Below are 91,058 nucleotides of genomic sequence, written 5' to 3' on the forward strand. Positions count from 1 at the left end.
ACTGCGGATAGCTGGCGGCTACGCCGGAGGCATAAGCCTGTGCTCCGAAGTGCTGACGATTCTCTGGGGTATCCGAGGTACGCAGCGTACTGCCATCAATCGCGTAGCGGGCCAATCCGCGCCAGCTTCTTCCCTGCTGATGCCGCTCATCCCAAACCAGCGCGCTGAGCCCGAAGAGTTGGGCCAACGGTTCCTCGCCGAGGCGCTGCCGCGCCTGGGTCAAGGCGCTCTTGGCAATATCTGGATTGACCTCGTCAGGCAGCACCAGATCGAGATGAGCGACGACCTCCGGGATGGGCTGATGCCGGTACATAGCCAACGCAATGACCAGCCAGACGACCTGTTCGGCCGGCAATCTACGCCGGCGCACGCTGGCTTTGCCGGTCACTGCAAGCGCGTGGGCGATCCATGCCGGGTCAATTTGCTGAGAAAGTGCAGAGAAATCAGGGTGTTTATGAGCCTTGCTTACCATCTTGACCAACGTGAGGGAGTCAACCTGGCCGGAATATGAGCAAGATTCGCACCATGAAAAATGCCGTTCACTTGCTTAAGTGAACGGCATTAGAGCCGATGGCTCCCTTTTTTTACGGATGACAGGTGTACTGGGCGATATTTACCGGCTTTCGTCCGCAGCCGTGATCGCAAGACTCGCTATGCCCAGCTGGGACTCTGCTTTGCCTCGTTGAAGTTGAAGAAGGGGCGCGCGGCGGAGGGGGCTCAGGCGTTCCAGCGCAGACCATCAGGGGTGGGGCGACGGGTCGCGTCCCAGGCTTGTTGCAGTGGCGAAGCCGGGGCGGGAGCAGGTACGAGTTCCAACGCGGCGCGGAAGCGGCCGAGCCGCTGCAATTCGGCAGCCAGCCAGGACGGCTCGCCGCGCGAGATATCCAGAGTGATCAGATCGATGCCGGCCCATGACCATAGCTCGACGCTGTCGTGCAGCGACTGCGATGCACTGTCGGGCATCGCTGGGTCGAGCTCGAAACGGGCGAGGAAGTAGGGGTGGCCATTGAGGGGCAATTCCTTACGTTCGGCACTCAGCATCTCAGGTCTCCATCCGTAGGTGTGGGGTCGTATAACGGTTTGGTTGGCCGATGTGGGGCCTGCCTGTTGTCTGACAGTCCGGCTGCGGCTGCAATGTCAGCTCATTAAAAGCCAATATAGCTTTACATGAAGATAAGTGCGACGAACGGCTGGAGAGAGGGGGCGAACGGTTATTGCCGTTGCAGTGTGACGGTTTTGTTCAGCGTCATCGATGAAGCGCTGACCAGTCGACAAAAAAAGGCGGCGACTTTCGTCGCCGCCTGACAATGGCCATTGGGTGGAGAAATGGCTTAGGCCTTGGAACGGGCTGCCGACTGACCCAGGGCGAGCGGGCGGAAGCGGCGGCTCAGCCAGTAGTAGCTGCCTGCGCCACCGAACAGACCGATGAACCAGGCGAAGTTGGCCAGTTCGTTCAGTCCCGGGGTGACGATGAAGATCACCGTCAGCACGGTGGAGGCGATCAGTGCCTGGATGGCGCGAGGGTTGTAACCGTTGTTGTACCAGTAGCGGCCGTGCGGCTGGTCGCTGTACAGCGAGTCGATGTCGATCTGCTGCTTGTGCACCAGGTAGAAGTCGACCAAGAGGATGCCGAACAGCGGGCCGATGAAGGCGCCGAGTACGTCGAGCGTGTAGTGGATCACCTGCGGCGAGTGGAAGATGTTCCACGGGGTGATGAAGATCGAGCCGACCGCTGCGATCATGCCACCGGTGCGCCAGCTGATTTTTTCCGGGTTAACGTTGGAGAAGTCGAACGCCGGGGATACGAAGTTGGCGACGATGTTGATGCCGATGGTCGCAGTGATGAAGGTGAATGCACCCAGTACCACGGCGAAGGTATTGTCGATCTTGCCGACGACTTCGATCGGGTCTTCGATGATGTGGCCGAACACCGGCAGCGTGCCTGCGGTTACCACGACGGTCACCAGCGAGAAGGCGATGAAGTTGACCGGCAGGCCCCAGAAGTTGCCGCGCTTCACGTCCTTCATCGAGCGGCAGTAGCGCGAGAAGTCACCGAAGTTGAGCAGCGGGCCGGAGAAGTACGATACCACCAGGGCGATCGCGATCACCAGTTGCCAGAGCATGGCCGAACCGTGCAGTTGCTTCGAACCCAGGTTGAAGTCGATCTTGTCCCAGCCCGCCTTCCAGACAATCCAGCCCATCAGCAGGAACATTACCGCGTACACCGCCGGGCCTGCCCAGTCGATGAACTTCTTGATCGTCTCCATGCCGTTCCAGAACACCAGTGCCTGCAACACCCACATCAGCATGAAGCCCGCCCAGCCCAACAGTGACAGGCCGACGAAGCTGATCTTGGTCAGCGGGGTAAGTGCCGGGAAGAAGCGCAGCATAACTAGCACCAGCGCTGCCGATGCGAGGTAGGTCTGGATGCCGTACCAAGCCACCGCGATCAGGCCGCGGATGATGGCGGGGATGTTGGCACCGAACACGCCAAACGACTGGCGGCACACCACGGGGTACGGAACGCCGGCGACCTGGCTGGGTTTGGCGATCCAGTTGGACAACATCTGCACCATAGTGATGCCGACCACCAGGGCGAATAGTACCTGCCAGCTGGAGAGGCCGAGTGCGAACAGGCTGCCGGCGAATACATAGCCACCGACGCTGTGCACGTCGGACATCCAGAACGCGAAGATGTTGTACCAGTTCCAGTCCTGGTCTTTCAGCGGGCCCAGGTCGTGGTTGTAGAGGCGTGGGCTGTACCCAGACGGAAGCGGGGTGTTGGGTGCTTCGTGCATCGTGGTTTTCTCCTGATATCTCAACTTTGTAAGTGCGGCTCACGTGGGGCCGTCGTTCTAGCGTGCAGTCTGTGCTGCGTGTTGTGTACGCTAGAGCAATTTCTTGTATACAGGAAATGTTTTTTATCTCAATGTCGAGAATTAACGCGATTTACCTGGCTGTTTGCCTTATTTGGCAAGGGTTTCCCGTTTATCGGAATGCGTTTCCAGTGTTGCAAGTCACGCCGCTTGTCCATTTTCTCCGCGAAGGTGTCTTGTTTCTTGTATACGAATATGTATACGATGATTGCAGTTAAGATTGATACATCTCTAGATCGCACCATGGGGGTGTACATGAACGATTCGCTGAAGGCCCGCAGCTTGCGGTTGGACGATCTGCTGAGGTCCCGCAGCCGCCGAAGCACCCGAAACGAGGGTTCCACCAAGGACGAGCAGGTATACGAGCGCATCTTCAGCGCGATCATCGCGCACCGGCTGCGCCCGGGAGACCGGCTGCCGGAGGATGCCCTGGCCGAGACTTTCGAGGTCAGCCGCACGGTGATCCGCAAGGTGTTGCAACGGCTGGCGCACGAGCGGCTGGTCAACATCCAGGCCAAGCGCGGCGCGATGGTCAGCAAGCCGACGGTGGAAGAGGCGCGCAATGTGTTTGCGGCGCGCCGTCTGATCGAAACCGGAGTGATGGACCAGGTGGTCGACCGACTGACGCCGGCGGCGCTCGAGGAGTTGCGCGAGCTGACCCGGGCGGAAGACCGGGCACTCGAAGCCGGCAATCAGCGCCTGGCGCTGCAGCTGTCTGGAGAGTTTCACCAGCGGTTGCTGGATGTGGCGGGCAACGAGGAGCTGAGCACGTTTCTTGCCCAGTTGTTGTCGCGCTCATCACTGATCATCGCGGTGTACGGCCCGGGATGGAAGGGTGCCAGCCACTGCGAGAGTCACACGGTACTGCTGAACGAGCTGGAAGCCGGCAACGTCGATGCGCTACGTCAGACGATGGGAGAGCACCTCGACGAGCTGGAAGCGGCGCTGAACATGGAAGCGGTCGACGCCGACCTGCCGGACTTCAAGCGGATCTTTAACGGGATTTTGGACTGAGGCAGCGCTCTCTCGGCGCGGCAGAGTCCCAAGTACGACGACAACGCCACATGGCGACCGAGGAGAGCACGAGCATGAGAATCTGCGTCATCAATCCGAACACCACCACTAGCATGACCGACAAGATCGGCGAGGCAGCACGGCATGCCGCGTCGCAAGGTACCGAGATCATCGCCTGCACCTCACCGAGCGGCCCGGAGTCGATCGAGAGCCACTTCGACGAGTCGCTGAGCGTACCAGGTCTGTTGGAAGTGATCCGCCAGGGCGAGATCGAGGGCTACGACGGTTATGTGATCGCCTGCTTCGGTGACCCGGGCCTGCTCGCCGCGCGCGAACTGACCGGCAAGCCGGTGATCGGCATCGCCGAGGCGGCAATGCGGATGGCCAGCCTGATCTCGACGCATTTCTCGGTGGTGACGACGCTATCGCGCACCATCGTCATCGCCGAGCACCTGGCGCGTCAGTACGGTGTCGAGCACCTGTGCCGGCGCATCCGTGCCGCTGATGTGGCAGTGCTGGAGCTGGAGGACCCGGCGTCGGACAGCTATCGCCGCGTGCGCGACGAAGCAAAACGTGCACTGGTCGAGGACGGTGCCGGCGCGATCGTGCTCGGCTGCGGCGGTATGGCCGACCTGGCGCGCTGCCTGTCTGAGGACCTGGGCGTGCCGGTGATCGACGGCGTATCGGCGGCGGTGAAGCTGGTCGAAGCGCTGGTCGAACTGAAACTTGGCACCAGCAAGGTTGGCGACCTGGCGTACCCGCTGCCCAAACGTTTCACTGGCCAGTTCGCCCACCTGTCGCACTGATGCAATAGAGCCGATTCGGCCAATGTTGTCCGGGTCGGAGGATAGGAAAAACCCGCGCAAGTCCTTTCGGATGCGCGGGTTTTTTGCTGCCGACCGGTTGGGCTGTCAGCGATTGCTTAGGGATGTTCAGTAAGCGTGTCGGCGCTCGACGAGTCCCGCCGGTTCCCCGCCAACCTGCAGCAGGCGAATGCCGTCGGCCATCTGCTTGACGGACGGCTCGATCAGCGTCGCGGCGGCGATGTGCGGGGTGACCAGCAACTTGGGATGACGCCATAGCGGGTCATCGGTGCCCAGCGGCTCGGCCGGGAACACGTCGAGCTGCGCGCCGCGCAAGTGCCCTGCGTCGAGCAGCTCGACGAGGGCCGAGAGGTCGATCAGGTCTCCGCGCCCCGCGTTGATCAGCGCCGCACCGTCTGGCAAGAGGGCGAGCCGTTCTCGGTCGAGCAGCCCGCGGGTGTCCGGAGTGGACGGCAGCACGCTGACCAGGATGTCGGTATCGGCGAGCAGCGCGTCGAGCGCTGTCGGGCCATACACACAGCGCACGCCGGGCAGCTCGCGCGGGCTGCGGCTCCAGCCGGACACTCGGTAACCGAGTCCGGCAAGCGTGCTCGCTACCGCCGCGCCGATCGCGCCGAGACCGAGCACGCTGACTCGCGTGGCTTCGGCCAACCTCGGTGGCTGTGGCTCCCAAGTACTGTTCGCCTGCTGGGTGGCGTACACGTCGAAATCACGTTGGAAGCGCAGCACGCCGAACAGCGCATACTCGACCATCTGCGCGCTCATCCCCGCGTCGGTGAGGCGCACGACGCGAACGTTTGGCGCCAGGTCAGGGCGCGCGAGCAGCTTGTCGATGCCGGCGCCCTGTGCGAACACCGCTTCGAGCTTGGGAAAGCCGTCGAAGAAGCCTTCGGGAGGGTTCCAGGTGACGATGTAGCGAACCTGGGCAGCATCGACCGGTGCTGGCCAGGCGACGACGTCGAGGTCGGGGAGCTGGAGACGGAATGCGTCGCTCCAGCGTTCGGCGTCGCTGGCGGTGTAGAGATAGAGCATGGTGGGTTCTGAGTGGCGGCGAAAACACACTGCGAGCTTTATGCCTGGAGTATACCTGGCACGCAGGGGCCGTATCGAGGGAACAGCAAAAAACCGCCCCGAGTGGGGCGGTCTAGGTTGGCCGAGTCGGCGTCAGATCAGCGGCTTTAGCCGCGCGGTGAAATGACGCAGCAGCGGCGGCTCGTAGCTGAAGCCCAGGCCGCGGATCGAAGCGGCGCGTTGTTTCACCGCCACCAGGCAGTCGGCGATGTAGTCCATGTGATCGTTGGTGTAGACACGGCGCGGAATGGTGAGGCGCAGCAGCTCGAACGGCGACGGCTCCTGCTTGCCGGTGGCCGGGTCGCGGCCGAGTAGCAGCGAGCCGATCTCGACCGCGCGCACTCCGCCTTCCAGATACAGCTCGCAGGCAAGTGCATGCGCGGGGAACTGCTCGGGCGGGATGTGCGGCAACAGCTGGCGCGCGTCGACGAACACCGCGTGACCACCGGTCGGCGTCTGGATCGGAATGCCGGCTGCGGCCAAGCGCTCGCCCAGGTACGCGACCTGGCCGATCCGGTACGCCAGATAGTCGCTGTCCAGGCCTTCCTTCAGACCGATCGCCAGCGCCTCCATGTCGCGCCCGGCGAGGCCGCCATAGGTGATAAAGCCCTCCATGGGCACGCAGCGCACCTGCACGGCATGGAACAGATCCTCGTCGTCACGGAAGCAGCACAGGCCGCCGATGTTCACCAGGGCATCCTTCTTTGCCGACATGGTGAATACATCGGCGTAGCCGAACATCTCGCGCACGATCTCGGTCAGCGACACGTCGCGATAGGCCGGGTCACGCTCACGGATAAACCAGGCGTTCTCGGCAAAGCGGGCGGCGTCGAGGACGAGTGGCACGCCGTGGCGTCGTGCCAGTTCGCTAGCCGTACGCAGGTTGTCCATCGCCATCGGCTGACCGCCTGCGCTGTTGCAGGTGACGGTGGCGATGACCGCAGCGACGTGGCCCTGATGCTGCTGCAGCATTTCGGCCAGTCGGTCGAGGTCGAAATTGCCCTTCCACGGATGGGGACGGGTGGTCTCGAACGCATCGGGGGTGAGCAGGTTGATCGCCTGTGCGCCGGCGAGCTCCACATGCGCCTTGGTGGTGTCGAAGTGGTAGTTGGACAGAAACACCGGCTTGGTGCTGCCCAAGCGCTTCACCAGTTCGGGGAACAGAATCTGCTCGGCACCCCGACCCTGATGGGTGGGAATGGTGTAGCGGTAGCCAAACAGCTCGTTCACCGTGTCTGCAAGCCGATAGAAGCTGCGGCTACCGGCGTAGGCCTCGTCGCCGGTCATCAGGCCGGCCCACTGGCGGTCGCTCATCGCGCCGGTGCCGCTGTCGGTCAACAGGTCGATGTAGACATCGTCGGCGCGCAACAGGAACGGGTTCCAGCCTGCGGCCTCGAGCGCAGTGCGGCGCTCGTTATGGGTGGTCTGCTTGATCGGTTCCACCATTTTGATGCGGAACGGTTCGGGAATGCGTCGGGTCATCGCGTGCTCCATGCGCCCAGGTCGCATAAGGCGCAACAAGGCGCCGGTACGACCGGGCAGTCAATTCAGTAATTGGGAAGAGGAAGCGGGCGGCAGAAGGCCGCGAGGACTCAGGCGCGAGGAAAGTCGTCGGCGAGGATAACGTCGAGCGTAAACCAGCTTTGGGGCAGTACCGTGTCGGGATGACCGGTCTGCATGTGCAGGGGCAGGGTAGCCATGGTGTCTGTCCGGTACATCGTTCGGAAAGCCGCCGCTTGCAAGCAGCGGAGAGGAGCTGGTTATGGCCAGCTCCCCCTACGGTAGTGCCGTAAGCGCCGGAACACAAGTGCTGCGTTCGGAAATGGGGTCAAGATGGCTCGGCTCCCCTTGGGGCCAGGAAAGGTGGAACGCCCTCCCAGGCATCGCCTCCAGGCTTTGTCGCTCTGATCGCCTGGATGGTGGTGCAGGGTGCTACTGGGGGTTGCTCTGTTCAAAAGCCCAATGAGGGCCGCTAACAAAAGTCTTGCTGCAGCGTTGCGCCTCCTTGCCGTGCTATCTGTACTGCCAGCGTCGGTGCGCCTTGCAGCAGACGTTGTACTGAATTTTGTTCGCGGCTCTCAAGGAGGTGCGGATAAATATCCGTTATTCTACCGATCTGCCTCACATCCCAAGCGGGCAAGTTCTTTTAGTAGTTCCCGGGTAATTTGCTGATGCAGTTGTGCTGCCCCTTCATCTCCGCGCCCGAGCTCGCTCAAGACGATCTGCGCTTCTTGCAGCGTGGACTCGTGCGGGTTCTGAAGAACGCGCTCTATCAGAATTTGGACCAGTTCTTCTGGCCTCCCGCCCGAATCGATGAATACCCGTACCCATTGAGGTACCCAGCAGTCGGAAGCCACTTCATAGCGGCGTGCCGCTTTGGCTTGCTTTAGCGCCAATGATGTGAAATCCGTGGATGTCTGATCAGTCCCAACCGTATTCACTTCAAGTCCCGGCGCCGGAAAGTGAACACCGGGCTTGCTTTCCTTCTCGCTGTTTGGCTGCTTTCCTGGTTCGCCTTCCACTATATTGTCGACAATTGGAATTGCCTGCTCCCGTGCCCGACCTATTCTGTCGCTGTAGGGGTCATGTCTATGTGCGTCGACTTCTCTATTGAACCGGGGCTCACGTTCCGAGTGCACTGAATCATGCTCATGCCATTGGCCATGTTCATGCCAATGATCGTGCTCTTGCCAAGGCATGGATTTATCGTGCCGAGCGACCTTCACACCGCATGAACTACAGAAGCGTGCCGTCTCACAGAGTCTTTTCCCACAGGAAATGCAGTACATTGCATGATCTCCTTCTGTAAAGAGATTCCCAATGCTGGACATAAGCGACGCCTTGCAAACAGGCTTCGTTTCAATGTCATCCCGAGTCGATCCAGAGGTGGCTGGGTGCACCCGTCAAGTGAACTCATTTCCTTGCACGCCATAGCGAGATCCCGGCAAAGCAATGCCCCGACCAATCATATTGGTCTTTCCCGGTTGCATTGCTTTGCCTCAGTTTCACCCTAATTCATAGCGTGGTGTTTCCATCCTGGGTCAGATCCCCTTTCTCCTGAGCGAGCTTTGCAAGCGATTCCAAAGAGATAGCTATTATGGGCTAATAACCGTTTTCTACATATGTTGTTATTTTGTTGCTTCATTTAAATGGAATGCTAGACCAGAATTTGCAATGGAAAGATGCTAGGCGGTAAACGGTAGGCGGTAAGGCGCGGACGGTTTTGGCTCGGTTTGCTGTTTCATTTTTGAGTCACTTGAGAGATGAAAGCCGAGTTAACATTGCTATTCGTAAGGCCTACCTGCGGAAAAGTCGCGGCATAAATTAGAAAACATTAAAGCGATAAAACTCAAAATTCTTAAAATAGTTGTGATACCAAACGCGCTAGCATTTTAAAGCATCATTATCAAAAACTGTGCGCCCGAGCCCGGTAGTAGAGCCTTGGTACGGGGCTTGCCATTGAAGGGGGGATGCAATGTAAAAACTTGCCGGGAGTGCGGAATAAACTGTAGTGCTGATCCGTTTAGTCAGCATGGACCCGCGCTCTCAATGGGAGAGTGGGGGGCGAATCGAGGGAGGAGCCGAAGATGAAATCGTCGCTAGCGTGGCTGGCATTGGGTGCCAGCGTGGCTTGGCCTGTGTTGGCCGAAGCACCAGAGGTCATGAGTGGTCGGCTGGTCGATGAACACAAGATGACGCTCTACGTCTTTGCGAAAGACGCCCCGGGCAAGAGCAACTGCGATGCCGGCTGCGCCAGCAAATGGCCGCCAGCGATTGCCGATGCCTACGACAAGGCCAGTGGCAACTGGAGCCTGGTGAAGCGTGATGATGGCCGGCAGCAGTGGGCCTACAAGGGACAGCCGTTATACCGCTGGTCCATGGACAAGAAACCGGGCGACACAGGCGGGGACGGAATGGCCGGCATGTGGCATGCGGCCAAACCATAGTAGCGAGCGGTAGCAGCCTCGGTGCCGAGCGGCAAGAGGGCTAGGTGGCCGGCACGGGTGCTGTGAATGCAAAGGTGGGGGGAACCGGGTCACTGGCATGAGCTTCGAGTCCGACTTGTTGGTCTGGCTGCCGCAGTTGCGGCGATACGCCCGGGCGCTGACCGGTGATCCGGCCTGGGCGGACGACTTGGTGCAGGACACGCTAGAGCGTGCGTTGAACAAGTGGCGATGGCGGGCCAACAGCAATTTGCGCGCTTGGCTGCTTACCCTGCTGCGTCACCGCTTCATCGACCAACTACGAGCGCGGCACGAGGTAGCTGTCGACGAGGAGGGGGCGCCGTGGCAGAACATGGCGGCGCCAGACGGCAAGGTCGATGGACTGGAGCTGGAGGATGTGCAGCGGGCGTTGTACCGCCTGCCGGTGGAGCAGAGGGAAGTGCTGTTACTGGTCGCACTGGAGGAGCTTAGCTACCAGGAGGCTGCGGCGGTGCTGAAGGTGCCGGTCGGCACCGTGATGTCGCGTCTTTCCCGCGCCAGGGAACGGATGCGGCAATTGCTGGACGAAGGGGGTGACCGCGCGGCAGCGCCATCGCGGCCACCGCTGACTGTAGTGAAGAAATGGCCATGAACGATCGCCAAGATTCCACTTGCGACTCACTCGAGCCGGGAGACGACCAGCGACTGCTGTCCGCCCTGGTCGACGGGGAGCTGTCGGCACCGGAACGGGCCGTGGTGGAGGCTCAGCTGGCGGCCGACCCGGAGGCTGCGCGCCGCGTCGCCCATTACCGGGCGCAGAAGACGGCATTGCAAGCCTTGTTCCCGAAGCCGGCCGCGGTGCCCAGCCTATTCCTGCAGCGCCGGACGCCATGGTGGCGTCTCGGCGTCTCTGCATTGGCTTGCCTGTTGGCCGGCGTCGCGCTTGGCCTGGGCTTGGGGACGCTATCGCTCGGCGTGGACAAGCCGGCCTTCGCACAACGTGCCGACATGGCTTACGCCGTGTATGCCCCCGAGTTCAGTCATCCGGTCGAGGTGGGGGCTGATGAGCAGGCCCAATTGGTCAGCTGGCTGTCCAGACGGCTGAATCGGCCGCTGGCGGTGCCTTCGCTGCAGGAGTATGGCTATACGCTGATCGGTGGGCGCTTGCTGCCCGGCGAAGCGGGGCCGGCAGCGCAGTTCATGTATCAGAACAAGATGGGGGATCGCGTGACGCTTTACGTCACCGTTTTCGCCAAGCACGAGCTGACCTTCGGCACTGTGCAAGGTGATGGCCGTCGTACCATCTACTGGGCCAGCCGCGGTATGGGCTATGCCTTGTCAGGGCGGGGGAATGAGGCGAGCTTGCGCATGATCGCTGTCGATACTTGCAATGCCCTGGGCGGTCATGCCGACTCGTGGTCGGGTTGACCGGGCGGTGGCGAATGGTGTTCGCCGTTGGTCAGGGGCGCTTCGAGAGAAGAGTGATGGATGGTGCGTTGTTTTGGAGATCGAACCGGCTAATTGCTGCCGAAAGGCGCCTCGGCGGGGTTGTTTTGCCGGTAGCTAAACCACTGACGCTCCACCATTACCGGGGCTGGATTGAGTGTCGGCCTGGCCTCGGTCGCGTCGTCGAGCTGTTCTGGCCACCACGGCGAGCAGCCCAGCGGCCCTTCAGCCTGGGAAAGGGGTAAGGGCGAACGTGAGGCGGGGGGTGTCACAGAGCAGTTGCGTCGGCTTACGCCACGCAGTACAGAACGCCCGGCGCGACATAGCGGCAGGGACAAGAAGCGGAAGCGTCGGATCAGCATGATTCACTCCACAATGCCGGTTTTGAAGGCGGGGTGGCAGGCTATCGTGCGCAGAGCGAGGGAAAGCTAGGCGGCGGTAGTGCCAGGTTTTTTTATAAAAAAACGATATTTATATTGCATGTTTTCTATTTGCTTGTGAAGCAAAATGACTGGGCTTCCTGGTTGCTATCGTCGGGTCCACTAGCGAAACGGCGACGATACAGAAGGTCTCCGCCATACGGTCGGTACGATAGTGTGGCCGGCTGTTGGCCGGCAGTCTGGCGAATCTATAACGGAAGCGCATTTCGACTGTTCTTGCAAAGAACGTAGGAGGTGCACGATGAAACGCAGACGAGGTTGGTTCGTGGTGCTGGCACTGCTTGTCGCCAGCATGCTGGGGGGGTGCGCCGGCGATGGCGGCTCGTCCGGTGAAGGTGCCCCACCGTATCACGGCGGTGGTGGCTATTGATCCGTACACGCAAGCCGAGGAGGTGCGATGCGCACAGCAATCCTGGCTTTACTGGCGGCGGTCCTGGCCGCCGCCAGCCTGTTCGCCTCTGGTGAGGAGGCGCTCTATCGGGCGACGACCGATGCAGATGGGGTGCAGCGTATCGCGATTGTCGGCGGCAATTATTTCTTCAGGCCCAATCGCATCATTGCTCGAGTCAATGTGCCGGTGGAGCTCTCGGTACGTGTCGAGCCGGGGCTGATTCCACACGCTTTTGTGCTGGAAACCCCGCAGGGGGACAAGGTTACCGAGCTGAAACTGGGGGGCAAGGCGCAGACGGTCACCTTTACCCCAAAGCGGGTCGGCAGGTACCTGTTCTATTGTCCGAACAAGCTGTTGTTTTTCAAGAGCCACAGAGAAGAGGGGATGAGCGGGTATCTGGATGTGGAGGAATAGCCATGCAGGCGGAGGCCCAGTCAACCGGTTCGACCGATCTGATTGCGGCAGCGCAGCAGCGGTTCGCCGCGCTCGGCAGTTATCGGGTGACTATCCGCTCCACAACAGGCAGCAACGGCGCATTGCAGGTGGTGCGCTTTTACTATCGTGCGCCGGGGCTGGTACGAATGGAGTTTGTCACGCCACATGCCGGAGCGGTTCTGGTGTACAGGCCAGGCACGGGCAAGGTGCGGCTCTGGCCATTTGGTCTGGGTAATTTGCCGGTGTTGACGCTGGCACCGGACAACCCGCTGATCCGCGGGGCGCACGAGCACCGGGTCGACCGCTCCGACGCCGGCGCCTTGCTCGCGAATCTGCTGGCGCTAGCCGATGGCGGCAGCATCGCTGTGGCCGATGATGAGCGGATCGGCCGCTGGAAGGCGAAGCCGCTGGTCGTGACAGGTGCTCCAGGGAGGACCGTATCCGGCGTGCATCGTTATCAGGTCTGGCTGGCCGAGGAAAGCCTGTTCCCCGTCAAGGTGGCCAGCTATGACCTGCGCGGCAATCGGCTGGAATGCGTGTTGATGGACGACGTGGTGCTGGGGGAGCCGTTTCCTGATGAGTTCTTCAATCCCTGAGCTGTGTCAAGGCTCAACAAGAGCTGTATAGCTGCAGCTTGATCAGCGGGGGCGACACTCCAGGGATGGGCTCGTGTAATAAAGCATTTGCAGGTTGAGCCGGATTCGAATTGTTTTAGAAGGGCTGGCGGACCATGGCTGAATACCGCTTGACGACCTGGTGGAGGGTAGAGGCACCGCTGGAGGCGGTGTGGGAGGCGATTTACCACCCCGATCGCTGGCCAGACTGGTGGCCGGGAGTCGAACAGGTGCTCGAACTGTCGCCGGGTGACGAGCGTGGCATCGGGGCGGTGCACCGTTACACCTGGAAGAGCGTGCTACCGTACCGGCTTAGCTTTGACATGCGGGTGACCCGGATCGAGCGGCTGGTCGCGCTGGAGGGGGTGGCCTGCGGTGAGTTGGACGGTCGGGGATGCTGGCAGTTCTCCCGCGATGGGGAACTGACCGTGGTGCGCTATGACTGGCAGGTGCAGACCGGCAAGCGCTGGATGAACTGGCTGGAACCGATTGCACGGCCCTTGTTCCGCTGGAACCACGACGTGGTGATGCGTGCCGGCGGGCTGGGGCTGGCGCGCTTGTTGAGTGCCCGGCTGGTTGAAGGTTGACCGCTCGCCCAGCGGTCAGTGAGCGGCACCCTCAAGGGCGCGGGTCGGGCCTTCAACCTTGCGTGTGGCCGGAAAGCACGAAGCCGGTACCGGGCACCGCCTTCCTTGTCTGGGATCGGGCGGCTTAGCCAAGCTGAGCGCGCATCACCAGCCTCGGCTCGCCCGGCCCGAAGTATTCGGCTTCTTCCCGCTCGATCGCAAACCCCAGCCGTTGATACAGGCGGACTGCGCCGGCATTGGCCGGGTCGACGGTCAAGAGGGCGGAGCGGAAGCCTCGCCGGCGCAGCGAATCGAGTAGTGCACGGGTCAGCTGCTCACCGACGCCACGACCACGATGGCTGGCGCGTACCGCCAGCGACAACAGCCACGCCTCGTGGTCGTCCAGCGACGGGGCGCCGAGTGCGTAACCGGCAAAGCCGTTGGCGCAGTCATCGTCGATCAGCAGCCACTCGCCCCATAGGTCGAGCGCTTGGCGGAAGAGGAACGGCGGGTAGACCGCGTACTGGAACACGTCCTGTTCGATGGCGAAGACTTGGGGCAACTCGGCGATGGTAGGAGTACGGATCATGGCGTCGTGGGCAAGGTGGTGGCCGAACGGCGCACGACAAATACTCCAGGCGTGGCCGATGGCAAACGTCCGAGTATAACGTAGTGCAGCGGGCTGCCGGCGAAGTGGAAGGGAGCTTATCAGTGCAACGGCTGCTCGTGCTCAAGCAGCGCGATCACTTCCTTGACGCTCATCCCGGTGGACACGGTGGTGTGGTCAGCCAGGTAGATCGTGGTCTGTGGCGGGCCGCCGGGCGAGGGACTGCTCAGCTCGACCTTGGTGACCAGCGATGGATTCACATAGGCGGTGGTGCCTGGGATCGCGACAAATTTGACCATGATACGCTCCTTTATCGCCATGGATGCTTTCATGATAGGAGTTCAGCGGCCGTACCCGTGGCAAGGTGTACCGATCGGTGCGGATGAGGCGATCACTGGCCAGGGGGCTGGCGCAGGGGGCGTGGTTACTGCCGATGAGCAAGCACCCCATGTCGACCTCCGGTCTGAATGCCATATATCCTTGAAATGGCAGAGACTCATCGGGAAGGGGAGTGTCATGGATATCGGCGCCAGCCATTTGGAGACCGTCATCGCTTTTCGCCGTTGGTCGGCGCGGACTCTCTCGATCACCACGACCCGCCCCAGCGACTATGCGTTTCGCCCCGGTCACTACGCCCGCGTTAGCCTGCCATGCTTCGAGCGGCCCCTCTGGCGGCCGTACTCGATCGTGTCGTCCTCCGACCAGCCGCAACTGGAGTTCCTGTTTTCCATTATTCCGTCAGGCCGTTTGACCCCATTGCTCGGCGAACTCACCGTCGAGTCCGTCATCCTGATCGACCGTAATCCCATGGGCTTCTTTCTAGAGGAAAGCTTGAGCCCTGGCGAGGTGCTCTGGCTATTGGCAACCGGCACGGGAGTGGGGCCCTACATCTCGCTCTTGAGAGAGGGGGGCATCTTCGCCAAGTATCAACAGGTCATCTTGGTTTACAGCGTGCGAGCACGCGCCGAGTTGGCGTACGACGACGAGCTCAGGGCGCTGCAACAGCAGCTCGATGGCCGCTTCCATTATCTGCCTGTCATCACACGTGAACCCGGCACCGGCTATTTGTCCGAACGCATCCCGGCACTGATCGGCTCGGGGCGGCTGGCGAACGAATTGGGCATGACCCCGATCAATCCGGTGCGCGACAGGGTCATGGTGTGCGGCAACCCAGAATTCACCTCCGGTATGAGGGCGCTGCTGAACGAGCGCCAGTTTGCTCCGTGCCGGCGTGGACAGGCCGGGACCATGCTGTTCGAGAAATACTGGTAAAAAACGGACAGCCTTGTCCGGTCAGTATGCTCTGGCGCCGTACGTGAGGGCTGAGGGCCGCTAACAAAACGCTTCCTGTGTTATTGCGCTGCTTTGCCGTACGGTCTGTTTTGTTTGTGTTAGAGCGCTTGGCGGCGCTCATTGCATCAAGAAAATTTATGGAAATTCGCGCTTAATCTCATTATTCATAATAAAAAATGCCGCATAGACTGGTTTCAGCGACAAACAGCGCTGACCCCTACGTCGTGCAGCCTGCCTGTCGCCACAGAACCAAAGCCTATGAGGAGAAGCGCATGACCCGCTCCAGCGATGTCTATGGAGAGTTCTACCAGCGTGACCGCAGCGTGCACCCGCCTGCATACGCACCCGATTACAAGACCAGTGTGCTGCGTTCACCGAGCAATTCACTGATCTCGCTGCAAAATTCGCTGTCGGAGATCACCGGCCCGGTGTTCCGCCAGGACGAACTCGGCCCGCTCGACAATGACCTGATTCTCAACTACGCGAAGGATGGCCTGCCTATTGGCGAGCGCATCGTCGTACACGGTTTCGTCCGCGACGAGAACGGTCGACCGGTGAAGAACGCGTTGGTCGAAGTGTGGCAGGCGAACGCCGGCGGTCGTTATCGTCACAAGAAAGATCAGTACATCGCGCCGATCGATCCGAACTTCGGTGGCTGCGGCCGGGTGCTGACCGACGACAACGGCTATTACTTCTTCCGTACCATCAAGCCCGGCCCGTATCCGTGGCGCAACCGCGTGAACGACTGGCGGCCGGCACACATCCACTATTCGATTTCTGGCAACGGCTTCGCGCAGCGCCTGATCACCCAGATGTATTTCGAGGGCGACCCGCTGATCGCGACCTGCCCGATTGTCAAGTCGATCAACAACGAAGAAGCAGTGCGCGGGCTGATCGCTCCGCTCGACCGCAACGCCGCCATCCAGCTTGACAGCCTCGCTTATCGCTTCGACATCGTGCTGCGCGGCTCTCGCGCGACCTTGTTCGAGAACCACCTGCAGGGAGGCAAATAATGGTCAACCAGTTCAACTACCTGAAAGAAACCGCGTCGCAGACCGCCGGCCCCTACGTCCACATCGGCCTTGCGCCGCACCAGGCTGGCTTCGACATCTTCGAGAACAACTTCGGCAACGTGCTCGTCGGCCCGGGCACGAAGGGCGAGCGCATCCGCATCGAAGGCCGTGTAATCGACGGCTCGGGCACGCCGCTGCGCGACGTGCTGTTGGAGATCTGGCAGGCCAACGCCGCCGGCCGTTACAACCATCCGGCCGATAAGCAAGACAAGCCGCTCGACGACGATTTTCGCGGCTGGGGTCGTGCTTGCTCCAATTTCGAGACCGGCGTCTATAGCTTTGAGACAGTCAAGCCCGGTGCGGTAATGGGGCGCAACGGCCGGCTGATGGCGCCGCACGTCAATCTGTGGATCGTTGCGCGCGGCATCAATATTGGCCTGAACACGCGGATCTACTTCTCTGACGAGGTCGACGCAAACGCGAAGGACCCAGTGCTGAACCTCATCGAATGGGAGGTGCGCCGCAAGACGCTGATCGCCCAGCGTGAGGAACGGGGCGGCGAAGTGGTGTATCGCTTCGACGTGCACATCCAGGGCGATAACGAGACGGTGTTCTTCGATATCTGACCCACAGCGAATTCCTCTTACTCCCTCTCTGCATCTTGTGGAGGCCGCATCACGACCCTGTGGCCTCCTGTTTTTTCTCCGTCGCCTCTCTCTGCATGCGACAAAAATTCATCGGTATTGCAAAGACTGTAGCCATTTCATAACTTATGGCTATGCAAAAAAACCTCTTCCAGAGCCGAATCCGGTTACGTCATCTCCATTGCTTTGTCGCGGTCGCACAGGAGCAGAACCTGGGGCGCGCTGCGGCCAAGCTGACACTGAGCCAGCCGGCGGTATCGAAAACGCTGTCCGAACTAGAAGAGCTGGTCGGCGCACGGTTGCTGGAAAGGGGGAGACACGGCGCTACCTTGACTCCGCAGGGCGAGGTATTTCTCGTGCACGCGGTCGGCGTGCTCGAGGCACTCGGCGCGGCCGGCCGTGCGATCGGGCCAGAGGAGGCGCCAACGTTGGCGACGGTGTCGATTGGCACGCTGCCGACGGCGGCGCTCGATCTCTTGCCCAATGCGCTCGGCGCCTTTCGTGAGACCAATTCCAACACCCGGGTTGTGGTGCAGACCGCCGCCAACGCAATGCTGCTGGCCATGCTCAAGGCTGGAGAGGTCGACTTTGCGATAGGTCGCATGGCTGACCCCGAGCTGATGGTCGGCGTCAGCTTCGAGCTGTTGTTCGTCGAGCCGCTGGAGCTGGTCACCCGGCCCGGCCATCCCTTGGCTATCGATGGGGGGGCGTCGCTCGAGGCGGTACTCGACTATCCGCTGATCGTCTCGCCGCGCGGCACGGTGCCACGTCACAACACCGAGAGCTTCTTGCAGTCGCGAGGCCTCAGGCTGCCGGCCAACGTGGTCGAGATGCTGTCGGTATCGCTTGCGCGGCTGATGGTGCAGCGTTTCAACTATGTGTGGTGCGTGTCCTCCGGTGCGGTGCGAGACGACCTGGAGAAAGGCCTGCTTGCTAGGCTGGACTTGTCGACCGTCGGTACCGAGGAGCCGGTCGGCCTGCTCCGGCGCAGCGAAAGCACGCTTAGCGCGAGCGCCCTAGACCTGATAAGCCTCATTCGTAATGCTGCTACACCTCAGCGAGGCGGGTGAAGGGCAGGAGAGGGGGCTTCACGTTTCCTCGCTCTCTCGCAATCCAGGGTAGGTTTCGGTCGAAGGGTAACTGTCCGGCCTGGTCCGGGCCTTTGACAGACGGTCTTCAGGACCGTTTCGAAGGGGTACCACTCGGCCAAAGCGAATATCCATGCCATAGTAGTAGGTAAATGGTCGCTATCGATCCATTGTGGCAGCTCAAACGCATCTGAGTTTCATGGGCACAGCTGGGCCCCGAGCGGACAGGGCTCGGCAATGGCTTGGGTTAGGTGGAGTGGAGTTGTGTGTCCGCGCCGTTCTCCGCTACAGCGAAAATTGCACTTCGAATCGAAAACGGCAGCAAGTTACCCATCGTGCAGCTTTTGAGAGGACATCGGGAATGCCATTAAGTATGCCAAACGTGACCCTGACCCCTCCGAGGGCTGCACTGCCGATACCTATGGATTTATTTGAAATACTGAATGCGCTTTGCACGCCAGTATGGATTGTCTTGCCGGAAGCCCAAGAGATTCTCCTCGCCAACCGTGCTGCAATTGAGCTGACTGGCGACCTTACTGTTGAGGAAATGCGTCATGGAAGCCTTTCCGCTCATACTCATGAAGAACTGACTGCTTACACGCCTCTCATCTTGTCCAGAGAACAGGTTATTGAAATTTGGACCGTCAAACGCGGAGGCAATCGAGTCCCACTCTCTTGTCGCCTATCTTCACTCAGAATAGGCGGGCAACCAGACGCAATTCTGGTCGAAGGAGTCATATCAGGGGAACTCAAGGCACCTGTTCGGTCTAGAGAAGAGCCTAGCCTTACCCAAAACGGCAATGAGAGCCATTTCTATGAAATGCTCTTTAGGACGAATTCGGCGCCTATGCTGCTGATTGACCCAGCCAGCGAAGGACGAATCGTCGATGCCAACGAGGCAGCAACCCGTTTTTACGGCTATTCTCGGGCAGAGTTTTCCCAGAAGCACACGTGGGAAATTAACGCGATTGGGCGAGAGATTTTGCCTGTAATGCTGGAGATCGCCAAACTTCCTGGCGGCCATAAGCCTCTGAGTTTTGTGCATCGGTTAGCGGATGGAAGCCTGCGTGATGTACAGACCTACGCCGGGCCAGTGGAGCACGATGGCAAACGCCTGATGCTCTGCGTCATCCACGACATTACTGAGCAAAAGCGGCTCAAAACCGAGTTGGAGCGTGCCGCTCTACGGGATCCGCTAACTGGGTTGTGGAACCGGCGCCATCTCCTGTTGCTGCTTGAACAGGCGCGGGTGCAAAAGCAGCTGTATGACATCGATTACAGCTTGATCTTGCTGGATGCCGACCTTTTCAAGGTTATCAACGATCAGTATGGGCATTTTGTCGGAGACGAGGTCCTTGTCACACTCGCCAAGGCGTTCGAAGCTCGTGTTCGCGAAACAGATTCGATCTGCCGTTGGGGAGGGGAAGAGTTTGTCATTCTTCTTCCACACACGAGGTTAGAGAACGCCGTATATTTGGCCGAATGCCTGCGGAAAACTGTCGAGAAAATTCAAGTTCCCCACCTTCCCAAAGTGACAGTCAGCATAGGTGTCGCTCAGCATCAAGATGATGAAACGACAGAAAGCCTGATAATGAGGGTTGATGGTGCCCTCTACCAGGCAAAAGCATTAGGCCGAAATAGAGTCGTTTCCGCATAGACTTATAATTTATCAGTCCCGTGCATGTAGAGCCGCAAACAGAAGCTTACCGGTGCTGTTCGCTGCCTTGTCGTACTACCTGTACTGTTTGCGGTAGCGTGCCCAGCCGGAGCCGCTTCGCTGGGCTTTGTGAGCGGCTTTTAGCGTTGATGCGTTTGGGGCCTGTCGCATGATCGCGTTCCTCGATGTGGGCTACCGGGAGAACAAAGTGCGTGCAGCATGCGTCGTGGCGACCTCTTGGGAAGACCACGTTCCGCATGCCACCTTCGTCTGCGACGTCGATGATGTTCTTCCGTATGAGCCGGGGCACTTTTACCGGCGCGAGCTGCCTTGCCTGCTGGCCGTATTGAAGCGGGTCCCTATGCCGCTCTCAATCCTGGTGGTCGATGGCTACGTTTGGCTTTCACCGGAAGGAAGGCCTGGCTTGGGGGCGCATCTTTATGAGGCGATGGGCTGTCGCATTCCCGTCATTGGCATCGCGAAGACGGCTTTCGGAGCGGCCGCTGGGTCGGCGCTGGTTGAGCGGGTGTATCGTGGCCGATCGACGCGTCCTCTTTTTGTAACGAGTGTCGGCCTCGAAAGAAGCGTGGCGGCGGAGCTGGTCCGTCGCATGCCGGGCGACTACCGCATTCCGGAAATGCTGCAGAGGGTGGACAGGCTGACGCGCAGCCATGGGCCTTGCTTCCCGAGCGCCTAACCATTCACCGGTCACGGGCAGGACCAAGCCACTGCCTCAAGATGGATGAAGTCGGTGGTACGAAACAGCCAGATTGCGGCGCTGAGCGCCAAGCAAGAAGGATCTGGCCGTTCTTCCCGGCTCCATCGGCGCCTCCGCCCTATGCCGCGCCCGCCGCGTGTTCAACCGCGGGTGCCAGGGCCTGCCGGTCGGCGCGCAGCAATTCGGTTCGATAGCCGAACGTTTTCTTGTCTGTTTTCTTGACGCCTTGTACCTGCAGAATCTAAATTTGTTCGATAAAAGCAATTTTGTGCGATAAACGGACTTTGTAGTCCGCTCGCCTGTCTGAGAATCCGAGGCCAACATGTCTGACGCTGCCTTCTCCCAAGATAACCCAATGGGCACCGATGGCATCGAGTTCGTCGAGTTTGCCGCGCTGGATCCGGTCAAGCTTGGGCGGGATTTCGAGGCGATGGGCTTTGCCAAGGTCGCGAAGCACCGTTCAAAGAATGTCTTTCTCTACCGTCAGGGCGACATCAATTTCATCGTCAACGCTGAGCCGAACAGCTTTGCACAACAGTACGCTCGCAGTCGCGGTACGTCGCTGTGTGCGGTCGCGCTGCGCGTGCGGGACGCGACACTGGCCACGTGCCGCGCACGCGAGCTCGGCGCCTGGGAGGTGCAGACCGAGACCGGCGTGATGGAGTTGCGCATTCCGGCTTTCCAGGGCGTCGGCGGTTCGCTGATCTACCTCGTCGACCGCTACCGCGACCATTCGATCTACGACGTCGACTTCCTGCCGCTGGAGGCGCCGGCGGTGTGCGAAGCGGGTATTGAAGGCATCGCCGAGCTGGTGCAGGCGGTGAGCCCTGGCCGGGTCAAGGAATGGCTCGATTTCTATGTGCACCTGTTCGGCTTCCGCGAGCTTGCCGAGTCGGGGCCGCGATCGCATCGTGTAGTCAGCGCCTGCGGCAAGGTCCGCCTGCGTCTGGAGGAGGCTGGCGAAACGGAAGGGCTGCGCGTGGTGCGGCTTTGCGCCGGCGACCTTGACGCCTGTGCGGCGACATTGGCCGAACGAGGAGTGCGGCTGGGCGAGGTGCTACATTCCGATGCGAGTGCGCCACGTGTGCTGCACACGCTGCCAGAATCGGGCGGCATCAGTTTCGAATTGTGTTCCACACGCGACGAAGGCGCCGCCGACCATGGATAGAACCCGCTTTGCAATCGACACTGCCTCGCTGGCCGGTTCACTCTCCGAGAAACTGGGCGCCGCCGCCGATGCCGGTTTTACGCGCGTGGCGCTGCGCGCCAAGGATCTGGTCGGCGAGCAATCCGGCGGACTCGATGGGGCGGTTCAATGCCTACACGACAGCCGCCTCGCCGTCTGCGGTTTTGAGGCTCTGCGCGATTTCGAGGGCCTGGCTGGCCGCTTCCTCGACTACAAGATCGACATCGCCAAGTCTATGCTGCGGATGATGCAGCAGGCCGGCGCCGACCTGTTGCTGGTGTCGTCGTCGACATCGCCTCAGGCTAGCGGTGAACCGGAGGTGATCGCACAGCACCTGCGCCTGCTGGCTACGCTGGCGACGCCGCTCGGCATCCGCATAGGCTACGAGCCTTTGGCGTGGGGGCGGCATGTCAGTGACTACCAGGCTGCGTGGCGCGCGGTCAAACTAGCCGACCGCGAGAATGTCGGGCTGGTGCTTGATTCCTTCCACCTGTTTGCGCGTGGCCTGCCGCTCGATGACATGTACCGCATTCCGATGGACAAGCTGTTTCTGGTGCAGCTGTCGGACGCGATGTGCGACTACGTGCCGGCACTCGACGAGATGGTCGAGATCTCCCTGCACCACCGTTTCTTCCCCGGGGAGGGCGAGCACAGCGTCGCACTGCTCGAGATGGTTGGGCGGCTCGAGGCGGCCGGCTACCGAGGCGCGTACGCGTTCGAAGTCGCCAACGATGACTACCAGCAGTGCCCGCCGGCGCTGGTGGCGCGGCGCGCGGCGCAATCGGTCGACTGGCTGGTCGGCAAACTGACTGGGGGCGCATCGCACTGACGGGCGTACCCGGCTGAGGCATGAAGACGAATGCAGTGTTGCCACGCGCCGAATGGCGCGTGGCCTTGTTTTACCTTTTTTATGTACCAGTGGGTACAATATCGCTGCCATAGCGGTGGCGCAGGCATACCAAGGAGAAGAATCATGAAACGATGGCAGGCAGGCGTAGTCGCCGAAGGAGGACTGGCATGAGCGCTAAGGTACTGGTGCTGAACGGCCCCAATCTCAATATGCTCGGCACGCGTGAGCCGCAGGTCTACGGTGGCGAGACCTTGGCCGCCGTTGAGGCCGATTGTCGGAGCGTCGGCAAGGCGCTGGGCCTCGCGGTTGAATGCAAGCAGAGCAACTGGGAAGGCCAGCTGATCGACTGGATCCACGCGGCGCGCGGCGATTTCGACGCGATCGTGATCAATCCGGGCGGCCTGACCCACACCTCGGTGTCGCTGCGCGACGCGCTGAGCGCCTATGAAGGTCCGGTGATCGAGGTCCATATTTCCAATATCCACCGCCGAGAGGCGTTCCGCCATCACTCCTACGTGTCGGCGGTCTCCGTCGGCATGATCTGCGGCCTCGGCACCGAGGGCTATGGTCTCGCCATCCGCCGCCTCGCCACCCTGTTGAAGAAAGCTTGAGCATGAGCACGCAAAACGACAACACCCTCGTGGTAAAACCGGGCCGCACCTGGCTCGTCGGCTTGATCGGCGAGGGTATCCAGGCGTCGCGTTCGCCGTATCTGCACGAGCAGGAAGCTCGCGCGCAGGGGCTGCGCTACCTGTACCAGCTCGTCGACCTGAACGTGCTCGATCTCACGCCCGACGCATTGCCGCGCCTGCTCGACGCGCAGCAGCTGATGGGTTTCGCCGGTAGCAATGTCACCCACCCGTGCAAACAGGCGGTGATTCCCTTCCTCGACGAGCTGTCCGAGGATGCGGCCGCCATCGGCGCGGTCAACACCATTGTCTACAAGGACGGCAAGCGCATCGGCCACAACACCGACTGGTGGGGTTTTGCGGAGAGCTTCAAGCGTGGCCTACAGGACGTGGCGCGCCGCCGCGTGGTGCAGCTGGGTGCCGGTGGCGCCGGCGCGGCAGTGGCACACGCGGCGCTGACGCTCGGCGTCGAGCGTCTGGCGCTGGTCGACACCGACCCCAAACGCGCTGCCGCGTTGGCCGAGCGTCTATGCGCTCACTTCGGCGCCGGCCGCGCGGTGGTGGCGGGCGACCTGGCCGCCGAGATGGCCGAGGCCGACGGCCTGATCCACGCGACCCCGGTCGGCATGCTCGGTCATCCGGGTATGCCGCTGCCGGCTGAACTGCTGCGTCCCGAACTGTGGGTGGCCGAGGTGGTGTATTTCCCGCTCGAGACTGAGCTCCTGAAAACGGCGCGCGCGCTTGGCTGTCGCACGCTCAACGGCGGCGGTATGGCGGTGTTCCAGGCGGTGGGCGCGTTCCGGCTCTTCACCGGTATCGAGCCGGACGCCGATCGGATGCTGGCGCATTTCGCGGCGATGGGTGCCTGAGCGCTCGCCAAGATAAAAGCGGCCGGGAACGTCCTAATGCCGTTCACTTAAGGAAAAAGCACCGCCCACCAAGGTGGAAAAACGGTGCTTTTTTGTTACTTCCAAGCGTTCTTCGAAGCTAAAATCCGGACTGAACGGCTTAAGTGAACGGCATTACCGGGAACGTCCGCTTTTTTTACTTGGCCGTCAGGTAGGCGAGCACCGCGTTGACCGCGATGCGCCGGTGGCGCTCCCGATTGGCGTCCTCCGCCGGGTCGCGGCCGAACAGCACTGCGAAGGTGTGGCGGTTGGACACGGGAAAGAAGCACAGCGCGCTGATTAACAGGTGCAGATCGATTGCGTCGACATCGTCGCGGAACACGCCGGCGGCGCGGCCTCGTGCGAGCACTGCGTCGATTGCGTCGATCACGCTGCGGTTGTCATTGCGGATTCGACGCGATTTGGCGATGTGGCGCGCGTAATGGATGTTCTCGATGCTGACCAGTCGGTTGAATTCCGGATGCGTGCTTTGGTAGTCGAATGAGAGTTCGACCAGCCGGGCGACCGCATCAACCGGCGTCAGCGTCTCGATGTGCTGCTCCTGCTCGGCCTCGCGGATGTCGCCGTATACCTTTTCGAGCACTGCAACGTACAAGCCCACCTTGCTCTTGAAGTAGTAGACGACCATCCGCTTGCTGGTCTGCGCGCGCTCGGCGATGGCGTCGAGTCGTGCGCCACTTAGACCGGCGCGGGCAAATTCGTCGAGTGCAGCCTCCAGGATGCGGCGGCGCATGCCTTCCGGGTCGTTCTTGCGGCGGGTTGGGGTGGGAGAGGTCTCGGCAGAGCGGTCGGGTGTGGTATCCAATGTCGTACAGCGTCGGTAGGGAAAGGCTTATCTGAAGCCGATTCCGCCGCGGTGTCAATGACAGGTAGGGGCATTGGCCTGCCTGCCCTTCGATTACCGCTTGAAAAAAACTGGAACACAGTTCTAGAATTGAACAGTGTTTCGGTTTTTAAGGGGGTTAATCATGGCAGGCAGTCTTCTCGACCGCGCGTTCGGCATCCTCGAGCGCCTTTCTACCGAGTCCAGCGGGATGCCGTTGCAGGCGATCGCCGACCAGATGGACATTCCGAAGAGCGCAGCGCACCGGCTACTGGGTGAGCTCGCCAAGTTGCGCTACGTGCGCCAGGACAAGGACACCGGTCGCTATTTCCTGACCACGAGGCTGGTGTCGCTCGGTTTTCGCTTCCTCGCCGAGACGGGCATCGTCGACGTGTCGCAACCGATCCTCGATGAACTCGCGCGGCAGACGCGCGAGCTGGTGCGCCTGAGCGTGACCGACGGCGAGACGCTGACCTGGGTCGCGAAAGCGCAGGGTGCCCTGTCCGGATTGCGGTATGACCCGGACATGGGGCGCGAGACAGCGCTGTTCTGCTCGGCTTCGGGTTTTGCGTGGCTGTCGACATTGTCCGATGAGGACGCGCTGGCGCTGGTGATGAAGCAGGGCTTCGGCAAACTCAACGAGTACGGTCCGAACGCACCGCGCACCGTGCCGGCGCTGCTCGAACACCTGAAGCAAACGCGCGAACGCGGCTACAGCGTCGCCATCGACACCTATATGGAGGGCATGGCAGCGATGGCGACCCCGGTCCGCCACCCGGTGACTGGCCGCGTGCTAGGCGTTGTCAGTATCGCCGGCCCGACGCCACGCTTGTCCGAAGCCAAGCTCGCCTCATTCGCCGATGCGCTAATGGCAACCGCTGCCGAACTGTCCGAGGCCAGCCTTGGATCGGCCTATCTCGCCGACGTCTGGTTCCGTGGCGACGACGAGAAGGTCGAGAAGAGGGCAGCAAAATGAAACGCGAGATCGTCTGCGACGTACTCGTCGTCGGCTCCGGTGCCGCCGGCTTGTCAGCCGCCGTCACCGCGCGGCACGCTGGGCTCGACGTGATGGTCGCCGAGAAGGCGCCGGTGCTCGGCGGCACCACCGCCTGGTCGGGCGGCTGGCTGTGGATTCCGGGCAATGCGCCGGCGCGACGAGCTGGCGTCGAGGACTCGGTCGAGGCGGCGCGCGCCTACCTGCGCGACGAACTTGCCGATGCCTACGACGCCACGCTGGTCGACGCCTATCTGGAGCACGGCCCGCGCATGGTCGACTTCTTCGAGGCCCATACCGCGGTGCGTTTCGTGCCCGGCGTCGCCACGCCGGACTTCCATCCCGACTCGGCCGGCAGCACCGTCGGCCGCCCGGTGTGTGCCGCGCCGATCGACGGCAGGGAACTGGGGCGGCTGATCGATCTTTTGCGCCCGCCCTTGCGGGAGATCACGCTCGGCGGCATGCCGATCGCGGCCGGGGCCGACCTCAAGCACTTCATGAACGCGCGCCGCTCGCTTGCCTCGGCCTGGCATGTGGCGAAACGGCTGACGCGCCACGGCTTCGATACCCTCGTGCACGGCCGCAGCATGCATCTGGTGAACGGTAATGCGCTGGCGGCGCGACTGATCAAGTCGGCTGATACCCTCGGCGTGGCGCTCCGCGTTGCCTCGCCGGCACGCGAACTGATCCGCAACGCCAGCGGCCGCATTACCGGCGCGGTGCTCATGACACCGCAAGGCGCACAGACAGTGCGCGTGCGCCGTGGGGTCGTGCTCGCCTGCGGCGGTTTTCCGCACGATGTCGAGCGCCGGCGCGAACTGTTCCCGCTGGCGCCGACCGGCGCCGAACACTGGTCGGCCGCACCGCAGGAGAACAGCGGCGACGGCCTGAGGTTGGCCGAGGCGGTCGGCGCACGGGTGAAGGCCGACATTCCGAGCCCGGCCGCATGGATCCCGGTGTCGCGCGTGCCGCGCCCGGATGGCAGCCACGGTGTGTTCCCGCACCTGATCGACCGCGCCAAGCCCGGCGTGATCGCCGTGCTGAAAAACGGACGGCGCTTCGCCAACGAGTCCAACTCCTATCACGACGTCGGCCGCGCCTGGCTGGCCGCGTCGGCGGCGGCCGGGCTCAAGACGGTCGAGGCTTTCCTGCTGTGTGACCACAGGGCGATCCGCCGCTATGGCCTGGGCTTCGCCAAGCCGTTCCCGATTCCGCTCGGGCCCTATCTCAAGTCCGGCTATCTGGTCAGCGCGCCGAGCATCGCGGCGCTGGCCGAGCGGCTCGGCATCGAGGCAGCGGTGCTGTGCGCCACCATCGAGCGCTACAACCATGATGCCCGTCGTGGCGAGGACCCGGAATTCGGCCGTGGCAAAAGCGCCTTCAACCGCGTCAGCGGCGATGCGACTGTCGCGCCCAATCCCTGCGTCGCTCCCGTCGAGCACGGGCCGTTCTACGCCGTCCGCCTGTTGCCCGGCAGCCTCGGCACCTTCGCAGGTCTGCCTACCGACGCGTCCGCGCGCGTGCTCGGCGAGGGCCGCCGGCCGATTCCTGGCCTCTACGCGGTCGGCAACGACATGCACAGCGTGATGGGCGGCCACTACCCGAGCGGGGGCATCACGCTCGGCCCAGCGATGACCTTCGGCTACCTCGCCGGCCTGCATCTGGCCGGCACGCCGCCGGGCTGATCCGCCGCCCGGTCTCCCTTTTTCACCTTCGACCCGTCACCCCCGCTCCCGACCGATTCGGGCGCGCAGGCCCCCCTTTGGCCGTTGGGTCTTCATCCTGGAGTTAGCCATGCAACGTTATGAAGTCGTCACCCTTACCTTACCGATCGGCGCCACCGGTGCGGCGCTGCCGCGCATCAAGCAGTACCTGGACGAGACACCGTCGCGCGGCCGCTTCCTCGCCTGCTGGTATTCGGATATCGGCGCTCTCAACCAGATCATGGTGATTCGCGGCTACGAAAGCGCCGCCGTGCTGGCCGAGGAGCGCGAGGCGGCGCTGTTGGCCGGTAACCCGTTCGGCATCGGCGACCTAGTGACCGACATGGAAATCAACGACTACGCGCCGTTCCCCTTCTTGCCACCGGTCGAACCGGGCGAGAAGGGCCCGTTCTACGAAGTGCGCGTCTACGGTATCAAGCCCTCGGGCCTTGCGCCAACCATCGAAGCCTGGCGCGGCGCCGTGCCGGCGCGCACCGAGATCTCGCCCCTGACCATCGCGATGTATGCGGTCGACGGCAAGGCGCCGCGCTTCATGAACATCTGGCCCTACCCGTCGCTGGACGCGCGCAACAAGGCGCGCGCCGACGCGGTTGCCGCCGGCATCTGGCCGCCCAAGGGCGGCCCGGCCCACCTGACCGATTTGGCCTCGTCGATTTTCCTGCCGGCGTCGTTCTCGCCGCTTCGCTAAGGAGCCTGACCATGACCTCCCGAATCCTGTCGCTCGCCGCGCTGACCGTGCTGGAGCTCTCGCCGCCCGACATGGTCTCCTGCGCCGCCGAAGCCGGCTACAGCCACATCGGTCTGCGCCTGCTACCTGCCACGCCGACCGAACCGCAACACGACATCGTTGGCGACACGCCGCTGTTGCGCGAGACGCTCGCGCGCCTTGCCGACACCGGGGTTGCAGTGTCCGACATTGAGATCCTGCGTCTTAAGCCGGAGACGTGCGTCGCGGACTTCCTGCCGGTGCTGGAAACCGGCGCGCGGCTCGGCGCGCGCGACGTGCTGGTGGCCGGCAACGACGCCGATCCGGTGCGGCTGGCCGACAACTTCGCGCGCCTGTGCGAGCTGGGCGCGCCGCTGAACCTGGCGATGAACATCGAGCCGATGCCGTGGACCGAGGTGCGCAACCTCAAGGACGCCGCCGCACTGCTGGCCTCGGCCAACCGACCGGCCAACGCCGGCGTGCTGATCGACGCGATCCACTTCGACCGCGCCGGTTGCCGCATCGAGGAGATCGCCGAACTGCCGGAGGGCGTGCTGCGTTATGCGCAACTGTGCGACGCGCCGGCCGACAAGCCGCGCGATATCGACGAGCTGCTGCTGCAGGCGCGTGCCGAGCGGATGACACCGGGCGAGGGCGGACTCAAGTTGGCCGAGCTGTTGCGCGCGTTGCCGGCGACGTTGCCGCTGTCGATCGAGGTGCCACAGGCGGCGTTGGCCAGGACCGTCGGCGCCGTCGAGCGCGCGCGTCGTCTGCGTGAGGCGAGCGAGCGGCTGCTCGAGCGGGTGTTTGGCGCCTGAGGCCGGGCCCCGTCGCGAGTCAATCCCGCGGCGCCAGCGGCGCCGCGACAGAACGATGCGCCGCGCTGAGCGGCGTACGTCAAAGGAGAAGGGGATGTTGCTTGATCTGGGAAAGCTTTCGCCCGAGGGCGAGGTTTTCGACGTGGTGGTGGTCGGCGCAGGTGGCGCTGGCATGTCGGCGGCACTCTATGCGGCCATCGACGGCGCGCGGGTGCTGCTTGTCGAGCATAGCGAGTACGTGGGCGGCACGACCGCCTACTCGGGGGGGACGACCTGGGTTCCCGGCACCCATCACGCCGCGAGTGTGCCGGGCAACGATACGCTCGACACCGCCGAGGGCTTTCTGAACCGGGCGGTCGGAGAGCGCACGCCGGCGGCGCTGCGCCGCGCCTTCCTCGACAACGGCGCCGAAGCGATCGCCCGCATCGAGGCGAATTCTGACGTCAAATATCGCGCCTGTCCGACCCATCCGGACTACCTGACCGAGCTTGAGGGCTCGACGATGCGCGGCCGCGCACTCGAACCGGTGCCGTTCGATGGCCGCCTGTTAGGGCCGCTCTTTTCGCTGGTGCGCCCGCCGATCCCGGAGTTCACCGTGCTCAAGGGGATGATGGTCGACCGGGTCGACATCTTCCACCTGTTGCGCGCCACCCAGAGCTTCGCCTCGTTCCGTCACTGCGCGAAGATCCTGCTGTGCCACGTGTCGGACCGCCTGCGCTACCCGCGCGGCACCCGGCTGGTGATGGGCAACGCGCTGATCGGCCGCCTGTTGCTATCGCTGTCGCAGCGTAAGAACGCCTCGATGCTCTTGAACACCTCGGTCGAGGCGATCAGCCACGACGAGGCGGGCGTCACCGCGCTGACGCTGGTGCAGAACGGTACGCGCCGCACGGTCCGGGTCAAAGGCGGCGTCATTTTCGCCAGCGGCGGTTTCAACCGCCACCCGGCATTGCGCAAGGCACTGCTGCCTGGCGCCGACGAGGCCTGGTGTCCCGGCGCGCCCGGTCACACTGGCAAGGTGCACGAACTGGTGCGCCCGCTCGGCGCGCACTATGGCGAGGGCGCCCTCAGCAACGCGTTCTGGGCGCCGGTGTCGCGTCGCCAGCGCAAGGACGGCAGCTGGGCGGTGTTCCCGCACTTCGTGTTCGACCGCGCCAAGCCCGGCATGATCACCGTCAACCAGGCCGGCCACCGCTTCCTCAACGAAAGCACCTCCTACCACCTGTTCGGCGTCGCGATGCAGGAAGCCCACAAGGCATCGCCGTCCATTCCGGCCTATCTGATCGCCGATGCCGAGGCGATGCGCAAGTACGGCATGGGCATGGTCCGCCCTGGCGGCCGTGGGTTCGCACCCTTCCTCGCCGACGGCTATCTGACGCGCGCCGACACGCTCGACGAGCTGGCCGTCAAGCTCGGCATCGACGCGGCCGCTCTCAAGGACAGCGTGGCGCGTAACAACGCCTACGCCAAGACCGGCGTCGATCCGGACTTCGGCCGCGGCTCGACCGCCTATCAGCGCCACAACGGTGACGCAAGCTGGAACGGTCCTAATCCCAACCTCGGCCCGATCGAGCGCGCGCTGTTCTACGCCGTGCGTCTCTACCCAGGCGACATCGGGGCGGCCACCGGCCTTGTCACCGATACCGATGCTCGCGTGCTCAACACCCGTGGTGCCCCCATTGCAGGGCTCTATGCGGTCGGCAACGACATGCATTCCATCCTCGGCGGCGTCTACGCCGCACCTGGCATCACGCTGGGGCCCGGTCTGGTGTTCGGCTATATCGCTGCCCGCCATGCGGTGCAGCGTGCGGCAGCAGCGGGTAGGGGCGACGGGTACCTTCAGTCCGAGGCTTGCCGTCCGTCACGTCACATTGGCGTGACATCGCACGATGCAAAGGTCTGAGCAAAGTGCGTTCGATAGTCGAACAGAATTTCGATAATCGGCCTTGACGCTGCCGAGTACGCTGCCTACATTCCCGACATATGTACCAGCTGGTTCGTGATGGGGCCAGGGTAACCCGGCAGTGCCGGAAAGCGGCAAACAGAAAGAGATAGATGAAGATTACCGGCAATACCCAGGTGTTTTTCGTGATAGCCGACCCGATCGGCCAGGTGCGTGCGCCCGAGTTGTTCAATCGGGTGTTCGAGCTTCACGGCGTCGACGCGGTGGTGGTGCCGCTGCAGGTCGCTGCGGACGATTTCGAGCCAACGGTCCGCGCGTTGTTTCGTTCGCCCTCGACTGGTGGTGTGTTCCTGTCGATCCCGCACAAGCCGGCGGCACTGACGGTGGCCGACCGCTGTTCCGAGCTGGCTGAAGTGGCTGGCGCGGTCAACGCGCTGCGTCGAGGACGCGACGGCGCGATCGAGGGCGAGCTGTTCGACGGCCTCGGTTTTGTAAAGGCGCTCGACGATGCCCACATCGCCTATGCCGGTCGTCGCGTGTTGCTGATCGGTGCCGGCGGGGCCGCTTCGGCGGCCGCAGCGACGCTTGCCGCGCGAGGTACGAGTGAGATCGCGATTTTTGACCCTGTCGCCGACAAGGCCATGCAGCTGGCATCGCGTATCGTCTCGGCGTTTCGCATCGACGCCTATGCGGCGGCATCGAACGACCCGGCCGGCTACGACCTCGTCGTCAACGTGTCGCCGCTGGGCATGAAGACGGATGACCCGGTCCCATTCGACGTGGCCCGGCTCGACGATGGTGCGGCGGTATTCGACGTGCTCATGAAGAACCAGCCGACGCCGCTCGTACGCGCCGCGCGCGCCCGTGGTCTTACCGCCGAGCCGGGCTTCGAGATGCTGATCCAGCAGGCGCCGTTGTACCTGCGTTTCTTTGGCCTGGAGGCAGCGGCGTCGGGCATCGAGAACGACGCGTCAGCGCTCAGGGCGATGATCTACCCACCGGAGCTGCTCGACTCGCACCGGCTGTCCTGAAGTCAAAACAGAAAATTAAAGAAAAAAAGCAGGCCCAAGCCTGCATCACCCCTGTCCCAGAGGAGAAAACTGTGACTGCACCCCACGCTATTGACGTTCGCGCGTTGATTAACGACCGTCCGGTCGGGCTGTTCCAGAAACTGGTCGTCCTGCTCGGCTTTTGCATCATCGCGCTCGACGGTTTCGACGTCGCGATCATGGGCTTTATCGCTCCCCAGTTGAAGCACGACTGGGGCGTGACCAACCAGATGCTCGGCCCGGTGCTGAGTGCGGCGCTGGCGGGCCTTGCGGTCGGCGCCTTGTTCGCCGGCCCGCTGGCCGACCGCTTCGGTCGCAAGATGATTCTGGTCTGTAGTGTGTTCTTCTTCGGCGTGTGGACGCTGGCAACCGCCACGTCGACCGACGTGACCCACCTCGTCGCCTTCCGCTTCCTGACCGGCCTCGGCCTGGGCGCGGCGATGCCGAACGTCGGCACGCTGGTGTCTGAGTATGCGCCGGACAAGAACCGCTCTTTCCTCGTGACGGTGGTGTTCTGCGGCTTCACCTTCGGCGCGGCCGGTGGCGGCTTTCTGTCGGCCTGGATGATTCCGGCTTTCGGCTGGCACAGCGTGCTGGTGCTCGGCGGCATACTGCCGTTGATCGTGGCGCCGATCCTGTTTTTCAAACTGCCGGAATCGGTGCGCTTCCTCGTCGTCAAGCGCGCGCCGACCGAACGTATCCGCAAGATCGTCGACCGCCTCGCTCCGGGCGTGGCGACTACCGCTTCGACCTTCGAAATGTCGGCCGCCGCCAGCGCGACCAGCAACGAAAGCCCGGTCAAGATCGTGTTGTCCAAGCAATACAAGTTTGGCAGCCTGATGCTGTGGCTGGGCTACTTCACGGCGCTGTTCCTCGTCTATCTGCTCGGTAGCTGGCTGCCGACCCTGGTCAAGGAGGCCGGTTACAACGTGACCGACGCGGCGATCGTGACCGCGCTCTATCAGGCTGGCGGCACTATTGGTTCACTGTTTCTCGGCTGGTGCATGGACCGCGCCAACCCGCACCGCGTGCTGTCGACCACCTATCTGCTGGGTGGCGCACTGACTTTCGCGATTGGGCTGTCGGCGCATCATTTCGGCCTCCTGGGTGTGCTCGCCCTGGCCGTTGGCTTCTGCCTGAACGGCGCCAATACCGGCATGAATGCGCTGTCGGCCAGCTTTTACCCGACCGCGGCGCGCGCCACCGGTTCAAGCTGGATGCACGGCGTGGGTCGCTGGGGCGCGATGCTGAGTGCGTTCGCCGGCGCCCAGATGCTGGCGATGGGCTGGACCTTCTCGCAGGTGTTCGCCGCGCTGACCGTGCCGGCCGCCATCACCGCACTGGCGATCATCGCCAAGGGGATGCACGGCGCGCGAGCCATGCGTGTCGCTGCCAATAGCGGTCTCGCGGTAGAGGCGGGGCGGTCCTGACCCGACGCCGATAGCACCGCTCACAAAGTGAGGTGCTGCCAAGTTGTCGCGAAGCTAGAAAACCAATGCCGCGATCGTGCTCGCCGCACGGCCGTGGACGGTACGAGTCTTACGGCAAGGCAGTGTCACAACGCCATGAAGGTTTGGTTAGTGGCTCTTGCTGTTGGGAGTGTGATCCTGGTACATCCAGGCTTGGAGGGCGGGCGCTAAGCGTTCGCCCTGTTTTTTGGCGGAGGGATAAGCAACACGCTTCGCCATTGTTTCGCCCATCCATTCGGTCAACCCAGTTCGTCAAAATGCCCGATCCTTTTCGATATAACGAAGCGTCACCGCGCACTGTCGCCAGGCAGATCGTCTCCATCGTCTTCTTCAATTTCATCGGCTATCTGTCGGTCGGTGTCACGATCGCGGTGGTGCCTGTCTATGTGCATGCCGATCTGGGCTTCGGTTCGGTCGTGGCTGGCCTCGCCGTCAGCAGCCAGTACGTCGCCACCTTGCTGAGCCGCGCGTACGCCGGCCGTCTGTGCGATACGAGGGGGCCGAAGTTCTCGGTGCTTAACGGCCTGGTGCTGTGCACCGCGAGCGGATGGCTGCTTCTTGCTGCGGTGTTTGTCGGCAAGGCCGCGGTTCCCAGCCTCGTGCTCCTGGTCGTGGCACGGCTGCTGCTGGGGGCGGGCGAGAGTCTGGTGACAACCGGCACGATCACTTGGGCCATAGGTCGCGTTGGTGCGGCGCATACCGCCAAAGTCATCTCATGGAACGGTATCACCAGCTACGGGGCGATCGCCTTGGGCGCGCCGCTTGGCGTGGCGCTGGCAAGGCACTGGGGTTTCGCGTCGCTCGGCGTGTTTACGTTGGCCATATCGTTGGGGTCTTGGTTGCTGGCGCGTCGCATGGCTGCGGTGCCGACCGTGCATGGTGATCGTTTGCCATTCGGTGCGGTGTTCTGGCGCATGCTGCCATTCGGCCTGTGTCTGGCGCTGGGGTCGATCGGCTTTGGCGCGATCTCGACTTTCGTCACGTTGTTTTATGCCAGCCGGCACTGGCCGGATGCAGCGCTGGCGCTATCGTTGTTTGGCGGTGCTTTCGTGTTGTCGCGGCTCTTGTTCGTCGGCAGTATCGGGCACCTTGGCGGTTATCGGGTTGCCTTGCTGTCGTTTGCGGTGGAGGCGGTGGGGCTGGCACTGTTGTGGGGCGCCGTGGCGCCTTCGTGGGCATTTGCAGGGGCGGCGCTAACCGGCTTCGGCTTTGCGCTGGTATTCCCGGCGCTCGCGAGCGAGGCGGTGCGCCGCGTGCCGGACAGCAACCGCGGCACGGCGCTCGGCGCCTACGCGCTATTCCTCGACCTGTCGCTCGGGGTGACCGGGCCTGCCGCCGGCCTGATCGCTAACCGCTTCGGCTACGGTGCCGTCTATCTGGCGGCCGCGCTCGCAGCGCTCTGGGCGCTGGGCTTGTGTGGGCTGCTGCGCGCGCGGAGCGGTCGCGAGCTGGCGTCGGCCTGTGTATGACGTGGCCGATCTGACGTCGGATGAAAATGAAAAAGCCTTTTCCCGATCGGGAAAAGGCTTTTTTTCTGTGGGCAGCGTGGTGTCAGGCAATCAGCAGCGACAGTTCCTCGGCGGCTTCGCGCAGCACCGGCAGGAAGCGAGTCTCCATCTCGGCGACCGACACGCGCGCAGCCTGTACGCCGACGTTGATCGCGGCGACCACCTTGCCGCTTTGCGACAGGATCGGCACCGCGATCGACCGCAGCCCGATTTCCAGCTCCTGATCGATCACCGAATAGCCCTGGCTTTTTACCTTGGTGAGCTCGGCGGCGAGTTTCTCGCGTGTGATCAGCGTGTTCGGCGTGTATTGCACCAGCTTTACGCGGTCGAGATAGGCGGACAGCTCCTCCGCCGGCAGGCCGCTTAGCAACACTCGTCCCATCGATGTGGACGAGGCGGGCAGGCGGCTACCGATGTCGAGGTCGATCGTCATGATGCGCGAGGTCGATGCGCGTGCGATGTAGAGGATTTCGTCGCCGTCGAGGATGGCGATCGAACTCGACTCGTTCAACGCGTTGCTGACATGGCGCAGCACTGGCTGCGCGGCCTTCGCCAGCGGCGTCGACGCGAGATAGGCGTGGCCAAGCGACAAGATGCGCGGGCGCAGCGCGAAGTTGCGGCCGTCTTCGGCGGCGACGAAGCCGAGTTTTGCTAGCGTGTACAGGCACCGGCGCACCGCGGCACGCGGAATGCCGGTCTTCTGGCTGATCTGCGAGATCGACATCAGCCTGCGCTGTTGCGAGAACGCCTGGATCACTGCCAAGCCGCGCGCCAGCGAGGTCATGAAGTTGGGGTCACCGCTTTGCGAGGCGATGTCGTCGGCCGTCGAACCCTGGCTTTCGGTGGCGCTATCGTCCGCGTTCTGAAGTGCTTCTGCCATTAGTGGGTCATGTTGCATGACGTCGGGTTCCTGGTTGATGACGGCGGAAAGAATACCAGCTCGTTGTTGCATGGCAACAATCAGACATCGAGCCGCTCCGGTTTTCGTTGGGAACGGTCGCTGTCAGATAAGGATATTCGATTATCGCACACCTTTTCGATAATCGGCATTGTTGCATTATGTACCATCTGGCACATTTTGCGTTGGGTAGGTCAGGAAGCGCCGCTGCGACGACTGCCTATCCGTCCATCCGGCGCTACCCGAACGCGGACAAGTTTGGGGGCATGCCAGTGCGATGGGCTCGACACAAAAACATAACGAGAGAAATAGCTGGAGAAGCTCCATGAAACAGAGGTACTTATTTATCGCTTGCGCTGCCATCGGCCTGAGCTCGCTCACCTACGCGGACGACAGTGGCGTCATCATCTACGGTCGCATGCACGGCGACATCGAATCGACGAGGGCTGGCAAGACCGACATGCCGTCGACCGGCAAGGTGCAGAACGACACCTCACGCATCGGCTTCAAGGGTTACGAGGATCTGGGCAGCAACCTGAAGGCGGTTTGGCAGGTGGAGAGCGGCGTCGCCATCGATGACGGTTCGGCGGCGGCTTCCAGCCGGGGCTACTGGGGCACTCGTGAGACCTACGTCGGGCTGAGCCATGCCACGCTTGGCACGTTCAAGCTCGGCCATTTCCTGGTGGCAGCGGACGACCTGCACGACATCGCCGGCAACAACTTCCAATACTGGACCGGCATCTCGAATGACGCGACGCTGTGGCTGAACGGCGGCGACATTGCCACCGGTGGTTTCGATGCACGTTTGGGCAATTCGGTGAGCTACCAGACGCCGAACATCAACGGTTTCAGTTCGCGCATCCAGTATTCGCTGACCACTGGCTCCGGTAGCAAGGAGGCGATCTCGGGGGGCTCGTCCGTGATCTCGGCCAATGCGCGCTACGACAGCGGCCCGCTGCACCTTGGCTACGGCGTGCAACAGAACCGCGATATGCAGGTGACCTCGAGCGGTTTCTACCAGAGCGGACTCGCACAATTTCTGGCGGCGGGATACGGGTTTGGCCCGCTCTATCTGGCTGGCTTGTTCGAGCACGACAACCTGAACAATATCCAGAGCAGCGGCAAGGACCGCAGCCGCAACTATGGCAGCCTGCTGGCCAACTACACCATCGGCCGCAACATCTTCTCCCTTCAGTACGGCAAAGCCGGCTCATGGAGCGGCGACGCCGGTGTCGGCCACAGTGGCGCCTGGCTGGGCAGTGCTGCGTACAACTACAAGCTGAGCAATAGCACTCAGGTCTACGTCCTCTATACCCGTCTCAATAACGATATCAACGGCGCCTACGTGCTTGGCGGCAACCCGACGGCAAATGCCGTTCCGGCGATGCGCAACCAGCATTCGGTTGCGCTCGGCATGTGGAAGAACTTCTGAGCCAGTCGGGCCGGGGTCCGTACCCGGTACGGACCTCGAAGCGGAGAGGAGAGATGAGGTTGAAAGCAAGCATGAAACAGCGAATGGGGCTGTTGCTGCTGTTGTCGTTGCTGGGGCTGATCGTCATCGGTGCGGCGGCACTCAAGGTTGGCCGTGATGTCATGATCGAAGACCGCAAGCTCCAGCTCAAGCACCTGGTCGAGACGGCTGGCGGCGTCGTCGACCATTACGCGGCACAGGCGCGCATCGGTGCGCTGTCCGTAGCCGAGGCGCAGCGGCGCGCGGTGGCGGCAATCCAGGCGCTGCGTTTCAACGACGGTCACGATTACTACTTCGTGATGACGCTCGACGGCGTTCAGCTGGCGAACGGCGCCCATCCGGAGAACGTGGGCAAGACCCGGATCAACGATGTGGACGCGAATGGTGTGCATCAGACGGTCGAGATGCTCAAGACGGTGAACGCGAACGGGGAGGGCTGGGTGCGCTATGCGTATCCGAAATCGCCGGGCGGCGTGCCGTTGCCGAAGCTGGCGTATGTGAAGAAGATCGACGCCTGGTCCTGGGTCATCGGCGCTGGCGTCTATATGGACGAGGTCGACACGATGTTCCGCGATATGGGTACGACACTGCTTGCGTTGCTCGCGGTGCTGACTGCCGCGCTGATTGGTGTCGGCCTTTGGCTGGTGCGGTCGGTGATGCGCGATATCGGCGGTGAGCCCGCTTATGCGCGAGAGGCGGTGGTGGAGATCTCCGGCGGCAATCTGGGGGTCGATTTCGCCTGCCGTGACGAGGACAGCTTGCTCGGTGCGATCCGGCGCATGCAGCTGACGCTGCGGTCCACCATCGGCGACATGCGTCGCGGAGCCGACCAGCTCGGTGAGACGTCACAGGGGCTGGCTGGCGCATCGGGCGCGGTGCTCGATGGCTCGCGTCGACACAGCGAGGCGGCGGCGGGCATCGCCGCCGCAATCGAAGAGATGACGGCCTCGATCGACCAGCTCTCGGGCAACGCCGAGGCCGCACATGCGCTGGCTCGCGAGGCAGGTGACAGTGCCGAGGGCGGCCGGCGGGCAATCGCGGAGGTGGTCGACGAGGTCCATCGCGTCGCGGCCATCGTCGGTGACGCGTCGCACTCGCTCGAGGCGCTAGGCGCGCAGACACAGGCAATCCACGGCATCACCGATGTGATCCGCGATGTCGCCGAGCAGACCAATCTGCTGGCGTTGAACGCGGCGATCGAGGCGGCGCGTGCCGGCGAATCGGGCCGCGGTTTCGCGGTGGTTGCCGACGAGGTGCGCAAGCTGGCCGAACGCACTGCGGCGGCCACCGGCGAGATTCAGCAGCAGATTACCGCGATTCGCGTCAGCTCCGATACCGCAATCCGCGACATGGGCGCGGCGGTCGGTCGTGTCGGCACTGGTGTCGAGCGCGCTCGTGTGGCCGGCGAGGCGATAGCCGCGAGCGCCGATAGCGCGCGTCGCGTCACCGGCGTGGCCGGCGACATCGCTGCCGCGCTGAAGGAGCAGTCGGCGGCGAGCGCCGAGATGTCGCGCCATGTGGAGCAGATCGCCCATCTGTCGCAGCAAAACGCCGCGTCGGCGTCTGAGGCGGACGCGGCGGCGGCGAGACTCGATGCGTTTGCGCAGCAGTTGCGCGCAGCGGCGAACGCGTTCCGGCTTGAAGCGGTGACGATGGGTTGAGCGGACAGCGGGCTGTCTGAGCAGGACATGGCGGGGACATTTCGGCTGACCCCGCTGTTTTCAATCACTCGCAATGGGGGGCATGTCGTTCCGATTCTGGCCTACAACTCGAAAAAACAAAGATGACTGGGTGGACGCCGCCTAGGTCACAGTACATGGAGAAACTGAAATGCCCACAACACAACAAACCACCCACGCCGCGCCGGTCACGGACAGCACTGTCAGCGGCAAGATACGCAGTGCTTTCGCTATCGGCAAAGTCCGCTGGGGCATGCTGGCGCTGGTGTTCTTCGCCACGACGCTCAACTACATCGACCGCGCCGCGCTCGGCGTGCTGCAACCGGTGCTCGCGAAGGCGATGAGCTGGACGGCGCAGGACTACGCCAACATCAACTTCTGGTTCCAGGTCGGCTACGCGATCGGTTTCGCCGCACAGGGTCGCTATATCGACAAGGTCGGCGTCAAGCGTGCGTTCGCGATCGCGGTGTTGCTGTGGAGTATCGCGGCGGCATCGCATGGTCTCGCTGCGTCGGCTGTCGGCTTCATGGTGTGTCGTTTCTTCCTCGGCCTTGCCGAGGCGGCCAACTACCCGTCGTGCGTCAAGACCGCGCGCCTGTGGTTCCCGGCCGGCGAGCGCGCGATGGCGACCGGTATCTTTAACGCTGGCACCAACGTCGGCGCGATGCTGACGCCGTTGATGCTGCCGTTCATTCTGACCGTCTGGGGCTGGCAGGCGGCTTTCTACACCATCGGTGCGCTCGGCTTTGTGTGGCTGCTGTTTTGGCTGCGCAACTATTACAACCCGGAAGAGCACCCGCACGTCAGCCAGCAGGAGCGGGACTATGTGCAGCAGGGCGTCGAGCCAGCGCCAGTGAAGGTGCCGTATTCGCGGATACTGAAGATGCGCGGCACCTGGGCATTTGCACTCGCGTTCACCGTCACCGCACCGGTGTTCTGGTTCTACCTGTATTGGCTGCCGCCGTTTCTGAACCAGCAGTACCATCTGGGCATCAGCGTCACGCAAATGGGCCTGCCGTTGATGGTCATCTACTTCATGGCGGACGTCGGCAGCATCGGCGGTGGGGCGCTGTCGTCGTTGATGATCGGCCGTGGCATGGCTCCGGTGAAGGCCCGCCTGCTGTCGATGCTTATCTGTGCGATGTGCATCTCGTTTATCGTGTTTGCCGCCGGCGCGAGCAGCCTGTGGTTGGCGGTCGCCGCGATCTCGATCGCGATTGGAGCGCATCAGGCGTGGACGGCGAATATCTGGAGCCTGGTCATGGACTTTTCGCCTAAGGAAGTCGTCAGCTCGGTGTTCGGCTTCGGTGGCATGGTCGGCGCTGTCGGCGGGATGTTTATGACGCAGCTGGTCGGCTACGTGCTGACTGTGACGCACAACAATTACGCAGTGCTGTTCACGATGATTCCGTGCGCGTACTTCGTCGCACTGGCCTGGCTGTATTTCATGGCGCCTCGCCAGATCGAAGAGGCCCACTGAGCTTCAATCCACTGTCCGCGATGGAGGGTGACCGCCCGCGTGCCAATCCGGTGCGCGGGCTTTTTTTGTCGGGCGGAGGTCTCAGTCGTTAGTCACGCGTACCGGCCGCCTCGCCGCCGTCAAGGACGACAGACGGGCGACCTAAAGCGCTCGGGTCGTGCAGACACAAAAAAGCCACCGTGCACCACGGTGGCTTTTGTTTTGGCGGGAAGGGGGCTCAGTCGGACCAAGGCGCGTGACGCGACTGCTGGCGCGCGCGCGACTGTGCCTGCGCGGCGAGCCGCACCGCGACGTTGGCCGCGCCGTACTGCTCGTAGCCGTGGTGGCGTTCGATGATCTCGAAGAAGAATCGCTCTTCGAATGGCTCGGTATAGACGTGTAGCAGCTCGCCGCCGTTCGGGTCGCGATCGTACAAGATGTTGGCCTCGGCCAACCTTTCAATGAAGTCCGGATCGAGGTCGAAACGTGCAGCCAGGTCGTCGTAGTAGTTGCGCGGGATCTCCAGCAGTGGTAACCCTGCCTCGCGAGCCGCCGCTACCGCCGCGAAGATATCGCCGGTGGCGAACGCGACGTGCTGTAGGCCCGAGCCGCGGTAGGTCGACACCGAGCGCGCGATCGCGGTGTTGCGGTTCTCCGAGATGTTGAGCGGTACGCGGATGGCACCATCCGGGCTTCGCACGACACGGCTCTTCACCAAGCCGTAAGGGTCTGGCAGCACCCACTCGTGCTCGGTCGTGAAACCGTACACGGCACGGAAGAACAGGATCCAGGTGTCGAGCGTTTCGGCCGGCAGGCCGAGCGCAAAGTGGTCGATGCCGGTGAGCAGCGCCGCCTGTGGGCTCTTCGTTTCGACCGGGTCGAAGTCGCTGTCGTAGATCGTCCGGCCGTCCTCGCCCGGGTCGACTAGGTACTGCAGGCTGCCATCGGGTGCGCGTACCGCCGGGATCTGCCGCTCGTTCGGGCCGACGCGGCTTTCGAACGAGCGACTCTTGTACAGCTTGGCGCGCTCGAGTGCCGCGCGGCTGTCGTCGACGCGGAATGCTGCCGCACACAGCGACGGGCCGTGTGCGACGAAGAAGGCGTGCGCGAACGAGTCGGGCTCGGCATTCAGGATCAGGTTTACGCCGCCCTGGCTGTACAGGCTGACGTTCTTCGACTTGTGCGTGCCGGTATGGGCAAAGCCGAGCTTGTCGAACCAGCTCGCCAGACGTCGCGCGGCCGCATCGTCGACGGCGAATTCGAGGAATTCGACACCGTCGTAGCGCACCGGCGGCGGCGGGGCGAACAGCGTCTCGGCGACGCGCGCATCCTCGGCCTTGTTCGAGCTTTCCAGCGCCTTGCGGGTGGTTTCCTCGAGATAGAGCAGCGAGCGCAGGCCATCGGCGGCGGTGATCCGCGTCGGCGCGGCGCGGAAGCCGTCGTTGAAGATCTCGAGGCTCAACGGCCCCTTATAGCCGTTCTTCAGGATCGGGCCGAGGAAGGACGCGAGGTCGAACTCGCCTTGGCCCGGGAAGCAGCGGAAGTGGCGGCTCCATTCCATCACGTCCATTGCCATCAGCGGCGCGTCCGCCAGCTGCAGGAACACGATCTTGTCACCGGGGATTTCGGCCAAAGTCGACAGGTCGTCGTTGATAGACAGCGTGTGGAAGCTGTCGAGGATGATGCCGAGGTTCGGGTGGTCGACCGCCTTCACGATGTCCCACACATGGCGGTACGAGTTCACGTAACGGCCCCAGGCGAGCGCCTCGTAGCCGACCAGGATGTCGCGCTTTGCAGCGCGTTCGGCCAGCTTGGCGAAGTCGTCGGCGATCAAGGCATCGTCGCGGATCACGTCCGGTTGCACGCTGCTGCATACCAGGATGCGATCGGTACCTAGCTCCTGCATCAGGTCGAACTTGCGCTCGGCACGGTCGAGGTTGTGCTGCAGCTTGTCGCGCCGTCCGCCCTCGAAGTCGCGGAACGGCTGGAACAGCATGATCTTCAGCCCCAGATCGTCGCAGATGCGCTTTGCGTCGCGCGGTGAGCCGTCGAAGTAGAGCAGGTCGTTTTCGAAAATCTCCACGCCGTCGAAGCCGGCGGCGGCGATCGCCTCCAGCTTCTCGGGCAGGGTGCCGCTCAGCGATACCGTGGCGATTGAATGCTGCATGGTGGGTTCCTTGCTTGGGTCGTTGCATGTCGGCCGCCGGGTTCTGCCACGACGCATCGGCCAATCTCGTCGGTTTAGTCTCTTGATCGATAATCGAACCTGCGTTCAATAATCGACTGATCGTCAAACTATAAATAAATGTACCGACCAGTTCAATAGAAGATGGTCAGCCCGCGCTGGGCGGCATAGGGTGGCAAATCATGTTCGAATATCGAACAATATTTCGATTATCGCCCTTGACGAGGGTCGGCCCGAGTCCTAGATTTGTGTTCGAAAGATGAGCATGCGTGCGAATGTCGCACCGTTTATCTGGTGCGGGGAGTGACAGCTCCTCGGCGCGGGCAGGGCGGAGCGCCCGACCTGTGTTCGATAAATCCGGTTCGTCTGGCGCAAAGCCGATGGACAAGCAACAGGACCGCATCCCGACCGGGATGACGCGAGCGAGACCATGATTGATAAGACCGTTTCCTCCCTCGAGGAGGCTGTGGCCGGCATCTTTGACGGGGCCACTGTGATGATCGGCGGCTTCGGCACGGCGGGGCAGCCAGCCGAGCTGATCGACGCACTGATCGCGCAAGGCGCGCGCGACCTCACCATCGTCAACAACAACGCCGGCAACGGCGAGATCGGCCTGGCGGCGCTGCTGAAAGCACGCCGCGTGAAGAAGATCATCTGTTCGTTCCCGCGCCAGGCCGACTCGCAGGTGTTCGATGCGCTGTACCGTGCCGGCGAGATCGAGCTGGAGCTAGTGCCGCAGGGCAACCTCGCCGCGCGCATCCAGGCGGCCGGTGCTGGCCTGGGCGCGATCTTCACCCCGACCGGCTACGGCACGCTGCTCGCCGAAGGCAAGGAAACCCGCGAGATCGACGGCAAGCACTATGTGCTCGAGTACCCGATTAAGGCCGACTTCGCGCTGATCAAGGCGCTGAAGGGCGACCGCTGGGGCAACCTGGTGTACCGCAAGGCGGCGCGCAACTTCGGTCCGATCATGGCAACCGCGGCTGACGTCACCATCGCGCAGGTGTCCGAGATCGTGCCCTTGGGCGACCTGGACCCCGAAGTCATCGTGACCCCGGGCATCTTCGTGCAGCGCGTCGTCGCCATCGGCAATGCCGTGGCGCAAGCGGCATAAAGGAGTAGAGACATGAACAAACTGACCCGCGACCAGATGGCTGAACGCGTCGCCCGCGACATTCCCGAAGGCTCGTACGTGAACCTCGGCATCGGCCTGCCGACCAAGGTGGCCAATTACCTGCCGAAGGAACGCGAAATCTTCCTGCACAGCGAAAACGGCTTGCTCGGCATGGGCGAAGCGCCGGAGCCGGGCGAAGAGGATCCGGAACTGATTAACGCCGGCAAGGAGCCAGTGACGCTGCTCGAAGGCGGTAGCTTCTTCCACCACGGCGACTCGTTCGCGATGATGCGTGGCGGCCACCTCGACATCTGCGTGCTCGGCGCATTCCAGGTGTCGGCCACCGGCGACCTGGCCAACTGGCACACCGGCGCCCCGGGCGCGATCCCGGCGGTTGGCGGCGCGATGGACCTGGCAGTCGGCGCCAAGCAGGTATTCGTGATGATGGACCTGCTCACCAAGACCGGCGAGAGCAAGCTGGTCGACGCGTGCAGCTACCCGCTGACCGGCGTTGGCTGCGTCGACCGCATCTACACCGACGTGGCCGTCATCGACGTGACCCCGGATGGCCTGGTGGTGCGCGAACTGGTCGAAGGTAACAGCTTCGACGAACTGCAACGCATCGTCCCTGTTCCCCTCAAACTGGCCCCGCTGGCCGCCGCCGCATAAGGACAACCATGGAAAACGCATACATCTGCGACGCGATCCGCACCCCGTTTGGCCGCTACGGCGGCACCCTCGCGAGCATCCGCGCCGACGATCTGGGCGCCTTGCCGATCAAGGCCCTGATGGAACGCAACCCGGGCGTCGACTGGGCTGCGATTGACGACGTGATCTACGGTTGCGCCAACCAGGCCGGTGAAGACAACCGCAACGTGGCGCGCATGTCGAGCCTGCTCGCCGGGCTGCCGGTCGAGGTGCCGGGCAGCACCGTGAATCGCCTGTGCGGCTCCAGCCTCGACGCGATCGGCATCGCCGCGCGCGCGATCAAGAGCGGCGAGACCGGCCTGATGATCGCCGGCGGCGTCGAGAGCATGTCGCGCGCGCCGTTCGTGATGGGCAAGGCCGACTCCGCATTCAGTCGTAATATGAAGATCGAGGACACCACGATTGGCTGGCGTTTCATTAACCCGCTGATGAAGGCGCAGTACGGTGTCGACTCGATGCCGGAAACCGCCGAGAACGTCGCCACCGACTTCAACATTAGCCGCGCCGATCAGGACGCGTTCGCCCTGCGCAGCCAGCAGCGCACCGCCGCCGCGCAGGAAGCCGGAATCTTCGACGACGAGCTGATCCCGGTGACGATCCAGCAGAAGAAGGGCGACCCTATCCTCTTTACCAAGGATGAGCACCCGCGCGCGACCTCGCTCGAGGCGCTCGCCAAGCTGAAGGGCGTGGTGCGTCCGGATGGCACGGTGACCGCCGGCAACGCGTCGGGCGTGAACGACGGTGCGGCCGCGTTGCTCTTGGCGAATGAGGCAGCCGCCGGCCGTTATGGCCTGACGCCGCTGGCACGTGTCGTCGCGGTGGCGACGGCGGGCGTTGCGCCGCGCATCATGGGCTTTGGCCCGGCGCCGGCGATTCGAAAGGTGCTTGCCAAGGCCGGCCTGACGCTCGACCAGATCGACCTGATCGAGCTGAACGAAGCATTCGCCGCACAGGCACTGGCGGTGACGCGCGACATAGGCCTCGCTGACGACGACGCGCGCGTCAACCCGAACGGCGGCGCAATCGCACTTGGCCACCCGCTAGGCGCATCGGGTGCACGCCTCGTGACGACCGCGGCCTACCAGCTGGCGCGTACCGGTGGCCGCTACGCACTGTGTACTATGTGTATCGGGGTGGGGCAGGGCATCGCGCTGATCATCGAGCGCGTCTGACCCCCGAGACGCAACGATGCCGTCAGGCTCGGCCCAGTCCGGGCCTGGCGGCTTTTCCAAGGACAGCCATGAAACTTCTTGATCCGCTGTTCAGGGCGGGCGAGTGCCGAGCGGTCTTCTCTGATGCGGCTGCACTGCAGTGCATGCTCGACTTCGAGGCGGCACTGGCTCATGCCGAGGCGGCCGTCGGCGTGATCCCCTCCGATGCGGTCGATCCGATCGCGGCGGCCTGCCACGCCGAACTCTACGACCTCGACGCGATCGCGCACGACGCGGCACGCGCCGGCAACCTCGCGATTCCGATGGTCAAGCACCTGACCGCACGCGTGAAGGACACCGATGCGTCCGCCGCCCGTTACGTGCATTGGGGAGCGACCAGCCAGGATGCAATCGACACCGGCTTTGTGCTGCAACTCAAGCGAGCACTCTCCGTCGTCGAGGCCGACCTTCAGCGGCTGATCGTGGCGCTCGCCCGACGTACCGCCGAGCATCGCCACACTGTGATGGTCGGGCGTACCTGGATGCAGCACGCGCTGCCGACGACTCTCGGACTCAAACTCGCCGGTACGCTCGACGCGCTATTGCGCCACAGGCAGAGGCTGACGGAACTGACGCCGCGCGTGCTGGCGCTGCAGTTCGGCGGCGCCGCCGGCACGCTCGCGTCGCTCGGCGATGCCGGCATGTTGGTCGCTGAAAGATTGGCCGAGCAGCTGCAGCTGACGCTGCCCGCCACACCGTGGCACGGCCAGCGCGACCGCGTCGCCGAGGTAGCTGCCTGGTTCGGCAGCCTGACCGGCACGCTCGGCAAGCTCGCGCGTGATGTGTCCCTGCTGATGCAGACCGAGATTGGCGAGGTAGCCGAGCCCGCTGGTGCCGGGCGCGGCGGCTCGTCAACGATGCCTCACAAGCGCAACCCAGTCAGCTCGGCCGTGGTGCTGGCTGCCGCGCAACGCGTACCTGCGCTGGTCGGCACCGTGTTCTCGGCGATGGTGCAGGAGCACGAGCGCGGTCTCGGCGGCTGGCACGCCGAGTGGGAGGTGCTGCCCGAGCTGATCCAGCTGTCGGCCGGCGCCTTGTCGGTTAGTGCCGAACTCGTCGAAGGACTGGAGGTGCATCCCGACGCGATGCGGGCCAATCTCGACGTGACCGGTGGCCTGATCATGGCCGAGGCCGTCACGATGGCGCTGGGCGAGGCGCTGGGCCGGCTCGACGCGCACAAGCTCGTCGAGGAGAAATGCCGCCAGGCGCAGGCCGAAGGGCGCCACCTCAAGACGGTGCTGGCAGAGGAGCCTAAGATCACAATGCATTTGTCGACGGCAGAGCTCGAGCGCCTGCTCGATCCCGTCAATTACACCGGTGTGGCCGATACGCTGATCGGGCGTGTTTTGGCCGCCGCGGAAGGAGACTGAACCATGCCCATCCTCAAGCTCGACCCCTATCACATTCACTACGAGCTGGACGGCCCGGAAAATGCGCCAGTGCTGGTGCTGTCCAACTCGCTCGGCACCACCCTCGACATGTGGGCACCGCAGATCGACGCGTTGCGCTGGAAGTTTCGCGTGCTGCGCTACGACACGCGCGGCCATGGTGAGACCTCGGCGATTCCCGGCCCGTATCAGCTCGCCCAGTTGGGGCGCGACGTACTGACGCTGATGGATGCGCTCAACATCGAGCGGGCCCACTTCTGCGGCATCTCGATGGGTGGTCTGACCGGGCTGTGGCTGGGCGTGCATGCGCCAAAGCGGCTCAACAAGCTGATCGTCAGCAATACCGCCGCCCGTATCGGCACCGAGGAAGGTTGGCAGGACCGGGCGCATCTGGTGCGCAGCGCGGGCATCCCGGAGGTGGCCGACGGTGCCGCCAGCCGCTGGTTCACCCCCGGCTTCATCCAGCATCAGCCGGAGCGGGTGGAAATGCTGCTGCGCCAACTGCGAGGCAGCCCGGAAGCCGGCTACGCTGCTTGCTGCGATGCACTGGCCGTAGCCGATCTGCGCGACGAGATTTCGCGCATCGAGGTGCCGCTGCTGGTGATTGCCGGTAAGCACGACCCGGTGACCACCCCGGAAGACGCACGGTTCATCGTCGATCGCGTCAAGGGCGCGCGCTACGCGGAGCTGGAGGCATCGCACCTTTCCAACGTGGAAGCCAGTGCGGCCTTTACCGATGCAGCACTGAAGTTTTTGGTCGACTGACAGCACGGCCGGCCCGATTAAGGAAGACTCATGGACGAAAAACAACGCTACGACCAGGGACTGACGGTGCGTCGCGCGGTACTCGGCGATGCGCACGTCGACCATACGCTCACCAAACGCAACGACTTTAATGGCGAGTTCCAGGAATTCATCACGCGCTACGCCTGGGGAGAGATCTGGACACGCGATGGCCTGCCGCGCCATACGCGCAGCCTGATCACCATCGCGATGTTGATCGCGCTCAATCGCGAGGCTGAGTTGCGCATGCATCTGCGGGCTGCGTTCAACAACGGCGTGACGCGCGATGAGATCAAAGAAGTGCTGATGCAGTCGGGCATTTACTGTGGGCTGCCTGCTGCGAATGCCGCCTTCCATCTGGCCGAGGAAGTATTCGAACAGATGTAAAGACCGAACTGCCCAGCGTCCTCAAAACGACTGGGCAGCCTAGGGCTCGTTTTTACCAGCATAACTGCAACGGTCGAGCATGGCACTGCATGTTGTCTAGCTACCGTTCCGGCGAGGTGCCTTGCCTGATGCGCCATGGCAAGCAAAAGGGCAGGGCACCGCCGAACGGGTGGCTACATTTATTATTTAGTTAGTGCCCATTGCGGCCCTTGCCGTCATGACCTCCCTTGTCGTGGCCGCCGAAACCGCCACCGTGATCGCCTTTGCCACCATCATGGTCGCCCCGTCCGTGGTCGCCTTTGCCACCATCATGGTCGCCCCGTCCGTGGTCGCCTTTGCCACCATCATGGTCGCCCCGTCCGTGGTCGCCTTTGCCACCATCATGGTCGCCCCGTCCGTGGTCGCCTTTGCCACCATCATGGTCGCCCCGTCCGTGGTCGCCTTTGCCACCATCGTGGTCACCCCGTCCGTGGTCGCCTTTGCCACCATCATGGTCGCCATGATGATGACCGCCATTATCTCCTTTTCCGGGATCTCCGCCGTTGGGACCACCATTGTTCCCATTGTTGCTGGAGTCTGCTCCCCCACGGTGGTCACTGCTTCCGCCGCTTGGGCCGCTATCGTTGCCTTTGCTCGCGCTATTGGCGCTGGCGCCGCTGTTAGTGCCACTGGTCCCGCCGTTGGTGTTGCCTACGCTACCGTTTCCACGGTTTGACGCTGAGCTTAATCCATCTTTGGCGGAAGTTTCACATGAATGAACACCGGAGCCGATACTGCAGCCGTTTGAGGAGAATCTGGCGGTGTCGGAATTGGTAGAGAAAGACATGGCCTCTTCCGCATAAGCGGAACCGGCCAAAAGCATTATGATGAGTGCGGACAGAGTGCGGAGCTTCATGGCATTTCTCCCGTTATACAAAAAGTAATAAGGGACTCGGCCTCTATCTCCATTTTGATAAAGAGGCTCTTTTTGCCCATCCGGGGTCTATAATGCCCTCCAGCTTTTATCTATGCGGGTAGGGTATCTTTATTGTGCAAAAACCGTGCCTAATGAATTAAGCTCCGCTATATGGTTTGACTTTTGGTTTGAATAATGCGTTTTGCGTTGTGAAAATAACCATGAAAATCATGCAGATATGGTGTTTTTGTTAATGTGATGGAGTTGTTGGGACGCTTTGTTTCGACTTGTTTTCTGGCTTTGTATGGTCAAAAAATGGCGGGGTGGGATCATTGATATGGCATTATTTTGACCGGGCTTATGAAGTGTCTCAGGAGTGGTACAGATTATTTCGTTGCCGTGGCTGATGCTGTGCAGGCTGTCATATTTTTTGCTGTTTCATGACATTTAAAGTGAATGTGTCAGTATTGGGACAGCTCGCTGATTACAGGGAGAAAATATGAGCAAGTCCCATATAGGCTGTTTCAGAACTGATACATCAAATCCGGTCAAGCGTTGAATGGCGGATGGGTGGGGAGGGGGAGTCGTTTTTTAGGGCTGTTTGGCTGAGGCGCTATCTGCAGGAAGCCGGTATGTGGGCTCTGTGGAGGTTGCGATAAGAGTCGCTAACAAAAATCTTGCTGCAGCGTTGCACTGAGTTTTGTTAGCGGCTTTAAGAACCTGTTTACGATCTCGCGAACGAAGGGGCAGCCAAGGCGAAATGGTGCGAAAAAGCGGGCTGCAGCGGAAGGAGACGCCTGATAGCGGTGTGGTGGCTGCGGGTTGAGCAACAGCTCTCTTGTTTCTCCTCATTGCTCGGATAAGATAGGCCCCATTAAATCGCCACGCATGAAACCTTCGATGATCATTCTCAACCAACGACAACAGGAACTCTTGAGCTGGGTACAGCGTGACGGCCACGTCACCGTCGAAAAGCTCGCGGCGCATTTTGGCGTTACCTACCAGACCATACGTCGAGACATCAGCCTGCTGGCGGGCGAGAAGCTATTGCATCGGATGCATGGCGGGGCCAGCGTCCTGTCTAGCGTGGAAAACGTCGCTTACAACGAGCGCCAGGTGCTGTTCAGCACCGAGAAGCAGCGCATCGCCAAGCTGGTGGCCGAGCACATCCCGAACCACGCCTCGCTTTTCATCAATCTGGGCACGACCACCGAGGAAGTCGCCAAGGCGCTGCACAATCACCGCGGCCTGCATGTGATCACCAACAACCTCAATGTGGCGGCGATGATGTGCGACTACCCGGACTGTGAGGTGATCGTGGCGAGCGGCGTGATGCGGCCACGCGACCGGGGCATCATCGGCGAGGCGACCATCGAGTTTATCCGCAAGTTCAAGGTCGACTACGCAATCATCGGCATCTCCAGCATCGAGAACGACGGCACACTGCGTGATTTCGACCTACGCGAGGTACGCACCTCCGAGGCGATCATCCAGCAATCGCGCAATGTGTTCTTGGTCGCCGATCATTCCAAGTTCGGCCGCCCCGCGCTGGTGGAGCTGGGCCATCTGTCGAAGATCACCGCGCTGTTCACCGATAGGCCGGTGTCAGACGAGATGGCCGAGGTGATCGCCGAGGCGAAAACGGAGCTCTTCGTCGCCGACTGAGCACCCTCCAGGGCTCCACAGCTTATCCCCGAGCGGCCTTCTCCCGTGCAAGGCGGGCCGCTCGCAGACACCCCTCGCGTTCCGCCCGGAGAGGCGCTGCCATAGGCACGCGTGTTCACACGGTTCGACCCGCCTTTTGTTGGCTTTTCAGTCGTCCTTCCATCTTCTGCCGCTCACGCTGTCTCAGATTTCCCACCATGATGAAAGTGGATTTGCCCGTGCAATCAAGCGTTTGTCGGGAGCGTTAGACTGTTCTTGAATGTTGTTTTTGTGTTCTTTATATTTTTCTTTCATGTCGCAATTTACCGATATAGAATGCCGATGCGACATAAAACAACATTAATTTGTCATCGACGTCACCCTGGGACAGGGGTTTCGGGAGTCATCCCGGTTTTGGCCGCCGGATCGTGCGAGCACAGCGCGACCGGCGGGTTGATGTGCAAAGGAGAGCAGACCCATGCAACAACAGTACATCCTGGCGCTTGATCAGGGCACCACCAGCTCGCGCGCCATCCTGTTCGATCGGACGGGCCACATCGTCTCAATGGCGCAGAAGGAGTTCACCCAGATCTACCCGCAACCGGGCTGGGTGGAACATGACCCGCAGGAAATCTGGGCCGGGCAGGCCGGCGTAGCTGCCGAGGCGCTGGCCAAGGCCGGGCTGGGAAGCCCTGCCATTGCCGCCATCGGCATCACCAACCAGCGCGAGACCACCGTCGTCTGGGACCGCGAGACCGGCCAGCCCATCTATAACGCCATCGTTTGGCAGGACCGCCGTACCGCGGCATTCTGCGACGGGCTGAAGGAGCAAGGTCTGGGAGAGACGATTCGCGCCAAGACCGGCCTGCAGGTCGATGCCTATTTCTCCGGCAGCAAGGTCAACTGGATTCTCGACAACGTACCGGGTGCGCGTGCCAAGGCCGAACAGGGCCGGCTCGCCTTCGGTACGGTCGACTCGTGGCTGATCTGGAACTTCACCCACGGCGCGGTGCACGTCACCGATGTGTCCAACGCCTCGCGCACCATGCTGTTCAACATCCATACCCTGGGCTGGGACGACGAGCTGCTGGCGATGATGAACATTCCGCGCAGCATGCTCCCCGAGGTGCGCTCGTCTAGCGAAGTGTACGGCCATGTGCCGGAAACGATGTTCGGCGCACGTATCCCGATCGCCGGCATCGCTGGCGATCAGCAGGCGGCGCTGTTCGGCCAGCAGTGCATCGAGCCGGGAATGGTGAAGAACACCTACGGTACCGGCTGCTTCATGATGATGAACACCGGCACCACCCCGACCGTGTCACGCAACAACCTCCTGACCACCGTCGCCTGGCAGTTGGGCGACGAGGTGCATTACGCGCTGGAAGGCAGCATCTTCATCGGCGGCGCGGTGGTGAAGTGGCTGCGCGACGGGCTGAAGATCATCAACCACTCGCACGAGGTCAGCGCGCTGGCGCAGCAGGTGGCCGACAGTGGCGGCCTGTACCTGGTGCCGGCGTTCGCCGGCCTGGGCGCACCGCACTGGAACGCCGAGGCGCGCGGTTCGCTGTTTGGTGCCACGCTCGGTACCACGTCCGCGCATGTTGCCCGTGCCGCACTGGAGAGCATCGCCTACCAGACCATGGACGTGCTGCGCGCGATGGAAGCCGACGCCGGCATCGCCGTGCCGCAGCTGCGTGTCGACGGCGGCGCCACCGTCAATGAACTGCTGATGCAGTTCCAGGCCGACATCCTCGGTATCGACGTGATCCGCCCGAAGGTGATCGAGACCACTGCGCTCGGCGCCGCTTATCTCGCCGGCCTGGCGGTGGGCTACTGGTCGGGCCTCGACGACATCGCCGGTCAGTGGCAGCTCGACCAGCGCTTCCGTCCCGATGCGCAGCCCGAAACGGTCGAGCAGCGTGTCGCCGGCTGGCAGCGTGCAGTCAACGCCGCCGTCGCCTGGGCCGACGCTTAAGCGCCGTCACCATCCCTTCCCGTGTCGCCGCACCTTGCGCCAATTCGGTCGTGGGCGGCGACGCCGGGTCACCTCGCTGCGTTTTTGTCAGTGACTCCGAGTTCGTACTATTTAGTCGGGAACCCTATCCATGACTCCATTGATTGCCGAATTCATCGGCACGGCCCTGCTGGTGCTGCTGGGCAACGGCGTGGTCGCCAATGTCATCCTCAACAAGACGAAGGGCCAGAACGGCGGCCTGATCGTGATCGCCTTCGGCTGGGCGATGGCGGTGTTCGTCGCGGTGTTCTGTGTCGCCTCATACAGCGGCGCCCATCTCAACCCGGCGGTCACCGTGGCGCTGGCGGTGGCGGGCAAGTTCGCCTGGGCCAGTGTGCCGGGCTATGTAGCTGCCCAGATGGCTGGCGGCATGGCTGGCGCCTTCTTGGTCTGGCTGATGTATCGCCATCACTTCGAGACCACCGAGTGCGCCGACACCAAACTGGCGGTGTTCTGCACCGGTCCGGCGATCCGCAGCCTACCGGGTAACCTGGCGTCCGAGATCATCGCCACCTTTGTACTGGTGTTCGCGGTGTTGCACATGGTGTCGCCCAAAGTATCGCTCGGCGCGATCGACGCGCTGCCGGTCGGTCTGTTAGTGCTGGGCATTGGCGTGTCGCTAGGAGGCACCACCGGTTACGCGATGAGCCCGGCGCGGGATCTGGCGCCGCGGCTGATGCACGCGCTGCTGCCGATCAGCGGCAAGCGCGACAGCGACTGGGGCTACGCGTGGGTGCCGGTGGTCGGCTCGCTGACGGGGGGCGTGCTGGCGGCATTGCTGCACAGCAAGTTGCTGATGGCCTGACGTTGCCCGTCGCGTCCGTTTGGACGCGGCCCTTTCTGAGCCCGACGCGTTCGTGGCGGGCTTTTCTATTGGGGGGTGGGAATTGCTGTTGTTTTTGTCTGGTTACTGTTCGGGCTGGCTCGATCCAATGTCTGCTCTCTGGTAAATGCAACAAATAAAGAACAAAAATGATCATTAAAGCAACATTTTATGTTGCGTAAATGTTCGTTATCGCCTAGCATTCGATTAGGGCGACGGTTGCCGTTCGCCGCGATAACAGCAACGCTCGGCGTTTGGCCGAACGAATGAAAATGGGTTGAAGCCTCAGGGCGGGAGCAACAGGACGTGAACGGTCAGATCTACGATGTATTGGTAATCGGCGGCGGCATCAACGGGGCGGGCATCGCGCGCGATGCGGCGGGGCGGGGCCTGTCCGTGCTGCTGTGCGAGAAGGATGACCTGGCCCAGCACACCTCGTCGGCCAGCACCAAGCTGATCCACGGCGGCCTTCGCTACCTCGAGTATTACGAATTCGGTCTGGTACGCAAGGCGCTGCAGGAGCGCGAGGTGCTGCTGAAAGCCGCGCCGCACATCATCGGGCCGCTGCGCTTCGTGATGCCGCACGATGCGTCGCAGCGCCCGCAGTGGATGATTCGTGCCGGCCTGTTCCTGTACGATCATCTGGCCAAGCGCGAATTGCTGCCTGGTGCCGAGACGCTGAACCTCGAACGCCACCCGGCAGGCCTGCCGCTCAAGCCCGGCTTCAAGCGCGGCTTCGCCTACTCGGACGGCTGGGTGCAGGATGCGCGGCTGGTGGTGCTCAACGCCCAGGATGCCGCCGAACGCGGCGCGGTGGTGCTGACCCGTACCGAATGCGTGTTCGCGCAGCGCGAACGCGAGCTGTGGCGCTGCACCCTGCGCGAGGAGGGGGGCGCGACCCGTACCGTGCTAGCGCGTTCGGTGGTCAATGCGGCCGGTCCGTGGGTCGACACGCTGCTGAAGAACGTGATCGGCCGCAGCGCATCGAAGTCAGTGCGGCTGGTAAAGGGTAGCCACATCATCGTGCGCCGGCTGTTCGACCATTCGAACGCTTATATCTTCCAGAACCCCGACAAGCGCATCATCTTCGCGATCCCGTATGAAAACGACTTCACGCTGATCGGCACCACCGACGTCGAGTACCGAGGCGACCCGGCACAAGTGCGCATCGACGACGATGAAGTGCGCTATCTGTGCGAGATGAGCAACCGCTATTTCGCCAAGCAGATCGATCCCGAAGACGTGGTGTCGACGTTCTCGGGCGTGCGCCCGCTGCTCGACGACGAGTCGGCCAACGCTGCCAGTGTCACTCGCGACTACACGCTAGAACTCGATACCGTCGACGGCGCGCCGTTGCTGTCGGTGTTTGGCGGCAAAATCACTACCTATCGCAAATTGGCCGAACAGGCGGTCGACCAGCTCGCCAAGAGCCTGGGTGTGCATTCGCCGACCTGGACGGCCGCCGTGCCGCTACCCGGTGGCGATTTGGCCCAGCCCACTTTCGAGGCCTTCCTTGCCGATGCCCGCCAGCGCTACCCGTGGCTACCGCTGCCGCTCCTGACCCGTTATGCACGCAGCTATGGCAGCCGCATTGGCATCGTAATCGGCGAGGCGACCGACCTGGCCGGCCTGGGGGGGGAAATCCTGCCGGGGCTTTACGAGGCGGAAGTGCGTTACCTGATGGATGTCGAGTGGGCACGCAAGGCCGAAGACATCCTGTGGCGTCGAAGCAAGCTCAAGCTGCATCTTCCCGTCGGTGCCGAAGCCGTGCTGGATCGCTGGATGGCTGCGCGGTCGGCGTCCGCCCCGGTGGGCTCCTCTGCCGACCTGTTCGAACCGCGCAGTGCCTAGGCATTCCCAGAGGCAACCGGCGTTGTCGCGGGCTGCCAGTCTTAATCGCTGATTTCGATGTGTTGCCTGTCGCCGAAGATGAAAGCCCCATGTCCCTGACATGGGGCTTTGCATTCTTGAGGAGAGCTTGCTCAGTCCTCGCGGAGGAAGTAGGTGGTCTGATGCGAAACCTCGCCTCCCTCGTTGGAACTCTTGGAGGCATTGCTGAACAGTACGCCGCGTGCAACGAGCTCTGCGAGGGCGGCCGAGCAAAGCTTGATATCCTGCCCGGTTAGGGCTGCGGCGAACTTGGGGGACAGGCAGGTCACTTTGTCGCTGAGGAACATTTCTTCCAGTTGGTCGGCTAGCGTGCTCATGGGCATCTCATCGGTTAGGGCCGCTCACCAAACCCCGCATCGCGACTCTGCTGGTTGCGCCGTCACAGAAGGCGAGGCTTACCGGGACTGTGCGTCGCTTCAGTGCGGTAAGGCAATAATGCGGGATGGGGCGGCTGTGGAAACAATCCCGCAATGATCTCACACCCAGGCCCCAACAACCCTGCCGGTTAGGGCGGGGCCTCGTCGTATCCAGCGCCTGTCTGTGGCGATCGCCAGCAACGAGGCAGTCCGTGCGGATACACGCTTGGAGGGTGGATAAGTGTCGTTTAAAGCAGATCCAGGCTGATCGGGGTGGGAAAGGTCTCGAGTTGAGTCAGTAGGTCCATGAGCAGAGACAACCGTTCCTTGCCGAGATGACGCTCGATCTGTTCATCGCATTGCGTCGCTAAAGGAGAAATTTGAGCGGTAAGCTCCCTGCCATGGGGGAGAGGGAAATGATGAGACGGCGGCTGTCGATGCTGTCGCGTTGGTGGTGGATTAGCCCAGCTTTTTCCATTCGGACCCAAATGCCGGTCAAACTGGGCGACAGAACGAGCGGTTGCTCGCCAAGGTGAATGAGTTTCTGCGCGACTTTGCGAAGAGCCCGCAGAGGGCAGAGATCGAACGGAAATGGCAGGGCGTGGCGGGTTGAGCAGGAGGCTTGCCCAGAAGGTGCATGCCAAAAACATGGCAGTAGTCGGCTTGAAGCCGACCGCCGTTTTTTACTAATGCGTCGCCTTGTGCACTGCTACCTTGGTTGCCTGATAGCCCTTGTGCGCCGTGTTTGCTACGCCATGGGCGACTGTCTTGGCGGCATGAGCGGTACCGTGAGCCGCTTCCTTCGCGATCTCTCCAGTTTTCTTGGCGGCATGCACGGTTGCTTCCTTGGCGTCATGGGCTGCTTGGGCCACATCAGCCTTAGCCAGCGGACAAAGCGCCATGACAAATAGTGTGGTGAACAAGCGTTTATGGCATTTCACGAGAATTATTCCTGTTAGCAGCCTTCGACATACGAAACCGATTAGAGTGGCTTTAGCTCATTTGGTGCCATGATACCGAATGATTGGCTCCTGCCGGCGCATCGCCTTGTCGTTCGCTTACTGGCAGTGGAGGCCGAGTTCGAGTATGCGGCGCGCGGAGGCGCGAGCACGGTGTTTCCGTGGGGAAAGACGCTGGCACCCGGCGGCAAAGCTATGGCCAATACCTGGGAGGGCGCCTTTCCGTGGCGTGCACCGGCCTCTCGCAGAGACCCTCGTATTTAGAGCCGCTCACAAAAATCCTGCTGCAGACGTTACGTCTCCTTGCTGTGCTACCTGTACTGTCTGCGTCGGCGCGCCTTGCAGCAGACGTTGCACTGAATTTTGTTAGCGGCTCTTAAAAAGCAAGCGACATTACGGCTTGGTCGCTTGAGCAGCCAACACGCTGCGTTTTTCCACGAGAAAGTACATCAGCGCCCGTACCTTGCTCGTCATCTGCTCGCGCGACGGCACGTACAGGTAGAAGCCGGGAAATGGCCTGCACCAGGGCTGCAGCACGCGCACCAATTCGCCATCCTCCAGCTGGCGGCGCACTGCGAGCTCCATGTGCTGGGCCAGGCCGACGCCTTGGACGGCAGCGCGGATTATCCCTTCATCTGGAGGCGTTGCTGAACAGCACACCGCGAGCAACGAGCTTTCGAGGGCGGTCGAGCAAAGCTCGGCGTCCTGCCCGGTCAGGGTGGCGGCGAACTTGGAGGACAGGCAGGTCACATTGTCGCTGAGGAACATTTCTTCCAGTTGGTCGGCGAACGTACTCATGGGCATCTCAGCGGCATCGCCGCGTATATTGGACCAAAGGCAAATGTGGGTATGCCAAACCAGGGGGAGCTATATATTCTGGATGAGTGTGGGTTATCGAGCGTTCGCAGGTGATGCGCACCAGCAAATCAGGAAACACGTCATTACCCCCAGAAGCGATGATCCCTGACTGGCACGTTTGCCCCCTTGGTGAGTGCCCATCCCAGGGGGAGCACTGGGCACGAAGGCCGTGGCAGAAGATGATCAGATCGCGACGCATGCCGGGCTTTTCATTGTGAGCGGGGACGGAGGGTAGGGCAATGAGCCACGTCGAGACCGCTTTGGTCGTGTTTGCCTGTGTATTTGGCAGCGCGTTGTTTGGTTTGTATCTGCGCACCAAGTTGCCAGAGCACCACCTTAGCGATGAATCAATCAGTGCCGTAAAGCTGGCGGTCGGTCTGATAGCCACGATGGCTGCGTTAGTGCTTGGCCTGCTGGTTTCGTCGGCGAAAAACACATTCGATACCGTGAGCAATGAGGTCGTGCACAGTGCCGCCAGCATCATCTTCCTCGATCGCGTTCTTGCCAAATATGGTCCGGAAACGAAGGGGGTTCGTGATCTGTATAAGCAGAGGGTTGGCATGACGATCCAGATAATCGCTTCCGCCGAACCTGCACAGCTCGCAAAACTTCGCGGCCTCGAGGCACTTAGGCGGGCGGAAAGCCTTCAGCTCAAGCTGGAGGCCCTGTCGCCACGCAGCGAGGTGCAACGTCAATTGCAGGCAAGCGCCATCCAGATCATCGGTGAAGTGCTGAACGCACGCCAACTTGCGATGCTGCAAGCTTCGGGTTCGCCCCCCTTACCGTTGCTGATATCACTGGTGTTGTGGCTCGCCATTATCTTATGTGCATTTGGCCTGTCTGCACCTGCCAACGCGACAGTCATAGTTGCGTTGTTTCTGGGCGCACTATCCACGTCCGGCGCAATATTTCTGATCCTTGAGATGAACACGCCGCTCGATGGGGTGATTACGGTCTCGCTCGAGCCTTTACGCGAGGCTCTCACCATGCTGGGCCAGTAGCGGCGATTGGCCAAGCTGGCCAATCCTAATAAGCTGCCATAGAAGTGGCGCGGATTCCAAAGGCGGAAGTGGGGCGGGGGCAGCCGGTGAGCACCAGCAAAGAAGGCTTCCACTTTCTTCCCCCGCGAATGTCAGCTTCTCGCTTACTAGCAGCCGGTTTCACGATAGAGCCCCGCCAACAGCTTCGGCCGAGGCGCATCCGCTTGGGCAAGGTCAGTCATTGTAGCCTTCGAGCGAGTGACAGGGCATACATCGCTTTTAGCACGGCCCAATTCGACGGGCTTCGCGAATTCTGACATTGCCTTGTATCGCCACTTACTGTTGTGTGCCGCCTGCGGCCGCCTGCAGATGGCGCAAGATAGCCTGTCCGCCACTGACGATGTCTTCACCGATTGCCGTGGCTGCTTCCGCACCATCCTGCCGCTGAATGGCGGTGATGACCGGCGGGTGATAGTCGATCATGTCCATGCCGCCCTCGCCATACACTGCCGAGATCAAGGGCCCCATCTGCAGCCAGATGCGGTACAGGATGCCCTTTAGAAACGGCATGTCCGCTATCTCTACCAGTGCAAAATGAAACTGCTGATTGAGGTCGCAGCCGGCTTCGATATCCCCGGCCTTCATGGTTTGCCGGTTCATGGCCACGATGGTCTGCAGGCGGGCAATGTCCTCCGCCGTCGCCCGCCTGGCCGCTTCCTCTGCGGCCAATCCCTCCAATTTCACGCGAATCGCCCGAATTTCCAGGTAGCGCTCCAGCGTCATGAAGGGTACACGGATATCGCGGGCCGATTTCATGGTCAGTGCTTGCTCCTGCACCAAGCGCAGGATGGCATCGCGCACTGGGGTGACACTGGTACCCAGCTTGTCAGCCATGTCTCGGATCCTGAGCCGGTCACCCGGTTTGAGGCGGCCCTGTATCAGTGCTTCGCAGATCAGGCGATAAACCGTGCTTCCTAGATTGTCGTGTTCCAGTGTGGGTAGTTCGTATGTCATGGCGGCAAGTATGTCGCGGTTATCCGGGCTTGTGTCGGATTTGTGAGCAAGTCATTGCACGTCTTTCATGCAATAAATATGATGCATCATATACAAATCTAGCTGCCACCAGGTAGGATTTGTGAGGCGTAACTTCACCAGGGAGCGATAAGGCGATGGATAACAGCGAAAACAGTCGGCCCGAGCGCAAGCGTTACATGCTGCTTACCGGCGCTAGCCGGGGCATCGGGCATGCCACGGTGAAACTGTTCCAGGAGCATGGCTGGCACATCCTGACAGTTTCCCGGCAACCTTTTTCCGAGACCTGCCGCTGGCCGATGGCGCGTGAGAGCCATCTGCAGGCTGATCTTGCCGACCTCGATGGTCTCGACAGGCTGGTGGCCGAGGTCAGAAACCGGCTGCCAGATGGTGAGCTGCACGCGTTGGTCAACAATGCGGGCATTTCGCCCAAGGGGCCGGATGGGGCACGACTTGGCGTACTGGACAGCGATGCCGATACCTGGCTTCGGGTGTTGAACGTCAATCTCGTCTCGACGGCACTGCTGGCGCGTGCGCTGTTTCCCGAGCTGATGAAAGGGCAGGGCAGCATTGTCAATGTCACTTCGATTGCCGGCTCGCGCGTGCATCCGTTTGCCGGCGTGGCCTATGCCGCCTCCAAGGCCGGGTTGGCCGCGCTGACGCGGGAGCTTGCGCACGAGTTTGCGCCACATGGCATCCGTGCCAATGCCATTGCCCCGGGGGAAATCGACACGTCGATTCTTTCGCCGGATACCGCGCGCATCGTCGAACGGGATGTCCCTATGCATCGGCTAGGCACGCCCCAGGAAGTGGCCGAGGCGATTCATTTTCTCTGTTCCGGCCACTCTTCCTACATCAATGGGGCAGAAATTCACATCAATGGTGGTCAGCATGTCTGAAGTGCTGAGCAACCCGCTGTTTACGACAAGGGCAGAGGCAACAACGCAGGAGGAAGTTGCTTCGTTGCTGTGGACGTATTACCGCGTTCGCGGCCAGGCATCCACACGCAACAGCGAGCGCGACGAGAACTTCCACATCCGGGCCGAGGATGGCCGTGAGTATGTGTTGAAGCTCACCCATCCGGCGGAAAGCCGTGAGGTCACCGATTTTCAGACCCTGGCGCTGTTGCATGCTATCCGGCGTGATCCCTCGCTGCCCATTCCACAGGTGATTCCTCGGCTGGATGGCACGCCCTATGGCCCGGTGGCGATGGGCGATGGCAGCGAGCGCGTGCTGCGCCTGCTCAGCTATCTGCCTGGCCAACCGCTGCATCAGATCAATCGGAGCGAGGCGCAGCGCCGCCATCTGGGGGAAACGCTGGCGCTGCTGGATAGGGCGATGAGCGACTTTGCTCATCCTGCCGCCCACCACCATCTGTTGTGGGATATTCAGTACGCTGAGCAGCTGCAGTCGTTGCTGCTGCAGACGCCGCCCTGCGCCCAGCGCGATGTCCTGGCGAGCTGGCTGACGCACTTCGAGGCCGAGGTGCAGCCGAAGCTGGCCAGCTTGCGCCGGCAGGTGATCCACAACGATCTCAACCCCCATAACGTATTGGTAAACCCGCAGGATCAGGTCACCACTGTCGGCATCATCGATTTCGGGGACATGGTGCACGCGCCACTGATAGACGAGCTTGCCGTGGCGTGCTCCTACCAGCTGTCCACCAACCCTAACCCGCTGGACACCGCAGCGCCGATGATTGGCGCCTATCACGCGGTCAACCCGCTGATGTCGGAGGAGGTGGACCTGCTCTACGATCTCATCCTCACCCGGCTGTGCATGACCGTCACCATCACCGGCTGGCGGGCGATCAAGCATCCGGAGAACCGCGCCTACATCCTGCGCAATAACGGCCTGAGCTGGGATGGCATGCAGCGGTTGCTGGCCATCAGCCGCCGGCAGGCGGTGGCCTATCTGCGAGAGGTGTGCGGCATGAAAGGACAAGCATGAGCAGCAAAGATCAACGGATGGTGAACGCTTTCGATCCGGCGACGTCGAGCCAGCTGCCTGCACGCGAGCAGGTGCTGATCCAGCGCCGCCAGCAGTCACTCGGCAAGGCTTATCGCCTGTTCTATGAGCACCCGGTGCATGTGACGCGCGCCGAAGGCGTGTGGCTGTACGACCCGGACGGCAAGCCCTATCTCGACGTTTACAACAATGTGGCCTCGGTGGGACACAGCCATCCGCGTGTCGTGGAAGCCATCGCACGTCAGGCCGCCACGCTCAACACCCACACTCGCTACCTGAACGAAACCATTCTGGAGTACGCCGAACGGCTGCTGGCCACTTTCCCGGCTGCAATCAGCCAGGCCATGTTCACCTGTACCGGCAGCGAGGCCAACGACCTGGCGCTGCGCCTGGCCTGGAATGTCAGTGGTGGGCGCGGGGTCATCGTCAGCAACCATGCCTATCACGGTGTCACCCACAGCGTGGCCGAATGCTCGCCGGCCTTTGGCCCTAGCGTGCCACTTGGCCCACATGTGCGCACCGTGCCACCGCCCGATGGCTACCGCCATGGAGAAGAACCGGTGGGCGAGCGTTTTGTGCGCCACGTGCAGGCGGCCATCGAGGATTTGCAGCGCCACGGTATCCAGCCGGCCGCGCTACTGGTGGATACCCTGTTCACTAGCGATGGCGTGTTTGCCGACCCACCGGGCTATCTTGCCCGCGCGGCGGAAGCGATCCGCGCTGCCGGTGGCGTGTTCATCGCCGACGAGGTGCAGGCCGGGTTTGCCCGCTCCGGCGGCCACTACTGGGGCTTCCAGCGGCATGGGGTGGTGCCCGATATCGTTACCATGGGCAAGCCGATGGGCAATGGCCATCCGATCGCCGGCCTGGTGGCAAGGCCCGAGATTATCGATGCCTTCGGCAGCAAGGTGCGCTATTTCAACACCTTTGGTGGTAACCCGGTGTCCTGCGCTGCCGGCATGGCGGTGCTGGATGTTATCCACGACGAAGACCTGCAACAGAATGCACGCGATACCGGTGCTTATCTCAAGGCCGGTTTTGAGCGGTTGGCTGAAAAATACCCGCTGATCGGCGACGTGAGGGGCGTAGGCTTCTTTATCGGGGTGGAAATGGTGTCGGACCGGCAGCAGAAGACCCTGGCCAGCAACGAGACCAGCCGTATCGTCAACGCGCTGCGCGACAAACGCATCCTGATCAGCGCCACCGGCCCGGCCGGTAACGTCCTCAAGGTGCGGCCACAATTGGTGTTTGCCCAAGAGCACGCCGACATGCTGCTCGATGCCTTGGATAACATCCTGGCGACGCTCTAGTAGTGTTGTTTAGGGGAGGGGGTGGGGGCCAGCAGGGTAGCGTGCGGAGCCGCTCCCTGTTGCCAATACTTGGGAGGTTTACCCCGAAGCGTCTTGTTTACCGTATTCAGACCTAGGCCGGGCCGTTTCATCGCCGGCTGTTGAGCCGGCGATGTTGGCTTGGGAGGATCAGCCGAGTCTGAAGAAGCTCACGGATGCTTCGAGCCGTTTTGCGGTGGCCGCGAGATTTTGCGACGTCTCGGCGACCGAGTTGACGGCCGCTGTGTTTTCCTCGGACATCTGGGCAATTGCCTCTACATTCTGCGCCAGGCTCACCGATGCCGCCTTTTGCTCTTCAAGTGCGTTGGCGATCTCGCTGATGAGTTGAGAGACTTGGGTAGAGGCGTCCTGGACCGCTTGAATGGAGGATCGGGTTTCTTCCGACAGCGATACGACTTCGTTGACGACGGTAGTGTTGTGTTGCATGCCGGTCGCGGCATGGGTGGCGCCATTTTGGATGGATTGGATCATGCCACCAATTTCCTGAACCGAGCCGGTGGTCTTCTCTGCGAGCTTGCGCACTTCATCCGCCACAACCGCAAACCCTCGTCCCTGTTCACCCGCTCTGGCCGCTTCAATAGCGGCATTGAGCGCCAGCAGGTTGGTTTGGTCGGCAATGTCTTTGATCACCGTTGCCAGATCGCCAATCTGCAGCACGGACTGGGACAGGGTCCCGATTTCATCGGCGGACAGATCGATCGACTCGGCCACCGTCTTGGCCTGGTGGGTCGCCGAGTTGACGTTGCCCACGCTCGTCATCGCAAGATCCCCGGCTTCGCTGACTTTGGTGTTGACCTCCTGTGCTGAGACCGACACGCGGTCAATACTCACCGATAGTTGCTCGACGGCCGCAGACGACGACGTGGTGGCATTGGCTTGGGCTTCCGTCGCGATTGCGACTTGTTTCGCGGCAGTCGACAGGTGCGCTGCCGAGTCCGTAACGACGCCGGTGGTGGTAATGACCTCCCCGATCACTTGAGACAGCTTGCTCGCCATTTGATCCAAGGCCTTCAGCAGCCGACCCGTTTCATCCCGCGTATCTGCTTGGAGCTGGATCGACAGATTGCCTTGAGCGAGTTGATTGGCCGCGTCGACCGCACGGGTGAGCGGATGAGTAATGCTTTTCGAAATGAGGCGTCCCAGCACAAGGGCCAGGACAATGCCAATGGCACTGCTGATGAGCAGGATGGTACGGGCACGATGGGACGTGTCATGGGCCTCTTGTCCTGATTGTTGTGCCAGTTCGTCCTGACGCATCGCCAATTGCTTGACCAGCTCTTGGTAGTCCTGGGCCACTTTGGCGGTGTCGGTCAAGGCCTTCTGGGCCTCGCCGGTTTTGCCGGCCTCGCTCAACGCAATGATGTTATTTTGGATCTCGATATACGATTTCCGACTCGCTTGTATTTGTTCAAAGAGTTCTATGGCTTTGGGGTCGACGAGCGCGGGTTTGAGCTTGTTCCAGACATCGCCGATCACGGCTCTGGAGTCTTGGATTTTTTGCTTGGCACTGGCCTTTTCCTCTGGGGTAGAGGCGAGGGCCAAGTCACGCAAGGCAACGCGAATATCGCTGATGCTGGCCTGTCCTTGCTGAAGCAGCAGAATCTTGGGAAGGCGGTTGAAAATGACGATGTCCGCCTTGTCCTGCATGACAGTCATTCCTGAGACGCTGGCGCCCACAATGGCGAGCATCAGCACAATTAGCGCGCCAAGCAAAATGGCCAGCCGCGAGCCGACATTGAGATTTTTCAACATTAAGATGTCCCTATTTAGAGCAGTAATCTTTGCGTAATAATTGGTAATTAAAGCATTAGAAATGACTGGTGAATTTATTCTAATGTATTTGCAAGTAGCCTTGGGAAATGTGTTTGAAGTGAGGGCTGCTAACAAAATTCAGTGCAATGTCTGTGACAAGGCGCGTCGACGCAGACAGTACAAGTAGTAGGATTTTTGTTAGCGACTCCAATGAGGCTTCTCTGGCGCCGTGCGCACACCCAAACCTCGCTTGGAAACTTGTTCAAAGGCCGTAGGCAGACTGTCCTTGGGCAGGGCTAGATGCCGACCGTCCGGCTGTTGCACTTTGAAATTAACTAATTCGTTAATTAGTCTGAACCATGATCAAGCGTTCTGCTGCACCTCGCTCGCCGGGGCGCCCCGCTGCGGATCAGGCTCATCCGGACCTGCGCGAGCAGTTGCTCGACGCGGCGACCGCGCTGTTTGCCGACGAGGGCATCGCCGCGACCACGATGGGGAAGATCGCCGCGCAGGCCGGCGTGACGCCGGCGATGGTGCATTACTACTTCACCAACCGTGATCAACTGCTCGACGCGGTGGTCGACGAGCGCGTGATGCGCATCGTTGCCTATGTCTGGGGCGGCACGGTCGGGCAGGGGGAGGCCGACGCGCTTGAGTTGGTCATCGGCCTGGTCGAGCGGCTGATCGACAGCGCCGAGCACCAACCTTGGTTGCCGCCGCTGTGGGTGCGCGAGGTGCTGAACGAGGGAGGCTTGCTGCGCGAGCGGATGCTGTCGCGCCTGCCGTTCGACAGGTTGCAATGGCTGGCCGAACGGGTGGCGGTGGGTCAGCGTGCCGGCCAGATCAACCCGGCCATTGAACCGCGGCTGGTGTTCCTGTCGGTGCTGGGGCTGACATTGTTGCCGCTTGCCACGGCCCGAACCTGGCAGCGCGTGCCGCCATTGGCCGGCCTGGGGCGCGACGCGCTGCAACGCCATGTAGTCGCGCTGCTGATGTCGGGGCTGGCTGCCCGCTAGCTTTTACGGAGACTGCCGATGCGTTGTGTGGCTCTCTTACTCATCGCCTTGCTGGCCGGTTGCGGCGAGTCAACGCAGGCGACTTTCCAGGGCTATGTCGAGGGGGAGTTCGTTTACGTCGCGTCGTCGCAAGCGGGTCGGCTCGATAGCCTATTGGTGCAGCGCGGGCAGCAGGTGACGGCGAAGCTGCCACTGTTTGCGCTCGAGTCGGCTAACGAGGCGGCGGCACAGCAGCAGGCGCGGCGTCAGCTCGAGGCGGCCGAGGCGCAGTTGAAGGACCTGCAGACCGGCAAGCGTCCGCCCGAGCTCGACGTGATCCATGCGCAGCTGGCACAGGCGCAAGCACAGGCCCACAAGGCCGCACTACAGTTGGCACGCGACCGTGAGCAATACGCCGTAGGCGGCATCGCACGAGCGCAGCTTGACGATAGCCAGGCCAGCGCCGACTCGAGCGCCGCGCAGGTGCGCGAACTTCAGAGCCAGCTGATCGTCGGCAAGCTGCCCGGACGCGACGAGCAGCTGCGAGCCCAAGCCGCCCAGGTTGCTGCCGCGCGTGCTGCGCTGGCGCAGGCCGATTGGAAACTCGACCAGAAGGCGGTGATGGCGACCCGTTCCGGCAGGGTGTTCGACACAATGTATCGGCCCGGCGAATGGGTGCCGGCCGGCAGCCCGGTGGTCCGGCTGTTGCCGCCGGAAAACATCAAGCTGCGTTTCTTCGTGCCCGAGCCGGTGCTTGGCCGGCTGGCGGTCGGCCAGGCGGTGTCGGTGCGCTGCGACGGCTGCAAGGCGGCGCTGCCGGCCAAGATTACCTATGTCGCGACTGAAGCCGAGTACACGCCGCCGGTGATCTACAGCAACGAGAGCCGCGCCAAGCTGGTCTACCTGATCGAAGCGCACCCGGCGGTGGCCGATGCGCCGACGTTGCATCCTGGCCAGCCGGTGGAGGTAGCACTGCAATGAAGGACTCGGCCAATCTGTCGTACATGATCGACGTGCGCGGCCTCAACAAGCGCTTCGGCGACAAGCATGTGGTGCGCGATCTGAGCCTACAGGTCCAGCGCGGCGAAATCCTTGGCTTCCTCGGCCCGAACGGCAGCGGCAAGACCACGTCGATCCGGATGTTGTGCGGCCTGCTCACCCCCGACTCGGGCTCCGGCAGCTGTCTCGGCTACGATATCCTGAAACAGAGCGACCAGATCAAGCGCAACGTCGGTTACATGACGCAGAAGTTCTCGTATTGGGACGATCTGACCATCCGCGAGAACCTCGACTTCGTCGCGCGCCTGTATGAGATGCCCGACCGCAAGCGGGCGGTGGACGAGGCGCTGGAAGGGTTGAGGCTGACCTCGCGGGCCCAGCAGCTGACCGGCACATTGTCCGGTGGCTGGAAGCAACGCCTTGCGCTGGCCGCCTGCATGCTGCACAAGCCGCGATTGTTGCTGCTCGACGAGCCGACCGCCGGCGTCGACCCGGCCGCACGGCGCGACTTCTGGGAGGAGCTGCACGAGCTGGCCGCACAGGGCATCACCGTGCTGGTCAGCACCCACTACATGGACGAGGCCGAGCGCTGCCACAAGCTCGCCTATATTTCGTACGGCGCGCTGCTGGCACAAGGCACTGCCGCCGAGGTGATCGAAAGCCAGGGGTTGTCGACCTGGGCGATTCATGGCGACGCCGATCGGCTGGTCGAACTGTCGCGTCAACTGCGCGGCCAGCCTGGTGTCGACCTGACCGTGGCGTTCGGCTCGGCGCTGCATGTCAGCGGCCGCGACGGCGCCGCGCTCGAGCGTACACTACGAGCCGTCACTCAAGGGCAGGCGCTAAGGCTGGAAGCGGAGAGGACCGGTCTTGAGCATGTGTTCATCTTTCTGATGCGCGGCTCTGCCGACAACTTCGCCGATACCCTGGGAGCCGGACGATGAGCCGCAACGGGTTTTCGGTGGTGCGCTGGTGGAGCATCGTGCTAAAGGAGTTTCTGCAGCTTCGGCGCGACCGGGTCACTTTCGCGATGATCATCCTCATCCCGTTACTGGAACTGGCGCTGTTCGGCTTTGCGATCAATACCGACCCCAAGCACATGCCGACGGCGATCATCGCCGCCGACCAGAGCGAGTTCACCCGCAGTTATGTCGCAGCGCTGCGCAATTCGGACTATTTCACCATTGTCGGCGAGCTGCCCGACGAGGAGGCGGGTAGGGCGGCGCTGGCGCAGGGGCAGGTGCAGTTCGTCGTCGACATCCCGGTCGACTTCACCCGCCGGCTGCTGCGTGGCGAGAGGCCGGCGCTGTTGGTCGAGGCCGACGCGTCCGATCCGACTGCCACCGGCCTTGCGCTGGCGGCGGTGCAGCAGTTTGCCCAGTCGGTCGCCGACAAGGATCTGATTGGCCCACTCGCGGCTCTAGCGGGCGGCCAACCGGCTTTCGACGTGCAGGTGCACCGGCTTTACAACCCCGAGGGCATCACCCAGTACAACGTGGTACCCGGCCTAATGGGGGTGATTCTGACAATGACGATGGTGATGATGACGGGCCTCGCGATAACACGTGAGCACGAGCGCGGCACGATGGAGAACCTGCTCGCCACGCCGGTGCGCCCGCTGGAGGTGATCAGCGGCAAGATCATCCCCTACATCGCGATCGGCCTGGTGCAGGCGACCATCATTCTGGTGGCATCGCGCTATGTGTTCAATGTACCGTTCGCCGGCAGCGTGGCGGCAGTCTACCTCTCGGCACTACTGTTCATCGCCGCCAATCTGACGGTGGGCATCACGCTATCTTCACTGGCCCAGAACCAGCTGCAAGGTGTGCAGCTGACGTTCTTCTATTTCCTGCCCAACATCCTGTTGTCGGGCTTCATGTTCCCGTTTCAGGGCATGCCTGGCTGGGCGCGGGCGATCGGCAGCGCGTTGCCGCTGACCTATTTCAATCGGCTGATCCGCGGCATCCTGCTCAAGGGCAACGGTTGGGCCGACCTGTGGCCGAGCGTTTGGCCGTTGATATTGTTCACCGTGGTGGTGATGACGGTGGCGGTGAAGTGTTACCGTCGAACCTTGGACTGAAGGGCGAGGGAGCGATATGCGCGTGTCCATATTGCTGGTTTCCGTCGCACTCGCCGGTTGCGCGGCAGGCCCCGATTTTACGCCGCCGGCAGGCCCCGTGACCCATAGCTATTTGCCGGGTGGCCAGCCGGGCGAAACGGTCGCCGCGGGTGGTCCGGGCGGCGTGGCGCAGCACTTCGACACGGCGGCCGACGTGCCGGATCAATGGTGGACGCTGTTCCGCTCGCCGGCCCTCGACCGCCTGGTGCGTGTTGCGCTGGCCGACAGCCCGACGTTGGCCGAAGCGCGCGCCAAGCTCGTCCAGGCACAGCAGGATTACCTCGCCGAGGCCGGTGCGACGCGCTACCCGTCCATCGACGCCGGCTTCGGCGCCTCCCGCCAAAAGATAAACACTGCCGCATTCGGCATTCCCAACGCCCCCAATACCAGTCCGTTTAATCTGTTCAATGCCAGCGTCAACGTTGGCTACACGCTCGATTTGTTCGGTGCCAACCGCCGCGCGCTCGAAGGGCTGCTCGCATTGGTCGACTACCAGCGCTACGAGTTGGAAGCGGCCCGGCTGAGCCTTTCGGCCAACGTGGTGTCCGCCGCGATCCGCCGGGCGGCACTGCGGGAGGAGATCGTCGTCACCCAGTCGCTGTATACCGCGCAGCAGCAACAGTTCGATATCATGGCGGCGCGCTACCGCGCCGGTGGCATCGCCCGGCTCGATCTGCAGAACCAGCAGAGCCTGCTTGCACAAACCGCCGCGCAGCTGCCGCCGCTGCAGAAGCAGCTGGCGCTGGCCGACCACCAACTGGTGGTCTACCTCGGCAAGCCGCCGGCCGAGGTCGAGCTGCCCGAGCTCGACCTCGCCAGTCTGCAGCTGCCAGCCGAGCTACCGCTGACCCTGCCATCAAGCCTGGCGAGGCAGCGCCCCGACATCCGAGCTGCCGAGGCGCTATGGCACCAGGCAAGCGCAGACGTCGGCGTTGCTACCGCCAACCTCTATCCCAAGCTCACGCTCAGTGGCAGCTTCGGTTCGGAGCGTACCCGCTCTGGTGACGTCGGCAATGGTGTCAACGTCTGGAGCCTAGGGCTCAACCTGATGCAGCCGATCTTCCACGGTGGCGAGCTGCAGGCCAAACGCCGTTCGGCCCTGGCAGCGTACGACGCTTCGGCGGCTGCCTATCAGCAAGTGGTATTGCAGGGACTACAGCAGGTCGCCGACGCGCTCGGTGCGCTCGATCACGACGCGCGCACCCTGCAGGCCCGCGCCAACGCAGCCGATCAGGCCGACGCCAGTTACCGGATCAGCCAGCAGCAGTATCGTGCCGGTGGCATCAGTCAACTGGCGCTGCTCGATGCACAGCGCCAGCAATTGCAGACCCGGCTCGACCGGGTCCAGGCCGAAGCTGATCGCTATACCGACAGCACTGCGCTGCTGCAGGCGCTCGGTGGTGGCTGGTGGGGACGGTCGACGCCGCCGTAAGCGAAGGAGGCTCTAAAGCCCAGCCCCTGCCATCCTGCACGGGGGAGGGCTTTGCCGTTTTCGGACAAGGTGTCGATATGGTTAATGGTTAGAAGTCAGCCGTATTTCTTGACGACCGCCTCAATGGAACTGCCAGCCTTGACCAGATCCTCGAGCACCATCACCGGGTGGAACTCGATGTTGGTATGTAGCGCGAGGAACCAGGGCTCGGCAATCGCGGGCATTTGCGAGGCATCGGTCATCTCGAGGAACAGGAAGGCGGTTCGCTGGCCGTTGTCGTCGGTGAAATAGGCGGCTTCGGGTTTCAAGTCGTCAAGGATGGCCTGGATGGTTGAACCAAGCTTGCCGGTCTTGGCCAGGGCGTTGCCAGCGCCGACCGGGATGTTCACTTTGACTAGAAATCGCATAGATCACCTCCGTAAGAGACAACGGATGGGTACCGATCCAGCTGTCTTGGGAGCCATTGGCCCGAGGTGGGGGGCATGCTGCTCGTCGGCACTGCCGATACCCGGGCAGCCCGTTGCAGTGTTCTATAGCCAATCGTGAAGGGGTCGACAAGCTGGGTGGAAGCGACGGCGGTTAAACCAGTCGCGAGCGAGCTGGCTTGCGCTATCGGCCGCAAAGGCGTAAATGAAGCAGTCCGGAAAAACACAGGGAGCCACCATGACCGACCGAGCCGATGCCGTTAGTGCCGCCGCGCAAATTCTCGCGGCACGCCGCCTGCGAGGGGAGCAGGGCCCGCTCTTGCCGGACGCTTGCCGCCCGGGTGATCTCGACATGGCGCTGGCGATCCAGAAAGCCGTCACCGTTCGACTCGGCGCGGGCATTGCCGGCTGGAAGTGCGGGCTGCCGGCGCCCGATCGCCTCGTTGCCGCGCCGATCTATACCGATACCGTTTGTTTGGACAGCCCATGCTCCGTGTGGGCACGTGCAGGTAGGGTGCGGGTCGAGCCAGAGCTAGCCTTCGTTTTCGGGAGCGACCTGCCGCCACGTCAAGAGCCGTACACGCCGGCCGAGGTCGATGCGGCCATCGTCCGTACGCACCTGGCACTGGAGTTGATCGACAGCCGCTACGGCGATGCGGCCGGCGCCGGTTTCGCCGACATGCTCGCCGACAACCTGGTCAACCAGGGCCTGTATCTCGGTCCCGAAGTGGATGCGGAGCAGGCGAGGGAGGCGAGCGATATCGTGCTGCGGCTGGACTCTGCATCGCTGTCGCAGCACTACGAGGGCCGCCACCCCAATTGTCACCCACGTGCGCCGCTGTATTGGCTGGTCGAGTTTCTTCGCGGCCGCGGGCAAGGCATTGTCGCCGGCCAGGTCGTGATTACCGGGTCCTATGCGGGGGTGATCGAGTTGCCGGTGGCGGAGGAGGTGTCGATCCGCTTTGGCGAGCTGGGCACGCTGACGGTCAGCTTCTCGGCAAGGCAATAAAGCCGTCACGCGGGGGCGAACTGGCTATTGGCCATCGATTCGGGCAGCAAATAAAACGCCACCGCTAGGGTGGCGTCGCGTCGGCATGGGGCAGGCAGCGCCTTACTGGATCAAGCGAGCTTCGTCGCAGGCGGCAATTGCCGCCGGCACCGCGACGCAGAACAACTGCAGTGACTCCACGATCAACTCGGCGGACACGCCGCCCTCGAAGGGCAGATAGAAGTCGGCCGAAATCGCTTCCTCATCGACTAGGGCGAAGCGCGCGAAGATGTATTCGCGGTTCATACGGTTCAGCAATTCCAGTTTGTCGAGGCGCGGTGCGTTCTCGTCGATGCCATAGTAGGCGACGTAGCGAATCTGCCGGTTGGCTTCGTTCAGGTGGACGAAGGCTTTGAGTTCGCCCGGGTAGACGGCCAAATCACCGTCTTCGTCGAGTTCGGCGCGGATCGCCGCTTGCTGGAACAAGGCGCGCAGGCGCTCGAGCGTGATGTCGGCGTCGTGCAGGAGGGCAGCTTGAATCATGGAGTTCGTCGTCTCTAAAGGGGAGGGGATAGACCTGCGGCTGACGCTCAGCGGCAGATCTTGTCCTTGGCACAGGTCGTCAACAGCTGCATCAGGCGTTTCTTGCAGACCAGCTGATTGGCCTTCGCGTAATACAGCGCCGACTTGTCGGCCGAACCGCCGGTGGCGATGAGCTTCTGCTGCTTGGCGATCACCTGGCCGTCGTGGTCGATGCACTCTTTCTTCTGCTGGATTTCCCGGTCGAACCCGCGTTTCAGCGCCTGGCTCGTCAGGTTGTCCGGGTCGAAGCTGCCCTGATATTTCTTGATGAAGGCCGTGCCGTCCTCGGGGGTCTGGATTGCGTCAAAATCGGCCTGGTATTGGGCCTTCTTCGCCGCTTCGTCGTCTTGCTGCCGTTTCTTTTCGACCAGCTGTTGGCGGCGCTGCTCTTGGGCCCGGCGCTCGTCCTCGCGTTGCTTGGCGGCCAGGCTTTTCAGTCTGCTCAGCTGCGAAATCTGGTTCTCAGACAGCGGCTTGCCGCCCTGTACGTCGGCCAGCAGCCTCATCGAGGCTCGGTAGTCGCCGTCGGACATCTTGCCGGCCTGTCGGGAATGATCAAGCGTGGTGGCGATGCGCTGAGATTCATCAGCACTCAGCCTGGGGTAGCTGCTGCTGGAGTGGAATACGGTGGGAAGCGCGGTGCAGCCTGCCAGCAGCGCCACAACGATCAAATAACCAAATTTCATTGTTTGCTTATCTACATGCCTCATGGCTTGGCATCTTAGCGCAGCCCGGCACCAAAAGCAGGGAAATGTGGTTGGTCGAAAGGCTGTTTGGTGTAGGGGGCGAGGCTTTGGCATCGCCCTTCAATAATGTGAGCCGCTGACAAACCTTGTTACTGACGGTACCCGCCGAATGCCGGCCTGGGGTGATGGTGATCGGGGATGAGCGTCAGATCAGTGCCAGCGCCTTGCGGATCTGGTGCGCCACGCCGGCCTCGTCATGGTGGCCGGCCTCGGGCACCCTGGGCAGCAGGGCGGTCAGCCGGGGGTTGGCATTCGTCATCCGGAATGGATGGCCGACCACCTGCAGCATCTCGGCATCGTTCAGCCCGTCGCCGAAGGCGGCACACTGCGCAAGATCAATGCCTCGCCGCGCCAACAGGCTGGACAGCGCCTGGCCTTTGTTGATGCCGGCCGCCATCACTTCCAGATAGTCCGGTTGCGAATAGGTCACCGCCACCTGCTCACCAAGGCGCTGCCGGATGTTCGCCTCGATCTCGGCCAGCCGCGCGGGACGGCCGGTGTATAGCACCTTGGCCACACCTTCGCCGCTATGCTGCGACAGGTCCGCTTGCCGCTCTCCCAGCTCGGGCTCACCTTCTCTGAGTTCGTAACCCTCGTGCACGCAACTCAAGCGCCGGTCGTCCAGGTATAGGCTCATTAGTGAGCCGCGCGCCAACTCGGGCTGGATCAGCGTGCGGACATGGTCGGCGGCAAGGTTCTCGGCGAACAGCAAGGTGCCGTCGCTGTCATGCACCCGGGCGCCATTGGTGGTGATCAGGCTGATCGGCACGCCCAGATCGGCGGTCAGCCGTCGCACATCTCGGACATGGCGGCCGGTGGCGATGATCAGTTCGATGCCGCGTGTGGCGGCGGCACGCAGTGTCTCGGCGGTGAAGGTGGTGATGGTCTCTCCGGCATCCAGTAGGGTGCCGTCGAGGTCGGTGGCGATTGCTGCGTACATGAAGAATTCGTTATGGCAGGGTGGTCAGAAGTTGGCCGGCGTGTTGGCGCTGATGATCTCCGCCTCTTCCTGCCCGATGTTGCGGAACTTGTGCGGAAGGGTGCTCGGAAAGTAATAACCTTCACCGGCCGTCAACACACTGACATTGCCGTCGACGGTGAGTTCAATTGTGCCGCGCACCACCACACCGCATTCTTCGCCTTCCTTGTGGACGATCAATTCCTTGCCAGTGTCGGCGCCCGGCGCGTACAGCTCGCGCAGCATGCGCATCTGGCGTCGCGGCGCCGAGGCGCCGACCAAGAGCAGCTTCAGGCCGTCGCGGCCCAAGTCCGGTTGTTGTTCGGAGCGGAAGATGTAGGGGTCTTCCTGCGGCGGGTCGCCGAAGGTCAGAAATTCGGTCAGCGACATCGGGAAACCCTGCAGCAGCTTCAGCAAGGAGCTGATCGACGGGCTGACACGGTTCTGTTCAATGAGGGAAATGGTCGCGTTAGCCATCCCCGCCCGCTTGGCCAGCTCACGCTGCGACAGCGAGTAATGTTCGCGCACCTGCTTGACGCGGCTTCCAATGTCCATTTTGCAGGGGATCTCCGAGGGTTGACGACGCACCGAGTGCGGAAGCTGCTCATTTTTTTCGACGACTTCCGCATCAAGTCTCGCAGTATACTTGGCGCAGACGGGTCAATCGATGGCCGCTGTGCATTTTTTTTGACGATAGTTTACTGTCGAGAGACTGGCCAAGCCCAAAACGGAGCTGCTGAATTGCCCCCTCCCCACGCAGAAGGTGTTTTTGTCGGCAGAAATGCCTGGTGCAACGGTGCATCGGTTGCACAGACGGTGGCCCGATGCCGTCCGCTGTTTAGACGCTGGCCCGACTTGTTCCTCGCGCTGGTATTGCTATTTAGCCTGGTCAACGCGGCACAGGCTGTCACTTTGACACCCTCGGAGCGTGGCTGGCTCGACAGGCATGGTCCGCTGCGCGTCGGCGTGGTGCTGCAGGCTCCCTTGGCTCAGCTCGACACGCGGACCCACCGCTACTACGGTGCCGATGTCGAGATGATGGGGCTGCTGGCAGCGCAGCTGCACACTTCGCTCACTTGGCAGACCTATCCCGACCTCGCTGCGCTGACGGCCGCTGCCGATGCAGGCCAGGTCGACCTGGCTCCGGGCATGGTGCAGACCCCCGCCAGCCTGAAGCGTTGGCTGTTCTCCGACCCCTATCTGCGCATCCCCAGCAAGTTGGTGGGGCGTGAGGAGCAAGGCACTTCGGTCGAGCTCGACCAGCTGCCGCTTTACGAGCGCATCGCAGTGCGCAGCCCCAGCGCAGTGGCAAAGTTCCTGGCCGGCAATTACCCGGTGCTGCAGCGCGAGCCAGTCGCTTCTGAGCGCGCTGCGTTGCAGCAGCTGCTCGCCGACAAGGTCGACTACGCCGTGGTCGATGAAGCCCAGCTGAACCTGTTGATGCGCGAACCGGAGTTCGCCCGGTTGGTCGTGGTGGGGGAGACCGGTTACACCCGGCTGCTGCGGATCGCCACCCGACAGAACGAGCCGGAGCTGGCCCGCTTGGTCGACCGTGTCTTACTTGCCATCCCCGGCAGGCAGCTCAACCAGCTCTACGAGCGCTGGGTGTTGCCGGTCTATCCACATCTGACCGATACCCTCACTTTCTGGCGCCGACTGGCGCTGCTCTTGTGCCTGCTGACGCTGGCGGCGGTCGGGGCATGGCTCTGGAATGTGCGCCAGCGCCACTTCGTCGAGCAGCGGCTGGCGTTGGTCCGTCAGGACTTGGAGCGACGCGAGGCGGTGGAGGCCGCACTCAGGCTGACCCAGTTCTCTGTAGACCTGAGCACCGTCGGCATCCTGTGGGTGAACTGGGATAGCCGGGTGCGCTACGCCAACCAGGCTGCGCTGAGCATGCTCGGCTACCCGGCTGATCAGCTGGTCGGCCAGCTGTTGTCGCGCATCGAGCCCAATCTCGACATGGATCGCTGGATGGCGCTATGGAGCAAGGTGCGGTCCGAGAAGCTGGCGAGCTTCGAGACGTCCTGCCTGCGCGGCGATGGGCGCTGGCTGCCGGTGGATGCGTCGCTGAGCTTTCTGCGCTTTCGCGACAGTGAATATCTGGTGGTGTTTCTCACCGACGTCACCGAAAAACGCCAGGCGCACGCCGCGCTGGAAGAGAGCGAGGCGCGGTTGCAGGGCATCGCCGCCAATGTGCCGGGACTGGTGTTCCGTCTGGAGCGGAGTGCAGCCAATCAGTCGGCGCAGCTCGCCTTCCTCAGCGAGGCAAGCCAAGCGCTGGTCGGCTACGAGGCGGCCAGCCTACTGGCCGAGCCAGATGGCTTGCAGACGCTGGTGCATCCGGAGGATCTCCCCGTCTATCTCTCCAGTCGCGAAACCGCGTTGGCAAGCGATGCCAATTGGCATTGGCAGGGGCGCATCCTCACTCGGGACGGCGGGCTGCGCTGGGGCGATCTGAAGGCCAAGGCGCGCCGTTTCGACGACGGGCGCACCGTGTGGGACGGCATCCTGTGGGATATGACGGTCAACAAGGAAAACGAACTCAGGCTGGCCGAGTCGCGAGCGATGCTGCGCGACCTGTCTGCCCACTTGGAGTCGGTGCGTGAAGAGGAGAAGGCGCGCATCGCTCGTGAGGTACACGACGAGCTGGGCCAGGTGTTGACGGTGCTGAAGCTTGAGGTCTCGATGTGCGAACTCAGCTACGCCAAGCTTGATGTGGGCCTGGCCGAACGGCTGGAGAGCATGAAGAAGCTGATCGCACAGACGTTCTCCATCGTGCGCGACGTCGCCACCGCCCTGCGCCCACCGATTCTCGACGCCGGCATCGGCTCGGCGATCGAGTGGCAGGCACGCCGTTTCGAGTCGCGCACTCAGATACCGTGCCTGGTCGAGGTGCCGGAGCGGCCGATCCAGCTGTCCGACGCCAAGGCGATCGGGCTGTTCCGGGTGCTGCAAGAGGCGCTGACCAATGTGATGCGCCATGCCGAGGCGCACACCGTCGAGCTACGGCTGACAGTGGCCGAACAGCAGCTGCAGCTGGAGATCGCCGACGACGGCAAGGGCTTCGACGTAAATCCGGGACGGCCGCGCAGCTCCTACGGGCTGATCGGTATCCGCGAGCGGCTGTCGATGTTCGGCGGCCGGCTCGATATTCACAGTGCGCCGGGCGAGGGCTGCACGCTCGTCGTCACGGTGCCGCTAGACGAAGGAGAGGGGGAGAGATCATGGTGATACGGGTGGTTGTGGCGGAAGATCACACCATCGTGCGCGAGGGCATCAAGCAGCTGATCGGGCTGGCGAGCGACCTGACGGTGGCCGGCGAGGCCAACAACGGTGCCTGCGTGTTCGACGTGCTGCGGCGTACTGAATGCGACGTGCTGCTCTTGGACATCTCGATGCCGGGCTTGAGCGGGCTGGAGGTGATCCCGCGCATCCGTAGCTTGGACAAGCCGCCGGCCATCCTGGTGTTGTCGATGCATGATGAGGCGCAGATGGCTGCGCGGGCGCTGAAGGCCGGCGCAGCCGGCTACGCCACCAAGGACAGCGATCCGGCACTGCTGTTGACCGCGATCCGCAAGGTCGCCGCCGGCGGGCGCTACATCGACCCGGCGTTGGCCGACCGCATGGTGTTCGAAGTGGGACTGAGCGACTCTCGCCCCGCGCACGCGCTGCTGTCCGAGCGTGAATTCCAGGTGTTCGAGCGGCTGGTGCATGGCGCCAACGTGAACGAAATCGCCAACCAACTCTCGATCAGCGCCAAGACGGTCAGCACCCACAAGGTACGGCTGATGCAGAAGCTGGGTGCCCATTCGGTGGCGGAACTGGTGCGTTACGCGATTGAACACCAGTTGATGTGATCGCTTTATTCGACGACGAGGAGCGAGGCATGACTTCACACCTTCCGCTGCGCATCGACGCCGTGCGGCCCGCAGACCACACTGCCTGGCTCGTCTTGTGGCGTGCCTATCAGGTGTTCTATCAGGTCGACATCCCGGAATCGACCAGCGCCGTGACCTGGCAGCGGCTGCTCGACCCATCCGAGCCGGTTTACGGCGCGCTTGCCTGGCAGGGCGACGAAGCGGTCGGCCTGGTGCACTGGGTGTTCCATCGCACCAGCTGGAGCATTGGGGACGACTGCTATCTGCAGGACTTGTTTGTTCAGCCCGAGCAACGCGGTGGTGGCGTAGGGCGAGCGCTGATCGAGCATGTCTACGAACAGGCCGACGAGGCCGGCTGCGCGTCGGTGCATTGGCTGACGCACGAGACCAATCACACGGCCCAGCAGCTATACAACCGCATCGCCGAGCGCTCCGGGTTCATTCAGTATTGCCAGCCGCTCTAAGTGCTTGATCCGGGGGGGTTCGACCAACCTTGCTCGCTGGCCGAACCTCATCATCTCCTCCGCAAGAAATGATGGGGTCTTGTAGGAATCGCCCTACAAGCGCCTACCTGAAACGCTGACAGCAAAATCCGCCGGCTGCCGATGGGCACGTTATCGGGCGGTGCTTAACATGCCTGTCATGCCGCGTTCACACAGGTGCCATCATGTCTGAGTCCTCTTCCGAAGTACTGGTTCGCTTCCGTAATGTGCAGAAAAGTTACGACGGCGAAAACCTGATCGTTAAAGATCTGAACCTGGACATTCGCAAGGGCGAATTCCTCACCCTGCTTGGGCCATCCGGTTCCGGTAAGACCACCAGCTTGATGATGCTGGCCGGCTTCGAGACGCCGACTTCGGGCGTGATCGAGCTGGCAGGCCGCTCGATCAACAACGTGCCGCCGCACAAGCGCAACATCGGCATGGTGTTCCAGAACTACGCGCTGTTCCCGCACATGACCGTTGCCGAGAACCTGGCCTTCCCGCTGACGGTGCGCGGCATGACCAAGACCGACATCCAGGACCGGGTCAAGCGTGCGCTTGCCATGGTGCAACTGGACAAGCTCGCCGGCCGCTATCCGGGCCAGATGTCCGGCGGTCAGCAGCAGCGGGTGGCGCTGGCGCGGGCACTGGTGTTTGAGCCGCAGCTGGTGCTGATGGACGAACCGCTCGGCGCGCTCGACAAGCAGTTGCGCGAGCACATGCAGATGGAAATCAAGCATCTGCACCAGCGCCTGGGCGTCACCGTGGTGTACGTGACCCACGACCAGGGCGAGGCGCTGACCATGTCCAATCGGGTCGCTGTATTCCATCAGGGCGAGATCCAGCAGATCGACGCGCCGGCCACCCTCTACGAGCATCCGCGCAACACCTTCGTCGCCAACTTCATCGGCGAGAACAACCGGCTGGCGGGCCGTCTGGTCAGCCGCGACGGCGAGCGCTGCGTGGTGCAACTGGAACGCGGCGAGCAGGTACGCGCGCTGGCGGTCAACGTCGGTGAGCCGGGCAGCCCGGTGTCGCTGTCGGTGCGCCCGGAGCGGATCAGCCTGAACGGCTACAGCGAGCACTGTGATAACCGCTTCTCCGGCCGCGTGCAGGAATTCATCTATCTGGGCGACCACGTGCGGGTACGCCTGGAGGTGTGCGGCAAGTCGGACTTCTACGTGAAGCAGCCGATCGCCGAACTTGATCACAAGCTCTCGGTGGGCGACGTCGTGCCGCTGGGTTGGCAAGTGGAACACGTGCGTGCCCTCGACCCGATCGAGCAAGCCGCATAAGAGCAAGCACCACCCATCACTACAAAGTAGAAAGTAAGGAGAAGAGGATGTCCAAAAGCGTGAAACTGGCCGTTGCGGCCGCCGTGGGCCTGGCTTTCGTCGGTCAGGCTATGGCCAAAGACCTTACCGTGATCTCGTTCGGCGGCGCCAACAAGGATGCCCAGACCAAGGCCTTCTACGGCCCGTTCAAGAAGGCCAGCGGGATCAATGTCGTGGGTGGCGAGTACAACGGCGAAATGGCCAAGGTAAAGGCAATGGTCGACACCAAGAGTGTGTCCTGGGACGTGCTCGAGGTGGAATCGCCGGAGCTGGCGCGCGGCTGCGACGAAGGTCTGTTCGAAAAGCTCGACTACACCAAGATTGGCAACAAGGCCGACTTTGTGCCCGGCGCGGCACAGCAGTGTGGTGTTGGCATCTTCGTCTGGTCGACCGCCCTGGCGTACAACGCCGACAAGCTGAAGACTGCACCGACCAGCTGGAAGGATTTCTGGGATGTGAAGAAATTCCCGGGCAAGCGCGGCCTGCGCAAGGGTGCCAAGTACACGCTGGAAATCGCGCTGATGGCCGACGGCGTAGCACCGAAGGACGTCTACAAGGTGTTGGCTACCCCGGCCGGCGTCGATCGCGCGTTCAAGAAGCTCGACCAGCTCAAGCCGAACATCCAGTGGTGGGAAGCCGGCGCCCAGCCGCCGCAGTATTTGGCCTCGGGTGATGTGGTAATGAGCTCGGCCTATAACGGCCGCATCGCCACCGCGCAGAAGGACGGCAAGAACCTGAAGGTGGTCTGGAACGGCGGCATGTACGACTTCGACTCCTGGGCGATTCCGAAGGGCTCGCCGAACAAGGATGCAGCCTACAAGTTCATCGCCTTCGCCAGCAAGCCGGAGAACCAGAAGGTTTATTCACAGAACATCGCCTACGGACCGTCCAACAAGTTGGCCGTGCCGATGATCGACAAGAAGGTGATGGCCGAGCTGCCGACTGCGCCGCAGAACATGAAGGACGCGGTCAAGGTCGACGTCAACTTCTGGGCCGACTACGGCGAGAGCCTGGAGCAGCGCTTCAACGCTTGGGCATCCAAGTAATCGAGTAAGGCGGATTCCCCACCAGGGGCAGTCCGCCGGTTTTTAACTGTTGTTCGGCCAACCTCGATTGGCGGAGTGCCCCACGGGCATCCGCCCTCCGAGACCGGCCCGCCTTTTCTTACCCGGAGTCAAGCATGATGGCCTCGTCCGCACCCATGCCGGATCACCAGCTCACCACGCAGGACGGTGTGCCACTGAAGACCAAGCTGGCCCGTGCCGAGCGCATGAACAAGATGAAGTCGCTGGCGCTGGTGCTCCCGCTGGCCTTGTTCCTGCTGCTGACCTTTATCGTCCCGATCGGCTCGCTGCTGTTCCGCAGCGTCGACAACCCCGAGGTGGTCGCCTCGCTGCCGCATACGATCAAGGCGATTTCCAGCTGGGATGGCAAATCGCTGCCGCCCGAGCCGGTCTATCGCGCCTTTGCGGCCGACCTCGTTAAGGCGCACGAAGACCAGACGCTCGGCGATCTGGGCAAACGCCTGAACATGGAAGTCGCCGGCTACCGCAGCCTGCTTGGCAAAACCGCCCGGGCGCTGCCTTTTGATCCGGCGCCGGCCTCGTATAAGGATGCGCTCGTCAAGCTCGACGAACGCTGGGGCGACCCGGCCTATTGGCAGGCGATCCGCCGCAACTCCACGAACCATACGCCGTTCTACCTGCTCGCAGCACTCGACCATCGCATCGATGAGGTGGGCGAGGTCGCCAAGGCCACGCCGGACCAGGCGATCTACCTCGACGTGTTCGCGCGCACCTTCTGGATGAGTGCGATAGTGACGGTGATCTGTCTGCTACTCGCGTATCCGCTCGCCTATCTTCTGGCCAACCTGCCGACGCGCAAGAGCAATCTCTTGATGATCATGGTGCTGCTGCCGTTCTGGACCTCCGTCCTGGTGCGCGTCGCTGCCTGGATCGTACTGCTGCAGTCGGGCGGCCTGATCAACAGCGCGCTGATGGCGCTCGGCATCACCGACCACCCGCTGCAACTGGTGTTCAACCGCACCGGCGTCTACATCGCCATGGTGCACATCCTGATGCCGTTCATGATCCTGCCGATCTACAGCGTGATGAAGGGTATCTCGCCGACCTATCTGCGCGCTGCGGTGTCGCTGGGCAGCCATCCGTTCGGCGCATTCTGGAAAGTGTACTTCCCGCAGACTGTCGCCGGGGTCGGGGCAGGGGGCCTCTTGGTGTTCATCCTGTCGATCGGCTACTACATCACGCCGGCACTGCTGGGTAGCCCGAATGACCAGATGGTCAGCTACTTTGTCGCCTTCTACACCAACACCACCATCAACTGGGGCATGGCCACTGCACTGGGCGGCTTGTTGCTGGCGGCAACGCTGGTGCTCTACATGGTCTACAGCTGGCTGGTCGGCGCTAGCCGCCTGCGTCTGGGTTAAGCGGGAGAATCGCAATGCAGAATCCGTACATGTCACCAATCGAGAAGGCCTGGTTTTACCTGCACCGCACGCTGAGTGGCCTGACGTTGTTGTTTCTGGTGCTACCGGTGCTGGTGATCATTCCTTTGTCGTTCAACGAGAGCTCCTTCCTGGTCTACCCGCTCACCGGCTTCTCGATGCGCTGGTACCACGACTTCTTCACGTCGGCCGAATGGATGCGCTCGCTGAAGAACAGCCTGATCGTCGCCCCGTCCGCCACCGTGCTGGCCATGGTGTTCGGCACGCTGGCGGCGGTAGGGCTGACCCGCACCGAGTTCCGCGGCAAGGCGCTGCTGATGAGCTTGCTGATCTCGCCGATGGTGGTGCCGGTGGTAATCGTCGGTGTGGCCGGCTACCTGTTCTTCGCGCCGCTGGGCATGGACGCGAGCTACTTCACGCTGATCCTGATGCACGCGGCGCTGGGTGTGCCGTTCGTGGTGATCACCGTTACCGCCACGCTGCAGGGCTTCAACCATAACCTGGTCCGAGCAGCCGCGAGCCTGGGGGCTTCGCCGCTCCGCAGCTTCTTCAAGGTGACGCTGCCGCTGATCGCCCCAGGTGTGATCTCGGGTGCGCTGTTCGCGTTCGGCACTTCGTTCGACGAGGTGGTGGTGACCATCTTCATCGCCGGCCCCGAACAGGCTACCCTGCCGCGTGCGATGTTCAGCGGCATCCGCGAGAACCTGAGCCCGACCATCGCCGCAGCCGCGACGTTGCTGATCGCGTTCTCGGTCGTGATGCTGCTGACGTTGGAATGGCTGCGCGGCAGAGGTGAACGCTTGCGTACCTCGCCAGCAAAGGCGTAAGTAAACACGGGAGAACGGGCCGCCGGCAGCTGAGCGCTGTCGGCGGCCCGTTTGTTATTTCCTGGTGCCTCACGCTGTGGAGTCTTACTAACCTTTCAGCTTGTAGCGTCATTTTGACCAGCTTTACAACGTGTACAAAATCAGCATGTTACAAAACACTGGAAGTGACATTACTAGTGAAAACCTTAGTATATGGAGCAGGCTGCACAACAGCGCCGTGCTGGCGGCTCTAACATTAAGGGGGAGCATGAGGGATTCGCCCATGACTACACAGGAACTCTACGAGTTCATCGACCGGCACGACCATGCCGTACTGGCGTCGGTGACACCGCTCCATACCCCGGAAGCCGCGTTGGTGGGTATCGCAGTCACGCCCGAGCTGGAGCTGGTCTTCGATGCCAGCAAGAACTCGCGCAAATACCCGAACATCCGCCAGAACGACCAGGTAGCCCTTGTCATCGGTTGGGCAAACGAGACTACCGTGCAATACGAAGGCGAAGTGTGGGAGCCGTCCGCCGAAATGGTCGGGCGCTATAAGGACGTGTATTTCGCCAAATTTCCCAATGGCCGCAAGCGGGAGAGCTGGCCGGATATCGCCTATCTGGTCGTGACGCCCAGGTGGATACGCTACAGCGACTTCAACCACGACCCGGCGCAGATCGTCGAGCTAAGGCTGGGCAAGTAGGGCAACAATCGGAAATCGAGGCAACCACGCGGATGTGGTGTTCGACACCCCGAAGCCAGAGCAGTCGCACGAAAGAGAATGTGTTTGTGACCTGTAACAAGCCAGTAACAACGACCGGCTAGGATGCCGGCATCCACTCAGGATGACTCCCGCGGGGCTGAGTCTGATATGCCCTGCACCAGAATTGCCGCCCCGCGCTACTGCGCGGGGCTTTTCATTTGGCGTATCGTCGTGGTGCTCTTCGCAGAGCCAGAGCCCTCTGGGCGGTTCTGCCGCTGTATCAGAACTTCTTCACGCAGCCCGACACCACACCCCAGATCGCGAAGTCCTGCCCATAGCGCGGCACGATCACGGGGTAGGCAGGGTTCTCGGCATGCAGCGCGATTTGCCCGCTAGTGCGATGCAGGCGCCTCACGGTGAAGTCGCCATCCAGCGCCGCGACAACGATATCGCCGTGCACCGGGACGCGGCTGGTGTCAGTCACCAACAGGTCCCCCTCATAGAGGCCGGCTCCCACCATGGCATCGCCTTCGACCAGTACCATGAAGGTAGCCAAGCCATCTTCTACCAGGTAGGTATTCAGGTCGATTGGCGTGTAGGCATAGTCGCCCACCGGTGAAGGGGGGCCAGCGCGCACGCCCTCCGCGTAGAGGGGCACGCTGGCCGGCGTTGCATCGTCCGCTGGCAGCAGAATGCGGCCGGGAAAGCGTTCGGCCAACTCGGCCGGGCTAGGGGTATCGATGCCGGCTCTGGTTTTTCGCCGCATCGAGAGATCGATGACCACTCTTGCGTCGATTTCGGCAGGGTGAGTAAGGGCAGCGTTCCCATTGTCCCGACGGGGCGCATGATGGGTAGGCACGATTGTGGGGAGGGGGCGCTTGCTCATGGCGTTGCTCTCGTCGTTTTGTTATTTTTGATTATTGCATCTATTAATCTAAAAGACGAGCAGCGGTCGTGCGCAACATTCGCTAACACTTGCCAACAGACGTTAACAGTCGTTCTGCGTATGCTGGAATCGTCAAGAAACCCAAAAGGCAACCACCATGAAAGCTCGCTTACTTCTCCCCGCAATTCTTGTACTCGGCCTGAGCGGTCTTGCCAACGCAGGCGGTTCGACCCTGATCGGTGGCGCATTGGGCGGCGCAGCCGGTGCCGCCATCGGTGAATCGATCGGCGGGCGAGACGGCGCCATCCTGGGCAGTGCGCTGGGCGGTGGCGTGGGCGCCGCGATCGGCCACGACTACGGCCGCGAACAGGCTGCCGACTACGGATACCGCCCAGTCGGCTACTATCACGGCGATGACCATCGTCGCTGGGAAGAACGTCGCTGGCATGAACGCCGCTGGGATGAGCATCACTGGCATGATCGCCGTTGGGATGACCATCGCGAGCATGATCGTCGCTGGGATTGAGTGCAGCCATCAGACCATTCATGACGAACAGACACACGCCGCAGCCCGGTTGATCTCGGGTTGCGGCGCTTTTCGTCCGGTACTGTCCTACGATGCGCGTGAGGACGAGCCTGTGGAAGGCTTATTTCCGGCTGCCGGGCATTGGCTGGCAAGCGTGCAGCGGCTCATTCAGGGTGGGGGCCGCGCACCAGTAAAACCGGGACCTTGCAATGCCGGACCAAGTTCTCAGCTACGCTTCCTAACACTACTCGCTGAAGCCCGGTTCTTCCATGCGTTCCCAGTACGATGACATCCGCAGCCCATTCTTCCGCCGCTTTCAGGATCGCGGCAGGAACATCCGGATGGGATTGTTCGAATTGAAGCAATTGAGTATCGGCCGTCACGCCAGCCTCGGCCAATTTCAACCTTGTGCTCTCGAGAATGCTTTCTCCCGCCTCAACGGCCTGGATGTTCTCCTGCACTCCAAGCTCCTTCGATGGGCTGGTGGGGCGCTCCAGTGACTCCCGGGCAATCAACACGGAAGTCGGGGAAATTTCCACCGTGGAAGGTGTTCCGACTACGGTGACCACTCTGACCGTCGAGCCGTAACCCGCCAAATTGACTACCGACTGCTGAGCGTGTTCAGAAGTCGGGCTACCGTCAGTGGCAAACAAAATACGCGTGAACATCATCGGCCTCCTCTTGCACGCGAACCAGCACCAATCCCGCTTTTCGTTGTCGCGTACCTCCAGCATAGAAGACGGCATCGCTCATCGACTTGACTTGGCCCAAGCTTCGTCGACCGCTGACAGGTCTATTTTAAGAATCCTCTAAGCTTCGCTTCCCATCTTGAAAGTGTCGATATCTTTTAAGAAGGGGGCAACGATGAGGACCAAAGTGTTGCTTGCTGCGATGGTGTGTGCGGGGATCGTCGGTGGCGGAACGGTTGCGGCGCTCGACCGCTGGAGCGCGCTGCCCGCCGAGGCAGCCACTCTGCAAAGTCAGCCACAGCGGCCGGCATCCAGGAGGGGATGTTGTGGTGGCGATCAACGGCCAGCCGGAAACCTAGCCCGAGCAGCTGGCTAGCGTGGTCAAGCCTGGTGGCAGGACGGTCGCACTGCTGGAGTTGCGCGACGATATGCGCGTATTCATCCCGGAGCAAAGGCGCTTTGTCACGGGGTCCGTGTGGGAGTCGCAGTATTTCTTGGGGCGGGCTCATTCCCAAGGTGTCGCGCGAGAACACGAGAGAACAAGTCAGGCTGTGATGCCATTGCCATCACCCAAACAAAAACGGCCCACATTTATATAGGCCGTCTTTCATAATCGAAAATTTTACTGGATGACCGCCAGTTGGCGCTTCGGCAGCCAGTCGGCACCGCCGCGCGGCCAGGCTACGAGAACACCGCGGGACTTGTCGTAGGCAACCACGGTGCCATCAAATTTCTCAACATGGCCAAATGGCGCATAGTTCACGCGGAATCCAGGCTGAACGTGATCATTTTTGCTATGGAGGAGGGAGAGCAGGCTGGAGACGATGTATTTCATTTTTCAATCCAAAATGTTTGTTAATTTCTAAACCACTGTCGTAAGTGTAACGATGTGTTGTGCGTCGCAACATAAAAATTGCGACAATTTCGTTCGTATGTGAGTTTTCGGTGTTTATTTTGGAACATGTCATAGACATGCCGGCCCGCCGGGTAATGATGGGTCGCAGGACGGTATGGCGAGGGATGGGCCGGCGCGGATGAGGGTAAGCCCGGGGTGGATCGACGCTTGCTCAATGATGAGCAATGGGCTCGCATTGCTGACTTATTGCCCGGCAAACCCACTGACAAGGGCGACCGTGTCCCGGATAACCGCCTGTTCGTCGAGGCGGTTCTGTGGATTGCGCGCACCGGCTGCCCTTGGCGCGATCTGCCGCGAGAATTCGGCAACTGGCATTCAGCGTATGTCCGCTTCGCCGGCTGGGAAACCTATGGCGTGTGGTGGGTGGATGGCTGAAGCGCTGCATGGCGATGCAGGCCTGGAAGAGCTGCTCATCGACTCGACTGTCGTCCGGGCTCACCAGCACGTGTCCGGTTCCGGCGAATCTGGCCAGTTGTGCCGCTAGTCTCTCTTCAGTTGCGCTCTCTAGAGCTGGTCCTGGCCAGAGGAAGCATTAGTAGTACAGGGCTGAGCAGGGACCCGTAGGCGCGCTCTATCTAGGTGAGACGTGGCGCGATGATGTTGCTGCTGCCGTGACGCTCGGCAGCCTGCTTGCCGGGCAGGCAGGCGAAATCATGCAGTAACGTCGCATTTCGAAGCCCTGCGCCTTTCGACTACTTCTTGTAAGCATTCCACGAAACGTCGGGCAACTGGAGTGAGTAGCGCATCCTTGCGCATGATGACACTCATCTCCAGCGCCGGCAGCGGCTGTTCCAGCGGAATCTGCTGCAGCCCGAAACCGGCAATGCTCTCTGCCAGCAACCGCGAGAACGGCACCAGGGTATCCGTGCGAGCCGTCAGGCCCAGCGCGATGGCGAATGACGAGCACTGGATGATCCGGCGTGGCAGCGGCAGGCCTGCGTGTTCGAACATCGCCTCCATCACGCTGTGCTGGAATCCGCCCGCGGGGACGGTGCTTAACCATTGCGCTTCGGCCAAGTCGGCGAGCTGGCGTGCCCCGGACAGCGGGTGACCTGCACGCGCCATCACCACGAAATCCGTAGAGAACAAGGGCATGCTTGTCAGGTCGTCACCCAGCATGTCGGGCAGTACATGCGAGACGACAAAGTCTATCGAGCCATCACGCAGATGCTGGACCGCGAGCGGAAACTTGACCTCCAGAAACGCCAGTTCCGCGTCTGGGGCCTGCTGCTGGAAAAGCTCCAGAGCCTCGGGCAGCAGGGTCAATGAGATCGTCGAAGTTGCGCTGACGGTGACCTTGCCGCGCATTTCGCCTTTTATCTGGTCCAGCTCTTCGCGTGCGCGCCGCACGTCTTCAAGTATCTGGTGAGCACGCGTTTTCAGTGCGGTGCCGTACTCGGTGAGCTCGATGCCCTGCGCACTGCGAGTCATCAGGACGACCCCCAGCTCGCTTTCCAGTTCTTGCACCGAACGCGTGACGGCGGGCTGGGTCAGGTCGAGTTGCCGAGCGGCGGCCCGTAGGCTCTTTTCCTTGGCGACGGTCACGAACACCTGCAACTGCTGCAATTTCATGGGCATCTAGAGATAAATAAATATAATCACTATCAAAAAAATTACATCTTTTCAGCGCACTCGGCAATCTTTATCGTGGGCCCGAATGAGTGATGCGCCGCTCCGGCGACATCGCCAGCCACTCACTTCCCGTCCGCGGGAAGCACTCAGAGGAGCCCGCGATATGGACACCGCAAAACGCTATTGTGAAGTCGCCGACTTGGCCCGTTCGGCCGAGGAGCTGTGCACGCTACGCCACCACCTCCACCAACACCCCGAGCTGGCGTACGAGGAGCTCGAGACGGCCGCGTTGGTCGCGCAAAAGCTGGAACAGTGGGGCTATCAGGTCACCACCGGGGTCGGGCAAACCGGCGTGGTCGGCTCGCTAACCGTGGGCGAGGGGACGCGCAGCATCGGCATCCGTGCCGATATGGATGCTTTGCCGATCCACGAACAAACCGGCCTGCCGTATGCCAGCCGGCGTCACGGCAAGATGCATGCATGTGGCCACGATGGTCATACCACCATGCTGTTGGGGGCCGCTAAATACTTGGCCGAAACGCGTCATTTCTCCGGCACCGTGCATCTCTACTTTCAGCCGGCCGAGGAGCACGGCATCAAGAGCGGCGCACTGTCGATGATCAAGGACGGCCTGTTCGAACGCTTTCCATGCGATGCCGTGTTCGGGCTGCACAACCATCCGGGTGCGCCAGCGGGCAAGTTCCTGTTCCGCCGCGGGCCGCTCCAGGCTGCCGGCGATAACGTCTACATCACCATCAAGGGCAACGGTGGCCACGCGGCACGCCCCCACCTGACGGTCGACCCGGTGGTGGTGGCCTCAAGCATCGTGATGGGGCTGCAAACCATCGTGGCTCGCAATGTCGATCCGACGCAGCCGGCCGTGGTGACGGTCGGTGTGCTGCAGGCCGGCACCGCCAACAACGTCATTCCGGGCAACGCCCGACTCGAATTGAGCGTGCGCTCGTTCAGCCCCGAGATGCGCGCGCTGCTCAAAGAGCGCATCACCGGGCTGGTGCACCAACAGGCCGCCAGCTACGGCGCCGAGGCCGAAATCGACTACTGCATGGGCTACCCCGTGGTGATCAACAGCGACCGCGAAACCGCGTTTGCGGTCGAGGTGGCGAAAGAACTGGTGGGGGCCAACAATGTGGAGCCACATACCGACCTGCTGATGGGCAGCGAAGACTTCGCCTACCTGTTGCAGGCCCGCCCGGGCTGCTTTCTTCGCATCGGCAACGGCGACGGCGAGGACGGCTGCATGGTGCACAACCCCGCTTACGACTTTAACGACCGCAACCTGCCGATCGGCGCCGCCTATTGGGCGCGCCTCGTCGAGCGTTTTCTGGCGCAGCCCTAGAAGCGGTCATACCGATCACATCGAAATCTCGATGTGGCTCCAACGCCTGCCTGTACAGCGACAACAATACCCAGGTAGGCCCCTTCAATGCGTTGCTTTATCTGACTTGTCTACGGAGATTTACATGAAGAAGCTTGCCCTTTCTGCGGTTCTATTACTGGCCGCCAGTGGTGCTTATGCCAAGGAGTGGAGTGTTATTCGTTTCGGCGTCGATCCCAGTTACGCGCCGTTCGAGTCGAAAGCCCCCGACGGTAAGCTGGTGGGATTCGATATCGACATCGGCAACGCCATTTGTTCCCAGCTCAAGGCCAAATGCGAATGGGTGGAGAATGCTTGGGATGGCATCATCCCGGGGCTGAAGGCCAGGAAATTCGACGGCATTCTCTCTTCGATGAGCGTGACGGATAAGCGCCTGCAGCAGATCGCCTTCTCCAATAAGATCTACCATACCCCAACCCGCCTGGTGGCCAAGAAGGGCTCGGGCTTGCTGGCCACTAGCGAATCGCTCAGAGGCCGACGTGTTGGTGTCGAGCAGGGCTCGACCCAAGAGGCCTATGCAAAGACCAACTGGGAGCCTAAAGGCGTCTCCGTGGTGTCGTATCAGAACCAGGATCTGGTCTATCAGGATCTGCAGGCTGGGCGCTTGGACGCCGCCCTGCAGGATGCGGTGCAGGCGGACCTAAGCTTCCTGAAAACCAAGCCGGGTCGCGATTACGCCTTTGCCGGCGCGGTGCTGCAAGACACGAAAACGCTGGGGGTCGGCGCCGCCATCGGCCTGCGCAAGGACGATGTCGAGCTGAAGCAGGCGATCAACAACGCCCTGGCTGAAATCCACAAGAACGGCACCTACGACAAGATCCAGAAGAAGTATTTTTCTTTCGATATCAACGGCTGATTGTCAGCCAATACGTGAATATCGGGTTGCGTGAAGGGCGGTGAGTTGAAGAGTGGGCGGCCTCAATAACCAAGTGCAACAGGGTTAATGTTTCTCTGCTTGTCGCGATTCAATCACGGCATCCAGATGTTCGGCAAACACCTCGATCGGCATCTTGAATTTCAACACTGCACGTGGGCGTGTGTTCAGCCGGTGCGCGATAGCATCCAGCTCTTCCTGGCTGTGCACGGACAGGTCTGTCCCTTTGGGCAAATATTCCCGGATCAGGCCGTTGGCGTTCTCGTTGCTACCCCGCTGCCACGGGCTGTGTGGG

General features: G+C 62.1%; 90 protein-coding genes. 64 read left to right on the forward strand and 26 right to left on the reverse strand.

The features are described from left to right. From QU481_RS09540 to QU481_RS09550, 3 genes are all read right to left on the reverse strand, one after another. Window positions 1-472, reverse strand: a 472-nt coding sequence (locus QU481_RS09540) for a transposase domain-containing protein (protein ID WP_289829726.1), incomplete at its 3' end; no start/stop codon positions are given. 245 nt (window positions 473-717) lie between these two features. Next, on the reverse strand, window positions 718-1,041 hold the full coding sequence (locus QU481_RS09545) for a hypothetical protein (RefSeq protein WP_289829727.1): 324 nt from the start codon (window positions 1,039-1,041) through the stop codon (window positions 718-720). A gap of 290 nt (window positions 1,042-1,331) precedes the next feature. Beyond that, a complete protein-coding gene (locus QU481_RS09550) occupies window positions 1,332-2,798 on the reverse strand; it encodes an NCS1 family nucleobase:cation symporter-1 (RefSeq protein ID WP_289829728.1) in 1,467 nt (488 codons plus the stop codon). Window positions 2,799-3,131: 333 nt separating this feature from the next. Here QU481_RS09550 and QU481_RS09555 point away from each other — a divergent pair, with 333 nt between their 5' ends. Together QU481_RS09555 and QU481_RS09560 are read left to right on the forward strand one after the other, a co-directional pair. Further along, entirely contained in the window at window positions 3,132-3,890 is a 759-nt protein-coding gene (locus QU481_RS09555) for a GntR family transcriptional regulator (RefSeq protein ID WP_289829729.1), read from the forward strand. Between the two features lie 74 nt (window positions 3,891-3,964). Further along, complete coding sequence (locus tag QU481_RS09560) at window positions 3,965-4,696, forward strand: aspartate/glutamate racemase family protein (protein WP_289829730.1); 732 nt, start codon at window positions 3,965-3,967, stop codon at window positions 4,694-4,696. A 126-nt stretch (window positions 4,697-4,822) separates the two neighbouring features. Here the strand turns inward: QU481_RS09560 and QU481_RS09565 are convergent, their stop codons facing one another. The 3 genes from QU481_RS09565 to QU481_RS09575 all read right to left on the reverse strand — a co-directional run bounded on the left by QU481_RS09565 (window position 4,823) and on the right by QU481_RS09575 (window position 8,574). Further along, on the reverse strand, window positions 4,823-5,746 hold the full coding sequence (locus QU481_RS09565) for a 2-hydroxyacid dehydrogenase (protein ID WP_289829731.1): 924 nt from the start codon (window positions 5,744-5,746) through the stop codon (window positions 4,823-4,825). Window positions 5,747-5,878: 132 nt separating this feature from the next. Continuing rightward, window positions 5,879-7,267: a tryptophanase gene (locus tag QU481_RS09570; RefSeq protein WP_289829732.1), complete on the reverse strand. Its 1,389-nt coding sequence runs from the start codon at window positions 7,265-7,267 to the stop codon at window positions 5,879-5,881. A 626-nt stretch (window positions 7,268-7,893) separates the two neighbouring features. Next, window positions 7,894-8,574, reverse strand: coding sequence for a hypothetical protein (locus tag QU481_RS09575; protein WP_289829733.1), 681 nt, complete (start codon window positions 8,572-8,574; stop codon window positions 7,894-7,896). 798 nt (window positions 8,575-9,372) lie between these two features. Between QU481_RS09575 and QU481_RS09580 the strand changes: the two genes are divergently transcribed. The 7 genes from QU481_RS09580 to QU481_RS09610 all read left to right on the forward strand — a co-directional run bounded on the left by QU481_RS09580 (window position 9,373) and on the right by QU481_RS09610 (window position 13,621). Continuing rightward, entirely contained in the window at window positions 9,373-9,732 is a 360-nt protein-coding gene (locus tag QU481_RS09580) for a COG4315 family predicted lipoprotein (RefSeq protein WP_289829735.1), read from the forward strand. 97 nt (window positions 9,733-9,829) lie between these two features. After that, window positions 9,830-10,360 (forward strand): sigma-70 family RNA polymerase sigma factor, encoded by a 531-nt coding sequence (locus tag QU481_RS09585; protein WP_289829736.1) that lies wholly within the window; start codon window positions 9,830-9,832, stop codon window positions 10,358-10,360. Further along, entirely contained in the window at window positions 10,357-11,136 is a 780-nt protein-coding gene (locus QU481_RS09590) for an anti-sigma factor family protein (protein ID WP_289829738.1), read from the forward strand. The genes QU481_RS09585 and QU481_RS09590 overlap by 4 nt, the downstream gene beginning before the upstream one ends. A 699-nt stretch (window positions 11,137-11,835) precedes the next feature. Then, the gene (locus QU481_RS09595; protein ID WP_289829739.1) at window positions 11,836-11,964 is read left to right on the forward strand and encodes a hypothetical protein; all 129 of its coding nucleotides are present in this window, start codon (window positions 11,836-11,838) and stop codon (window positions 11,962-11,964) included. 27 nt (window positions 11,965-11,991) lie between these two features. After that, window positions 11,992-12,399 carry a cupredoxin domain-containing protein gene (locus QU481_RS09600; protein WP_289829740.1) on the forward strand — a complete coding sequence of 136 codons (408 nt, stop codon included), beginning with the start codon at window positions 11,992-11,994 and terminating at the stop codon, window positions 12,397-12,399. 2 nt (window positions 12,400-12,401) lie between these two features. Continuing rightward, window positions 12,402-13,016, forward strand: a complete 615-nt coding sequence (locus tag QU481_RS09605) for a LolA family protein (protein WP_289829741.1) — start codon at window positions 12,402-12,404, stop codon at window positions 13,014-13,016. Window positions 13,017-13,150: 134 nt separating this feature from the next. Next, entirely contained in the window at window positions 13,151-13,621 is a 471-nt protein-coding gene (locus tag QU481_RS09610) for an SRPBCC family protein (RefSeq protein ID WP_289829742.1), read from the forward strand. Window positions 13,622-13,745: 124 nt separating this feature from the next. On the opposite strand, the gene QU481_RS09615 is transcribed toward QU481_RS09610, so the two are convergent. Together QU481_RS09615 and QU481_RS09620 are read right to left on the reverse strand one after the other, a co-directional pair. Next, window positions 13,746-14,189, reverse strand: a complete 444-nt coding sequence (locus tag QU481_RS09615; RefSeq protein ID WP_289829743.1) for a GNAT family N-acetyltransferase — start codon at window positions 14,187-14,189, stop codon at window positions 13,746-13,748. Window positions 14,190-14,308: 119 nt separating this feature from the next. Next, complete coding sequence (locus QU481_RS09620) at window positions 14,309-14,506, reverse strand: hypothetical protein (protein WP_289829744.1); 198 nt, start codon at window positions 14,504-14,506, stop codon at window positions 14,309-14,311. 217 nt (window positions 14,507-14,723) lie between these two features. Here QU481_RS09620 and QU481_RS09625 point away from each other — a divergent pair, with 217 nt between their 5' ends. From QU481_RS09625 to QU481_RS09670, 10 genes are all read left to right on the forward strand, one after another. Then, on the forward strand, window positions 14,724-15,479 hold the full coding sequence (locus QU481_RS09625; protein WP_289829745.1) for a ferredoxin--NADP reductase: 756 nt from the start codon (window positions 14,724-14,726) through the stop codon (window positions 15,477-15,479). Between the two features lie 293 nt (window positions 15,480-15,772). Beyond that, window positions 15,773-16,513, forward strand: coding sequence for a protocatechuate 3,4-dioxygenase subunit beta (pcaH, locus tag QU481_RS09630; RefSeq protein ID WP_289829746.1), 741 nt, complete (start codon window positions 15,773-15,775; stop codon window positions 16,511-16,513). Continuing rightward, on the forward strand, window positions 16,513-17,139 hold the full coding sequence (gene pcaG, locus QU481_RS09635; protein ID WP_289829747.1) for a protocatechuate 3,4-dioxygenase subunit alpha: 627 nt from the start codon (window positions 16,513-16,515) through the stop codon (window positions 17,137-17,139). Before pcaH ends, pcaG begins: the two co-directional genes overlap by 1 nt. A gap of 152 nt (window positions 17,140-17,291) precedes the next feature. After that, the gene (locus QU481_RS09640; protein WP_289829748.1) at window positions 17,292-18,227 is read left to right on the forward strand and encodes a LysR substrate-binding domain-containing protein; all 936 of its coding nucleotides are present in this window, start codon (window positions 17,292-17,294) and stop codon (window positions 18,225-18,227) included. A 400-nt stretch (window positions 18,228-18,627) separates the two neighbouring features. After that, entirely contained in the window at window positions 18,628-19,902 is a 1,275-nt protein-coding gene (locus QU481_RS09645; RefSeq protein WP_289829749.1) for a sensor domain-containing diguanylate cyclase, read from the forward strand. A 169-nt stretch (window positions 19,903-20,071) separates the two neighbouring features. Further along, complete coding sequence (locus tag QU481_RS09650; RefSeq protein ID WP_289829750.1) at window positions 20,072-20,599, forward strand: endonuclease V; 528 nt, start codon at window positions 20,072-20,074, stop codon at window positions 20,597-20,599. A 343-nt stretch (window positions 20,600-20,942) separates the two neighbouring features. Further along, a complete protein-coding gene (locus QU481_RS09655) occupies window positions 20,943-21,788 on the forward strand; it encodes a 4-hydroxyphenylpyruvate dioxygenase family protein (protein ID WP_289829751.1) in 846 nt (281 codons plus the stop codon). Continuing rightward, window positions 21,781-22,635: a sugar phosphate isomerase/epimerase family protein gene (locus QU481_RS09660; RefSeq protein WP_289829752.1), complete on the forward strand. Its 855-nt coding sequence runs from the start codon at window positions 21,781-21,783 to the stop codon at window positions 22,633-22,635. The genes QU481_RS09655 and QU481_RS09660 overlap by 8 nt, the downstream gene beginning before the upstream one ends. 188 nt (window positions 22,636-22,823) lie before the next feature. Continuing rightward, window positions 22,824-23,267, forward strand: a complete 444-nt coding sequence (aroQ, locus tag QU481_RS09665; RefSeq protein ID WP_289829753.1) for a type II 3-dehydroquinate dehydratase — start codon at window positions 22,824-22,826, stop codon at window positions 23,265-23,267. A gap of 2 nt (window positions 23,268-23,269) precedes the next feature. Further along, window positions 23,270-24,154 carry a shikimate dehydrogenase gene (locus QU481_RS09670; RefSeq protein ID WP_289829754.1) on the forward strand — a complete coding sequence of 295 codons (885 nt, stop codon included), beginning with the start codon at window positions 23,270-23,272 and terminating at the stop codon, window positions 24,152-24,154. A gap of 175 nt (window positions 24,155-24,329) precedes the next feature. Here the strand turns inward: QU481_RS09670 and QU481_RS09675 are convergent, their stop codons facing one another. After that, window positions 24,330-24,998 (reverse strand): TetR/AcrR family transcriptional regulator, encoded by a 669-nt coding sequence (locus QU481_RS09675; protein ID WP_289829755.1) that lies wholly within the window; start codon window positions 24,996-24,998, stop codon window positions 24,330-24,332. 163 nt (window positions 24,999-25,161) lie between these two features. Between QU481_RS09675 and QU481_RS09680 the strand changes: the two genes are divergently transcribed. The 8 genes from QU481_RS09680 to QU481_RS09715 all read left to right on the forward strand — a co-directional run bounded on the left by QU481_RS09680 (window position 25,162) and on the right by QU481_RS09715 (window position 35,148). Then, window positions 25,162-25,992 (forward strand): IclR family transcriptional regulator, encoded by an 831-nt coding sequence (locus QU481_RS09680; RefSeq protein WP_289829756.1) that lies wholly within the window; start codon window positions 25,162-25,164, stop codon window positions 25,990-25,992. Continuing rightward, on the forward strand, window positions 25,989-27,695 hold the full coding sequence (locus QU481_RS09685; RefSeq protein WP_289829757.1) for an FAD-dependent oxidoreductase: 1,707 nt from the start codon (window positions 25,989-25,991) through the stop codon (window positions 27,693-27,695). The genes QU481_RS09680 and QU481_RS09685 overlap by 4 nt, the downstream gene beginning before the upstream one ends. A gap of 109 nt (window positions 27,696-27,804) precedes the next feature. Next, window positions 27,805-28,422 carry an NIPSNAP family protein gene (locus tag QU481_RS09690; RefSeq protein ID WP_289829758.1) on the forward strand — a complete coding sequence of 206 codons (618 nt, stop codon included), beginning with the start codon at window positions 27,805-27,807 and terminating at the stop codon, window positions 28,420-28,422. Window positions 28,423-28,433: 11 nt separating this feature from the next. Beyond that, window positions 28,434-29,258: a sugar phosphate isomerase/epimerase family protein gene (locus QU481_RS09695; protein WP_289829759.1), complete on the forward strand. Its 825-nt coding sequence runs from the start codon at window positions 28,434-28,436 to the stop codon at window positions 29,256-29,258. Window positions 29,259-29,352: 94 nt separating this feature from the next. Beyond that, window positions 29,353-31,161, forward strand: coding sequence for an FAD-dependent oxidoreductase (locus QU481_RS09700; protein ID WP_289829760.1), 1,809 nt, complete (start codon window positions 29,353-29,355; stop codon window positions 31,159-31,161). 152 nt (window positions 31,162-31,313) lie between these two features. Then, entirely contained in the window at window positions 31,314-32,192 is an 879-nt protein-coding gene (locus QU481_RS09705; protein WP_289829761.1) for a shikimate dehydrogenase family protein, read from the forward strand. 71 nt (window positions 32,193-32,263) lie between these two features. Beyond that, on the forward strand, window positions 32,264-33,640 hold the full coding sequence (locus QU481_RS09710; RefSeq protein WP_289829762.1) for an aromatic acid/H+ symport family MFS transporter: 1,377 nt from the start codon (window positions 32,264-32,266) through the stop codon (window positions 33,638-33,640). A 296-nt stretch (window positions 33,641-33,936) separates the two neighbouring features. Continuing rightward, window positions 33,937-35,148 (forward strand): MFS transporter, encoded by a 1,212-nt coding sequence (locus QU481_RS09715; protein ID WP_289829763.1) that lies wholly within the window; start codon window positions 33,937-33,939, stop codon window positions 35,146-35,148. A gap of 82 nt (window positions 35,149-35,230) precedes the next feature. Here QU481_RS09715 and QU481_RS09720 read toward each other — a convergent pair whose 3' ends face one another. Next, window positions 35,231-36,067 carry an IclR family transcriptional regulator domain-containing protein gene (locus tag QU481_RS09720; protein WP_289829764.1) on the reverse strand — a complete coding sequence of 279 codons (837 nt, stop codon included), beginning with the start codon at window positions 36,065-36,067 and terminating at the stop codon, window positions 35,231-35,233. A gap of 343 nt (window positions 36,068-36,410) precedes the next feature. On the opposite strand from QU481_RS09720, the gene QU481_RS09725 reads away from it, so the two are divergent. From QU481_RS09725 to QU481_RS09735, 3 genes are all read left to right on the forward strand, one after another. Beyond that, a complete protein-coding gene (locus QU481_RS09725; RefSeq protein ID WP_289829765.1) occupies window positions 36,411-37,517 on the forward strand; it encodes a porin in 1,107 nt (368 codons plus the stop codon). A 71-nt stretch (window positions 37,518-37,588) separates the two neighbouring features. Continuing rightward, window positions 37,589-39,217: a methyl-accepting chemotaxis protein gene (locus QU481_RS09730; RefSeq protein ID WP_289829766.1), complete on the forward strand. Its 1,629-nt coding sequence runs from the start codon at window positions 37,589-37,591 to the stop codon at window positions 39,215-39,217. A gap of 169 nt (window positions 39,218-39,386) precedes the next feature. Then, window positions 39,387-40,715, forward strand: coding sequence for an MFS transporter (locus QU481_RS09735; RefSeq protein ID WP_289829767.1), 1,329 nt, complete (start codon window positions 39,387-39,389; stop codon window positions 40,713-40,715). Between the two features lie 217 nt (window positions 40,716-40,932). Here QU481_RS09735 and QU481_RS09740 read toward each other — a convergent pair whose 3' ends face one another. Continuing rightward, on the reverse strand, window positions 40,933-42,861 hold the full coding sequence (locus QU481_RS09740; protein ID WP_289829768.1) for a bifunctional sugar phosphate isomerase/epimerase/4-hydroxyphenylpyruvate dioxygenase family protein: 1,929 nt from the start codon (window positions 42,859-42,861) through the stop codon (window positions 40,933-40,935). 448 nt (window positions 42,862-43,309) lie between these two features. Here QU481_RS09740 and QU481_RS09745 point away from each other — a divergent pair, with 448 nt between their 5' ends. The 11 genes from QU481_RS09745 to glpD all read left to right on the forward strand — a co-directional run bounded on the left by QU481_RS09745 (window position 43,310) and on the right by glpD (window position 55,697). Beyond that, window positions 43,310-43,993 carry a 3-oxoacid CoA-transferase subunit A gene (locus QU481_RS09745; protein ID WP_289829769.1) on the forward strand — a complete coding sequence of 228 codons (684 nt, stop codon included), beginning with the start codon at window positions 43,310-43,312 and terminating at the stop codon, window positions 43,991-43,993. 12 nt (window positions 43,994-44,005) lie between these two features. Next, window positions 44,006-44,662, forward strand: a complete 657-nt coding sequence (locus QU481_RS09750; protein ID WP_289829770.1) for a 3-oxoacid CoA-transferase subunit B — start codon at window positions 44,006-44,008, stop codon at window positions 44,660-44,662. Between the two features lie 8 nt (window positions 44,663-44,670). Beyond that, window positions 44,671-45,873, forward strand: coding sequence for a 3-oxoadipyl-CoA thiolase (pcaF, locus tag QU481_RS09755; protein WP_289829771.1), 1,203 nt, complete (start codon window positions 44,671-44,673; stop codon window positions 45,871-45,873). A gap of 68 nt (window positions 45,874-45,941) precedes the next feature. Then, window positions 45,942-47,282 carry a 3-carboxy-cis,cis-muconate cycloisomerase gene (locus QU481_RS09760; RefSeq protein ID WP_289829772.1) on the forward strand — a complete coding sequence of 447 codons (1,341 nt, stop codon included), beginning with the start codon at window positions 45,942-45,944 and terminating at the stop codon, window positions 47,280-47,282. A 3-nt stretch (window positions 47,283-47,285) separates the two neighbouring features. After that, window positions 47,286-48,065 (forward strand): 3-oxoadipate enol-lactonase, encoded by a 780-nt coding sequence (gene pcaD / locus QU481_RS09765; RefSeq protein WP_289829773.1) that lies wholly within the window; start codon window positions 47,286-47,288, stop codon window positions 48,063-48,065. Window positions 48,066-48,095: 30 nt separating this feature from the next. Beyond that, entirely contained in the window at window positions 48,096-48,470 is a 375-nt protein-coding gene (gene pcaC / locus QU481_RS09770) for a 4-carboxymuconolactone decarboxylase (RefSeq protein ID WP_289829774.1), read from the forward strand. Window positions 48,471-48,687: 217 nt separating this feature from the next. After that, entirely contained in the window at window positions 48,688-49,185 is a 498-nt protein-coding gene (locus QU481_RS09775; protein ID WP_289829775.1) for a hypothetical protein, read from the forward strand. A 1,080-nt stretch (window positions 49,186-50,265) separates the two neighbouring features. Continuing rightward, window positions 50,266-51,030, forward strand: a complete 765-nt coding sequence (locus QU481_RS09780) for a DeoR/GlpR family DNA-binding transcription regulator (protein ID WP_289829776.1) — start codon at window positions 50,266-50,268, stop codon at window positions 51,028-51,030. Window positions 51,031-51,487: 457 nt separating this feature from the next. After that, window positions 51,488-52,984 carry a glycerol kinase GlpK gene (gene glpK / locus QU481_RS09785; RefSeq protein ID WP_289829777.1) on the forward strand — a complete coding sequence of 499 codons (1,497 nt, stop codon included), beginning with the start codon at window positions 51,488-51,490 and terminating at the stop codon, window positions 52,982-52,984. Between the two features lie 130 nt (window positions 52,985-53,114). Next, window positions 53,115-53,828 (forward strand): MIP/aquaporin family protein, encoded by a 714-nt coding sequence (locus QU481_RS09790; RefSeq protein WP_289829778.1) that lies wholly within the window; start codon window positions 53,115-53,117, stop codon window positions 53,826-53,828. A gap of 324 nt (window positions 53,829-54,152) precedes the next feature. After that, window positions 54,153-55,697: a glycerol-3-phosphate dehydrogenase gene (gene glpD / locus QU481_RS09795; protein ID WP_289829779.1), complete on the forward strand. Its 1,545-nt coding sequence runs from the start codon at window positions 54,153-54,155 to the stop codon at window positions 55,695-55,697. A gap of 131 nt (window positions 55,698-55,828) precedes the next feature. Here glpD and QU481_RS09800 read toward each other — a convergent pair whose 3' ends face one another. Together QU481_RS09800 and QU481_RS09805 are read right to left on the reverse strand one after the other, a co-directional pair. Next, on the reverse strand, window positions 55,829-56,053 hold the full coding sequence (locus tag QU481_RS09800; RefSeq protein ID WP_289829780.1) for a hypothetical protein: 225 nt from the start codon (window positions 56,051-56,053) through the stop codon (window positions 55,829-55,831). Window positions 56,054-56,778: 725 nt separating this feature from the next. Next, on the reverse strand, window positions 56,779-57,033 hold the full coding sequence (locus tag QU481_RS09805) for a hypothetical protein (protein WP_289829781.1): 255 nt from the start codon (window positions 57,031-57,033) through the stop codon (window positions 56,779-56,781). Window positions 57,034-57,102: 69 nt separating this feature from the next. Here QU481_RS09805 and QU481_RS24045 point away from each other — a divergent pair, with 69 nt between their 5' ends. After that, window positions 57,103-57,315, forward strand: coding sequence for an SUMF1/EgtB/PvdO family nonheme iron enzyme (locus QU481_RS24045; protein ID WP_494337227.1), 213 nt, complete (start codon window positions 57,103-57,105; stop codon window positions 57,313-57,315). A gap of 129 nt (window positions 57,316-57,444) precedes the next feature. On the opposite strand, the gene QU481_RS09810 is transcribed toward QU481_RS24045, so the two are convergent. Further along, complete coding sequence (locus tag QU481_RS09810) at window positions 57,445-57,849, reverse strand: LysR substrate-binding domain-containing protein (RefSeq protein WP_289829782.1); 405 nt, start codon at window positions 57,847-57,849, stop codon at window positions 57,445-57,447. A 299-nt stretch (window positions 57,850-58,148) separates the two neighbouring features. On the opposite strand from QU481_RS09810, the gene QU481_RS09815 reads away from it, so the two are divergent. Next, a complete protein-coding gene (locus QU481_RS09815) occupies window positions 58,149-58,910 on the forward strand; it encodes a bestrophin-like domain (protein WP_289829784.1) in 762 nt (253 codons plus the stop codon). A 315-nt stretch (window positions 58,911-59,225) separates the two neighbouring features. On the opposite strand, the gene QU481_RS09820 is transcribed toward QU481_RS09815, so the two are convergent. Further along, complete coding sequence (locus QU481_RS09820) at window positions 59,226-59,903, reverse strand: GntR family transcriptional regulator (RefSeq protein WP_289829785.1); 678 nt, start codon at window positions 59,901-59,903, stop codon at window positions 59,226-59,228. A 155-nt stretch (window positions 59,904-60,058) separates the two neighbouring features. On the opposite strand from QU481_RS09820, the gene QU481_RS09825 reads away from it, so the two are divergent. Genes QU481_RS09825 through QU481_RS09835 form a run of 3 tightly spaced genes read left to right on the forward strand, consistent with a single transcriptional unit; the run spans window position 60,059 to window position 63,199 of the window. Next, a complete protein-coding gene (locus QU481_RS09825) occupies window positions 60,059-60,820 on the forward strand; it encodes an SDR family NAD(P)-dependent oxidoreductase (protein ID WP_289829786.1) in 762 nt (253 codons plus the stop codon). Beyond that, window positions 60,813-61,871 carry a phosphotransferase gene (locus QU481_RS09830; RefSeq protein ID WP_289829787.1) on the forward strand — a complete coding sequence of 353 codons (1,059 nt, stop codon included), beginning with the start codon at window positions 60,813-60,815 and terminating at the stop codon, window positions 61,869-61,871. Before QU481_RS09825 ends, QU481_RS09830 begins: the two co-directional genes overlap by 8 nt. After that, complete coding sequence (locus QU481_RS09835; RefSeq protein ID WP_289829788.1) at window positions 61,868-63,199, forward strand: aspartate aminotransferase family protein; 1,332 nt, start codon at window positions 61,868-61,870, stop codon at window positions 63,197-63,199. The genes QU481_RS09830 and QU481_RS09835 overlap by 4 nt, the downstream gene beginning before the upstream one ends. A gap of 168 nt (window positions 63,200-63,367) precedes the next feature. Here QU481_RS09835 and QU481_RS09840 read toward each other — a convergent pair whose 3' ends face one another. Then, the gene (locus QU481_RS09840) at window positions 63,368-64,990 is read right to left on the reverse strand and encodes a methyl-accepting chemotaxis protein (protein WP_289829789.1); all 1,623 of its coding nucleotides are present in this window, start codon (window positions 64,988-64,990) and stop codon (window positions 63,368-63,370) included. 359 nt (window positions 64,991-65,349) lie between these two features. Here QU481_RS09840 and QU481_RS09845 point away from each other — a divergent pair, with 359 nt between their 5' ends. Genes QU481_RS09845 through QU481_RS09865 form a run of 5 tightly spaced genes read left to right on the forward strand, consistent with a single transcriptional unit; the run spans window position 65,350 to window position 70,535 of the window. Further along, the gene (locus QU481_RS09845; protein WP_289829790.1) at window positions 65,350-66,006 is read left to right on the forward strand and encodes a TetR/AcrR family transcriptional regulator; all 657 of its coding nucleotides are present in this window, start codon (window positions 65,350-65,352) and stop codon (window positions 66,004-66,006) included. 18 nt (window positions 66,007-66,024) lie between these two features. Continuing rightward, the gene (locus QU481_RS09850) at window positions 66,025-66,966 is read left to right on the forward strand and encodes an HlyD family secretion protein (protein ID WP_289829791.1); all 942 of its coding nucleotides are present in this window, start codon (window positions 66,025-66,027) and stop codon (window positions 66,964-66,966) included. Continuing rightward, complete coding sequence (locus tag QU481_RS09855; protein WP_289829792.1) at window positions 66,963-67,928, forward strand: ABC transporter ATP-binding protein; 966 nt, start codon at window positions 66,963-66,965, stop codon at window positions 67,926-67,928. Before QU481_RS09850 ends, QU481_RS09855 begins: the two co-directional genes overlap by 4 nt. After that, window positions 67,925-69,064, forward strand: coding sequence for an ABC transporter permease (locus QU481_RS09860; RefSeq protein ID WP_289829793.1), 1,140 nt, complete (start codon window positions 67,925-67,927; stop codon window positions 69,062-69,064). The genes QU481_RS09855 and QU481_RS09860 overlap by 4 nt, the downstream gene beginning before the upstream one ends. Before the next feature lie 16 nt (window positions 69,065-69,080). Continuing rightward, window positions 69,081-70,535, forward strand: coding sequence for an efflux transporter outer membrane subunit (locus QU481_RS09865; RefSeq protein ID WP_289829794.1), 1,455 nt, complete (start codon window positions 69,081-69,083; stop codon window positions 70,533-70,535). Between the two features lie 95 nt (window positions 70,536-70,630). Here the strand turns inward: QU481_RS09865 and QU481_RS09870 are convergent, their stop codons facing one another. Further along, on the reverse strand, window positions 70,631-70,942 hold the full coding sequence (locus QU481_RS09870; protein ID WP_289829795.1) for a DUF3303 family protein: 312 nt from the start codon (window positions 70,940-70,942) through the stop codon (window positions 70,631-70,633). A gap of 256 nt (window positions 70,943-71,198) precedes the next feature. On the opposite strand from QU481_RS09870, the gene QU481_RS09875 reads away from it, so the two are divergent. Beyond that, window positions 71,199-71,969, forward strand: a complete 771-nt coding sequence (locus QU481_RS09875; RefSeq protein WP_289829796.1) for a 2-keto-4-pentenoate hydratase — start codon at window positions 71,199-71,201, stop codon at window positions 71,967-71,969. A 102-nt stretch (window positions 71,970-72,071) separates the two neighbouring features. Here QU481_RS09875 and QU481_RS09880 read toward each other — a convergent pair whose 3' ends face one another. From QU481_RS09880 to QU481_RS09895, 4 genes are all read right to left on the reverse strand, one after another. Then, on the reverse strand, window positions 72,072-72,491 hold the full coding sequence (locus QU481_RS09880; protein WP_289829797.1) for a type III secretion system chaperone family protein: 420 nt from the start codon (window positions 72,489-72,491) through the stop codon (window positions 72,072-72,074). A 47-nt stretch (window positions 72,492-72,538) separates the two neighbouring features. Next, window positions 72,539-73,216, reverse strand: coding sequence for a hypothetical protein (locus QU481_RS09885; protein ID WP_289829798.1), 678 nt, complete (start codon window positions 73,214-73,216; stop codon window positions 72,539-72,541). A gap of 205 nt (window positions 73,217-73,421) precedes the next feature. Further along, window positions 73,422-74,216, reverse strand: coding sequence for a Cof-type HAD-IIB family hydrolase (locus QU481_RS09890; protein ID WP_289829799.1), 795 nt, complete (start codon window positions 74,214-74,216; stop codon window positions 73,422-73,424). Window positions 74,217-74,240: 24 nt separating this feature from the next. Further along, the gene (locus QU481_RS09895; RefSeq protein ID WP_289829800.1) at window positions 74,241-74,789 is read right to left on the reverse strand and encodes a cupin domain-containing protein; all 549 of its coding nucleotides are present in this window, start codon (window positions 74,787-74,789) and stop codon (window positions 74,241-74,243) included. 357 nt (window positions 74,790-75,146) lie between these two features. Here QU481_RS09895 and QU481_RS09900 point away from each other — a divergent pair, with 357 nt between their 5' ends. The 8 genes from QU481_RS09900 to QU481_RS09935 all read left to right on the forward strand — a co-directional run bounded on the left by QU481_RS09900 (window position 75,147) and on the right by QU481_RS09935 (window position 83,904). Further along, window positions 75,147-77,465 carry a PAS domain-containing sensor histidine kinase gene (locus tag QU481_RS09900; protein ID WP_289829801.1) on the forward strand — a complete coding sequence of 773 codons (2,319 nt, stop codon included), beginning with the start codon at window positions 75,147-75,149 and terminating at the stop codon, window positions 77,463-77,465. After that, window positions 77,459-78,091 carry a response regulator gene (locus QU481_RS09905; RefSeq protein ID WP_289829803.1) on the forward strand — a complete coding sequence of 211 codons (633 nt, stop codon included), beginning with the start codon at window positions 77,459-77,461 and terminating at the stop codon, window positions 78,089-78,091. The genes QU481_RS09900 and QU481_RS09905 overlap by 7 nt, the downstream gene beginning before the upstream one ends. Window positions 78,092-78,120: 29 nt before the next feature. Beyond that, window positions 78,121-78,576, forward strand: a complete 456-nt coding sequence (locus QU481_RS09910) for a GNAT family N-acetyltransferase (protein ID WP_289829804.1) — start codon at window positions 78,121-78,123, stop codon at window positions 78,574-78,576. A 203-nt stretch (window positions 78,577-78,779) separates the two neighbouring features. Beyond that, window positions 78,780-79,889, forward strand: a complete 1,110-nt coding sequence (locus tag QU481_RS09915; RefSeq protein WP_289829805.1) for an ABC transporter ATP-binding protein — start codon at window positions 78,780-78,782, stop codon at window positions 79,887-79,889. A 47-nt stretch (window positions 79,890-79,936) separates the two neighbouring features. Further along, window positions 79,937-80,974 (forward strand): ABC transporter substrate-binding protein, encoded by a 1,038-nt coding sequence (locus QU481_RS09920; protein ID WP_289829806.1) that lies wholly within the window; start codon window positions 79,937-79,939, stop codon window positions 80,972-80,974. A gap of 134 nt (window positions 80,975-81,108) precedes the next feature. Then, complete coding sequence (locus tag QU481_RS09925; protein WP_289829807.1) at window positions 81,109-82,374, forward strand: ABC transporter permease; 1,266 nt, start codon at window positions 81,109-81,111, stop codon at window positions 82,372-82,374. Window positions 82,375-82,388: 14 nt separating this feature from the next. Continuing rightward, on the forward strand, window positions 82,389-83,219 hold the full coding sequence (locus QU481_RS09930) for an ABC transporter permease (RefSeq protein ID WP_289829808.1): 831 nt from the start codon (window positions 82,389-82,391) through the stop codon (window positions 83,217-83,219). Between the two features lie 262 nt (window positions 83,220-83,481). Then, a complete protein-coding gene (locus QU481_RS09935; RefSeq protein ID WP_289829809.1) occupies window positions 83,482-83,904 on the forward strand; it encodes a pyridoxamine 5'-phosphate oxidase family protein in 423 nt (140 codons plus the stop codon). A 280-nt stretch (window positions 83,905-84,184) separates the two neighbouring features. Here the strand turns inward: QU481_RS09935 and QU481_RS09940 are convergent, their stop codons facing one another. Further along, window positions 84,185-84,670, reverse strand: a complete 486-nt coding sequence (locus QU481_RS09940; protein WP_289829810.1) for a LexA family protein — start codon at window positions 84,668-84,670, stop codon at window positions 84,185-84,187. A 277-nt stretch (window positions 84,671-84,947) separates the two neighbouring features. Between QU481_RS09940 and QU481_RS09945 the strand changes: the two genes are divergently transcribed. After that, window positions 84,948-85,316, forward strand: a complete 369-nt coding sequence (locus QU481_RS09945; RefSeq protein ID WP_289829811.1) for a YMGG-like glycine zipper-containing protein — start codon at window positions 84,948-84,950, stop codon at window positions 85,314-85,316. A gap of 164 nt (window positions 85,317-85,480) precedes the next feature. Here QU481_RS09945 and QU481_RS09950 read toward each other — a convergent pair whose 3' ends face one another. Together QU481_RS09950 and QU481_RS09955 are read right to left on the reverse strand one after the other, a co-directional pair. After that, entirely contained in the window at window positions 85,481-85,987 is a 507-nt protein-coding gene (locus QU481_RS09950; RefSeq protein ID WP_289829812.1) for a universal stress protein, read from the reverse strand. Between the two features lie 640 nt (window positions 85,988-86,627). Further along, the gene (locus QU481_RS09955) at window positions 86,628-86,840 is read right to left on the reverse strand and encodes a hypothetical protein (protein ID WP_289829813.1); all 213 of its coding nucleotides are present in this window, start codon (window positions 86,838-86,840) and stop codon (window positions 86,628-86,630) included. A gap of 228 nt (window positions 86,841-87,068) precedes the next feature. Here QU481_RS09955 and QU481_RS09960 point away from each other — a divergent pair, with 228 nt between their 5' ends. Continuing rightward, window positions 87,069-87,296, forward strand: a complete 228-nt coding sequence (locus tag QU481_RS09960) for a transposase (protein WP_289829814.1) — start codon at window positions 87,069-87,071, stop codon at window positions 87,294-87,296. Window positions 87,297-87,572: 276 nt separating this feature from the next. On the opposite strand, the gene QU481_RS09965 is transcribed toward QU481_RS09960, so the two are convergent. Then, window positions 87,573-88,493 carry a LysR substrate-binding domain-containing protein gene (locus QU481_RS09965; protein WP_289829815.1) on the reverse strand — a complete coding sequence of 307 codons (921 nt, stop codon included), beginning with the start codon at window positions 88,491-88,493 and terminating at the stop codon, window positions 87,573-87,575. A gap of 163 nt (window positions 88,494-88,656) precedes the next feature. Here QU481_RS09965 and QU481_RS09970 point away from each other — a divergent pair, with 163 nt between their 5' ends. Further along, the gene (locus tag QU481_RS09970; protein ID WP_289829816.1) at window positions 88,657-89,850 is read left to right on the forward strand and encodes a M20 aminoacylase family protein; all 1,194 of its coding nucleotides are present in this window, start codon (window positions 88,657-88,659) and stop codon (window positions 89,848-89,850) included. Window positions 89,851-89,974: 124 nt separating this feature from the next. Then, window positions 89,975-90,745: an ABC transporter substrate-binding protein gene (locus QU481_RS09975; RefSeq protein ID WP_289829817.1), complete on the forward strand. Its 771-nt coding sequence runs from the start codon at window positions 89,975-89,977 to the stop codon at window positions 90,743-90,745. Between the two features lie 84 nt (window positions 90,746-90,829). Here QU481_RS09975 and QU481_RS09980 read toward each other — a convergent pair. Beyond that, a partial coding sequence (locus QU481_RS09980) for a transposase (protein ID WP_435382733.1) occupies window positions 90,830-91,058 on the reverse strand: 229 nt, incomplete at its 5' end.

This window comes from Crenobacter oryzisoli (assembly GCF_030385785.1).
GTDB classification, from domain to species: domain Bacteria; phylum Pseudomonadota; class Gammaproteobacteria; order Burkholderiales; family Chromobacteriaceae; genus Crenobacter_A; species Crenobacter_A oryzisoli.

What these genes read in the sequence shown, in the direction of transcription:
- QU481_RS09605 (WP_289829741.1), top strand. Translation starts at nt 12,402, where the DNA reads ATGCAGGCGGAGGCCCAGTCAACCGGTTCGACCGATCTGATTGCGGCA.
- QU481_RS09955 (WP_289829813.1), bottom strand. Translation starts at nt 86,840, where the DNA reads ATGAAATACATCGTCTCCAGCCTGCTCTCCCTCCTCCATAGCAAAAAT.
- QU481_RS09735 (WP_289829767.1), top strand. Translation starts at nt 39,387, where the DNA reads ATGCCCACAACACAACAAACCACCCACGCCGCGCCGGTCACGGACAGC.
- QU481_RS09705 (WP_289829761.1), top strand. Translation starts at nt 31,314, where the DNA reads ATGAAGATTACCGGCAATACCCAGGTGTTTTTCGTGATAGCCGACCCG.
- QU481_RS09695 (WP_289829759.1), top strand. Translation starts at nt 28,434, where the DNA reads ATGACCTCCCGAATCCTGTCGCTCGCCGCGCTGACCGTGCTGGAGCTC.
- QU481_RS09775 (WP_289829775.1), top strand. Translation starts at nt 48,688, where the DNA reads ATGACCTCCCTTGTCGTGGCCGCCGAAACCGCCACCGTGATCGCCTTT.
- QU481_RS09875 (WP_289829796.1), top strand. Translation starts at nt 71,199, where the DNA reads ATGACCGACCGAGCCGATGCCGTTAGTGCCGCCGCGCAAATTCTCGCG.
- QU481_RS09910 (WP_289829804.1), top strand. Translation starts at nt 78,121, where the DNA reads ATGACTTCACACCTTCCGCTGCGCATCGACGCCGTGCGGCCCGCAGAC.
- QU481_RS09565 (WP_289829731.1), bottom strand. Translation starts at nt 5,746, where the DNA reads ATGCTCTATCTCTACACCGCCAGCGACGCCGAACGCTGGAGCGACGCA.
- pcaC (WP_289829774.1), top strand. Translation starts at nt 48,096, where the DNA reads ATGGACGAAAAACAACGCTACGACCAGGGACTGACGGTGCGTCGCGCG.
- pcaF (WP_289829771.1), top strand. Translation starts at nt 44,671, where the DNA reads ATGGAAAACGCATACATCTGCGACGCGATCCGCACCCCGTTTGGCCGC.
- QU481_RS09595 (WP_289829739.1), top strand. Translation starts at nt 11,836, where the DNA reads ATGAAACGCAGACGAGGTTGGTTCGTGGTGCTGGCACTGCTTGTCGCC.
- QU481_RS09790 (WP_289829778.1), top strand. Translation starts at nt 53,115, where the DNA reads ATGACTCCATTGATTGCCGAATTCATCGGCACGGCCCTGCTGGTGCTG.
- QU481_RS09810 (WP_289829782.1), bottom strand. Translation starts at nt 57,849, where the DNA reads ATGAGTACGTTCGCCGACCAACTGGAAGAAATGTTCCTCAGCGACAAT.
- QU481_RS09760 (WP_289829772.1), top strand. Translation starts at nt 45,942, where the DNA reads ATGAAACTTCTTGATCCGCTGTTCAGGGCGGGCGAGTGCCGAGCGGTC.
- QU481_RS09940 (WP_289829810.1), bottom strand. Translation starts at nt 84,670, where the DNA reads ATGCGGCGAAAAACCAGAGCCGGCATCGATACCCCTAGCCCGGCCGAG.
- QU481_RS09885 (WP_289829798.1), bottom strand. Translation starts at nt 73,216, where the DNA reads ATGAAATTTGGTTATTTGATCGTTGTGGCGCTGCTGGCAGGCTGCACC.
- QU481_RS24045 (WP_494337227.1), top strand. Translation starts at nt 57,103, where the DNA reads ATGATACCGAATGATTGGCTCCTGCCGGCGCATCGCCTTGTCGTTCGC.
- QU481_RS09655 (WP_289829751.1), top strand. Translation starts at nt 20,943, where the DNA reads ATGTCTGACGCTGCCTTCTCCCAAGATAACCCAATGGGCACCGATGGC.
- QU481_RS09840 (WP_289829789.1), bottom strand. Translation starts at nt 64,990, where the DNA reads ATGTTGAAAAATCTCAATGTCGGCTCGCGGCTGGCCATTTTGCTTGGC.
- QU481_RS09730 (WP_289829766.1), top strand. Translation starts at nt 37,589, where the DNA reads ATGAAACAGCGAATGGGGCTGTTGCTGCTGTTGTCGTTGCTGGGGCTG.
- QU481_RS09850 (WP_289829791.1), top strand. Translation starts at nt 66,025, where the DNA reads ATGCGTTGTGTGGCTCTCTTACTCATCGCCTTGCTGGCCGGTTGCGGC.
- QU481_RS09725 (WP_289829765.1), top strand. Translation starts at nt 36,411, where the DNA reads ATGAAACAGAGGTACTTATTTATCGCTTGCGCTGCCATCGGCCTGAGC.
- QU481_RS09830 (WP_289829787.1), top strand. Translation starts at nt 60,813, where the DNA reads ATGTCTGAAGTGCTGAGCAACCCGCTGTTTACGACAAGGGCAGAGGCA.
- QU481_RS09680 (WP_289829756.1), top strand. Translation starts at nt 25,162, where the DNA reads ATGGCAGGCAGTCTTCTCGACCGCGCGTTCGGCATCCTCGAGCGCCTT.
- QU481_RS09965 (WP_289829815.1), bottom strand. Translation starts at nt 88,493, where the DNA reads ATGAAATTGCAGCAGTTGCAGGTGTTCGTGACCGTCGCCAAGGAAAAG.
- pcaH (WP_289829746.1), top strand. Translation starts at nt 15,773, where the DNA reads ATGACCCGCTCCAGCGATGTCTATGGAGAGTTCTACCAGCGTGACCGC.
- QU481_RS09610 (WP_289829742.1), top strand. Translation starts at nt 13,151, where the DNA reads ATGGCTGAATACCGCTTGACGACCTGGTGGAGGGTAGAGGCACCGCTG.
- QU481_RS09825 (WP_289829786.1), top strand. Translation starts at nt 60,059, where the DNA reads ATGGATAACAGCGAAAACAGTCGGCCCGAGCGCAAGCGTTACATGCTG.
- QU481_RS09930 (WP_289829808.1), top strand. Translation starts at nt 82,389, where the DNA reads ATGCAGAATCCGTACATGTCACCAATCGAGAAGGCCTGGTTTTACCTG.
- QU481_RS09660 (WP_289829752.1), top strand. Translation starts at nt 21,781, where the DNA reads ATGGATAGAACCCGCTTTGCAATCGACACTGCCTCGCTGGCCGGTTCA.
- QU481_RS09750 (WP_289829770.1), top strand. Translation starts at nt 44,006, where the DNA reads ATGAACAAACTGACCCGCGACCAGATGGCTGAACGCGTCGCCCGCGAC.
- QU481_RS09690 (WP_289829758.1), top strand. Translation starts at nt 27,805, where the DNA reads ATGCAACGTTATGAAGTCGTCACCCTTACCTTACCGATCGGCGCCACC.
- QU481_RS09715 (WP_289829763.1), top strand. Translation starts at nt 33,937, where the DNA reads ATGCCCGATCCTTTTCGATATAACGAAGCGTCACCGCGCACTGTCGCC.
- QU481_RS09975 (WP_289829817.1), top strand. Translation starts at nt 89,975, where the DNA reads ATGAAGAAGCTTGCCCTTTCTGCGGTTCTATTACTGGCCGCCAGTGGT.
- QU481_RS09575 (WP_289829733.1), bottom strand. Translation starts at nt 8,574, where the DNA reads ATGTACTGCATTTCCTGTGGGAAAAGACTCTGTGAGACGGCACGCTTC.
- QU481_RS09620 (WP_289829744.1), bottom strand. Translation starts at nt 14,506, where the DNA reads ATGGTCAAATTTGTCGCGATCCCAGGCACCACCGCCTATGTGAATCCA.
- QU481_RS09860 (WP_289829793.1), top strand. Translation starts at nt 67,925, where the DNA reads ATGAGCCGCAACGGGTTTTCGGTGGTGCGCTGGTGGAGCATCGTGCTA.
- QU481_RS09545 (WP_289829727.1), bottom strand. Translation starts at nt 1,041, where the DNA reads ATGCTGAGTGCCGAACGTAAGGAATTGCCCCTCAATGGCCACCCCTAC.
- QU481_RS09700 (WP_289829760.1), top strand. Translation starts at nt 29,353, where the DNA reads ATGTTGCTTGATCTGGGAAAGCTTTCGCCCGAGGGCGAGGTTTTCGAC.
- QU481_RS09855 (WP_289829792.1), top strand. Translation starts at nt 66,963, where the DNA reads ATGAAGGACTCGGCCAATCTGTCGTACATGATCGACGTGCGCGGCCTC.
- QU481_RS09625 (WP_289829745.1), top strand. Translation starts at nt 14,724, where the DNA reads ATGGATATCGGCGCCAGCCATTTGGAGACCGTCATCGCTTTTCGCCGT.
- QU481_RS09780 (WP_289829776.1), top strand. Translation starts at nt 50,266, where the DNA reads ATGATCATTCTCAACCAACGACAACAGGAACTCTTGAGCTGGGTACAG.
- QU481_RS09835 (WP_289829788.1), top strand. Translation starts at nt 61,868, where the DNA reads ATGAGCAGCAAAGATCAACGGATGGTGAACGCTTTCGATCCGGCGACG.
- QU481_RS09585 (WP_289829736.1), top strand. Translation starts at nt 9,830, where the DNA reads ATGAGCTTCGAGTCCGACTTGTTGGTCTGGCTGCCGCAGTTGCGGCGA.
- QU481_RS09905 (WP_289829803.1), top strand. Translation starts at nt 77,459, where the DNA reads ATGGTGATACGGGTGGTTGTGGCGGAAGATCACACCATCGTGCGCGAG.
- QU481_RS09670 (WP_289829754.1), top strand. Translation starts at nt 23,270, where the DNA reads ATGAGCACGCAAAACGACAACACCCTCGTGGTAAAACCGGGCCGCACC.
- QU481_RS09550 (WP_289829728.1), bottom strand. Translation starts at nt 2,798, where the DNA reads ATGCACGAAGCACCCAACACCCCGCTTCCGTCTGGGTACAGCCCACGC.
- pcaG (WP_289829747.1), top strand. Translation starts at nt 16,513, where the DNA reads ATGGTCAACCAGTTCAACTACCTGAAAGAAACCGCGTCGCAGACCGCC.
- QU481_RS09745 (WP_289829769.1), top strand. Translation starts at nt 43,310, where the DNA reads ATGATTGATAAGACCGTTTCCTCCCTCGAGGAGGCTGTGGCCGGCATC.
- QU481_RS09870 (WP_289829795.1), bottom strand. Translation starts at nt 70,942, where the DNA reads ATGCGATTTCTAGTCAAAGTGAACATCCCGGTCGGCGCTGGCAACGCC.
- QU481_RS09685 (WP_289829757.1), top strand. Translation starts at nt 25,989, where the DNA reads ATGAAACGCGAGATCGTCTGCGACGTACTCGTCGTCGGCTCCGGTGCC.
- QU481_RS09720 (WP_289829764.1), bottom strand. Translation starts at nt 36,067, where the DNA reads ATGGCAGAAGCACTTCAGAACGCGGACGATAGCGCCACCGAAAGCCAG.
- QU481_RS09600 (WP_289829740.1), top strand. Translation starts at nt 11,992, where the DNA reads ATGCGCACAGCAATCCTGGCTTTACTGGCGGCGGTCCTGGCCGCCGCC.
- QU481_RS09615 (WP_289829743.1), bottom strand. Translation starts at nt 14,189, where the DNA reads ATGATCCGTACTCCTACCATCGCCGAGTTGCCCCAAGTCTTCGCCATC.
- QU481_RS09650 (WP_289829750.1), top strand. Translation starts at nt 20,072, where the DNA reads ATGATCGCGTTCCTCGATGTGGGCTACCGGGAGAACAAAGTGCGTGCA.
- QU481_RS09920 (WP_289829806.1), top strand. Translation starts at nt 79,937, where the DNA reads ATGTCCAAAAGCGTGAAACTGGCCGTTGCGGCCGCCGTGGGCCTGGCT.
- QU481_RS09970 (WP_289829816.1), top strand. Translation starts at nt 88,657, where the DNA reads ATGGACACCGCAAAACGCTATTGTGAAGTCGCCGACTTGGCCCGTTCG.
- QU481_RS09555 (WP_289829729.1), top strand. Translation starts at nt 3,132, where the DNA reads ATGAACGATTCGCTGAAGGCCCGCAGCTTGCGGTTGGACGATCTGCTG.
- QU481_RS09820 (WP_289829785.1), bottom strand. Translation starts at nt 59,903, where the DNA reads ATGACATACGAACTACCCACACTGGAACACGACAATCTAGGAAGCACG.
- QU481_RS09865 (WP_289829794.1), top strand. Translation starts at nt 69,081, where the DNA reads ATGCGCGTGTCCATATTGCTGGTTTCCGTCGCACTCGCCGGTTGCGCG.
- QU481_RS09560 (WP_289829730.1), top strand. Translation starts at nt 3,965, where the DNA reads ATGAGAATCTGCGTCATCAATCCGAACACCACCACTAGCATGACCGAC.
- QU481_RS09950 (WP_289829812.1), bottom strand. Translation starts at nt 85,987, where the DNA reads ATGATGTTCACGCGTATTTTGTTTGCCACTGACGGTAGCCCGACTTCT.
- QU481_RS09890 (WP_289829799.1), bottom strand. Translation starts at nt 74,216, where the DNA reads ATGTACGCAGCAATCGCCACCGACCTCGACGGCACCCTACTGGATGCC.
- QU481_RS09925 (WP_289829807.1), top strand. Translation starts at nt 81,109, where the DNA reads ATGATGGCCTCGTCCGCACCCATGCCGGATCACCAGCTCACCACGCAG.
- glpK (WP_289829777.1), top strand. Translation starts at nt 51,488, where the DNA reads ATGCAACAACAGTACATCCTGGCGCTTGATCAGGGCACCACCAGCTCG.
- QU481_RS09740 (WP_289829768.1), bottom strand. Translation starts at nt 42,861, where the DNA reads ATGCAGCATTCAATCGCCACGGTATCGCTGAGCGGCACCCTGCCCGAG.
- QU481_RS09800 (WP_289829780.1), bottom strand. Translation starts at nt 56,053, where the DNA reads ATGAGCACGCTAGCCGACCAACTGGAAGAAATGTTCCTCAGCGACAAA.
- QU481_RS09580 (WP_289829735.1), top strand. Translation starts at nt 9,373, where the DNA reads ATGAAATCGTCGCTAGCGTGGCTGGCATTGGGTGCCAGCGTGGCTTGG.
- aroQ (WP_289829753.1), top strand. Translation starts at nt 22,824, where the DNA reads ATGAGCGCTAAGGTACTGGTGCTGAACGGCCCCAATCTCAATATGCTC.
- QU481_RS09945 (WP_289829811.1), top strand. Translation starts at nt 84,948, where the DNA reads ATGAAAGCTCGCTTACTTCTCCCCGCAATTCTTGTACTCGGCCTGAGC.
- QU481_RS09915 (WP_289829805.1), top strand. Translation starts at nt 78,780, where the DNA reads ATGTCTGAGTCCTCTTCCGAAGTACTGGTTCGCTTCCGTAATGTGCAG.
- QU481_RS09845 (WP_289829790.1), top strand. Translation starts at nt 65,350, where the DNA reads ATGATCAAGCGTTCTGCTGCACCTCGCTCGCCGGGGCGCCCCGCTGCG.
- pcaD (WP_289829773.1), top strand. Translation starts at nt 47,286, where the DNA reads ATGCCCATCCTCAAGCTCGACCCCTATCACATTCACTACGAGCTGGAC.
- QU481_RS09570 (WP_289829732.1), bottom strand. Translation starts at nt 7,267, where the DNA reads ATGACCCGACGCATTCCCGAACCGTTCCGCATCAAAATGGTGGAACCG.
- QU481_RS09880 (WP_289829797.1), bottom strand. Translation starts at nt 72,491, where the DNA reads ATGATTCAAGCTGCCCTCCTGCACGACGCCGACATCACGCTCGAGCGC.
- QU481_RS09815 (WP_289829784.1), top strand. Translation starts at nt 58,149, where the DNA reads ATGAGCCACGTCGAGACCGCTTTGGTCGTGTTTGCCTGTGTATTTGGC.
- QU481_RS09590 (WP_289829738.1), top strand. Translation starts at nt 10,357, where the DNA reads ATGAACGATCGCCAAGATTCCACTTGCGACTCACTCGAGCCGGGAGAC.
- QU481_RS09935 (WP_289829809.1), top strand. Translation starts at nt 83,482, where the DNA reads ATGACTACACAGGAACTCTACGAGTTCATCGACCGGCACGACCATGCC.
- QU481_RS09895 (WP_289829800.1), bottom strand. Translation starts at nt 74,789, where the DNA reads ATGGACATTGGAAGCCGCGTCAAGCAGGTGCGCGAACATTACTCGCTG.
- QU481_RS09640 (WP_289829748.1), top strand. Translation starts at nt 17,292, where the DNA reads ATGCAAAAAAACCTCTTCCAGAGCCGAATCCGGTTACGTCATCTCCAT.